This window comes from Bacillota bacterium (genome assembly GCA_033549065.1).
GTDB lineage: Bacteria > Bacillota > Dethiobacteria > DTU022 > DTU022 > JAWSUE01.
The window spans coordinates 57,672-139,977 of sequence record JAWSUE010000008.1 but is presented as its reverse complement, the minus strand read 5'-3'; the positions used below and the strand labels follow the sequence as shown (position 1 = coordinate 139,977).

Below are 82,306 nucleotides of genomic sequence, written 5' to 3'. Positions count from 1 at the left end.
TATGATGCGCTGACCAGCGACCGGCCCTATCGTAAAGCATGGAGTAAAGAAAAAACCTTGGAGTTGATCAAAGAAGACAGCGGCAAGCATTTTGATCCGGAAGTGGTGAAAGTTTTTTTTCAGGAGTTGGTTTAGAAGAACGACGTCATTACTGTGCCCGTTTGCCAGCGCCATGCTGCCGCCTAGCCTATCGGATTCACAAGCCGGCTCGTAAAACAGGCCGGACAGCAGACCTAATGTTTATGTTAACGAAGGCAGCATAGATGTTTAAAAAAGAAGTTCTTGATCGTTGACACCTCTCAAAATTAATGTTAAACTTGCCTCAGTAAGCACCCTTTAAAGATAGTCCTGTGAGGCTGGCAAGGGAGCAACCGGTTAGGTATATCAATACACCGCCCGCCCTCCAAGGTCTGGGCGGTTTTTATCTGAGCGGGAAATTTCCATGCCGCCTTCCGAAATCAAAAGGAAGGAGGTGAAAAGATGACACTGACCCATAAAGCTACTGTAATGGATGAGAAAGCGATCCGGCAGGCCCTGCGAAGAATTGCCCACGAAATTATTGAAAGAAACAAAGGAACGGAAAATATTGTTCTGGTTGGAGTAAGAAAACGTGGGGTTCCCCTGGCGGGAAGGCTGCAGGCATTGCTTAAAGAAATTGAATCAACAGATATTCCCCTTGGCATACTTGATATAACCCTCTATCGGGATGATCTTTCGCAAAGACAGGATCAACCTCAGGTCCATACTACCGATGTTCCCTTTGATTTGAATGATAAACATGTAATTATGGTTGATGACGTGTTATATACCGGCCGGACAACCCGGGCGGCAATGGATGCCCTCATCGATCTGGGACGACCGGCCAGTATTCAGCTGGCCGTATTAATAGATCGCGGTCACCGTGAACTGCCGATCAGGGCTGATTATGTGGGCAAGAATGTTCCAACGTCCCGAAGTGAACAGGTGGAAGTGAAGGTATCCGAAATTGATGAAATCGACAGGGTAGATATCCTCGGTGTAACCCGGGATTGATAAGGATATTGGACAAGGAGGTATGGATTTAGTGCAGACTTTGAGAAGAAAAGATATTCTGGGCTTGGAGGAAATGTCTGCCGAAGAGATTACGCTTATTTTGGAAACAGCCCGCTCAATGCGCGAAATAATGCAGCGCAAGATAAAAAAAGTTCCTACACTGAGGGGAAGATCTATCTTAAATCTCTTTTATGAACCCAGTACCAGAACAAAAGCCAGTTTTGAGTTGGCTCAAAAATATATGAGTGCCGATTCTGTAAGTGTGGCCGGAGCTTCCTCGAGCCTGACAAAGGGAGAGACTTTGAAGGATACTGTCAGGAATGTGGAAGTAATGGGTGTTGAGTGTGTAATTATGCGCCATCCTGTTTCAGGTTCGGCTTATTACCTGGCTCATAACGTTGAAGCGTCAGTCATCAATGCCGGTGATGGGATGCATGAACATCCCACGCAGGGACTGCTTGATATGTTTACCATCTGGGAAAAGAAAGGCCGTTTGGAGAAACTAAAGGTAACCATAGTAGGAGATATTCGTCACAGCCGGGTCGCCCGCTCTAATATATGGGGTTTAAAGAAGATGGGAGCAGAAGTGGTGGTTGCCGGACCACCCACTTTGATGCCGCCTGACCTTGAAGTATTCGGTATCAATTTTTGCAGTAACGTTGAGGATGCAGTGGAAGATGCTGATGTTGTTATGGCTTTACGCCTGCAGAAAGAACGTCAGGAAAGCGGGCTATTCCCGAGCCTCAGGGAATACGCAGAGCTTTACGGGTTAAATACCCAAAGGTTAAAGAAGGCAAAAGAGGATGCCCTGATCATGCACCCCGGGCCGATGAACCGGGGTATTGAAATAACTTCCGAGCTTGCCGATGGACCGAATTCGGTAGTTCTGGAACAGGTTACCGGGGGAGTGGCGGTTCGAATGGCGCTGCTTTACCTTCTCTTGGGAGGGACAAAAGAAGAATGAGTAACTTACTGATTAAGAATGGGAGACTTATTGATCCGCTGCAGGAGCTTGATGGCGTTACAGATTTATTGTTATCTGGTGGTTTAATCGAGAAAATAGCTGATAAAATCAACCCAACAGTCGATACCGAGATCATTGAAGCCGAAGGATTAATAATAACGCCCGGCTTGATTGATATGCATGTTCATCTTCGTGATCCGGGTGAAGAATACAAGGAAGATATTATTTCAGGAGCACTGGCTGCAGCAGCCGGAGGATTCACCGCCCTGGCGGCTATGGCCAACACAGATCCGGTATGCGATGATCCCTCCGTAGTGCGTTATGTTATGGACCGGGCCCGGGATGCAGTGGTTAAGGTTTACCCCATCGGAGCAGTTACCAGGGGGCTTAATGGTAAAGAACTGGCCGAGATGGGTCGGATGAAGAGGGCCGGAGCAGTGGCTTTCTCCGATGACGGTAAACCGGTTTCAGGCGGTCTGATCATGCGCAATGCCCTGCAGTATGCTTCCGGTTTGGACTGCCTGATCATTGCCCACGAAGAAGACTTAAGTATCGCAGCAGGTGGAGTAATGCATGAAGGAGAAACATCCTCAACGCTGGGTTTAAGAGGTATACCTTCAGCTGCAGAAGAAGCGATGATTGCCCGTGACCTCATACTGCTTGAATCTGTGGGAGGACGTATTCATGTAGCCCATCTTTCTTCTGCCGGTTCTGTAGAACTGGTCCGGCAGGCAAAGGAAAAAGGGTTGAAAGTCACAGCAGAGGTAACTCCACATCACCTTTTACTGACTGATCGGGCAGTAAAAAATAGTGGTTACAGTACTAATACCAAGGTTAATCCTCCCCTGAGATCTGAACTGGATAGACAGGCTCTGTGGGAAGGTTTATTTGATGGAACAATTGATGCGATTGCATCTGATCATGCTCCCCACCATCCTGATGATAAGGATGTCGAGTTCGATTTTGCCCCCTTTGGTATCGCCGGGCTGGAAACCACCCTGTCCCTGCTTCTGGACGAAGCATTCTCGGGAAGGAATAAGAAGTTTAATCTCCCTCTGCTTGTCGAAAAATTAAGTACTGCCCCTGCCCGGATTCTTAATATTCCTGGAGGAAGCTTAAAACCGGGTTGTCCGGCTGACGTGACTATCATCGATCCTCTCCGCGGAATGACCGTTAATCCGGAGAAATGGTATTCAAAGTCAATGAATACTCCATTTGCCGGGCGCAGGCTTATGGGTGCACCAGTTTATACTATTGTAGATGGCAGGGTAGTGATGAAGGAAGGTGTCGCAGCTGATTACAGCCGGATCAATTAAAAACGAGATGTGCAGGCTGCAAAAATCTTACCGGCTCGGCAGGGACATCTTTGGAGTAACATTTCTGGCACCTGAGATAGCAATCCGGGCAAACCCCGGACAATTTGTAATGATCAATTATCCGGCTCTGTATGGTTTCATGCTTCCCCGGCCTTTTAGTGTTGGTAAGGCAGATCCGGTGTCAGGTGAGATTACCTTGATTGTCAAGGTTATTGGACGGGGAACCGAAATACTGGTTCATTCTGATCCGGGTTCAAAATGGGGAATTCTGGGTCCACTGGGAAAAGGCTTTCCAGATCTTTATCCAGACTCATTACTGGTTGCCGGAGGAATGGGAGTTGTCCCAATTCTTTTTTTGGCAGGTTCCAGCAGGAAACCATGCAGAATGATCTTTGGAGCCCGGACAGCAAGCGAACTTTTTTCTCTACCCCATGAACTCACCCGATCAGGGTTGACCATTATTGAGACTACAGAAGACGGCACCCGGGGGATAAAGGGAACAACAGTTGATATTATGAAGCAGCTAATTCCAGAAGTCGGATCTATATATGCCTGTGGGCCGAGGGATATGCTGGCGGCAGTCGATAAGATAGCCTTGCAGGCAGGAGTCAAAGGGTGGCTTGCCCTGGAAGAGCTTATGGCTTGCGGGGTTGGTGCCTGCCTGGGATGTGTCGTTGCGACTGGTGAAGGTTATAAAAGAGTATGTCAGGATGGCCCGGTATTTGAAGTCGGGGAGGTTGTTTTTGATGATTGCTCCCGATCTTAAGGTTAACCTTGGAGGAATTTCACTGGAAAATCCTCTTTTGGCTGCTTCGGGGCCTTTGGGGTACGGCCATGAGTTTCATGAAATATATGGGCTCACATCATTTGGCGGCATTATTGTTAAAGGTATCTCTGTTGAACCCTGGACCGGGAATCCTCCGCCAAGAATTGCCGAAACTTATGAGGGCATGTTAAACTCAGTTGGTCTTCAGAACCCTGGAGTCAGGTCTTTCCTGAAGGAAGATTTACCCAGATTACTTAAATATGGGACACGGATCATTGTCAATATCATCGGCAGAACTGTTGAAGATTACTCATCTGTTGCCTCCGATCTTGACGGCATAACGGGCATAGATGGCCTTGAAGTTAACATTTCCTGTCCGAACCTGAAAGCCGGCGGACTTTCATTTGGAACTGATCCAAGATTAACTTTTCAGGTGGTTGATGCGGTACGCCGACAAACAAAGCTGCCTTTACTGGTTAAATTAACACCCAATGTTACAGATATCAATGTTATCGCCAGGGCGGCTGAAGAAGCCGGAGCAGATGGTCTTTCCCTGATCAATACCCTGGGTGGAATGCTGATCGATACAAAAAGAAAAAAACCGGTTTTAGGGAATATTTTTGGTGGACTTTCCGGTCCGGCAATTATGCCAGTTGCTTTGAAAATGGTCTGGCAGGTTGCCGGAGCGGTTAAAATACCAATCCTGGGGATGGGCGGTATATCTTCAACAGATGCAGCTCTTCAGTTTATGATGGCTGGAGCCCGGGCGGTGGCTTTGGGAAGCTGTTTATTTAAAGATCCACTGCTTCCCCGCAAGATTATTGATGGCATCCTAAAATATATGGAGGATAATAGTATATCATCGGTACATGATATCGTCGGAACTGCCAGGAAAGGGGAGTTTAATATATGAATGACAGCGGTAACCGGTTGATAATTGCTCTTGATTTTGCTGAAGCCGACCGGGCTATTGAACTAACTGAAGAACTTTCTCCCCTGGGAGTCGGTTTTAAAATTGGCTTGGAATTATTTATTTCCTGTGGACCAAACCTGGTTAAAAAGTTAGCAGATAAATACAGAATATTTCTCGATCTGAAGTTCCATGATATTCCGAACACCGTTCATCATGCGGTCAAGTCTGCAGCATCACTGGGAGTCTGGATGATAAACGTTCATGCATCGGGGGGCAGAGAAATGATGATTGCTGCCCGTGAAGCCCTCGAAGGATTTGAAACCAGGCCGCTGCTGATAGCCGTGACAGTCCTGACCAGCCTGAATGAGTCGCAGTTACAGGAAATCGGTTTTCAGGGTACTCCGGTCTGTAATGTAATGCAGCTGACCCATGCTGCTTTAGACAGCGGTTTGGATGGTATAGTCTGTTCTCCGCTTGAAGTGTCCGCCATCAGGAAAGCCTTTGGCTCTAAGGTTCTTACTGTTACTCCCGGGGTCAGGCCAACAGGTTACGCACACTATGATCAGTCCCGGGTTGATTCACCTGAAAATGTAATCAGTGCAGGCGGTAATTTTATTGTAATCGGGCGTCCGGTTACCCGGGCAGCCGACCCTTTTAAAGCGGCAGAAAAGATTATATCCGAAATTGCGGAGGTTGCCGGAAATGGAAAATAAAGATAAAATTATTAAGCTTCTCAAAGACACTGGAGTTATACTGGAAGGGCACTTTTTACTGACCTCTGGTAGACACAGCAATCTTTTTTTGCAGTGTTCCCAGTTACTTCAATATCCGAAAGAAACAGAAGCAATATGTTCCATGATGGCCGAACCTTATAAAAGAATGAAAATAGACACAGTAATCGGTCCGGCAATGGGTGGGGTCATTCTTGCCTATGAATCTGCCCGTCAACTGGATGCCAGGGCAGTATACGCCGAACCATCAGGTGATAAAATGATCTTGAGACGGGGGTTTCAGATCGGCAAGGGTGAAAAGGTTCTGGTTGTTGAAGATGCGGTTACAACCGGTGGTTCGGTAAAAAAAGTTTTAACTTTGCTTGAATCAGTCGGAGCCCGGGTGGTTGGGATTGCTGTCATGGTTGACCGGACCGCCGGGAAACTGAATTTCGGTTTACCCTATCAGGCTCTTATTGAGATGGAGGTAGAATCATACCAACCGGAAGAATGTCCTCTCTGCCAGAAAGGCATTCTGCTCGAGGAGCCGAAGGGCAAACCGAAGGACAGAGGTTAACCAAATATTGCCTGAAATATATTTTTAATTAAGGAGACATAACAGGGTATGCAGGATAAAATTAACAGTCGATTGAGCAAAGAACTTAATATTCCGTTAGTTAAGTTGGGCCAGACAGTAGCAATGTTTGACGAAGGGAACACAGTCCCCTTTATTGCCCGCTACCGAAAAGAGGTCACAGGGGGCCTGACTGACGAAGAGTTGCGTTTGCTTCAGGAAAAACTGGTGCATTATCGAAACCTGGAACAACGGCGGGAAGAAGTTCTCAGGCGTATTGATGCCCAGGGCTCTCTAACCGAAGAACTCAGGGAACAAATAGTGAAGGCAGCAACAGTAACCGAACTGGATGATTTATACCGGCCTTATCGGCCAAAGAAGAAAACCAGGGCTTCAGTTGCCCGTGAAAAAGGATTAGAACCACTGGCAGCTGCAATATTGCAGGGAGAGATTGATCCGGAAAACGCTGCAGCGGAGTATATAGATTCCGCGAAAGAGCTATTCCATATTTCTGAAGTGATTCAGGGTGCCGGTGATATAATAGCGGAAATTATTTCCGATGATGCAGCAGTCAGAAAAGCTTTGAGGGAACTTTACAACCGTAAGGCCAATATAGAAGTAACAAAAAAGAGCGATTCAGAAATTAACACATATGATGATTACGGAGACTACAGTGAACCCCTCTCCAGGATCAAACCTCACCGGGTACTGGCGATAAATCGGGGAATTAAAGAAAAAGTATTAGATTTCCACCTGGTGTTACCTGAAGAAATGGTCATGGAAATTCTCAATTCACGATATATCAGTGAAAGCCAAAACGATCCATGTAAGGAACTGGTTTCAAGATCGGCATTTGACAGTTACAAACGCCTGATTCATCCTTCAATTGAAAGGGAAATCTGGCAGTTTCATCTCGGGAGGGCAGTAGAAGGAGCTCTTTCAGTTTTTAAAGAAAATTTGAAGAAGCGATTGCTTGTTCCCCCTGTAAAGAATCGGAGAATTCTTGGCTGGGATCCCGGTTTCCGTACCGGCTGCAAGCTGGCCTGTATTTCGGAAACGGGAGAACTTCTGGAAACTGCGGCAATATATCCAACTGCTCCGAAAAATGATCTGGCCGGAGCGACAAATAAAATTATACAGTTGGTGGAAAAGTATAATCTTGATTGTGTTGCTATCGGAAATGGTACAGCATCCAGAGAAAGTGAGGCTTTTATTGCAGAAATGATCAAGAGTCATGACTTGAACCTGGAATATACTATTGTCAACGAAGCCGGAGCCAGCGTTTACTCAGCATCACCGGCGGCAAAAAAGGAATTTCCGGAACTTGATGTAGCAGAACGAAGCGCAATTTCTATTGCGCGCAGGCTTCAGGATCCCCTGGCTGAATTGGTGAAAATAGATCCGAAAGCGATAGGAGTGGGTCAGTACCAGCATGATATGCCTTACAGGGAGCTAGATTCAGCGCTATCCGGGACAGTAGAAAGCTGCGTGAATAATGTAGGAGTGGATCTTAATAGCGCATCAGCAGCCCTGCTTTCCTATGTAGCAGGAATTAACCCTTCCCTTGCTGATAGAATCTTTGCCTACCGAAATCAAGAAGGTGTTTTTAATTCACGGGAACAGCTGCTTACCGTTCCCGGTTTTGGACCGAAAATATTTAAACAATGCGCCGGTTTTCTCAGGCTGCCTGATAGCGAGAATTTTCTGGAACGCAGCGCAGTCCATCCAGAATCATATCCCCTGGCTGAACTGCTGATGAACGAGTTATCCATAAAGCCTGAATCTTTGGGTGTCTCCGGGATGATTCCAAATTTTACGTCGAATGAAATTGAATCACTGGCGGTAAAATTCGACGCCGGAATTCCAACGCTGAGAGATATACTCGATGAATTCAGAAGACCTGGGCGTGATCCCCGGGAAGGATTGCCGAAACCGGTATTCCTAAAGACTATCACAGAATTGGCAGATCTCAGGCCGGGAATGGTGGTCATGGGAATAGTGCGGAATATTGTCGATTTCGGGGCATTCATTGATATCGGAGTTCACCATGATGGTTTGGTTCATATTTCTGAAATTGCCGATCGTTATATTAAGCATCCTCTGGAAGTACTGCAGATAGAATCAGTTGTCACCGTTAAAATACTTTCAGTAGACCTCAATCGTAAAAGAATTGCTCTATCTATTAAACAGGCAAAAAAAGTAGAGGGCAACACGGTTGATTTCCAATGATTAATATAGATGATTTTTTTTCTTATTCGGCAAGAGTTTTTTTAAACTCAATTTGGGCAGGTTCATAAGTCCAACCATCAGGGGGAATCCGGCAAAAAGTAATGATTTCTTTTTCGACGGCATGGCTCTCCAGAAGCCGTCAACAAACGTAGCCAATGATCTTTGTAGATCGGCCCGGGGATAACTGATTTTTAACTTACCCTGATCATCTACTATAAATAAGGCTTCATCCAGGTTTTCCATAGTATTGTCTTCCTTACCCTCGTAAGCCACCCAGATGTGTGTCAGAGATATCATCTTATTGTAAGGGATCTCCTTTTGTTCCAGAATTGAAGCAAATAAAACGTAGCGGGCTTTACAATCTCCTGCTTCCTGCTGCAGAACTTCTTCAAGGGTGGGGAAGTACCAGGGCATGTTATAAACCGTCCAATCGTAACTGTAAGGAAGGCGGCTATATACAAAATCTTTAATTTCACCTGGGGTGTGGTCATATAATTCCAGGGCGAGATCAGTCACTTCAAATGGATTAACCGGTGGATTTTTCAACCGCTGTATACTCAGTGCCAGGTTTTTGGGATTTGGATATAGAACTATAAGAAACCAGAAGCCCATTATCAGAACAGCTATCAGAAACCTGGTTATGTTTATTCTATTCATTAGAGATCCTCTTTTTGATCTATTATAAGTATAAATCCTATTACCGGGCAATAGTTATTTATGTGTATTACCGGATATGATTAAAAGCTGAAGGAGTGTTTGTTTTTAATCAGAAATTTCTATAGAATAAGATATGGTGAGTACAGCCGCAGAATAATAACTCCTATTTGGAAGGGGCTATCTTATTGGATTTAATATTTTATAACGGCCGTGTTACCACGCTGGACGATTCCAGGCCTTTTGCTGAAGCGGTTGGAGTGAAGAATGGTTTAATAGCTTTTGTTGGCACTAACCGGAAGCTGTCAAGTTACAAGACCGGCAAAACGTTGGCCATTGATCTTAAGGGTAAAACAATGCTGCCCGGATTTAATGACAGTCATCTTCACCTTGCAGGTTATGCACTTACTTCAGCAAAAGTGGACTTAAGAGACTGTCGTAACATCGATCAGGTGGTCGATACCGTTAAATCATATATCGTATTTCACTCTATAAAGCCGGGCGATTGGGTTCTCGGATGGGGTTGGGATCATGGTCTTTTTGAGGAGAGAAGGATGCCCGACCGTCGGGATCTGGATCGGGCGACATCAGAACATTGTCTGGTCATTATGCGTACCTGCTGCCATATCTGCTCGATTAATACCCGGGCCCTTATGAAAGCAGGTATTTTTGAATCGCAACCTTATGTTGAAGGCGGCTCGATCGTGCAGGATGATCAGGGAATTCCGACCGGTATTTTAAAAGAAAATGCAATGAACCTGGTAATGGATCTGGTTCCGGGATTAAACAAAGAGATGCTTAAAAAGCTCATCTTCAAAGCAGTGCAGGATTTTGTATCTGCCGGCCTGACTTCTGTACAAACCGATGACCTGGCTGCTCTCGGGAGTGATATGCTCCCAACACTTCTCGATTCGTACAGAGAATTGGAACTCGAAGGCAACCTCCCTCTTCGGATAAATTTACAGCTTTTACTTCCGGAAATAACCGACCTTGATAAATTTATCAAAGAGGGATACCGAAACTATTATAATAGTGACTTTTTTAAAACAGGACCGCTTAAGATCCTGGCAGACGGCTCAATCGGCGGCAGGACAGCGTTTTTATCCGAACCTTATTATGATACAGGTGATAGTTGTGGGGTTGCTATTTATCAAGAGGATGAATTAACTGAATTGGTCAAAATGGCTTATCTAAACGGTATGCAGGTTGCGACGCATGCTATAGGGGATGCTGCAATAAATATGGTCCTGGATACGTATGAGCAGGTTTTATCCATAAATAGTCATCATGATCCCCGGTTTCGTATTGTTCATGCTTCGATTGTTGATGATCACGCCCTCTATCGCTTTAAAACCCTTGGTATAATAGCCGATATACAGCCGTCTTTTATCCCTACGGATAACTCTCTGATTGATCAGCACCTCGGGCCACGGAGGGCATCCTGGACCTATCGCTGGAAAGATTTTATTTCGAATGGCATCAGGGTGGGAGGCGGTTCAGATGCTCCTGTTGAAACCTACGAACCACTGGCCGGTATTTCTGCAGCGGTTACCAGGCAGAATAAAAGCGGTAAGCCAACCGGCGGCTGGCACCCGGATCAACGCTTAACACTTCACGAAGCCCTTAACCTCTATACAAGCGGATCGGCTTTCTGCTCATTCGATGAAAATATGAAAGGCACAATAACACCCGGCAAGTTTGCAGATCTCCTGGTTCTATCAGAGGATATAGCTAAAGTCGAACCGAAGAATATTCGCGATGTTAAATGTGAAATGACAGTAGTTGATGGGAAAATTGTATATGAAAACCAGGGATCCGGTTAACGACGATCTATATTTTCGAGGAGGTACGGTATGCATTTGATTCTGGCTATTAATCCCGGATCAACATCGACAAAAATTGGGCTATTTGAAGATGAACATTGTGTAGTTAAAAAAACACTGCGTCACTCTGTGGAAGAAACTTCTCCTGACCTTGACCGGGAAGAACAGGCGCGGTTCCGTCGAAAAGCAATACTTGATTTTATGGCTGCAGAAAATATTACACCAATCAGGTTATCTGCTTTCGTAGTCCGTGGCGGTTTGTTAAAACCGCTTGAGTCAGGAACTTATCTGGTTGATGATAATATTTATTCGGATCTGGTAACTGCTAAATATGGATGGCACGCATCAAACCTCGGTTCAATTATTGCCCTTCCTTTAGCTCGTGAAGCGGGAATTGCAGTCTATACAGTCGATCCGGTTACTGTTGATGAATTTCATACTCCTGCCCGTTATTCCGGGTTAGCCGGGGTGCCAAGGCTCAGTATGTCGCATGCTTTAAATATGAAAGCTGTTGCCTTGCGGATGGCAGAAATATTGAACAGGCCTTACAATGAAATTAACCTGGTTGTTGTACATCTGGGTAGTGGTATATCTGTATCAGCTCACAGGCGGGGTCGGATGATTGATGTTAATAATGCCAATGAGGAGGGTCCCTTTTCGCTTGAACGCTGCGGCACCCTTCCTGCTCTTGCCCTGGTCAGACTTTGTTTCAGTGGGAAGTATGATCAAATCGGTATAACCAGATTACTAACATCCGGTGGGGGTCTTTTTTCCTATCTGGGCTCAAAAGACTTTACTGAAATTGAAAAAACGATTAGATCAGGCAAAAAGGAAGCCGGCGAGGCGGTAGAAGCAATGGCCTACCAGGTTGCAAAAGAGATTGGCGCTATGTCTGCAGCACTTGATGGAAATGTCGACAGAATTGTCCTAACCGGCGGGATGGCAAATTCGCAGTTACTAACCGGTCTTATAATATCGAAAGTTTCATTTATTGCCGAAGTGGCAGTAATTCCTGGTGAGGAAGAGCTTGAAGCACTTGCTGCGGGAGCATTGAGAGTGCTGCAAGGTGAAACAGAAGCTTTGATTTATTAGTTGAAAAAACTTGAAGGGTTGCCCTTGTTTTATTAATGATTATCGGGGGTGTGATTTAAAGTGTCATTTGAAAATTTTTACCAGGTAATTACAGCAGTAAAAGAACTTCCACCCTGCCGGTTATGTGTGGCGGCAGCTGCTGAAGAGACTGTTCTCGAAGCAGTCAGGGACAGCAGGAAAGAAGGGCTCGTTGATTTTGTTCTTGTCGGACCAGAAGAAAAAATCTGGCGTATGGCCATGACAGTGAGTCTGAATTTGCAGGGTATAGAGATAATAGACGTTACTGATCCTGTTGAATCGGCCCATCGTGCCGTTAAAGAGGTTGCCGAGGGGCGGGCAGACATATTGATGAAAGGGATGGTTAACAGTTCCGATTTTTTAAGGACAGTACTTCGTCCTGAAGGAGGAATGCGGCGGGACAGAATCCTCAGCCACCTGGCGATATATGAGGTTCCCGGGTACTACCGTTTAATCTACATGACTGATGGAGGGCTCAATGTAAGCCCGAACCTCGATCAGAAAAAAGCGATCCTGTTGAATGCTATTGAATTTTTACACGCAATTGGTCTCGACGAACCGAAAGTTGCCTGCTTGTCAGCCAATGAAAAAGTTGATCCGAAAATACCGGCAACTGTTGATGCCAGAGCATTAAAAGATATGGCTTCGGAAGCATTCCCCGGAGCAATTGTTGATGGACCGACTCCCCTGGATATTGCTGTTAGTTTTGAATCTGCCCTGCACAAAGGTATCGATAGCCCTGTAGCCGGAAAGGCCGATTTGCTAATGGTGCCGAACATTGAGGCGGGGAACATCCTGGGCAAAGCGATAATTTATTTCGCAGGAGGACGTATGGCGGGACTTGTTCTGGGTGCCAGCCGCCCTGTAATCCTGACTTCAAGAAATGAACCACCTATGGGTAAGATGGCATCTATAGCTCTGGCTGCTTACTCTGTAGCCCGTAACCGGTGATCGATCCAGCAAAAAATAGCAGGTCCGGTTAACTAAAATCTGGAAATATATAATACTGTGATCAGGTTAGTTTGCCGTGTACTGCCAGCCAAATGCAGGGTGGCTCTGATGATGTCATCTCAACACGGTGCTTTTCAAAAGCCGGGATGAGGATCCAGTCACCGGGTTTCATTTTTATCATTTTTCCTTTATCCCTTGAGATTACCGCTTCCCCCTGCAGCAGTGCCACCCATTCATCCCGTTCCTGCTCGTACCAAAATCCCTCTGGGGAAGATTGTCCGGTAGATATAATCCGTTCTATGACCACTCCATGGTCTTCTATTAACAGATCAGACTTTTCTTGATTAACCGGCAGTTCCGGGATATGGAACAGATTCATAATTTTAACCTCCTACCCGGCATATGATATTATTAATCAACCAACTTTTTTATTATAGCAGATGCTGAGGTGTTTCACATTCTCATGATAAGTGGCGATTTTGGAGATTTCAACGAACTTGAACAGCAACTGGACACGCTTTATTATAACGGTGTGGTATACACAGCAGACAGAGATGACAGAACCGCCGAAGCCGTTGGTATAAGAAATGGCAAGATAGTTTTCATCGGGAGCAACTTTGAAGCTGACAAATACAAAACAACTGCATCAGAATTAATTAACCTTGAAGGGAAGATGGTTCTACCCGGCTTTATCGACTCCCACCTGCATGCTCCGGGCAGAATATTAACAGATCTTTATAATATTAGTCTTTATGAAGCATTTGATGTGGAATCGATTTTAGATAAGGTAAAAGAATTTGTTCGCAAGCATCCAGATCATTCCATAATATATGGTGAGGGTTTTTCGCTTGGTTTATTCACTGGTGATGAAGTTTCCCGCGGTCCCGGAAAAGAGCGGCTCGATCAGGTTTGCAGTGACAGACCAATTGTTCTTTTTTCATCAGACTGTCACCTGGCATGGCTGAACAGCAAGGCATTTGAGTTGTTTGGTATTAACGAACAAACTCCTGATCCTCCCGGCGGGATAATCGAAAGAGATCCTATATCCGGGAAGCTCTGGGGGACGCTCAAAGAATCAGCTATGCAAATGATTCCGGAGCAACAATTTACTACGGAGCAGATCGAAAGAGCGCTGGTTCACTTCCAGCAGTACCTGCACAGCTTTGGGTATACCGGTATACATTCGGTTTCGATCAGTGCAGAGCCCCCTCTGGATTCATTTCATGTTATGGAAAAGGAAGGCTGGTTAAAGCTTCATGTGCGTTCATCGGTAACTATTGATCCTGACAAAGATCTTGAAACGCAATTTGATAATCTTTCTAAATTGAAGGATAGATACAGCCTTGATCTGCACAGGGTTACTACAGCCAAATTTTTTACCGACGGGGTAATAGAAGGAGCTACTGCTTTTTTATCCGAACCCTATGAGGCAGGCGCAGGTAAAAAGCCAGGCTATCGCGGGGAATTTTTATGGGATAGAAAAAAACTGGCAGATGCTTTTAAACTTGCTCTTGATGCCGGGATCCAGGTCCATGTTCATTCAATTGGCGACGCTTCAACCCGTCTCGTTTTAGATGCGCTGGAAAGTGCAGGGCCAACTGAAAAGATACGGAGAAACCGAAATTCAATTACACATCTGCAGCTTATTGATCCTTCAGATATCCCAAGGTTCAAAAAATTAAATGTTATAGCTTCGGTTCAGCCGTACTGGCACTGCAAGGAACCTGGCTGGTGGCATAATGTTGATAATTACTTTCTGGGGCATAGGGCTGAGACTGAATACCCCTTGCAGTCATTTTTTAATGCAGGAGTTATTGTTGCCTCTTCATCTGACCATCCTGTCACGGCTGTACCCGATCCATTGAGAGCTCTGAGGGCAGGAATTACTCGAAATTTAACTGACGAAGAAAGATACGGCCTGGAAAGGATCGGCACTGCTGATGATCCCCCCTACCTGCTCAACATGAAGGAAAGGGCAACACTTCCGGCGATGATAAAAAGTTTGACGGTTAATGGAGCTTACATGCTTTTCACCGATGATCAGACTGGAACCATAGAGGTGGGGAAATGGGCTGATCTGGTAATACTTGACCAAAACCTGTTCGATCTCGACCCCCTGGATTTCGGGCAGGCTCGTGTTATCCGTACTGTATTCAAAGGGGATACTGTTTTTATTTCGGAATCATAATTATTTCGGCTAGACTGTAGCGGTTATTAAGGCAATATTGTATACTCTATAAATCAACTAAATTTATATCTAAAAGGCCTACTTTTTAAGAGACCTGCAATAAAAGGCTATGAAACGGAATGCTCACTTTAGTTTTCAAACTTATATATTTGAAAAACAGCTTCAGATGGAGGATGGAAAATGGAGATAGAAATGTTTCGCCGTTACGGGCATGAGTTTATTGACTGGCTGGCTGATTACTTCGAAAATGTTGAAAAATACCCTGTCCGTTCTTCTGTCAAACCGGGAGATATTAAATCCGGACTGCCGGTTAATCCACCGACAAAAGAAGAGCAGATGGAAGAAATCTTTTCTGATTTCAGGGAAATAATAATGCCGGGGATTACCCACTGGCAGCATCCCGGCTGGTTCGCTTATTTCCCTGCCAATAACAGCCCCGCTTCGGTTCTCGCCGAACTTTTAACTGCCGGCCTCGGTTCACAGTGCATGATCTGGCAGACTTCTCCTGCCGCGGCAGAGTTGGAAGAGGTTGTGATGGAATGGCTGAGACAGATGCTTGGTTTGCCGGAAGGAATGTCAGGTGTCATTCAGGATACTGCTTCTACTGCCACACTATGCGCTTTGTTGACAGCCCGTGAAAAGATCACCGGCTACAAGATTAACCGTTCAGGGTTCAGAGAGCACCTGACTGTTTACAGTTCTGAGGAAGCTCATTCCAGCATAGACAAGGCGGTAAAAATTGCCGGCTACGGGATAGAAAACCTGCGTAAAATTCCCACAGATGATCAATTTGCTTTAATTCCTGAAGAACTTGAAAAGGCGATCAAGCTGGATCTTTCCCGGGGATTGGTTCCGGCCTGTGTTGTGGCTACACTTGGAACAACATCATCAACAGCTATTGATCCTTTAGAGCCAATCGGAGAAATCTGCCGACGTTATAAACTCTGGTTTCATGTTGATGCAGCTTTTGGCGGCACCGCAGCATTACTTCCCGAAAAACGTTCTATGCTTAAAGGTGCCGAAATGATTGACTCTTATGTTTTTAATCCACATAAATGGATGCTTACCAATTTTGACTGCTCGGCTTACTTTGTCAGGGATGAAGAGGCATTGATCAGAACTTTTGAAATTCATCCGGAATACCTGAAAACCGGCCAGGATGCAGTGGTTAAGAATTATCGGGACTGGGGTATTCAACTTGGCAGGCGTTTCAGGGCGTTGAAATTATGGTTTGTAATTCGATCCTATGGCATGGAAGGACTGCAGAATATGGTCCGTGAACATCTTCGTCTGGCAGACCTCTTTAAAAAATGGGTTGAAGAAGACTTTCGATTCGAACTTATGGCACCGGTGAATTTCAGTCTTGTTTGCTTCCGCTATGTTAGGGAAGGCGCTGATGAAGAGGAACTGGCCCGGTTGAATGCGGAATTGATGGAAAAGGTGAATTCATCCGGAAGTGTTTATTTGACCCATACATCTTTAAAGGGGCGGTATACTATCCGCTTGGCCATTGGTCAGAGGACGACTGAAGAAAGGCATGTTCGCCTTGCCTGGAAACTACTGACTGAACATGCTTCATATCTAAAATAAAAATGTTTAGTTCAAATGGTCTTTGTTTTTAATTATATGGTATAATGGGTTTCGGCCCGACCGACCGGTCGGACGGAATGTCAGATGGTTTAACTAAATCAAGTGATATAAATATCACGTTGTTTATTATTCGGAGGATTTTCTATGAACCTGCCCGAACTGGCAGTAAAAAGGCCTGTAGCCACAGGTACAATATTGGTTTTAATCCTGATTATCGGTCTGGTCAGTCTTTACCAGAGCCCACTCGATCTATTACCGGATATCCAGGCTCCGGTACTTGCTGTGATCACAGTTTTCCCCGGAAGTTCACCACAGGAGACATTGGAACTCGTAACTAAACCGATTGAAGACGGGGTATCTGCTGTTAGCGGTTTAACCGGATTAACTTCATATTCCCAGGAAAACATGTCACTGGTAATCTTGAGTTTTGACTGGGGTGCAGATGTAAAAAGAATCAGGGATGATGTCGGTATCCGAATGGACCTGATTTCCTTCCCTGACGGTGTTCAGCGGCCCATACTACTTGAATTTAACCCCACATTGATGCCCATAATGCGCTTATCGGCCAGTGGTCTGGATGATCCTGTTCATCTTACAGAATGGTTACAGGAAACGGCCTCGCCAAAACTTGAGTCGGTCCGTGGTGTTGCCAGCGTGCAGGTTCAGGGTGGAGTAAAACAGGATCTTTTTGTAAGGACATCTCCGGAAACAATGGCTGAATATCAGGTTTCGTTCGAACAGATTGCCAATATTTTGCGAGCCAGCCTCCTTGATTTACCCGCAGGAATTATTGATATGGAAGACCGCCATGTAAGGATTCGTTTTCTTGGACGCTTTACCGAGAGCGATATGCTCTCTGACCTGATTGTTGGTTTTAAAGTTGATAATGAAAAGCTGGAAGAAATGATAGGACAGGAAGTTGATATTAACCTGAACCAGATGTTTTCGGGTCAGGGCAACCTGTTTGCAAATACGGGCAGCCTGACCGAGGTTCCCACCATTGATATTTACTGGGATGACATCTTTGATATTGATAAGATTACTCTGGCTAACAGCAGGCTTTCCATACCCCTGCAGGAAGAATGGAGATCCCGAAGTGCTGAGGAGATTGAAAACAGTTTAAGGTTTATTACAAGAACCCCGGGAATAACTTATGACCCGGTAAACCAGAGAATGGTCTTTACACTAACATCTTTGGGAAGAACCCTTATAAACCGGGACAAAGTATTAACCGGTGCGGAGGAGGTTCACCTTGATGATGTATGGGTTCTCGAGCAGGCTGTATGGGACAGCGGCTACATTATTGTACCCCTGGATCAAACCAGCCTGAACAGTTATGGAATCACACAGGCAGAGCTAACTGCGTTTCAAAACAACAACCCACTCATAGTACGGGCTAATCCAAACCAGGTACTTCTTGCTTTTCAGGAAAATTGGGAAAACTTAAGAAGGGAGCCGATCATTTCGATTCCCGACTATAATTCCTGGTTATCGGGAGTACAAAGTGAAATAACCAGGGGTGTAGGGAGTGCGACGGCAGTTATCGAAGACGGCCTTACCGATCTTGCTACAACGATGATCCTCAGTTCTATGGTTCCCGGAGGTTCATCTTTTGGTTCTTTTGAATTGGATGGAGAATTCCCCATCGATCCGGTTTATCTTGGAATGCTGGCAGTTATTGAGCAGGATACCTATAACCCGACAACAATTACCCGTTATAACGGGCAGCCCAGTATCAGCCTGGCTATTCAGAAAGAAGGGGATGCCAATACGGTAATCGTAGCCCGTCAGGTCAGAGCTGCTCTCGAGAAGCTTTCAGAAGAGAGCATTGCAGGTGGTGCATCATCGGTAACATTCAATACGATCTTCGATCAAGCCGAAGAGATCGAAAGAGCCCTGGTTGATTTGGCCAGGTCACTGATCGGAGGAGCGATTCTGGCCATTTTGGTGCTGATCCTCTTTCTTAAAAATTGGCGGACAACGATGTTTATCGGTTTAAGTATCCCAACAGCAATTATTGCTACCTTCAGTCTTCTCTATTTTGCAGATATTACCATTAACCTGATGACCCTGGGTGGACTGGCCCTTGCAGCCGGAATGCTTGTTGATAATGCTATTGTGGTCAGTGAAAATATTTACCGGCATTATCAGATGGGCGAAGCTCCTGCTGATGCAGCAGTTAACGGTGCTCGTGAAGTGGCCGGTGCTGTGACTGCTTCAACCCTCACAACAATAAGTGTCTTTTTCCCCGTTGTATTTTTAAGCGGATTGGCCGGTCAGCTTTTCTGGGAGTTTGCCCTCACAGTTTCCTGTGCCATATTAGCCTCACTCCTGGTTGCCCTGACTGTTATACCCATGCTTGCTTCAAGATCACTTCGCTTGAAAAACTTGCAGGAAGAGATTTCCGAAAAGCCACATCGCCTGCCCGGTTACAGGAATATGTTGAAACTTGCAGTGAAACACCCCTGGTGGGTTCTGATCCTGGCCCTGGTGTTTGTCGGTATCGGTGTTTTCGGTTATACTACTTTGGGCACTGAACTCTTTCCCTCACCGGAGGAATCATCTTTTTCTGTTAATGTAAACCTTCAGCCGGGGGCTACCATGGATCTGACGGATGATTTCGTTGCGGAATTGGAGAAAATACTGGCTGGGAAGGATGAAGTAGATAATTACTCAACCAGTGTTGGAGCAGCCAGGTTTATGGGAGTAACAGCTGAGACCGGAACTTCCAACCAGGCTCGCCTGAGAGTGGAAATTAAACCTGAATATACCGGAGAGATTGAAAGGGTAATTGAAGAGATTAGACTGGAGGTTGAAAGAATCCCTGCGGAGGCGGAGATATCATTTAACCGTGAGTCATTGTTGGATGCAGCAGGTTTGGAAACCAGGCTGGACCTTGTCGTCAGCGGACCGGATCTGGAACAGGTTGTTATGCTGACAGAGGAGGCAGTTGAATTATTGGCAGCCTATCGACAGTTCACCGATGTCGAGTCATCAATGGAAGAAAGCCGCCCGGAAATACATATCCGCCTCGATCAAGGCCAGGCAATGCAAAAGGGTGTTACACTGATCCAGGTAGCCACTGCAGTACGCCAGGCGCTGGAAGGTATACCGGTTAGCCGGATTGAGACAGATGCCGGTTTGTTAAATATTGTACTGGGGTACAGGAAAGCTGATTTCAACACCATCGAAGATCTCGGCCGGATCGGTTTTTATTCGCCGGGTGGTGAATACCTGCACCTGGACGAAGTGGCTGATTTATATGAAGCCTACGGCCCCCAGAGCATTCCGAGAGAGGATCAGCAGGTAGTAGGGCAGATTCAGATCCGTTACAGCGGGATGGATCTCGGTTCAGCTACCGATAAGGCCCTCGAAATTGCCCGCTCTATTGAACTGCCACCTGGTTATGAAATTAAAACGGCGGGTAGTTCAACCCTGATGGGTGATGTTCTCTCAGAGTTGAGACTGGTTCTTGTTATTGCAGCCCTTCTGGTTTACCTGGTTATGGCTGCCCAGTTTGAATCACTCCTGCATCCCTTTATCATTATATGCAGTCTTCCCCTGGCTTATGCAGGGGCTATTCTCGGGTTGATTATAACCGGTAACAGTATCAGTGTTCCAGCCCTGATTGGGATAGTAGTCTTGTCAGGCATTCTGGTTAATGACGGTATTATCATGGTTGACTTTATCAATCAGCAGCGGAGAATACACGGTCTCAGGCTGAAGGAAGCTATTATTGAAGGCGCTTCCGCCAGGCTTCGGCCTATCCTGATGACTACGGCAACAACTGTATTGGGATTGCTTCCTCTTGCTCTCGGAATCGGAGAGGGAAGCCAGCTGCAGGCCCCGATGGCGATTACTATTATCGGTGGTCAGATAACCGGCACACTACTACTTTTGCTGGCCATTCCATCAATCTATCTGCTCTTAACCAGGGAACAGAGTTCATCACTTGCTGCAGCCGGTTCAGATAATTTATCAGTTGGTTTCATTATGGAAGAAAAGCCCGCTGCCCGAAGCTTAAAAACGCACAGATCAAATTCTAAAATTGTAATGAGGATGCTTCTGGTCGTTATTATGGCTGCGCTGATCTTCTACCTGTTTGCAATTTTTTAAGATGCTGCAGTATATTTTTAAGAATAATGAAAGGAGTAAATCCTATGGCCTTAGTTGAAAGCAGGAAAAAAGAAGTCGGCAGTAAGAGGGAACAGATATTATTTGCTGCTATCGATATGTTTCTGGATAAGGATTACTACCAGGTAACAATAAATGAAGTGGCAGAGCGGGCCGGTGTTGGCAAAGGGACCGTTTATGAATACTTTCCCAGCAAGGAACAGCTATTCAAGGAATGTTTTTCATACTGCGCTGAATCATATCTCCAGATATTCAGAAAACCCCGGGCAAATTCTATACCTGTCAAAGAAGTTATGTCCGACATAGTCATGACTCATCGAGAGTTGCTAAAAGAAAACAGGCAGAGACTACACCTTCTTTTTAACGAAAAACCGCTAAATTTTGAGGAACTCCAATCATGGATGCTGGAGAAAAGACGGGAACTTCTTGAAGGTATGATGCTGTTAATTCAGACAGGTATTGCACGAGATGAAGTTCGCGGAAATGTTGATGTAGAGATGGCTGCCCGACTTTTTCTTTCTCTTAACTTTGTCGTTATCGGTGGCATGATTGTCCTGGAGAATGTAGAAATTTTAGATAGCCAGGTATCCGGCCTTTTTGAAATTTACTGGAACGGTATAAAAAAATAAAAGGAACCATCTGAGATTAAGTTTAAAAAGTACTCTGAGTACTGTTTAGTAACTTATTGCAAATGGTTCCCAAAGAGTTTCATCAGATTCTTTTTTTAATCAAGGTTTGAGCCGATTTCCTTCCCGAAATTGATGGCCTTTTCAATTGCTTCCGGATCGGGATTCCATAATGTTTTGATTCCTTCTCGGCTGATCAATTCGAAGCCGGCGTCTTCAAGAAGTTGATTGATCAACTGGACAGATTCGCCGCTCCATCCATAGCAGCCGAATGCGGCGCCCTTCTTCTCCTGAAATTTAAGACCCTTCACCATCTCCATTAATGATGCTATTGAATGGAGTATACCTTTATTTATAGTCGGTGATCCGATAATAATTGCTTTTGATTTAAATATTTCGGTTACCAGATCATTTTTGTCTGTTCGCGCAGCATTGTACTGCTTGATTGTTATTGTATGATTAGCTTCTTTTATTCCGGAAACGATCGCCTCGGCTGCTCTTCTCGTTCCGTCCCACATTGTGTCATATATAACCGTGACCTGATTTTCCTGGTAGCTGTCTGCCCACTCCATATATTTATTGATAATCTGGAGCGGGTCTTCGCGCCAGATTACCCCGTGGCTGGGACATATCATTTCGACAGGAAGATTGAACGCAACAACTTCCTTGATTTTTGCCGTAACGAGCTTGCTGAATGGAGTAAGGATATTGGCATAATACTTGATTGCCTCTTCATACAGTTCGGTTTGATCCACCAGATCATTGTACATCATTTCAGATGCATAATGCTGACCGAAAGCATCATTCGGAAAGAGGATATTATCTCCTGTCAGGTAGCAGAACATGCTGTCAGGCCAGTGCAGCATCTTTGCTTCAACAAAAATTAGCTCTTTACCGCCAAGGTCAAGTTTGTCGCCTGTTTTTACAGGTTTAAAGTTCCAGTCCTCATGGTAGTGGCCTTTTAACGATTTTACCCCTGCCTCGGAGCAGTAAACCGGAGTGCCAGGGATTTCTTTAAGTAGTTCAGGCAGAGCTCCGCTGTGATCTATTTCAGCGTGGTTAGCTATAATATAATCGATATCTTTCAGGTTTATTTCTTTTTTCAGCCGGTGAATAAATTCCTTTGCGAAGGGCTGCCAGACCGTGTCGATCAGAGCCGTTTTTTCTCCTCCCCTGACCAGGTAAGAGTTGTATGAACTGCCTCGGTGAGTGGTCAACTCTTCACCGTGGAATTTGCGTAATTCCCAGTCAATCTTGCCCACCCAGGAAACGCTGTTATTGATTTTGAATGCCATTTAACTGAACCTCCCCATAATATGATTAGGTGCGAATCATAACCAGCATCATTTTAAACCGCTCTTTGGCTTTAAGGGCATGAGGTTTATGAGCCGGCATTATGATCATTTCTCCTTCACCGACATCATAGGTTTCACCATCAATCATTATTTCTGCCCGGCCATCCAGAATGCAAACCAGGGCATCAAAAGGAGCAGTGTGTTCGCTTAATCCCTGTCCCTGGTCAAAAGCAAAAACAGTAACGGTTCCTTTTTGCTGCTTTAAAATTTCCTTGCTGACTACAGCACCTTCCTGGTAATCTGTGAGTGTTTTCATATCAAGTGTCTTGGCCATCAGGTTTTCTAGATTCATTTTATTACCTCCAGTATAACTCTCCATAGTATTAAATATATATAACCATATCGGTTATATATATTTTAGCATACCCACTGATTCTTAACAACAGATTCTTAATGAACAGATTTTTATTCATCGGGAAGAAGTAAGTCATCAAGAGGTTTGAGAGCTTCCAAAACCCAGTTCTCTCCTCCGGTTTGGTTCGCCTGGTATAAAGCCGGAGCTGCTTCGGCCATGACCTGCCGGATGATCGACCTGGCCGTTTCCAGGTCGCCCAAATGCACCGCGTTTCTGGCCTCAAAGAGAGCCCGGTGGATCTTCTTTTTTAGTTCTTTTTGCTCTCGACTACTCAATTCCCTCATGCTATCTCTACCGCCCATATTAATCTTTTTATAACCGGCAATTCTTAACTTACCTGGATCTGTAATTTATATTATAGCTTATAGCGGTCCAGTATATAAGGGGCAATCACAGCGTCTAAAGGAAAATACATTGTTGTTAGTAGACGGGAAGGAAAAAACAGATAATTGCTGAAATTTATTAGATAAGACTGGAGGTGATGTGCCAAGTTGGAAATATTCGAAGAGCTTAATCGCAGAGATACTCATCCTGAAGATTTTCACTATCTTAGGGAAAGGCAGAGAAAACGGCAGTTCTTCCTTGGTCTGGTAGCTTTCGTATTAGCCCTGTTATTTCTATTTACTGTAACCGGACGATGGCTTTCAGTTTTTTCCGGTCCGGCGTTTAGTTTTCTTAGAGAATCATGGGCACTGCAAGATGACCCTCTGGTCAGAGGTTCAAAAGATGCGGTTGTCCAGATTTACGTGGACTCACGTGCCGGTTCACAGGGTGGACGCATTCGAGGGAGTGGTTTTAATATAATGACCGATGGATTAATAGTGACCAACCGCCACTTGCTTGAGGAGGCAACTACAGTAAGGGTTTCATTTCCCAATCAGGGCACCTTTGTTGTCGGAGAATGGTATCTTGCCCCGGATGTGGATCTGGCAATAATTAAACTTGATTCCGAAAACTTGCCAACCCTCTCATTGACGTCCGAAAAAGTAGCGGAAGGAGATGAAGTACTGGTCATCGGCAATCCACTGCAGTTTGCCCGGATTGCGAATAAAGGGACGCTCATTGGCTTTAGACAATCAGCGGGCTATCATTATCCCCAACTGATTCTTGAAGCAATGATCTATCCGGGCAGCAGTGGAAGCCCGGTAATGGATATGCAAGGCCGGGTAGTGGGAATTGTCTTTGCCACTGTCCGAAGCAGTGACCCCTCAACAATTCAGGGTTTAGCAGTGAATTCGGGAGATCTAATCTTGTTTCTGGAAGAATTGGATATTTTTATACCAACAAATTAAATAATTCTTTGGCGGCTGTATATTTGATTATCAAAGATATAGCATGAATAGCATAAGGTAGATATAATTATAATCAGGAAAGTTATATAAATCGTTCTTCAAAATCCGGATATAGTGAGTAAGGAGGTATGTCAGAATGTTTGTCCGTGATTATATGTCAGTCGATCCAATTACCATCAGTCCCGATGAGTCTGTTGGTGACGCATTGGAAAAATTAAAAGAACATGCAATCAGGCGCTTACCGGTTTTGTCAAAGGGCAAGATTGTCGGCCTGGTAACCAACCAGGATCTTTTAAAGGCTTCGCCGTCTCCGGCAACAAGTCTCTCTATCCATGAGATCAATTATCTTTTCCCAAAAATTAAGATCAGGGATGTAATGACCAGGGATGTGATCACAATCAACCCGGATGCGGCGATAGAAGAGGCAGCAGTAACCATGCGTGAAAATAAAATTGGCACCCTGGTTGTTGAGAAAAACGGTAAACTTGTAGGATTAATTACAGAAAGTGATATTTTTAAAGCCTTCATTGATATTCTGGGATTTGATTGCCCGGGAGTAAGGGTGGCTGTAGCTGTTGATGATCAGACAGGTGAACTCGGCAAAATTACATCGCTGATCGGTTCTCTGAATATAAACATATACAGCCTGGTCATTGGCCATACAAGAGATGGCCGGGTTGTGATTACGATGAGGTTAAAGACAGATCAATCCTTGGAGCTAACGACTGAACTGGAGAAGAAAGGCTATGAAATAATAAGCTAGACTGCAGAAGGTTTTCTATTTATTTTTGTGTAGCGGTTTATCAGGGGGACGACTAAATTCATCCCGATGATTGCAAATGTCGTTCCTTCCGGAAGCCAGCCCCATAAACGCATAGCCATGATAATGATCCCAACTCCGGCTCCGAATATGTATCGGCCGGAGTCTGTTTTTGGCGAATTAATCGGATCTGTCGCCATAAAAAAGGTACCGAGAATCAAGCTTCCTGAAAAAAGGTGGAAGAGAATATTTTGACCGGTAAATAAGCAGACAATTACTGCTGCTATAACACTGGCCGGGATACGCCAGTTCGCATATTTATTATAGAGCAGGTAGGCTCCCCCTGTTATCTGCAATGCTATACTGTTTATTATAAAACAGCTGTTGTTGTTGAAGCAACTCTGTGCGGGTGGAAGGATCAAAAGGCACTTTGTCGAAGCATTTAGAAAAATAGAATTACAAATCACATCACAACTGGAGGAGCGTGATAGCGTGAGCGAAGAAAAATTTATCGGCATTTCCATGAAGCGTAAAGATGGTGATGATAAAGTCAATGGCCGGCTTCTTTACCTCGGAGATAAACAGTCTCCCGCAATGCTTCATGCTGCTGTTAAGACCAGTCCCCATGCACACGCTTTGATCAGGAAGATTGATATTGCCGGAGCCAAAGCCGCACCGGGAGTTAAAGCGGTTATTGCAGGTGATGATGTTCCCGGTAACATTGGCATATACCTTGGAGACAAGCCACCCCTGGCCCGAAAAAGGGTGCGTCACTATGGCGAACCGGTCGCTGCCGTTGTGGCTGACAGTGAACTTAATGCGAAAGCCGCATTGACCCTGATAAAAGTTGAGTATGAACCCCTGCAAGTTGTTCGCTCTCCTTCCGAAGCACTTGAGGAAAAGGCGCCTCTTCTGCATGAAGAGATGGATACATACAGCCACATCCCGGCCATTTTCCCTGAACCGGGAAGTAACGTGGCCAACAGGACGAAGATAAGAAAAGGGAACGTGGAAGAAGGTTTTGCCAAATGTGAAGTGATCGTTGAAGAATCATTCAGTTTTCCTCCGGGAGATCACGTTGCATTGGAAACGAGAGCTTCAAGCGCTGAAATAAAAGCAGACGGACAGGTGATCATACATTCCACAACCCAGGCGCCCTTCGTGGTCCGTAACCTGCTTGCTACAGCATTCGGGCTCGATGTGGGTAAGATAACGGTTATTGCTTCCCCTCTGGGTGGAGGTTTTGGCGGTAAAGCGGGAATTCAACTGGAGGGTTTGGCGTACCTCCTTTCAAAAGCAGTGGATGGCCGTCCGGTTATGCTCATGAACAGCAGGGAAGAGGACCTCTTATCATCACCGGGAAGGACCGGGTTGGAAGCAACAATAAAATTAGGATGCAAAAAAGAAGGCAAGCTTCAGGCAGCCAGGCTTAATTTTTACTTTGATAGCGGAGCTTACGCCGATTATGCTGTAAATATCAGCAGAGCTGCAGCGATTGCCTGTACAGGGCCATATAATATACCTAATGTCTGGTGCGATTCACTCTGTGTTTACACCAACCATCCCTTTGCCACGGCATTCAGAGGTTTTGGCCATATTGAACTTGCTTTTGCCATGGAAAGAGCGATCGACCTGCTTGCAGAAAAGGCCGGCATCGATGCCCTGAAATTCCGGATGATCAATGCAATAAAAGCCGGGGATACAACGCCGACTCAAAGCGAGATGGATTCCAGTACCGGCAATCTGGAGAAGTGTCTTGAAAATATCTCAGCGATGCTCAGATGGGATGCCGGAACAAGAGAAGAACTGCCTGATGGGAAAATCAGGGCCAAGGGAGTTAGCTGTTTCTGGAAAGCTCCGGCTATGCCGACTAATGCTGACGGAGGTGCAATACTAACCTTTAATGAAGATGGCTCTGTAAATATTCACTGCGGGGTAATCGAGATCGGCCAGGGTATTAAAACTGCACTGGCCCAGATACTGGCAGAAAAATTCTTGCTGCACCCCGATCAGATTCATATTGTTGATGAAGTCAATACCCGTACTGCTCCCCATGATTGGGCAACAGCAGCCAGCCGGAGTCTATTTATGATAGGAAGGGCGCTCCTGGAAGCGGCAGATGATGCCATTAATCAATTGCGCAGGACGGCATCTATCGTACTGCGCTGTCCTCCTGAAGATCTACAGGTCGGGGGAGGAAGGGTGTTTCTGGCCGATGAACCTGAGATAGGTGTACCTGTAAAAGATGTTGCCCTCGGTTACATGTACCCCGAGGGGCAATCCATAGAGGGCCAGGTTATTGGTGTGGGCCGCTACATTTCCCGGAGGATCACTGCTATTGATCCTGAAACCGGAAAAGGGAGACCGGCCCTTGAATGGACCATGGGTGTCCAGGGAGTCGAGGTTGAACTTGATCCTGCTGATGGGACCTACCGTGTTTTGAAAGCGGCTTGTTCGATGGATGTGGGAAAGGTTATTAATCCCTTCCTGGCTCACAGTCAGATCGTTGGCGGGATGTCTATGGGCCTCGGCTATGCCGGATGGGAAGGTTTTATCCTTAACAACCAGGGACGGGTTCTAAACGATGATTTACGAAGTTATAAGCTGCTTCGTTTTGGTGAGGAACCGCAGTACATGGTCGAGTTTGTGGAAACCCCCCAACGGGATGGACCCTATGGTGCCAGGGGGTTGGGAGAACAGGGTGTGCTGGGCATGCCAGGCGCTCTTTCCGGAGCCCTGTCACGTGCTGTGGGGCGGCAGTTAAAGAAAATGCCTCTCACACCTGAAAGCATATGGGAAGCAGGGAAGGAGGAAAGAAAATGATACCCTTTGATCTCGATTATTATGCTCCGGAAAAGGCTGATCAGGCTGTAGAGATCTTCTTTTCACTTAAAGAGGAAGGTCGGAAACCTCTCTATTATGCCGGTGGTACAGAAATAATTTCCTTTTGCCGGAGCCAGAGAATTACCCCGGATGCTTTGATTGATATCAAAAATATCAAGGATGCATTGCCGCTGGATTTAGATGGTGATGACCTGGTATACGGAGCAGCGCTGAGTTTAAGTTCAGTCGCAGAAAAAGGCAGCTCTGCTATTATTTCCGAAGTGGTTAAGTGTATAGCCGATCGCACAGTCCGAAATCGGCTTACCCTTGGAGGAAATATCTGTGGACGTCTGCCTTACCGGGAAGCCGTACTGCCTTTTCTCCTGGCCGATGCAGAAATATTACTGCAAGGCAAAGATGGCCGGCACAAAAAACTACTCCGAGATCTATTTGATAAACGCCTGCATCTCGAAGAAGGAGATATCTTGCTGCAGTTAATTGTAAGCAAAAATAAATTAAATAGGTTTGGCTGGCGCAAGCGCCGGGAAAAACACGGACCTGTTGACTACCCGCTTTATCACATCTGCAGCCTTAAAAATGACGGGCAAGTTAAAATAGCAGTCAGTGGCTTATGTTCCTTCCCATTTAGAAACGCGGAGCTGGAGAAAGCGATCAATGATTCTTCCATAGCTGTAAAAGATCGTGTTTCAGATTCGATCAAGAAATTACCCGGTCCAGTGCGCGATGACCATCTCGGTTCATCGGTTTATCGTGAAGCTCTTTGGCAGTCTGACCTGACTGAGATGATTGAGAGAATGGAGGTGGCGGAATAATGATACAGTATAGAAAGATTGCTGTCATTGAACTCGATATTAACAACGAATTATACAGTTTAACAGTCCGCCCCGCTGATACATTACTGCGAGTCCTGCGGGAGAAAGTTGGCTTAACCGGGGCAAAACCGGGATGTGAGAACGGTGACTGTGGTGCATGTACAGTTTTGCTTGATGAAATACCGGTGAAATCATGCCTGATCCTGGCGGTTGAAGCAATCGGTAAAAAGATCACAACGGTTGAAGGCCTGAAAGATAGCGCGATCCAGAACGCTTTCCTGGAACAGGGTGGTTTTCAATGCGGTTACTGTACCTCCGGGTTTTTGATCAATGCTCATGCATTATTGGAAAATCATCCTGATGCGGACAGCAACACAACCAGGGAATGGCTTGAGAGCAACCTCTGCCGTTGCACCGGGTATGAAGGGATAGGCAGATCGGTGGAACGAGCCAAAGCAATTATAAAGGAGAGGAGAGGTAGCGATTCCTGATAATATTAAATTAGAGGTTACTACCAGGTATGCCATCCTTCTGGTTGAATAGTAACTTATATTTATTCAGCCGCCGGGTTAAAAGTGCGGCCGGCGAGTTCTTTATCAAGCATTAATATGCCATGGCCCTGCTCCCCAACTCGCTTGACCAGGTTAAGAAGTCTGTTCATTGATGCCTCTTCTTCAACCTGCTCATCAATAAACCACTGCAAAAAGCTTATACTTGGATAATGCTTTTCTTCCTGGGCCAGGTGCATTAAATCATTGATTAACCCGCTTACAAGCTTTTCATGCTCCAGGGCCAGGGCAAATATCTCTTCTGTACTTTTGAAATCACGTTTTGGGTCTTTGAATCCGGTAATTAAGACTTCATTTCCCTGGTCATTGATAAATTCAAAAAATTTCATTGCGTGAAAACGCTCTTCTTCTGCCTGTACGATAAAGAAGTTGGCGAAACCATCCAAGTCTTCTTTTTTAAAAAAGGCAGCCATTGCCAGATAATAATGTGCGGAAAAAAACTCGTGAGTGATCTGTTCATTCATTTTATCCAGCAACATGTTTGGTAACATTATTTTGCCCTCCTCGATTTTGGTCAATTACATTCTGTGATTCTTTTTTATATTATATTATGGCAAGATATATTTAACAATTACAATTAAGAACCATTATTGATTAGATTAAAAAATATTCTTCTAGTTTATTTTTATTTCAATGTTTTCAGTTTTTACTGTCTATTGCGTCTATTTCCTCCAGGCGTATTTTAGGGATTTCTGGCAGGATTTGTAGATGCTTTAATAGAATGTAAACAGGTCTGTTTATTTCTAATAAAATGGTAAAGTTCTTAATTTCGTCAGACATAACATAGATACAAGGGGTGTGATTTTGTGGAAGAACAGCTTAAATCAGTCTTTGATACCTATAAGGGGGAGAGGAATGAATTGATTCCTGTCCTTCAGGATGTACAGGAGAAAATAGGCTATCTGCCTGAAGAGGCAATGAGGGAAGTTGCCAATTTTGTGAAGGTGCCGGAAAGCAAGGTATTTGGAGTAGCCACTTTTTATGCCAGATTTCACCTCCAACCCAGAGGAAAGCATATTATCAGGTTGTGCTGTGGCACAGCATGCCACGTCCGCGGTGCCATGAAGGTCGCTGATAAGGTTAAGGATATCCTGCAGGTGGGCGTTGGCGAAACCACTGATGATAAGAAATACACCTATGAAGAAGTAGCATGCATCGGTGCATGTGGCCTTGCACCTGTTATGACTATCGATTCGAAAACTTTTGGTAAACTTGATCCCGATAAGACAAAAAAAATAATTACAGAATATGGGACTGAACCCGAAGGGGGGGAAGCGTAGATGGATCATTTCATCGATCCCTGTTGCAGTGAGTGTTTTAATAGTAAAGAAAAACCATGTGATGTTTTTATCGAATGCTGCCTTCAGGGCCCCCTGTGTCATGAAAGTGAATCCTGCAAAGAGGCACGAAAGGCTATAGTTAAAAGGTATTCGCACAGCCCCTTATTCCGGGAACAATAATATTTATCAAGGCTGACAGAAAGGAGTGAAAGCCAAAGTGTATGAAAGACATATTCTGATTTGTGCCGGAACGGGCTGTATATCATCAGGAGCCTTAGAGGTAAAAAATGCCCTGATAGATGAACTGGCCAAACATGGGATGACAGAACAGGTAAGGATTATCATGTCAGGTTGTCATGGATTCTGCGAAAAAGGTCCGATATTTATAGTATATCCGGAAGACGTATTCTACTGCGGCGTTCAAAAGGAAGATGTTGCTGAGATTGTTGAAGAATACCTTGTTAAGGGGAATATGGTCGAACGTCTGCTCTATAAAGACCCTGTTTCGGAAGAAACCGTTATATCCCACGATCAAATTATGTTTTACCATAAACAGCAGCGGCTGGCATTAAGGAACTGCGGTGTAATTGACCCCGAAAATATTGATGAATACATAATCCGAGGTGGCTACCTGGGACTGAAGAAAGCTCTCCAGATGGAACCGATGGATGTCGTAAACGAAGTGAAGAGTTCCGGATTGCGCGGTCGTGGAGGTGCAGGGTTCCCGACAGGTATGAAATGGCAGTTTGCCCTTAGCAGCAAGGGGACAAAAAAATATATAGTTTGTAATGCTGATGAGGGAGACCCCGGGGCATTTATGGATCGCAGTATTCTGGAGGGCGACCCCCATGCTGTGCTCGAGGGAATGATGATAGCGGGAAAAGCTATCGGTGCAGATGAGGGCTATATATATGTTCGCTCAGAATATCCCCTGGCTATTAAACGATTACGTACAGCTATAGGACAGGCAGAAAAGTACGGGATGCTTGGTGAAAACATAATGGGATTCGGATTCAACTTTAAAATAAAGATAAAAGAGGGAGCCGGAGCATTTGTCTGTGGTGAAGAGACTGCTCTGCTGGCTTCCATTGAAGGAAACAGGGGTGTGCCCCGTCACCGCCCGCCATTTCCGGCAGTTGAGGGGTTGTGGAGTAAACCAACCTGTATAAACAATGTTGAAACTTTGGCCAATGTGCCGTTGATCCTTCGTCGGGGAGCAGAAAAATTCGCCTCCGTGGGCACTGAAGGCAGTAAGGGAACCAAAGTATTCGCCCTGACAGGGAAAGTCAACAACACCGGTTTGGTTGAGGTTCCCATGGGTGTAACGATCCGTGAAGTTGTTTTTGATATTGGCGGTGGGATTCGCTATGGCAAAAAATTTAAAGCAGCTCAGATTGGAGGACCTTCAGGTGGATGTATCCCTGAAGAACACCTCGATCTGCCTATCGATTTCGACTCCTTGACTGCTGCGGGAGCGATGATGGGTTCCGGCGGCTTGGTTGTAGTTGATGAAGATACCTGCATGGTTGACATGGCCAGATACTTCCTCAACTTTACACGTAAAGAATCATGCGGTCAGTGTATCCCCTGCCGACTGGGGACCACCCAGATGTTTTATATTCTGGAAGATATCACTGAAGGACGGGGTCGTATCGAGGATATCAAACTGCTCGAAGATCTGGCCTGGGCCGTAAAAAAAGGCTCTATGTGCGGTCTCGGACAGACTGCTCCGAACCCTGTTCTGACAACCCTTCGTTACTTCCGAGATGAGTATGAAGCTCATGTAATCGAGAAAAGATGCCCGGCTCTGGTCTGTAAAGCACTCTTAAAGTACTCGATTGATCCTGATAAATGTATCGGTTGCCAGCGCTGTGCCAAAGCCTGCCCCGTTGAAGCAATCAGCGGAGAGAAGAAACAACCGCATGAAATAGACCAGGAACTCTGCACCAAGTGTGGGGCATGCTTCGATGTATGTCCGAAAAAAGTTGCAGCGGTGCAGGTCAGTTCTGAAGGATTACAAGAAAAAGTTGCAGTTCTTGAGGAGGGTGGCAAATGACTGAGTTGATTACCCTGACTATAGATGGTGTTGAAATAAAAGCAGAACCGGGAACATCGATTTTAAGGGCAGCGCTGGAGAATGGGATATATATCCCTCATCTCTGTGATCACCCAGATTTAACCTCTGTAGGAATTTGCCGGGTTTGCCTGGTTGAGATAGAGGGCCGTCGGCCTACGGTTTCCTGTATGACTCCGGTCGAAGAGGGTATGGTGGTCACTTCAGCAAGTGAAGATCTCGATCAAACCCGTCGGGTTAACCTGGAGCTGCTCGTGCTGAACCACGATTATAATTGCCAGAGCTGTGCTAAAAACAGTCAATGCCAGCTGCAGGAACTGACCCGTTATATCGGTCTTGATGAAGAGCGTATAAAGGCAATGCGCAAGCCTGTGCTGGATCAACCTATTGATGATTCAAATCCTTTCTATTTAAGGGATATGAATAAGTGCGTGCTTTGCGGTATCTGTGTCAGGACCTGTGATGAAATACAGGGCGATCACTGTATCGATTTTGCCTACCGCGGAATCAAGACAAAAATCGCTGTACTGGGTGACAAGCCGATAATTGATTCCACCTGTGTTACCTGTGGAGAGTGTGTAGCCCGCTGTCCGGTTGGAGCTCTAGTACCAAGAGATGAAGCGGAACCGACTTATGAAGTCGAAACTATCTGTCCATTCTGCGGATGCGGATGTGGGATCATTGTAGGTGCCCGTGGTGGTAAAATAGTCAGTTCCCGTGCGGTTCCGGATAGCCCTGCCAGTAACGGCAGTCTCTGTGTGAAGGGTCGATTTGGTCTCGGTTTTATCAATCATCCTGATCGTTTGAAGACACCGCTAATTCGCAAAAATGGTGAACTGGTCGAAGCAAGCTGGGAAGAAGCTCTCTCGCTAATTGCCGAAAAACTGGGTAGCTATAAAGGCGATCAGTTTGCTATGATTGCATCGGCCAAATGTACCATCGAAGATAATTATGTAATGCAAAAATTTACCCGAGCAGCGATGCAAACCAATAATATTGATCACTGCGCACGTCTCTGACACGCCCCGACAGTGGCCGGTCTGGCCACTTCACTGGGCAGCGGAGCGATGACCAACTCAATCAGTGAAATCGGTGATTCATCCTGTATCCTTGCCGTTGGGACCAGTACAACCGATGCTCATCCGATCATCGGGTACCAGGTTAAAAAGGCAGTTCGCAATGGGGCAAAATTAATTGTAGCCAATCCCCAGGAAGTTGCCCTGGTTCGTTTCGCCGATCTGCACCTGCCTCTTAAACCCGGCACTGATGTGGCTCTTCTGATGGGCATGGCCAGGGTTATAATCGAAGAAGGCCTGCATGATGAAGATTATATTGCCGAACGATGTGAAAATTTTGAGCAATTCAAGGAATCACTTGAAGCATTTACCCCTGAGTTTGTTAGTGAAACCACCGGGTTACCCTTCGATAAGATTGTTGAAGCGGCGCGGATGTATGCTAACAACAGTCCGGCTTCAATTCTCTACTGCATGGGTATTACCCAGCATTCTCATGGGACAGATAACGTTCTGGCGGTCAGCAACCTCGCACTGATAACCGGCAACCTGGGTCAGGTTTCTGCAGGAGTTAATCCTCTTCGTGGTCAGAATAATGTCCAGGGAGCCTGTGATATGGGTTCACTGCCAAATGTTTTTACCGGATATCAGAAAGTTGAAAACGACGAAGCACGTAAGAAATTCGAAGATGCCTGGGGCGTTTCTTTAAGCGGTAAACCCGGGTTAACGCATACTGAAATTTTTGATGCAGCTTATGAAGGTAAGATAAAAGCGATTTACCTGGTCGGTGAAAATCCGGTTCTAACCGAAGCCAATGCGGCGCATGCCCAGGAAGCAATGGAGAAACTGGAATTCTTTGTTGTCCAGGACATCTTCCTCAACGAAACAGCAGAAGTGGCAGATGTTGTTTTGCCTGCTGCATCTTTTGCAGAAAAAAACGGCTGTTTTGTCAATACGGAACGACGGGTACAGCGTGTCCGCAGGGTGATAGATCCCGTCGGTGAAGCGAAGCCCGATTGGTGGATTGTAAGCGCTATAGCAAATGAAATGGGTTATGAGGGTTTTGCCTATCACAGCGCTGAAGAAATCTTCAATGAAATGGCCTCTCTGACACCCAGTTATGCCGGTTTAAATTACGATCGGATCGATGAATTCGGAATTCAGTGGCCCTGTCCTACGGTCGATGATCCGGGAACGCCTATACTGCACACTGAAAAGTTTGCCACTCCTTCTGGTAAAGGCAAACTGGTTCCACTGTCGTACAGGGAATCCGCCGAATTATGCTGCACTGATTTCCCTCTAATTCTTACCACCGAGCGCAGCCTTTACCAGTTCCACAGCACCATGACCCGCTACTCAGAAGGGCTGGATGAACTGAGCGGCGGTGAGCATATCCTGATCAATCCCGATGATGCATTGAGAATGGGTATTGAAGATGATGATATGGTCGAAGTTAAATCGCGACGCGGAGCAATAAAAGTCCGGGCTAAACTCTCCAAAAGGAGTCAACCTGGTGTTGCTTCTCTCAGTTTCCATTTTGCTGAATGCCCGACTAACCTGCTGACCAGTTCAGCACTCGATCCGGTAGCAAAAACTCCCGAAACAAAAGTTTGCGCTATCCGTATAGATAAAGCCTAAATAATTAGTAAAGAAGACAACTACAAAATAAGTAAACGATCCAAAGCCTGTCCACGGATCGTTTACTTATTTATGCATATGCCGCTAGTTAAAATTTTTAGTGAAATATCTTTATACCTCTTCGTTCAATATCTTCAAATTTTAAGATGAATCAAGCTTTTACATGAGTGTGTTATAATGGAAATACTCGATGCAGGGATTTCAGGCGAAAGGCGGTTTACCTCCCTCCAATGTTTCCGATACGCGATACAATTACTTATCACGGAGCAAAAATTGCTACCTTCGGGCTTTTAATCATAACCAGCCTGGCCTATTTTTTTCAGCTTTCCTTTGGGTTTGAAGAGTTACCGAATATCTTTGAAACTTACGGATTTATTCCTCAGGATTTTTTTCTTAATCCTGTAGGGGAATTTTATACCATTATAACCAGCATATTTGTCCATGGCTCTTTTATACACTTGATCGGAAACATGTGGTTTATCTGGGTTTTTGGGCCTGCCGTGGAAGGACGGTTGGGATTCAGCCGTTTCATGTTGCTCTATTTTTTAGCTGGAATCGCCGCTGCACTTCTGCAGGGGTTTTCACTTCCCAACAGTGATATACCGATGGTAGGGGCATCCGGTGCGGTATCGGGAGTACTTGGGGCATATCTTGTTCTATTTCCCCGGGCCAGGGTTCTTACGTTCATCCCCCCTTTCATATTCTTTTCTTTTTGGCTACCTGCACCAATTTATTTAGGCTATTGGGCTATCCTTCAGGTTGTCTATGCTTTCTTTGAAGTGCCCGGTGTTGCCTGGTGGGCGCATATTGGCGGTTTTGTGCTCGGCCTGATATTAATCCTGATTATCCGTCCCAAGCGTAATTACCGTGCTGATCCATTTTGGGAATGCTGGCGTGATTACTGTTAACTGCGAGGAGGTTATACAATGGAAGTTTTTTCTCAGGTATTCTGGCTCTTTTTGATAATTTCAATGCTTACACCTTACCTGCAGCAGCAGCTGTTGCGGTCAGCAAGAACACGTAAAATGATCGAACTTGAACGGAGGCGGGGCAGTAGAGTGATAACGCTGATCCACCGCCAGGAGGCACTGAGCCTGCTGGGGATACCCCTGACCAGATATATTAATATTGAAGACTCGGAACAGGTCTTAACGGCAATCCGGCTTACGGACAAAAATGTACCAATTGATCTGATTCTACATACTCCCGGAGGGCTTGTTCTGGCTTCAGAGCAAATTGCTGAAGCTTTACTTCGTCACCCTGGTAAAGTTACCGTGTTTGTTCCCCATTATGCCATGTCAGGGGGTACTCTGATTGCCATGGCAGCAGATGAACTGGTCATGGATGAAAATGCCGTACTCGGACCTCTTGATCCCCAACTGGGGCAGTACCCGGCAGCATCACTGGTAAAGGTGATGGAGACCAAACCGGTTAAAGATATTGATGATCAAACGGTTATCCTCGCCGATGTTGCGGCAAAGGCTCTCAAGCAGGTTAAGATAACTGTTAGAAACCTGCTTAAGAAGCATATGGATGAAGGACAGGCCGATAAGACTGCAGAACTCCTAACCCAGGGAACATGGACTCATGATTACCCAATTGACGTAGCCCAAATTGCTTCCATGGGTCTTAATGTTAATACCGATGTGCCTCCGGAAATTTACAGCCTGATGAGCATGTTCCCCCAACCCCGTACCGCCAGACCAAGTGTTGAATACAACCCGGGGCCCGTTTACCCTGCCGGACCAAAAGAAAAATAATTTCGGGACACATTATTTAATTATATTTTCTGAATATTTATGCCCAGGAGCTGCTGCTTATATGTCTGAAAAAATTGATCTTTCAAAGCTTGAAAAAAAACTGATAATCCGTAACGTTGAATCGGATCAATCCTGAAAAATAATTGTAATCAATGCCCCACCAGTGGCTCCACTGCCGATTTTAATTGAACCCCTGTGTTTCTCTATTATTGCCCGGGAAATAGCCAGCCCCAAACCGCTTCCACCGTTGTCGCCGCTGTAGAAAGGTTTAAAAGCGTTGTCTATTGCTCCCTGGCCGAATCCGGGCCCATCGTCTTCTATAGTGACTTTGCCGCCATCAATCGTAATTAAAATTTCACTTTCTGCATACTGCAGCGCATTGCCTATTATGTTCAGAAAAAGTCGATATATTTTCTCGGGGTCACCTTTAATAAACCGATTACAGTTAATACAGGCAACCTTAACAGATATCCCTTTATCCAAAGCCAGGCTGTGCAGGGCATGAACTGCTTCACGGGCAATATCCTCGGGCAGGATTTCTTTGAAATGGTAGTCTTCTTTAATCGATTCCATCTTAGAAAGATAGATAAACTGATCAACCAGCGCTTTCATACGCCGGGCTTCCTTGATAATTATATCTAAACCCTGCTGTGCTTCAGTTGGCGGTATTATTCCGTCCCGGATAGCTTCTGCGTATCCCTGTACAGACATCAATGGTGTTTTTAATTCATGTGAGGCCTTTTGGAAGAAATCTTTCTGGGCATGATCATATTCAACAAGCTGGTCCGTCATTTCGTTGAAAGCGTGAGCCAGTTCCTCAAGCTCATCACCTGTTGATATATCAAGCTTCCCATCAAAATTCCGCCTGGCTAATTCAGAAACCCTTTTTTTAAACTTCTGTAATGGATCTACAACAACCCTGGTTACGAAAACTCCTGCCACCAGTGAAACAATGATACCGGCTCCAAGGGCGAGAGCCAGTATGCCCAGTAAACTCTGGTTTAATTGGGTGAGAAGATCAAGCCTGGAATATAAAATTAGTGCAGCCTGAGAAGCTTCCCCCGATACAATCACGGGGAAAGCTACGGCAACCAGATCTCTTTCTACCATACTTTCCCGGGGTTCTTTGATAAAGGCCAACTGGTAGAAGGAATCGTTTTCAATGATTGTTCCTGAAGGATAGGTTTCTATATTGCTGCTTTCCAGAATTTCTCCACTTTCCAGAATTACCAGGTAATCGGCATATGCTATCCGGTTTGCCAGGGTAAAGTATACACCCCTCATGTAGCCGCTTTCATGCATGCCGGAACGATCTGCTGCAGAGAGTGCGGAGGCAACCCGGTATAGGCTTTCAACTGTATCATTGATCAGGTATTGACGGACCGTTAAACTGAATGCCAGAGTAAGCACGGCAAAGGAAATGAGCAGTACTGCCAGGTAGCCGATAAAAATTCTCCTAAACATCAAGCCTATACCCGTAACCCCATACCGTTGTAAGCTCTGGCTGGGCTCCTTTTTCCCTTATTTTTTTTCTGATCCGTTTTATGGTATCATCAACTGCTCTTTCATCACCTTCATAGTCATAACCCCATATATTTTCGAGCAATGCTTTTCTGCTGAAAGAGTAATTTGGAGATCGGGCCATAAGCATAAGCAGATCAAATTCTTTACTAGTTAAAGCCGTGTCAATACCCCCGATTGTAACTTTTCGCTGCCCGGGATTGATTATCATATTTTTTATTTCCAGCGTGGCTTCAGTATCCTCCTGGGGAATAATTCTTCTAAATATATTCTTAACCCGGGCTACGAGTTCTCTCGGGCTGAAAGGTTTGGCCAGGTAATCATCACCGCCTATTTCAAGGCCTAAAACACGATCGAATTCTTCTCCACGGGCAGAAACAAAGATCACTGGCAGGTTGTATTCCTCTCGAATCATCCGGCACAAGTTCAAGCCATCGCTGTCAGGAAGCATTATATCAAGAATAAACATATCGGGTACACTGTTAAGCAGGGCATTATTCAGTTCCTCGGCGGAAGAAAAAGTACGAACAATGTAACTTTCTTTTTCAAGGTAGCGTTTGATTAAGTTGCGAATATTTTCTTCATCGTCAACAACCCAAATAACTTTCATCAGGTAATCTCCCTATCTTATAATACTTTTTATATTTTACCAAATAACATGGTTATAAAACCAATAACATAATAGTTTGGTTTAAGAGAGATTGTAAGGATAAAAGAAATCCAGTGGAATTATCCGCTGGATTTCAGGCCGATCCGCGCAAACATTTTTTGAGGTTAAAGTTGCAGCTGCTTTTTCCAATCTAAAGTTGCGCGTTCCTCGACCAAATTTTCCGTTTTCACTAACGTCTCAGGTTTCTACTATCAGTATAAAATTCAGTTTTGGCAGTTTTGTGGAATTAATGTTAAAGTTCTATGAAGTTTTTGTGTTGATAGTCAGGCAGCGTATCATCACCAGCCCTTGGTTTCACTCTTGCTCTTACAATAGCGCTTTATAATATTCCGGAAGGTATTGCAATGGCCTGTCCGGAGCGGTCTTTGGCACAACTGCAGGAATTCTGTTGCTTTCGGTTATTTAAGATTAACTTTAATTATCTTTAACAACCAACTTAAATATCTCTACCAGGTTGGGATCAAACTGTTTACCTGAACACATCTCAAGCTCTGTTAAAGCTTCATTGTGGCTAACCGCATCTTTATACGGACGGGTATTGGTCATTGTGTCATAAGCATCTACAATGGCAAGAATCCGGCATTCGATTGGTATTTCTTCTTCTTTCAGCCCCATCGGATAACCTCCGCCGTCCCAATGTTCATGATGTTTTAAAATAAGGTCAGCAACTTCGGTTAAATCAGAAGATGTGGATGCAATTCGATACCCTTTTTCCGGATGCTGCTTCATTACCTGCCACTCTTCATCATTTAACGGACCCGGTTTAAATAATATTTGATCCGGTATACCCACTTTTCCCAGGTCGTGGACTTTTGCCAGCAGGGCAAGATCAGTCAGTTGGTTTGAAGTCAACCCAATTTTTTCTCCCATTTTAAGGCAAAGTTGTTCAAGCCTTTTTGCATGATCCTCGGTAAAATAATCCCGTTCAGCAAGCGCGGCCATTAAACTCCTGACTATTCCGTTACGCGCACTTGTACTCCTGTATAATTTGTCCCTGAACATGAGGTCATCGGCCTGCTTATAAAGTTTTTTCAAGCTTTCACTGCCGTCCTTGGCAGTTGCCACACCGATAGAAATGCTAAGTGGAAGGTGTGAATGATTTTGGTTATAGAGGTAAACCTGGTAACGGATCTGCCTGGCGATGCTTTCTGCTTCGTATTTCCCGGTAAGGGGGAGTATAGCGGAAAATTCATCACCACCAACCCTTGCAAGTATTCCCGCGCCGTCTAGTGATTCACTGATCAGTTTGGCGCATGTTTTTAAAAGACGATCGCCGGCACTGTGACCGATTGTGTCGTTAATAAGCTTCAGTCCATCAATATCAATGGTAATTATAGAAGTTGGATAATCCGGTTTTTCACTCAGTTGGTGTAGCTTCGCTTCAAAGAAAGACCGGTTGTACAGTCCGGAAAGTTGATCATGATAACTCAGGTAATAAAGTTTTTCCTCACTGTAATCAAGTGCCTCCTCGATAGTTGTAAGCTGTTTTCCGATCAAATCCAATCTGCTATTTGCGTTACTTAGAGATTGTTCTTTCTCCTGAAGTGATTCAAAGTAAACCTGTGCCTTCCCTAAAAGATGGTTAATAGTTTTGCCCAGTGCAGTAAATTCATTGTATTTATCCAGGGGAAGCCGGTAAGAGAGATCTTTTTCAATATCAATATTTTTAATATTTTTTTCGAAAATTAATAATGGCTTGTGAACGTAAAAGTGGTGATAAAGAAGAAAGAGGATAAAAACAAGTATCGTAGCAGCCCCGGCAAACATAAATTCCAATCTCATTTTTGCAGTAACTGCATTGAGGTTGCTTTCGGGGATAAACGTGGCAAGATGCCAGTTGGTATCTGCTATAGGGAGATAGGCAAGAAAACCTTTGCTTTCATCGAGAGTCATCGAATCCATACCATTTTCAGGAATACTGTTTTCAAGATTTCCATATCTAGTCTGCAAAGTTACCAGGCCAGTGTCCGGAGCATAATCAAAGTCCGGGTGGGCCAGGATATTCCCTTTTCCATCTACAAGAAAGGAGTAACCTCCATTTGTAGATTCATGTAGATTGATCAGGGCGATTATCTGCTTTATATCTATATCACCACCGACGACACCAATTAAAGAACCATTGCTGTTGAAAACAGGGCAGGCGATTGTAATTATCAACTTATCATTACTGGCATTTACAAATGCCTCGGTAATAATAGTATTTTTCTGATCGACTGCCTTGCTGTACCAGGGGCGGGATCTCAGTTCAAATCCAGGTGGCATCTGCCATCCGCTGGCATTGATCATCCGGTTGTCGGTTGTTCCGAAGTAGATTGAAGAGAAATCGTCATTTTTTTCAAGTAAAATTGTGAGATAGCCCAGTATATCATTGTCGTTCCAACGATCCATAGAAATATAATCAGCAGCAGCTTCGATAGTTCTGGCATTTTTCTTAATCCAGCTACCAACATCATCATGAATAGTTTGAACTGATAATTCGGCAATCTGCCTTGTGCTATCAAGCATCACACGGTTTGTACTGTAATGCTGATAATACCAGCCTATAACAAAGATAATGACGGTAATGAGAGCCAGTAAATAGATATTACGGAGTAATCGATACAATTTTCTCTCCCGGGGCAGTAATTTGGTATTTATTTTAATTCGGGACCGATTGGTTGATTCCTTTTGTTTAAAGCCTAATTTTTAATAATGATAAGTATTTGTGATATAATATACTTAATCTATAGAAATACTATAAATAATAAGCCTGAGGAGTTGATCTCAAGTGGATTCTGAAAAAAGTAAACAGGCAAATCGTTTGATCAATGAAAAATCACCCTATCTGCTTCAGCATGCTTACAACCCGGTAGAATGGTATCCCTGGGGCAATGATGCTTTTGATAAAGCACGAAAAGAAAATAAACCGGTTTTTCTCAGTATCGGATATTCCACATGCCACTGGTGTCATGTCATGGAGAAAGAATCATTTGAAGATCCCGAAATTGCCGATTTGCTTAATAAATATTTTGTTCCAATAAAAGTAGATCGGGAAGAACGGCCCGATCTCGACCAGATTTATATGACTGCCTGCCAGGCTCTTACCGGTCAGGGAGGCTGGCCTCTTAATGTTTTTCTGACACCGGATAAAAAGCCTTTTTTTGCAGGAACTTATTTTCCTAAAAGTTCGGCTTTTGGCATTCACGGTCTGATGGAACTTTTACCAAGAATTCATAATGCCTGGGAAGAGGAGAGGGTCAGGGTAGAGGAAGCTGCAAATGAACTTACAGCTCTCCTAAAGAACCACGGAGAAGGAATAAGCGAAAAAGATTACAGCCGTATAGATCTCAATCTATTTCAGGAAATCCTGAATAAAGCGTACAGACAATTCGCGGATGTTTACGATCATCAATACGGGGGGTTCGGTGGTGCTCCAAAGTTTCCTTCACCCCACCAACTGTCGTTTTTAATCAGCTACTATAAAAGGGTCAAAAAACAAGAAGCACTTGACATGGCCGTAAACTCCTTACGAGCGATGCATCGCGGTGGGATTTTTGATCAGCTTGGGTATGGTATACACCGTTATTCTGTTGACCACAAGTGGTTGGTACCTCATTTTGAAAAAATGCTCTATGATCAAGCGACAACATCCCTGGCCGCACTCGATGCTTATAAAGCATCCGGTGATCCCGAAATGGCGGAATTTGCCCGAAAGATTTTTAAATACGTACAGACCAACCTTACCTCCCCGGAGGGAGCTTTTTATTCTGCAGAAGACGCGGACAGCGAAGGGAAGGAAGGGACTTTTTATGTTTGGGAACTGTCAGAGCTTTTGAAACTGCTCGGGCTGGATATTGGAAACCTGGTTGCAGAATATTTTGGAGTGACTGCTCAGGGGAATTTTGAGGGCAAGGTCAATGTATTATCAAGAAAGGTAGATGATCCTGACTTTGCTGCAGAAAAGGGTTTATCAGAAGAGAAACTTCGGAAAATTATTGCAGAAGCCAGGACGGTATTACTGGCAGCACGGAATAAACGAGTCCATCCTTTTCTTGATGACAAAATAATTACCGCTTGGAATGGTTTGATGATTGCCGCCCTTTCCCGTGGAGCAAGTATCCTGGGAGATGAAAATTATCTCCAGGCAGCAATGAAGGCTGCAGATTTTATTTTAGTTAATCTGAAGAATGAAGAGGGAATGCTTCTAAGACGATATCGCGGTGGTGCAGCAGATATTGCCGGTTTTCTTGAAGATTATTCCTTTTTAATAAAAGGATTGATTGAACTCTACCGCGCATCATTAAAGGATGAATATCTTGAAGAGGCACGTAATCTCCTCAGAATTATGCTGGACCTTTTTGAACTTAAAGACGGGAGAATGCTTTTCAGCATATCCGGTAGAGATGATGAACTACCGGTTATTGCAGAAACTTACGATGGTCCAATACCTTCAGGATTATCGATGGCTGCGATGAACATGATAACTCTCGGACGGGCTTTACCTGATGAGGGGTTTGTAGAAAAGACTTTGCATATCCTCAACATGCACCGGGAAAAACTTGAAAAGTATCCTACTGGGCATGCTTATCTTTTATCAGTTCTTGAGTATACAGTGTCATCTAATGAAGGGGCTTTTTCCTGCTCTTTGGACGGGACTTGCGGTTGGGAATAACTTTTCTAACCCCCCCTTTGGGATCTTTGACATCCCCCCGGTAGCGTGGGATAACATGAATATGAAAATGGAAAACAGTTTGACCGGCATAATGACCTACATTAGCCCCGATATTATAACCGTCGGGGTTATATTTTTTATCCAGATATTTTTTCAGGCTGCAGATCAGCTGATGTATAGCTTCATGTTCTTCAGCAGATGCATCAAAATAAGTGCTCACATGCCGTCTTGGTATAACAAGTGAATGGCCATTACTTATCGGGGTCCCATCATAGAACGCAATGGCCAGTTCATTTTCAGCAATTATTGTTAAGTTGGCTGTATCACAGAAAGGGCAATCATCCATTAATATTATCTCTCCTTCAGCGGTTATTGTGACCATGATATTTCCAATCTGTCCATTACTATAACATAAGATCAATTATGGCTGTCAACCTTTAAGCACGATAGAGGGAAAGAAGGTCTATTTGTCAAAATTATTATCAGGTTTACTTGTCTATAAAATGCAAAATAAAGGGGCAAACCAGATGACAACGGCAGTTATTTTAGGATTGATCTTTTTATTTTTACTTATTATTGTAACCAGGGCTGTCCGCTTCAAACCCTCATCACCTCAATATTGTTCTTTGCCCGAATCTTATTTCAGTGGGTTCAAGCAGGAGGCGTCCTCACACCTCGTTGAGATGATCCGCTGCCAAACAGTTTCTCCTGACGTTAAAGGAGGTGGATATGACCAGTTTGAAAAATTTCAAAACCTGCTTAAAAACTTTTATCCACTGGTTCATGGAAATCTAGATCATGAGAAAGTAAACGAACATTCTCTTCTTTATCGCTGGCCCGGCAAAGTGAATGATAAACCGGTTCTCTTTATGGCGCATTATGATGTTGTCCCTGCCGATGGTGACAAATGGCGAAAACCACCTTTTGAAGGGATAATTGAAAATGGAATAATTTACGGACGTGGTACCCTTGATACCAAAAGCACGCTCTGCGGAATTCTTGAAGCAGCAGAGATACTGCTTGCTGAGAATTTTCAGCCGGAACAGGATATCTATTTTGCCTTCGGTCATGATGAAGAAATGTCAGGTAGAGGAGCAGAAGCAATCTCGGAGATTCTCCAGTCAAGGGGAATAAAGCTGGATATGGTTCTTGATGAGGGAGGAGCTGTTGTTCATGGTGTTTTCCCCGGGATAAAAAACCCGATCGCGGTAGTCGGCCTGTCGGAAAAAGGGATAGCGGATGTTCAGGTATCGGTTGAAGGTTCCGGGGGGCATGCATCAACACCAGGCAGGCATAATCCATTGAATACACTGAGTAGGATTATCATCAATGTTGAAAAAAATCCTTTTAAGGCAAACATTCCCGTTGAAGTCAGAGAAATGTTCGATACATTGGGAAGACATATGCCAGTTGCTTACAAGGTAATCTTTGCCAACCTATGGTTATTTAAGCCTTTACTGCTCAAAATGCTACCCATGGTTAACCCCGAATTAAACGCATTGTGCCGCAGCACAATAGTGTTTACAATGGCAGAGGGAAGCAAGGCAAGTAATGTAATACCCGTAAAGGCGAGTGCTGTAGCAAACCTGAGGCTGGCAGCAATGGATACAAAAGAAGATGCCCTGATTCATATTGAAAAGTCTGCATTAAAGGCTTCGAGAAAAGCCAGATCGGCGAAGGAGCCGCTTACTCTTAAGGTTACTCTGATCGAAGGACACAATGCCTCCCCTTCATCAAGTACATCGTCTGAAGCTTACCGTAAATTAGCAAGAGCAATCAATGACTGTTTCAGGGGTGCGATAGTTACTCCGTATATAATGCTTGCAGCTTCAGATGCCAGGCATTTTTGCAAAATCAGCAATAACGTTCTCCGGTTTTCACCGATTGAAATGGATGAGTCGGAATTACACAGTATTCATGGAGTTGATGAGCGGATCTCTGTTGAAAAATTAAACCGGCTGGTCAATTTTTATTATTTAATGCTTAGCAGATCCTGAACGGTTTATTTGCCGGGGATAATAGTATATACTAACTGAAGTATAATTATGTTACCATCATTTTCTGTGGGAGGTCAGCACTTATCGTGGATGAACAAGGCAAACTCAGCAATTCTGAACGTTTTCTTAATGCTTATTCAGCTATTGAACATGAAATGGAAAGAATCCTTGACCTGAAAGACCACCGCCGTTTTTTTGAATTGATTGATAAAAGTGCCCGGATCAACCCGATAATTGAACGTTTCAAGTTTGATCTGCGCGAATTTGGAGAACTTCGCAATGCAATTGTCCATGACCGGGCAGGTGGTGAAATTATAGCTGAACCAAATGATCAGGCAGTTGCCCAGATTGAAAGAATAGCTCACCTGCTCCTTGAACCACCCGGGGTGGCTCCTGATTTCCTTAAAGAAGTGCTTACTCTAAAAGTCAGTGATCCAGTTTCGCGGGCGATACGGGAGTTAAGTAATTTTTCATATACCCAGGCTCCGGTGCTTGACGATGGGAAACTTGCAGGCATGGTTACTTCAAATATGATTGTAAAATGGATGGGGAAAAGCCTGGCAGATGGTACCTTTAATATTAATAAAACTACCCTGCAAGATGTCATCCGTGTCGTGGGGCATGAAAATAATTATATAACTGTATCGGTGAACAAATCACTTTTTGAAATCCCGGAGTTATTCTACAAGTGGCAGCAGGATGGCAAAAAATTAGAAGCCGTTCTGATAACCCAACACGGCCGGTTGGATGAGAAATTGCTCGGGATCATCACCAACCGTGATTTACCCGCGGTTCACCGCGAACTCGAAAATAAATGGTAGGTATTAGGCATATGAGTATTCGAAAGTATATATATCTTTCTATATTTGTTTTTCTCAGCTTGTTGATGCCCATCTTCCTCTTCTATGTAACAGTCAATTATCCCGATCCGGCACCGTATACTGTCGAAGGGGGCACCCTGGCAAAGGAAAATGAAGCCCCAAGTGTTGATTTTTATTCCCTGGTTTACAAACCAGCCGGAGGGAATGATTTTACTGCGCCTGAAAAAAACAGACCGGAACAGGAGCCGTCACCTATTCCTGAAGTTGAAGCAGGAACCGGAAATGTTGATAAAAGCACAGGTTCAGCTACTGGCTCGTCGAATAAAACAGAAAGCGTCAGCTCGTCATCTTCCTCGGGCAGTTCAGTATCTTTAAGCCAAAAAGAAAAACAGATGCTGGATTACATTAATGATGCAAGAAAAACTGCAGGACTGCCTGCACTCCAGTTAAACAGCCAGCTGACCAGCGCGGCACGTGCAAAAAGCAAGGATATGGTTGACAATAATTATTTCAGCCATAGTTCTCCCACATATGGCACCCTCGAAGGCCTCTTAAAGCGATTTGGCATTAACTACCGGACTGCCGGTGAAAATCTGGCAATGAACTCCAACGGTAGTGTAAGCGCTGCCCATAATTCTCTGATGGGTTCTCCGGGGCACCGGGCTAATATATTAAACAGCGGTTATACCGCTGTGGGGATTGGGATCCATGTAAAAAGTGACGGCAGCCATTACTACACCCAGCTTTTTATCGGACGCTGACCCATAGGTCAGGCTGGGAAAACTTGCATGTAGTGGTTAAGCCATAGGAGGTTCTCCCATGTATAACAGAGGTTTTCTTTTTTTTATTACGGTAATTTTTCTGGCTTCAACATTTTTTACCGCTCTTCCGGTTTCAGCTCAAAATGTCGAAGATTACCCAATTCAGGATAGTTACGAGGAATACTATTATCGTGGCCGGGTCCTTGAGGTAAACGAAACCGAAGAAAAACGGCACGAATATTTCACAATGATTGAACAGGAACTGATTGTTGAGTTAACCAGCGGACCCTATAAAGGTGAAGTGCTTACTATTATAAATAATTTTTTTGCCGGGGATCCGGTCTATGATTTTCTCCTTGATAAAGGGCAGGAAGTTATTGTTGTAACCATTGGCGAAGAAGGTTCCTTTGAACAGGCTTACGTGCAGGACATGGTCCGGGATCGGGGTGTTTATTATCTTGTTGCCATATTCCTGATCGTTCTTTTAGTCGTGGGCAGAATGAAAGGGCTTAAAACAATTATTACTCTTGCCGTTACTATATTTATGATCTTTACTTTCCTGCTGCCACTTCTTTTAAAAGGAATAAGCCCGATCCTGCTCGCAGTATTAACTGCTACAGCAGCAATTACTTTTACCCTGCTTGTAATCGGGGGGATAAATATGAAATCAATAGTGGCAATCCTGGGTACCATAGCCGGAGTTATCGTAGCCGGCATGATGGCTTACTGGGCAGGCAGTATGGCTCGTTTAACCGGATTTGGTACACATGAAGCCCAAATGCTCTATTTCCTGGATCATACTATAGATTTCAGAGGACTGCTTTTTGCCGGAATTATCATCGGTTCTCTGGGGGCGATAACTGATATCGGGATGTCGGTAGCATCTGCAGCAGCCGAGATTAGGCAGGTATGTCCCGATATTCATTTCAGGGAACTTTTCAGGGGAGCTTTTAATGTCGGGCGTGATGTGATGGGAACCATGGCAAATACCTTGATCCTGGCTTATGTGGGATCAGCTATTCCGATGCTTTTACTGGTTATGGGTAATCGTCTTGATTGGTTGAAGGTGATAAATATGGATATGATCGCAACAGAGTTCGTCAGGGGAATAGCCGGTAGTATAGGGTTGGTTGTCGCTGTGCCGGTTACGGCAGTTCTTGCCGGGTATCTTTTAGCCGGTAAGAGAGGCTAATAGCTGTTAATTTAATCCCTAATTAAAAAAAGTATTAATGAATTTTCCTATAACGTCGGCACCGCCTATTATGGTGCCGATTGTGCTTCCTAAATTGGTAAAAATCACAACCAGCAGGATGTGAGTGATTTTATTACGCCAGAATCCCTTTACGGTGTGAATATCTTCTGCCAGGTTTTCAAAGTCATCCACGCTCGGTTTTCGCACTATTGCCTCGGTCAGACCCGCGAACCATCCAGCCGCCAGCATAGGGCTTAGTGAGCTGATTGGAGCTGCCAGGAAAGCGGTCAGAATAGCCAGGGGGTGGGCCATGGCTATAATTGCGCCCAGAACTCCGAGGGAACCGTTCCAGAGAACCCAGCTCACAATCTGATCGATACCGGTTGACCTGTCGACTGAAAAAGTAAGGGCGATAATGAGAATGATGATCAGGGGAATGCTCCAGGCGAACATTTTTGTCGTTTTTGAAGCAGGCAAAACTTTTGTAAGCTCATCTAAATTCTGATCGTGGTGAATCTCCTTTTTAATCCCCGGGATATGACCCGCGCCAAGAACAGCAACGATTTTATTTCCGGGAGCAGTTTTGATTTTTTCAGCCAGGTATTTATCACGTTCATCAATGATGATTGATTTTAACTGTGGGAAAGACCTTGAAAGTTCGTCCAGAGCAGCAGTAAGCATATCCTGACTCTTCATCTTTTCCATATCTTCCTCGGTTAAGTCTTCACTGACGAAAACACTCATTAAAAGTTGGAATAACAGTTTAAGCTTGCCCCAAAAACTGATATTCCTCCATAAGCGTAGCATGGTAACCTGAATGTCCCGATCAGCAAGGCATAATTCTGCCCCAACCTGTTCTGCCGATTTAATCCCCTGTACCATTTCCTGCCCGGGTTGAATACCGAATTTTTTCGCCAGTCTGCGCTGATAAGAGGAAACAACAAGGTTGGCCAGCAGTAGAAGTGCTTTCCCTTCCCTGATGATCTTGACAATGTCTGTGTTTTTCCACCTGTCTGCTTCCATTATGGAATGGTATCGGGATTGACACAGTTCGATACAGACAGTATCAGGTTTTTCAGTTTCTATGACATCCTTAACTTCAGCAACACTCATTTTAGATACATGAGCGGTTCCGATCAGGGTTATTTCACGATCACCAATAACTAAGCGATGAATATTTTCACTGTCCAAAAGATCACATCCTGCAGGTTGAATTGATCAATTACAATATCTGCTATCATATCATATTTAACTGTGAGGGGAATATTAAAAAGATGGTTTGTTAAGCTTCGGGATCTGTGTATCGCTTTTTATTTTTTACACAGTACATGTTTTTATCAGCGATGATCAGAGCGTCAGATAGTTTCAGAGATTTGTCATGGATGGTTGCTGTTCCGATCGAAATACTGATTTTATTCTGTTTTTCAAGGTTATGCCGGTCTATACTATTATTGATTCTATCAAGTATTTTTTGAGCGGCTTTCTCATCGGTTGCCGGAAGAATGATCGCAAATTCATCGCCGCCAATCCTTGCCAAAAAATCGGAGTTGCGCAGCGAGCTTTGAAGTACTCTGGTGCAATCCTTCAGCAGCTCATCACCCGCAGCATGCCCCTGCTCGTCGTTTATGATTTTCAGGCCGTCTAAATCACAACTTAAAAGGGTTAGCGGATAATCCCCTGCTTCGATCTGTTTTTTCATTTCCTTTTCAAAAAAAGTTCTGTTGTAAACTCCCGTTAGCTGATCGTGGAGGCTTAAGAATCTGAGTGATTCTTCAGCTTCCTTTTTCCCGTCAATATTACGAATATTGCAGATCACTATCGGCTGAACATCGTGATCAACCGAGGAAGAAAAGTTTATTCCATACCAGTGGATGCTGTTATCCTTGTGCCTGATTTGAAAGTCGCCGAAATTGTGCTTGCTTTTATTAATCGTAGATTGTAAGTGTTTCTTAAAAAGGGGTATTTCCTCAGCCTGGAATAATGTGGTAATAATTTGGTTTTCAATTTCGTCCGAGTCATATCCCATTACTTTTTTTACGTTGGGTGAAATGTAGCTGACTTTGCCGTCGATTGTCAAAGTGCAGATAATATCTGAGGCATTTTCAACAAAGTTTCTTAGTTTCAGTTCGCTGAGCTGCAGTTCCCGCTCCATGCGTTTTCGCTCACTGATATCCTGGCAGATGCAGATTGAAGCGTTGTATTCTCCCTGGCTACCTTTTACTTTTGTCCCTGAAATGTGAACTTCCACATCGTATGTTGAGCCATCTTTGCGAAGGTGTTTAGTCTCAATGGTTACATTGGCTTTCGAAAGGTCGCTGAAGTTTTTTCTTATGTCTTCCTCTGTGTTAAACGCATCTATATCCCAGGTGTATAATTCCATCATTTCGTCAATCGAATAGCCCATCATTTCCACAAAGCGCTGATTGCATTCAATTACTTTATGATCCTGGTTAAAAGACACCACTCCGAGGCGGGCTTTGTTGACAAGCTGCAGTAACCTGTCTTCCCTCTCTTTAAGCAGCAGTAATTCTTCTTTTTGCCTGCCCGGATCGATTAAAACAAGATAGCCTCCGATTATTTTATTCTCCGGACTGCTAAGCGGGCCTGTTTTGGCCATGATTCTTAAAGTTGTTCCCGAGTCAGAGGTAATGACAATATCTTTCTCTGCGATTTTACCTTCCAGCCCTGAGCTGACAAATTCTATCTCTTCCTCAGCCAGTTTCAGCATGCCGAAAATATTATTATTTTTTATTAAGTCGCACGGGATATCTAATAACTCATAAAATTTATTATTGCAGCCGTTTATCTCTCCCCGCTGATCATAAAACACAACGGCATCATTGAAACAGTTAAACAGGGAATTATTATAGACTAGCAAGTTTCTTAAGTTTTTGTCTGTAATATCTTTCATAATCTTCACCCCATTAGAAACAAAATGGAAATGACATAGCAATAACCATTACTATTTTCTGTTATGTGACGATTTCGATGGGGTCATTTTGTATTCGATTACTTCTATCTAAAAACGAATACTCCTGCTTCTATAAAAATGGAGAATATAATCAACAGCCCTTAAGATCTTTCCCTTTTACTGATGAATGTCATGTAGCGATTATCTCCACTGAAGAATATCAGGGTTGGTTTGCTTTTAGACTTAGCGTGCCCGGGCATCCCGCACCAGACCCTGGGTCTGAATTCTGGTGCAGTTTTCATGATAATCTTGTGGAGTCGTTTACCGGTGGAAAGATAAGGCTCTTTCATTGCCTCTATTTTTGCAAGTACAGTAACCTCGTCATCGGTCTTTTTGTCTGCTTTCTTGTGTTTGTCTGTACTATCTGTGCTCAGAATACACTCTCCTTCTGAGTTAAGTCAGTATTTATTAGGCTTTTCGGATCCTATTTTCCTGACATTAACACCACACACTCAACATGGCTCGAGAGGGCAGCATTGATGTCTTTCGAACTGTCGGTTCTCGGAAACATATCCACCGTATTTTTGCACTAAGGGTAGACGGGAATATGTCCACTTGAATCATTTCATAGTTATGCCTTTATCAATAGCTTCCTGAATAATCTTATGGCAACAAACTCCAAACGGATTTTTTTCTTTGCAATTAGAATTTTTCATTGCTCCACTTATGTCATTTACTTCTTTTACTGTTTTCGTACATCAATAAAAGTTTTTTTCATTATAAATTCCTTCTTTTTGTTGTTATGCATTTATTTTATGCAATTTTTGATCCGTCTAAATAAATAATGCATTAAGCATTCAGAAATTCCATTATCATGCCTATTGGCATATGATCGCCAATATCTTTCCCGTAGTACGCTCTGACGATATTTAAATCAGTATCAATTATAAAATCAGCAGGGATTCGGGTTTTGTCCCCATCTGACTTACCGGGCACAAAACCCTTAGACATTGCATCCGTAAACCTTCCCGGCCTTAAAAGCGCTTTGAGTGTACCTATAACCGAGGTTTCAACTCCGTATAATTTGTACAAAACTCTATCTGGATCTGCAATAATCGGGAATGGAGCGTTTTGTTTCCCCACGTATTCAAGAATACTGTCCCTTGGAGACTGAAACACGGCAAGCATTTCCAATCCTTTTTCTTCAAAAAACGACGCATGTTGAATTAATTCGTTTACCCTCAAATTGCATAACGGGCAAGATGCATATCTATAAAAAGACAGCAATAATTTTTTGCCTTTGTAATTTTCCAGAGTTATTTCATCGTCAAAAATATCTTTGGCTTTAAAATCTATTGCTTTTTGACCTTCACCCAACCTCATAGCATTATACCTTCCTTTTTTCCTGACTTACTTACTAAGTTTCGCATGGTTGCACTAACTTAACAATTCTCATATCCATAATAAGACTTAACTTTATTTGATTTCTATGCATGCAATATATTTTTTAGTTTTAAAGCAATTTCTGAAACTTGTCGCAGTCTCATACTTTTATAAACCTCCGCTAACCTTATTATTTGTTATGGCTGCCAAAGCATCTTCAGGCTCAAGTCTTTTTGTATAGTCGGAATTAACATATGCCAAGAGAATTTCCCCATCTGAACCAACCACATAGGTTGCTGGAACGGGTAACTCGCCATCTGCATTGCCTTGAGATTCTGCTAAATCAATACCCATGTTTTTATAAAGTGATATCAGCTTATCATCCAATTTGAATACAAGTCCGAGTTGACGCGCCACCTTATTGTTGATATCGCTAAGGACTTCAAAGTCAATCGACAGTTTTTCGCTTAAGGATAATGATAGATCAGGGGTTTCCGGTGAAATTGCAACGAGATCGGCGCCGACTTCTCTAATCCGAGGGAGTAGCTCCTGATATGCACGCAACTCTAAATTACAGTATGGGCACCAAGCACCTCTATAGAAAATTATAATAAGCGGGCCTTTGGAGAGAAGCTCATAAATATTGATTGTATCACCTATGGCATTTTTTAATTTGAATTCCGGAAGCTGGTCACCGGTCTTAAGTGCATTTTTTTCTATTTCTTGATTAAGAAGCTTTTCAGTAGCTTCCTCCATAATATTTTTAATTTCCTCTGGCATTCTTGCTGAAGACTTTACCTTTAGGTAATCTATTTGTTGCATTAATCCCATTCTTATTTTTCCTCCTTTTGATTACTTAGCAACTCTGATATTACTGAATAAAAAGCTTTGAGTGGTTCACTATTCTTACTTGACTTCATTCTCAGCATTGCCCCTTGCCAACTATTGACAATGAAATTCGCCAACATCATATTATTAATTGAAGCAACTTTGTCATCTTTATTAGAAATTTCATCTAAACACAAGCAGATTGCATCTGCGATTTCTTGATGAATGTCTTCGGTGTTTTTTGCAATGTTGTTACTTATATCCCCCATTTCTTCGGTTAAATTACCAATAAGACATCCGAATTTAAAGTTGTTGTTTTCAAAAGCTTTGATGTTATTAGCGTAAAAGGTTTTAATTCGTTCAGCAGGTTCAATTCCACCATCCTTTAAAATTTTCAATGAATTTTCTTTAATTCCACTGAAAAAAAACTGTAGTGCCTGAATAGCATAGTCTTCCTTACTATCAAAGTAATTATAGAAAGACCCCTTGGGTATTCCTGCTGCTTGTACAACTTCTTGGACGCCGGTACCATTAAAGCCTTTTTGATGCATGATACCAATTGTTTTTTTGAGTATTTCATTTTTCTTTAAATATTTATTATCCATAAAAATATAATATGACCAGTCGTCTCAAAAGTCAAGGAAAACCGGTTGTTCGTTCGCCTCGACCCTTTTAACTAATGGTTGTGTGTTGGCCGCTACGTCGCGCTTTATGTAGGAGCGCGCCGAATCGTCCTCAAACAAGCCGGTTCCGTATCGGTCGAGTGTTTTTACAGCCACTGCGGTGGTTGCTTTAAAATATAGTATACGAGGAGTTGTTATTATGGAATATAGTTCAGTAAATTACGATAGAATTTCAAGTTACATGCTTACTATATTAACAGAATTTAACCTGAATTATTCATAAAATTTTATACGACGCTGCTTCGTGCCGCATAATTACAACGTTTTTATTGTTTTTTCCTACTCACTTATTAAGTGAAGTCAAAACAATAGAAAAAGAGCTCCTTCTTTGTTAAAATCTAAGTGACAAAACCAAGACAAAACAAAGGAGAAACTCTCTTCATGTCCAGTTTAAATGCACTTCAATTGGAATGCAATAGTAGATTCAAAATTAATTTCAACGGTGGCGATTTGTCCTCCGATTCAGGAATGCTTCTTATAAAAGAATTTGCCCACAAATTTGGTTTTCATAAGCATGTCAGCCATTTCAAAACAGATGGTAACATTAGACGAATTCATAAAGATCATCAAAACCTTTGTCAGCTCGTTTATCAAATCATCGCTGGCTACTTTAATGATGACGATGCTGATGAACTGACTCATGAACCTGTATTCAGAAGCATTCTTGAAAAGAAAACGCTTGCATCACAGCCGACTCTGTCAAGATTTTGGAACCGTATGGATGAAGCAACTCTCCATCAGTACGATGAAATCACAAAGTCCATGAGAGCATCTGCTTACAGAATTCAGCAACCCAAACAGGTGCTTTTAGATCTAGATTCCACATTGCTAAGTACATATGGCAAGCAAGAGGGAGAAGGCTTCAATTATCATTATAGTGCCCATGGATATCATCCTCTGCTATGCTATGACGATCTTAGTGGTGATCTACTGAAAGTAGAACTTCGCGACGGCACCACATACAGTTCAAATGGCGTTGTCGATTTCATGCAACCACTGCTTGATGAATTTGCAGAAAAATATCCTGCAATCGAACTATTCTTGCGAGGTGATAGTGGGTTTGCCACACCAGATTTATTCAAACAATGCGAAACCAATGGTGTAGCTTATGCCATTCGCTTAAAGGCTAACAGTGTACTCTATTCACATGTAAAGCATCTTGATGATGAGATTGCCAAAGCAACCAAAGACAATATGATTGATTACGTGGTGCGTTATGACGAGTTCGAGTATAAAGCAGCCAAATGGGACTATCCAAGACGTGTTATAGTAAAAGTTGAAAAGCCTTATAACCAGCTTACGAATCAATATTCGTTCATTGTCACTAATATGAAGCTAAATCCTGAAGAAATCATCCGATATTACCGCAATCGTGGCACCATGGAGAATTTCATCAAAGAAGGCAAAAGTGGCTTTGATTTTGCTTCTACACCCAGCAGTAGCAAGGTGATTAATGCAAATCGCCTTCAACTCCATGCGTTGGCATACAATTTATTTAACTACTTTAGGCGACTTGTACTACCGAAAAATATGAATAAAATGCAGATCGACACCATTCGCCTAAAACTGCTTAAGATTGCTTAAGATTGCTTCTAAAATCGTTAGAGCATCAAGATATATCTTTTTCAAGCTGTGCAGCAGTTGCCCTTATAAAGATGAATTTTATAAAGTTCTCGAAAACATAAGACACCTTCCACAGCTTGAGTAGTAAAATCAATGATCCTTGACAACTCAAAATCGTAAAACTGACATTTACGGGATAAATCTGTCCATTTTTTGACTAGACTTAATCAATTCTGAAAACAACACCCGTAAAAATCTGTTATTTGCCGATTTTCGGGTTGATCATAGTCTCATGAATAATTCAGGATAATTATAAATTATTCTTCAACTTAACCCATTCCAGAAACTCTCCCAGGTTAAATCAATTGCTCTTGTAAAATGTATGTCCCCTTTTTCATAATATATGCTATTTGAAATAATTCCCTGTATAACAAAATAATAGTGAAAAAGTGTCTGATCAACATTATGATCCGGTATGATTCCTTTGCTTATACAGTCTTCAAATACATTCCTTAATTTAAGAATAATATCTTCATCATTACTTCGAACAAGGGTTTTGAGGAATGGGCCGAGTTCTTAGGCGATACGGCCATTACTACCGCAATTTTAGATCGCTTGATTCATAACAGCGAAATTTTTAACATGAGTGGTGATAGCTACAGAGTCAAGCATAGAAATACCATATTGTAGCAAAAAACATCCATTTTTAATGGCCATTTTTCATCCAAAAGTATTGACCGGTTACAGCTTTGTCCTTTATAAGCAGATTATATTTTTTGGAGAGTATTATGAATTTGTAAATTACATCTATCTTGTCTCCACAACCTATGGGAAAATAGCCGTTATCTAATCCGTCAACTCAACCCTCCCTCAATTAATGCCGTTGACCTGTTCCCACATAAAACAAAAAAAAGGCTTCCCACTTAATCTGCTGCCAGCTTTTTTTATAGCATTAAGCAGCAAATGCTGGAATGCCCTTTACTACTGGGTTTCTTCGTCCATCATTTTTCAGCTCTTGACATCAATACTACGCACTCAACATGGCTCGAGTTGATGGCATTGATGTCAGAGGGCGATTTTTGCACCCGACGTTTACGGAAACATATCAACCGATTTTTAACTGATTTTCGAGAAACCGAGGCATGGGGAACATATCAACATATTTCAACTATTGTATTCGTAATTTTCCCCTTTCTTCTTCAATATTTTTTTATCAAGCCTTTCAAACAGTATGGGTATATCTGAAATCTTAAACCCTTCTTGAACATGTTGAGGTTTCCACTCATTATTCAAGTTGAGCCAATTAGATATTCTTTGTGAAGAAAACGGTAAAAAGGGCTGCAATAGAACAGTTAGGTTAGCAATAATCTGAACACAATTATTAGGTGTGTTGTCGCACTTATCTTTATTTGCAACTCTAGTCTTCCATGGCTCCGTCGAATCATAGTACTTGTTTCCATATCGAACAAAATCAAATATAAATTCAAGTGCATCTTTAAACTGGCCATCATTAATTTACATACCGTCATTCATTAAAAATACACCGTTCTCTTTACTTAAACCTTTAGGATCATTGGGAAAAGCAAAAATTCCTGTCACTTTTGGTTTTATATCACCTTATTTTCTTCCACATGTAAAACCACTCTGTACCTATATTTTATTTGTAGCAATAGTAAACTGTGAATTTGCAGCTACTAATATTAAAATTGGCAGGATAATATCAAGCATAATAAATGTTACAGAACTTATTTGAAGCATAAACGCAGGGAAAATCCATCCAATTATCCAGCTTGAAGGAAGCCACAATATAAGAGCTGATATCAAGTAAATCCATAATTTTGCAATTAGCTTTCTTAAAAACGATGGTTGCTTATTCATACTTGATTTTTTTTTGATTACATAATAACTACTTGTTATAATGCCAATAAATGGAGGAACAAAACCACCACCAAAAAGAAATAAGAGAATAAATATGAGTGGGAGAAATTTAAAACAATTACTCTCAATCAACAAATTCGCAAAAATTACTATAGCAATACTAATCAAAACGGTTATGATTCCTGAAATTAAATAATCAGGTATTACGGAGAATGCCGGCAAACCTGCATGCCAAACTTTATCAGGGTCAGCCACATCTAACGCATAAATCAAATTTGAATTTGATTTACTTCCTGCTTGAAGTATTTCTCCGACTCCATGTACAAATCCAATTATTGCAGCATATGTAATTAAAACAACTGTACTGACTTTCATTGGATTACATGCTTTAAAGTCATATTTACTCATCAGTATGTGTCCCCTTAAATTTACTCGTTATGTTACTGGTACTATATCTAAACATCAAACCTACTCTGTCAACCTCGGAAAATTAAAAAACATCCAATCTGCTCTGTCATGAACCTCTGAACATCTAATCTGTTCTGACACTAGAGTACACATCTAACCTGGCCACTCAACTATCAAATCTCATTTAGTGGACGTATTCCCGTGAACCGAAAACCATAGTTTCCGTCCTCCGATTTTCTTACAACAAAAACTCCAAATCCACATATGTATAGCCTTTCCAGCACCTCTACTTCTAAACCCTTGTTATCAATACTACCGTCTCCACATGGCTTGTATGGGGGAACATATCAATTGGTTGGACTTGATTTATTGTGTAACCCTTTGTGACCATCTGCTTCAGATCCCGGGCCAACGTGGCCGGATTACATGAAATGTAAACAACTTGATCAGGACTGGTCTTTCCTACTCTTTCCAGCAGTACATTCGAGCACCCTCCTCTTGGGGGGTTCAAAAAAACAGTGACAGGCCGGTCGTCAATATTGATTAAGTTATTGATCTCTTCAACCCTGGCACATACAAAATCAGCATTCTTCACCCCGTTAAACGCCGCATTTTCAATTGCATCTGCAATTGCGGACGGATTTGAATCAACACCAATAACTTTTTTGGCTGTGAGACTTAAATGCAAGGTGAAATTACCTGTCCCGCAGTAGAGATCGTATGCTGTATTTGATTTATCTGCAAGCTCTGCGGCAACTTTGTATAGAACTGCAGCCTGTCGGGAATTTACCTGGAAAAATGAGGAGGCAGATATTTTATATCTGAAAGGGGCTATTGTCTCCTCGATATAGTCAAGGCCGGAAAGTATAACCGGTTTATTAAAGCTACTGCCGGTTTGTTGACGGACCAGAATCCCTTTTGCCTTTTTATCTGATATTTTATTGACCAGTTCTGCCAGTTCAGCATATGCTTTTGTATGCTTTTCGGATGGGGAGTTAAAGATGACCAGGTTTTGAACGTCAGTAAAGGAAGAGCGTAGGATAGCTCCGGATAATGGTATTTGTCCGATCTTGATAGAACAATTATCCTTCAGGTAAAATGTTAAAGCTTCCCGTAATATATTAATTAAAGTCGAATTCTGAGGATGCTGAACCGGGCATTCACTGATATCGATCACATTATGGCTCTCTTTTTCAAAAAAACCGGCAGCTATCCGGCCATTTATGATCTGGAAGTGAACCTGGGCTTTATTCCTGTAATGCCAGGGATCATTCATGCCCAAAACCGGTTTAACCTCAGCGTTTATACCGGAAATTCTTTTCAGTGTTTCAGATACCCTGGAACGTTTCCAATCCAGCTGTTTTGGGTATGACAGATGCTGGATCTGACATCCACCACAGTTTCCAAAATAAGGGCACTCCGGTTGGATACGGTCAGGTGATTCATCCAGTACATTTATCAGAGATGCCGATGCATAATTTTTATGAGCTGCGTTAATCTTAACTTCGACTTTTTCACCGGGGAGGGCTCCATCTGTAAAAATAGTGTAACCATCAATCTTTCCTACACCTTCGCCCCGGTGGTTAAGATCGGTTATAAGTAAGTTATATTTATCCCCTGTTTTACAGGGTAATTCAGGTTTATTCTCTTTCATAAATTTTTGAAGGCAACCCTATATTTTTGCCAGTTTTGCAATGTAAAGAACGAGAACGGCACCCAGGAAAGCAACAATTATTGTTGTCAGGTTGAATCCGCTTACGGCATTATGAATATTGAAAACTGCTCCTGCCAGCCAACCACCGACCAAAGCTCCAATCACACCTATTACAATATTGCCAACCAAACCGAAGCCTTTACCTTTCATTACCCGTCCGGCCAGCCATCCAGCAATCACTCCAACAATTAACCAGGTTAATATGCCCATTCAAATCTCTCCGATCATTTAATTAAATTATTGAACAAAAAAAGTAATCTATTATTCCCGTAAAATAAATTGTATCATTGTAGTACTTATGGCACAACTGGCGCTGGGTAACTGGGGATTCCTTGAGGATCTTTTATATTCCACAATCCACGCTGCCCATCCCGTGCTTCATTATTATAGATTGTAAAATAGTCTACATACTTAACATTCGGGGGGAAGATAACCTGCACGGCATATCCGTCAATTAAGAGTTGGGCATTAAACATCTTTTCTCTGATTTCCCGATCGTCAATATTTTCGGGAATCTCTATCCATAAATAAGCCAAAAGCCTGCCATACTGATCTCTCTCGGCAGCATCAAACTCAAGCCAGAGTTGTTCCCCTTCTATTTTTTTTCGGGTGTATTCAGTAGATTCAGGGCCGAATATCTCCATGCCTTTCTGCGGGTGATTGATTTCCGGAGCATCAACTCCTATGAAGCGCACTTTTTCTTCTGAGCCGTTGGGAAAGCGGGCATAGACCGTGTCTCCATCAATCACCATGGTGATTCGGACTTTTACAAGTTCAACTCCATCAGGGGCTGCTTCTTTAAAATTAAAACAACTGCTGAGGACTAAGATGATAAGAAGAAAGATGAAAAATAAAAAAAGTTGTAAGAAAAAGCGGTTGGTTTGCTTCATAAATAACAAATTCTATCTGATATGAAATACTCCTTCACTCTGAAGAAGCCGCCAGATTTTGTTTATCCGGGAAGAAGTAATTTTTGTGCTGCCTGATCAACCAGATAACAAGTATAAACGATAAAAGATCCGCCAGCGGAAATGCCAGCCAGATGCCCCGTAAATCAAAGAGAAAAGGCAGTAATAACAGAAGAGGGATCAGGAAAATAATCTGCCTGGTCATGGAAACAATAAAAGCTGACCTGGCTTTTCCTAATGCCTGGAACACTCCACCGGTAATCATCTGCACTCCGACAGTCAGGGAAAGTGCGAAAATGATTCTTAATGCGCTGCGACCCATTTCAATCGCTTCCGGATCGTCGGTAAAGATCTTGATCAGCGGCCCCGGAATTGACATGACCAGTATAAAGGCAAAAAGGGCAATCGCAGTGGCAACCTTCATAGCCAGAACAATTGTTTCATTTACACGAAGTTTATTTTTTGCCCCGTAATTGAATCCCACCAGGGGTAACATGCCTTGCACTACACCCAGAATAGGCATTAACGTGAACATGATTACCCTGTGAATGATACCGAGGACAGCGATTGCTATATCACCGCCGTAAAGGATCAGCATGTTATTGGCAACAATTAGCATAATACTGCCTGAGCCCTGTCGAACAAAAGCAGATGCGCCTATGGAAAGGATTTCGCCGATCAACTTTGGTTGGGGAGCCAGGTAGTGTATGCGTACTGAAAGAGAACTTTTACCGGTTTGAAAATAGAGGAAGAGGTAAAGTGCGGTTAACCCCTGGGCTAAAACGGTACCATAGGCTGCGCCTTGAATTCCCATATCTAAAACAAACATAAATATTGGTGTAAAGATTGCGTTAAGGATAGAGGACATGATCATTGTTGTCATAGCCATGCGGGCATTACCTTCAGCCCGGACAATGTTGTTGACGGCAAAGCTGTATGCAAAAAATATCGTTCCATAGAGGATTATCCCCAGGTAATCCCTGGCGTATGGCAGGATTGTAGCACTCGAACCAAATAAAATTAGCATTGGGGTTAGAAAACTTAAACCGAGCAGAGCGCCAACTACACTAACGGTGATTACCAGGCTGTTTATATTACCGAATGCCTCGTTGGCTTTCTGCAGGTTGCCTGCTCCCAGGGCTCTTGAAATAACTGAAGCGCCTCCTATACCGATAGCACCGCTTAAAGCCATGAAGAACATATGAAGTGGGAATGCTATAGCTACCGCGGCAACACCAACTGTTCCAACTCCACGGGCGATATAGATCGTGTCGATTACACTATGCGTGGCCATTACAAGCATACCAACAATTGCCGGAATGGCCAGATCGGCCAGCAGCCGGGGTATAGGATCTTTTCCTAATCTTTCGCTCTGTTCTTTCAATTTATGCATACCTACTCCAGTAGTTAATTAACACCTGTTTCCCATTATACCCCTCGGCCGGGGAAAAAAGGAGTATAATATTTATCCTGAATCATTTTGGCTTGAATAAATAATCCATTATGATAGAATTACTAAGGCAGGCTAGAGTGAACCTGCAAGAAAATGTAAATTATTTGATAACGAGGCCCTGTAGTTGTATTGACGATGGCCTGCAGTTGCAGGCTTATTTTATTATTCGGTTAATGGACTTCGCAAAATGGAGGTTGGTTATGATCAAAAAAATATTGCTGGTAATAATCTGCGTTTCCTTCCTGCTAGTGGCAGCAGGCTGTGGAAACAGTGAACCGGCCCCTGCTGTCAATGATACGATTTCGATTGAAGTTATTAATGAGACAGAAGAGATTATTATTTCTTTTGCCGTTTTTTTTGGTTCAGGCCTTGATGAGTGGGGAGTAGATATGCTCAATGATGAGCTTATCGAACCCGGAGAATCATACACTTTCGTTATGCCTGATGGAACTTATGATCTTTCCCTGCTAACATACGAGTTATATGTCATAGAAGGTGTTTGGGATATCAGTGACGATATTCGTGTTCAGGTTGGTGGAGATGGCATAATACCGGTTTTAGTAGAAAATAATACTGACACAGATATAGCGCTTTTTTATCTTTCCCCCAGTGATAGTGATGATTGGGGCGAAGACTGGCTTGGTGATAAATATTTTATTCCGGCTGAGACAGGAAGGCGAATATTCTTTGTTGATCCGGGAATATATGATTTTCTGGCGATTGATCTTGACGGAGAAAGAGTCCTGGAAGTTTATGAGGTTGTTATTGACGCCGAAAGGACCTTTACGATTAATTAATTAAGTATTTGCCAAATAACCCGTGGAAAATTTCTGCGGGTTATTTTCTTTTCAGGTTAATATTCAAGAATCGAAAAAGTTCTTTTGTTTTTGAATAGAGCAGTTCCGGTCCCCTGTTGATCGATTCTTCAAGGTCCATCGGACCGTTAGCAATGGCAAAACAGGCGCAAATTCCTTCATCGTGAAGCTTATCCAGGTCACCTTCGATACTTCCGGCAAGCGCAATGACTGGAATATTGTACCGATTTGCTCTTTTGGTTACGCCTATCGTTGTTTTTCCAAACAGGGATTGTCTGTCTATTTTCCCTTCCCCGGTTATGACCAGTGTGCTGTTCTTGATCAGGTTATCAAAGTTTATCAGGTCCAGAACCAGTTCTATCCCCGGTAGCAGTTCAGCATTTAGAAATGCAGTCATTCCAGCGCCTAAACCACCGGCAGCCCCTGCACCCGGGATGTCAGTTACATCAATGCCCAGATCTTTATTGAGAATCTCAGCATAATGCTTTAAAGCACTTTCAAGGGTTTCGATATCACTGTCTGAAGCACCCTTCTGCCGGCTGTAAATTAATGAAGCGCCTTCCGGCCCTGTCAGGGGATTTTGAACATCACAGGCAACCTTGATCCTGATATTCCCGAGCCGGTTATCCAGTTCAGATGTATCTATTCTGGTTAATTTTATTAATTCCTGACCACCAAAACCGAGTAGATGGTCGTTGCTGTCGAAAAATTTAACTCCAAGAGCCTGGGCCATACCCGCACCGCCATCATTGGTTGCGCTTCCGCCAATACCGAGGATTAGAATTTCACAACCTTCGTCGAGCACTGCTTTAATCAGTTCTCCGGTTCCGAAAGTTGTTGTTGTTTTGGGATTTCTCTCCTCGGGTTGGAGCAGGTGCAAACCTGAAGCTGCTGCCATCTCAATGATTGCTGTCTTACCATCTCCGGAGATTGCCCATGCAGCATTAATCGGGTTTCCTCCTGGCCCTGTAACCACTTCTGTTCTTCTATTAATCTGAAATATTTCAGCCAGACAGTCCATAAGGCCTTCACCGCCATCTGACAAAGGCGAGATAGCAAGTTCCGCTTCCGGCAGTATCTCTTCTATACCTTTTGAAATTTGAGTTGCAGCATCCCTGGCTGTCATACTGCTTTTAAATTTGTCAGGCGCGATTACTACTTTCATCATCAAGCTCCCTGTGCATGTTTTTCTGCTATTTTCTACAGCAGAGCCAAACTTCCTGCACTTCTTTTTATAAGTTAGCAGGCAGTCAATCTTTTATTGTTCAGCATTTGCCGGTAAGATATAATCACAGATGAAATATGATCAACTCGTAACAAATATTTATTGAGGTGAACAGTGCAAACAGTACACCGTATTTTTAATAAAGATGCCGAGACGATGACTGAACTTGATGACAAGAGCGTTGATCTTGTTGTGACTTCGCCACCTTACCCGATGATCGAAATGTGGGATAATCTATTTTGTGAAAAAGATTCCTCCATCAGGCCTATGATTGATCGTGGTAATGGTGATGAAGCTTTTAATCATATGCATCTTCTGCTTGAACCGATCTGGAAAGAATTATTCAGGGTAACCGTTGAAGGTGGGATTGTCTGTATCAATATCGGCGATGCTGTTCGTAGTTTGAATGGAACATTTAAAATTTACTCTAATCACGCCCGTATAATTAACTTTTTCTCTTCTGTTGGATTTACTACCCTGCCCTCTGTGATCTGGAGGAAACAAACCAATGCCCCTACCAAGTTTATGGGATCCGGAGTTTTGCCATCTGGTGCATATATAACACTGGAACACGAACATATCCTTATTTTTCGGAAAGGGGAAAAACGCAGGTTTGTCTCGGCAGAAGAGAAATTGAATAGGAGAAAAAGCGCTATTTTCTGGGAAGAGAGGAATGCTTGGTACTCTGATCTCTGGGATATAAAAGGAACAAGGCAGGAACGCAAGGGGGAAAGAACAATCAGGCGCAGTGCAGCTTTCCCCCTACAAATTCCTTACCGTTTGATTTGTATGTTTTCAGTATATGGCGATACTGTTCTTGATCCATTTATGGGAACCGGAAGCACTCTCATGGCGGCTATGCTGGCGGCCAGAAACAGTATTGGGTACGAGATCGACGAACAGTATTTCCCCCTTGTTGCTAACCGCGTGATCGAAGAGGGATGGCAGCACAATAACCTGATTGATAAAAGGTTAGCTGAACACAATAAATTTATTGATAAAGCAGAAAAAGAGGGTAGAAAAATGAAGTACGTTAATAATTACTATGGATTTAAAGTAGTGACCGGCCAGGAGAAGGAGTTAACCCTGTACAGGATTGAAAAGATTAATAAAAAAGAGTCTGGTATTTTTATGGCGGAGTATGGTGGATTGCTGTGATATAATAAAAAAAAGTAATATTACAATAGGTTTATGAATATTCGATATACCGACATAAGGAGGCGTTAAAATGGGTAATATAAAAATTCTACCTGCAGCTCTAAGCAGAATGAAGAAAGCTGATAGTCCTTATATTCTTTACATTGCAACCCTCGGTGGCTGAGGCGGTGGAGTCTCAACTCCTGCCGTGAAAGCAGGCACACCTGAAACATTGGATGATTATGAAAAACGAGATGTGGAAGGAATAACTTTCTATGTCCGTAATGATATGGTTAACAAAAATTACGAAATTAAATGGGCAGGGTTATGGATTTTTGGTGAACTGGTAGCAAATGAACTTGAATAAATTTGAGAAAAAAAATGCCCTTGAGAAAGGGCATTTTCTAAGTAATGGTTTTCAGTTGGTTTTTCAGGCTGTTTCCGGTACAGCCTGAAATTCGTCTTTATCAGCGCCGCACACCGGGCATGTCCAGTCATCGGGGAGATCTTCAAAAGCTGTTCCGGGAGCTATTCCGTGCTCGGGGTCTCCTGTATCAGGTTCATAAGTGTAATCGCAGAGCTCGCACATATAACTTTGCATTGTCAGCAACCCTCCAGGTAAGAGCTGAATGTTTCTAACTTTTTCCAATTAATTAAAACTGTTTGAAAGCTTTTTTTGCAGTATTGCAGATCGGGCACTTGTCAGGAACTGGATCGAGACCAACCCAGCCGCATACAGGGCAGAGATATACATCCTTATCTTCGACATCTTCGCCTTTAGCAACCTGATTTTTTAGATCGTTGAAGATTCCGCCATGAACTTTTTCCGCGGCATTTGCATACTCAAAAGTTTTTAGCGCGTCAGTCTCTCCTTCTTTATCAGCAGTTTCGATGAATTCAGGGTACATTTTGGTAAACTCATAATGTTCTCCTTCAGCTGCAGCCTGAAGGTTTTCAAGGGTGCTGTTTACTTTGCCTGCAATCTCAAAATGTTTTAAGGCATGGACTGTTTCAGCTTCAGCTATGGCCTGAAATATCCGTCCCACATTCTTAAATCCATCCTTTTCAGCCTTACGGGCAAAAGACAAGTATTTACGGTTGGCTTGTGATTCTCCGGCAAAGGCAGCCATTAAGTTATCTTTTGTTTTCATTTGCATCTCTCCTCTTAAATTATTTATTATTATTATGCAAAAGGGTAAAAATAATTTCAACATCTTCCCTTCGATACCCTTTTTTCATAATCTAAGGTTGACAGGCTTAGAATTATATCCTATAATTTCAGTAGGAATTATATAATTAAAAATAAAACCTGTCAATACTTGCAGCAAAAGAAGAAAGGAGTTTGCTGATGAAAACTATTAATCTCGATTATGCTGCAGCAGCCCCGGTGGAACCAGCAGTGTTAGAGTATATGCTCCCATACTTTAAAGAGTATTACGGTAATCCTTCCAGTGGTCACAGCTTGGGAGAAAGACCAAGAAAAGCACTTGAAGAAGCCCGTGAAAAAGTTGGGATTTTATTGGAAGCAGAACCAAAGAATATTATCTTTACTTCTTCTGCTTCTGAATCTAACAACCTGGCCATCAAAGGTCTGGCTGCATCGGCAAAGAATAAAGGGAATCATATAATATCCTCGACGATAGAGCACTTTTCTATCCTTAATCAACTCAAAACACTTCAGAAAAATGGATACGAGGTGACTCTTATACCGGTGGATCGCCACGGTTTCCTATCTCTGGATAAGCTTGCTGAAGCCATTAAGGATGAGACCATTCTTATTTCGATTCAGACTGCAAACCCTGAAATTGGTACGATCCAGCCGGTTGAAAAAATTGCCGCTATCGCCCGTGAAAAAGGCATAACTTTTCATACAGATGCCACGGCAGCGGCTGGATGGATTCCGTTATCCGTTGAAAAAATGGGAGTTGACCTGCTGACTCTGGCTGGAGATCAGTTTTACGGTCCCAAGGGAACCGGCGCATTGTTTATTCGACGCGGGGTAAGGTTAACTCCTTTAATTGAGGGAGGAATTCAGGAGAGAGGGCTGCGGGCAGGAACAGAGAATGTTGCCCTAATTGCCGGTATGGGTGAAGCTGCGCGGATCGCTTCTGAAAATATTGAGCAAAATTCAAAAGTAGTGGCTGCACAGAGAGACAAGCTAAAAGAAAGCCTGTTGGCAAACGTTCCACACCTGCACTTAAATGGCCACCCGGAGCAGAGAGTCCCCCGAAACCTTAACCTCTCTGTTGAATTTGTTGAAGGAGAAGCGCTATTAATGAGGCTGAATATGGTCGGGATTCATGTATCCAGTGGTTCGTCATGCACGTCACAAGCCTTGAAATCATCTCACGTGCTTTCGGCCATTGGTGTTCCCCCGGAACTAGCCCAGGGGTCACTACTTTTTACTCTGGGAAAAGAGAATATTGCTGACGATATCCCATATATTACCGAACAACTTGGTCAGGTCGCAGGTCTCTTAAGGAATATGTCACCGCTCTATCATCAGTATTTAAAGGAGGCTGAAAAGAATGCCCCAGTACAGTGACAAAGTAATGGATCATTTTACAAATCCAAGAAACATAGGTGAAATAACTGACCCTGACGGGGTTGGAGAAGTCGGAAATCCTGTTTGTGGAGATATGATGAAATTTACTATTAAGGTAAAAGATGGCCGTATTGAAGATGTTAAATATCTGACATTTGGTTGCGGTGCGGCAATTTCAGTATCAAGTATGGTATCTGAAATGGCCAAGGGTAAAACCCTTGAAGAAGCACTCAAAATTACCAACAAACAGGTCGCTGAAGAGTTGGGAGGGCTTCCCGGCAATAAGATGCACTGTTCAAACCTGGGAGCCGATGCCCTGCATAAAGCGATTGAAGATTATATGGAAAAGAATAAGATTAAAGCCGAGAGTGGTTCCTGACCCTCTTTAAAACCTGCTCCGGCTAAGGGAGGTTTACCGATGAATAAAGAAGAGATGCAGTTGCAGTCAGATCAATCTTGTAAATGTCCTTTTTGTGATGAACCGATATGTCCTGATCCAACTGATAACAAGTATACGTGCGGAACACACGGCAAGCTGAAAATCCAGCGGGTTGACTGCGTTGGCTTATACTGCCCGGTTCCGGTGATGAGAGCAAAGGAAGAGATTGATTTGTTAGAAAAAAATATGCTGATGGAACTTGTTGCAGATGATCCTGCTTCGGCAGAAGATATTCCCCGCTGGGCAAAAGTGGCGGGTCATACTCTTATCCAGATGTTCAAAAAAGGTGATGAGTATCACTTTCTAATCAGAAAAGATAAGGAGGATGATTAAAATGGCTGAAAAGAAAAAGATATTGTATGTACAGACGAGTGGAACCAATACTCCCGAAAGGTTATATTCGCCCCTGATCCTTGCCCAAACCGCAAAAGCGATGGGCCTTGATGCAACAGTATATTTTCTGGGGTTGGGGATGAAAAACCTGGTAAAAGGGGAAGCCGAGAAAGTTAAAATCGGGGAATTTCCCAACTTGTTGGAGGTTATAAAGCAGACAGCAGCACAGGGTATCGAGATCATGGCCTGCCAGCAGAGCATGCAGCTCTTTGGCGGTGAAATAAAAGCCGAAGATCTCATTGAAGAAGCTAAAATAGCCGGCGCTGCAACTTTAAACGATCTGGCCCTTGAAGCGGATGCTATATTAACCTTTTAAAAAAAAATAAATATAAGAAGGATTATCTCCAGCTTTGCCGAATAACTATTTTTGTAGCATGGTAGAACGGCAGGGATTGGTGAGTATTTATACCGGCCGGTGAGCCGGTATATTTTTGTTTTCTGTTATACTCCTGCCGGAGTATATATTTTTTTACCCTGATCGCTGACCGTGATAAACTTGAAGGAGGAGAAAACTTTGAAGAAAAATTTACTGGTAATTGCTCTGTTCATATTGATCTTGCTGCTGGCTGGTTGTGGAAACGAGGAAGCTGCTGAGCAGGAGGTAGAAACAGAGGGTGAAGAATCTGCAGAAGTTTTTGAGTTTACATTGGCCCATTTTTTCCCTGCCGGGCACCCGGCTGAAACCGAGCTTGTTCAGGGCTGGGCTGCAGAGCTATTTGACGCAAGCGAGGGTAGGATTGTGATCACCAGCTATCCGGGTGAAACTCTTCTAAAAGCTGATGAAACCTACAGTGGAGTTGTATCCGGTATTGCCGATATAGGAATGTCTGCTTTCTTTTATACACGTGGACGTTTTCCTGTTTTGGAAGTATTCGAACTGCCCGGAATAATCTACAACAGCTCATTTGCTGCCAGTATGGTCGCCTGGGAAGGAATCAAACAGCTGGATCCACAGGAAGTTCAGGATACCAAGCTAATGTTTGTAATCGCTACCGGACCTGGTGATCTCTTTACAACAAAACCGGTTCGAAGCCTTGAAGATTTACAGGGGATGAAAATAAGGGCAGCAGGCTTGAGTGCTGATACCCTTGCTCTGCTGGGTGCCACACCGGAAGCAATGCCTCAGCCTGATGCTTATGAAGCACTGGCCCGGGGACTTGTTGAAGGCAACCTGGCTCCGGTTGAAGTTTTACAGGGTTGGCGTCATGCTGAAGTCACAGATTATCTGACCAGAACCCCTTTTCTTTACAATGCTCTTTTCTTTGTAACGATGAATCTCGATAAATGGGAATCGCTTCCAGCGGATCTTCAGGATATATTTCTGTTAACCAGCGAGCGGTTTCATCAGGAGGTTGCTGCTGGGTTATGGGATGCCCAAAATGAGAAAGCGCTGACCTGGGCAATTGAAGAAACGGGGCAGGAAGTGATCATTTTAAGCGAGGAAGAGATGGAGCGATGGTTAGCCAGGATTGAACCGATTCAGGAAGGGTTTGTGGAAAAATTGAATCAGCTGGGTTTCCCTGGAGACGAAATACTGGAAACAGTTAAATACCTATCGGAAAATTATTCAGTTCTAACTTTCTCGGTTCATGAATGCGATGATGGTTGTCAGTAGCAAATATCATGGAAATATGAGGACCAGGATATCATGCAGTTTATCAGGATTTTGCTCGGACGAATTAACAGGGGTCTTGATTTGCTGGCCGGTTTGATACTGGCCTTTACGGCCGGTTTGGTAGTTGCCAATATATTGGGGAGGACACTGCTGCAGCGCTCTATTCTCGGGACATACGAGATGGTTGGGTTTTTTACCGCTGCAGCAGTAGGTCTTGCCCTGGCCAGGTGTGCCCTCGAAAACAGTCATATTGCCATTACTTTTATCATGGAGCGGGTGCCTTTTAATGTACAGCGGGTTGTGGAGCTTTTCATCGGCATACCCGTTGCCCTCTTTTTATCTCTTGCTGCCTATCACTTATTTCAATACGGGCTTGCCATGGCCGGCAGCGGTGAAGTATCGCCTACCACTCAGATAATCTATTACCCCTTTATATATCTTGTCGCTGTAGGTTTTCTGATGCTATCCCTGACGGCATTGTTCAGACTGCTCGACGAATGTCAGGAGGGAATGACTAAATGAGCCCGGTAACCGCAGGTTTAATCGGTATATTCCTATTCTTCACATTAATTATTTTAAGAATACCTATAGCTTATGCCATGGCGTTAATCGGGTTTGCAGGATTTAGTTATCTCACATCAACCACAGCCGCCTTTGCCATGGTATCGAGGGGTTTATTTTCAACTTTTTCAAATTACTCGCTCAGCGTAATTCCCATGTTTATCTGGATGGGATTTTTGGCATTTCATGCCGGGATTGGCGCAAGATTGTATAACCTTGCCTATAAGTTTGTCGGGCACTTGCCAGGAGGATTGGCCATTGCTACCCAGGCTACCTGTGCCCTTTTCGGTGCTGTGTGCGGATCAAATACGGCAACTGCAGCAACCATTGGAGCTATAGCCCTACCTGAAATGGAGAAATACAGGTATGACCATTCTCTTTCAACAGCAAGTGTTGCCGCAGGAGGTGCTCTCGGTGTATTAATTCCACCCAGCGTTATTTTCATTGTTTACGGGATTGCTGCTGAACAATCAGTTGGTAAGTTATTTCTTGCCGGAATTATTCCCGGTTTTCTACTAATGGTTCTCTACATGCTGGTCATCTACATTATTGCCCGCAGGAACCCAAATCTTGGACCGGCTGGTCCCAGGGCAGATTGGGGTGAAAGATTTAAGTCTCTTGGTGGTGGGCTCTTCGAAGTATTGGTTATATTTGCCATTTCACTGGGAGGCTTGTTTGCCGGATGGTTCACCCCAACCGAAGCAGGTGCTGTTGGCGTTGCAGGGGTAATGCTGGTAACAGCTGTTCAAAAACGGTTGACTATAAAAATTATCATAAAATCTTTGGCAGATACAACCCGGACCACGGCCATGATCATGCTCCTGGTTGCTTCAGCGGTCATTTTTGGTCGTTTTATAGCTATCAGTCGCATTCCTTTTGTTATGGCCGATTGGGCGGCAGCCCTTGATCTGCCTGCATTTGCGGTAATCGCGCTGATTTTATTGATTTATCTAGTTTTAGGGTGTTTTATAGATGCCCTGGCCCTAATATTATTGACTATTCCTATATTTTTACCGGTTGCCGTTACTGTTTTGGGTTATGACCCGATCTGGTTTGGAGTAATTATAGTAATGGTGGTTGCCATGGGGGTGATTACCCCACCGGTGGGAATGAATGTTTATATAGTCAAGGGAGTTGCAGGCAATGTTTCACTGGAGACAATCTTCAGGGGGATCTGGCCATTTTTATTTGCTATAATGGTCTGCCTGGCAATGTTGATCAGCTTCCCCCAGCTGGCTACATTTTTACCATCCCTGCTTCATTAAATAAGTGAGGTGTACTGCTATGTTAAAACCGGAAAGTTGCCTGTCAGAGGCGGAAATCAATGAAATACTGACAAAAGCACCGGTTGGCAACCTGGCCCTGGCCATGGAGGATGTTCCCTATACAATACCAATGAATTTTGTTTATCATCAGGGGAAAATCTATTTTCACTGTAAGCCTGAAGGAAGAAAGATAAATTATCTGGAAGCCAATCCAAAAGCCTGTTTCCAGGTGAGTGAAGTTGGTGAGATGATCAGGGGGAAGAATCCCTGCAAGTACGGTTACAAATTTAGAAGTGTTACTGTCGAGGGGGTTATGCAGGAAGTTAAGGAATACCAGGATAAGCTTGATGCTCTGGAAATTCTATCAGTGAAATATACCGGCCCGAAATTGGCAGTGGGGAAAATAATGCCTGGACAGGTAGAAAAGGTCAGGGTTTTTTGTCTCCAACCGGAAATTATAGCCGGTAAAAAAGACTCCTGAACGGTTATGATAAGAGGGTTTTAAGGCTGGGACAGCGAATTATTGATTAAATTCAAACCCTCAGGGATGGAGGAGATTCCATGATTCTGCTGAACCCTGGTCGGCACAGTAGGGAATACCATGATGGGCATACCCGCGATTTAATGATCAGGACAATCGAATTATTTGAACAAAAGGGCAAGCAGAAGTTAAAGGAAGATGACCGTAACCGCGTTTGGTATGAAGACTTCCTCTCATTTATCAAAGACAACGAGATTTTCTATAAACTGTTGACACCCCAACAATACGGTGAAGAGAATTGCCGCTGGGACACCTGGCGGAACTGTGAATTTAATGAAATTCTTGCTTTTTACGGGCTGCATTACTGGTATACCTGGCAGGTATCGATTCTCGGGCTTGGACCGATATGGATGAGCAATAATGAGATACAGAAGAAAAGAGCGGCACGGTTGCTTAAAGATGGCCAGGTATTCGCCTTTGGACTATCCGAACGTGATCACGGTGCCGATGTATATTCGACCGAAATGAGACTCTCTCCCCAATCTGACGGGACTTACCTGGCAAATGGAGAAAAATATTATATTGGAAATGGTAACATTGCCGAGATGGTTTCAACCTTTGGCAAGATGGAAGGAAGCGACGATTATGTTTTCTTTGTTGCCAATTACAGTCACAAGAACTACGAACTGGTAAAAAACATAGTTAATTCACAGTCTTATGTGGCAGACTTCATTCTTAAAGATTATCCGGTTACCAAGGAGGAAATTCTTTCCATAGGACAGGATGCCTGGGATTCAGCTCTTAATACGGTTAATGTGGGCAAGTATAATCTCGGTTGGGCTTCAATCGGCATCTGTACCCACGCGTTTTATGAAGCGATTAACCACGCCGCTAACCGTACCCTTTATGGAATGAAAGTAACCGACTTTCCCCATGTAAAGCAGATGTTTACCGATGCTTATGCCCGCCTGACCGCAATGAAGCTCTTTGCCCTCAGGGCGGCGGACTATATGCGTGGTGCTTCTGCTGAAGACCGGCGTTATCTTTTATACAACCCCACAGTAAAAATGAAGGTTACTACCCAGGGAGAAGAGGTAATTAATTTGCTCTGGGATGTTATTGCAGCTAAAGGTTTCGAAAAGGATACATATTTCGAGATGGCTGCCCGGGATATCCGGGCCTTACCCAAATTGGAAGGAACCGTCCATGTTAATATCGCCCTGATAGTAAAGTTTATGGCAAATTATTTCTTTAATCCTCTTGATTACCCACCGGTGGAGAAACAGGATCAACCCAGCAATGATGATTTCCTTTTTAACCAGGGTCCGGCACGTGGTTTGGGACAAATCAGATTCCATGATTATAACCGGGTATACAACAGTTTTAATCTGCCTAATGTAGATTTATTCAAGGAGCAGATTTCCACGCTCAAAGAATTTTTGGCCGGGGCTACGCCTGATGCAAACCAGCAGAAAGATACCGATTTTCTGCTCTCTTTGGGAGAGATGTTTACACTTGTTGTCTACGGACAGTTGATCCTTGAGAACGCGGAAATCTATCAAACAGACCTTGCCTTGGTTGATCAGATCTTTGATTTTATGGTCCGCGACTTTTCGAAGTTTGCTTTAAACCTGTACAGCAAGGCCAGTACCAGTGAAACCCAGATGGCTTATCTGCAGCAGATGTTTAAAAAGCCGGCCGTGGATACTGACCAGTTTAATAAAGTTTGGAATGAGCAGGTTCTCTCCCTGAGAGGTTCATATGAAATGAAACCATAGCAATCCATTAAGGATTTTTAAATTAGAGGCTCGGCTAGAAGAAGTTCACGTAACGAACATGGTTCCAGGCCTCTGTCGCGAAGTCCGGTGATAATAGCCGGCAGTGCAGCTATGTCATTGGTTGTAAAATGGAGCAGGACAATACTGCCGCCACTTGCATTGGCGAGCACATGTTCAATTATACGCTGCGTGGTTGACACTTCATTCCTCAGAGCATAAACCAATTCCACGTCCCAGAGGATAGGGAACATTCCTTTTTCCGCTATGATTTCCTGGTAGCGCCTGGTCCGGGCGCTGTTAGTGGAAGTAAAACCATCCATGCCCGGCGGGCGGAAAAAGTAAGTCTTATAAGGATAACCCAGGGCTTCATCAACAGAGTTCTGCCAGCGGTTCAGCTCTTCTCTGATCCGATCTTCAGCGATAGTGGTTAAAAATGCATGGCTGTAGGTATGGTTACCCAGTTCGTGTCCTTCATCAACTGCCCTGCGCCATACCTCCGGATTATTATCGACCCAGGAACCCATGGGGAATAGGGTGGCCTTTACATTATATTCCTTCAGATAGTCAAGTGTTTGATTAATCAGTTCTGCCCGGTTACCGTCATCAATCGTAATTGCTACTTTATTGGTATCCCGATTGCCATGATAGATAATCGTTGAAGAACGAAGCATACGGTTTTCCTCAACCAGCTCTTCGTTTTCCCTTCGTAATTCTTCATTTTCGTCAGAAATCTCGTCATATTGTTCCCATAGCAGATCATTTTCCTGTTGCAGTTGAAAGAGGTCATCTTTTAAGCGGTCAATATCGCCCTGAAGCGATCTGATTGCCATGTACTGAATAAAGCTGAAACCGGATAGGGCCAGTACGGCAAGGATCAACAGAATTAAAATAAATAATCGTGCTACAGACTTTTTCTTTGGCTGCCTGGACCTGCTGTAATATTGAGTGTTCATAACTACCACCTTTGGTAATATTGCTTGCTATTCCCATTTTACTGCTTATATGTTACCCTACTAAAAAAGATAAAACAATAGTTCTTTACCAAATCTGGAAAAGGAAGTGAATTATATTGAAAACATTACTGGCGATAGGTTCGAGCCCGCGGCGCAATGGCAACAGTGATCTGCTTCTCAGGGAATTTAGTCGTGCCGCAGAAGATGCCGGATGGCATGTTGAAATGCTTTTTATAAACGACCTAAATTTCAGACCCTGCCAGGCCTGTGACCTTTGTGCAAAAGACGGGCAGTGTGTCTTGAAAGATGATATGCAGCAGGTATATCCAAAGCTGATCAACTCTGATGCCCTGGTTATTGCCAGCCCTGTTACATTCGGTTCTCTAAACGCCCAGTTAAAAATGTTTATAGACCGTTTCCAGTGCTGGTGGAATGCCAAATATACCCTTCAGAAACCCTTTATTCCCGAAGAGGCGAACCGAAAAGGATTTTTTATCTGCGTCGGCGCTCTAAAGAAAAAAGATTACTGCGAAAATGCTATCGAAATTATTAAAGTATACTTCCACAACATCAACCACAAGCTGGCCGGTACCCTTGCTGTCAGAGGCTATGATGAAAAAGGAGCAGTCCTGAAAGATCCCCAGATACTTCAGGATGCTTACCAGGCCGGCAAAGACTTCATCGCCAGCACATAACTCCCAGACAAGGGGACAGGGACTTGTCTGTACCCTTACACTTCAAAAACTTCCGAAATGGAATAAGGTTACAAAGGTTACACATCAGACAAGTCCCTGTCCCCTTGTCTGTACGTTGTTAGATATTGTTCTGTGTGAATTCGATTCCTGTTTCAGTTTTGGATATCAGTATTACATCATTGGAAGTGACCGTGCCGGAAATTATTTTTCTCGACAGAGGGGTTTCTACTTCCTGCTGGATCACTCTTTTGAGCGGTCTTGCACCGAAGGCAGGATCATAACCACGTTCAGCCAGGTATGTGACAACTTCGTCAGCCCATTTAATAGTCAGATCTGCAGTCTGGGCCAGCCTTAATGCGAGTTTATTTAAAAGCAAAATCGCAATCTGGCGGACCTGTTCTTTTTCTAATGCTCTGAAAACAATAGTTTCATCGACGCGGTTTAGAAACTCCGGTCGGAAATGATGACGCAGCAGGTTAAGTACGGCTTCTTTCATCTGCTCGTATTCTCCGCCCTTCTCATGAAAAGTGAGAATTTCCTGGCTGCCGATATTGGAAGTCATGATTACAATTGTATTGCGAAAATCCACAGTCCGCCCTTTACCGTCTGTAAGGCGCCCGTCATCCAATATTTGCAGCATGGCGTTGAATACATCCTGGTGAGCTTTCTCTATTTCGTCAAAAAGAATAACACTGTAAGGTTTTCTTCTGACTGCTTCAGTTAACTGTCCACCTTCTTCATACCCTACATAGCCGGGAGGAGCACCCACAAGGCGGGCAACAGTGTGTTTTTCCATGTATTCCGACATATCAAGACGGATCATATTCCTTTCATCGTCGAAGAGGGCTTCAGCAAGCGCCCGGGCAAGTTCTGTTTTCCCAACACCGGTTGGCCCCAGGAAGATGAAACTACCAACAGGTCGGTTTGGATCTTTGATGCCGCTTCTTGCCCTGAGCACTGCATCAGAAACAGCACTGACTGCTTCATCCTGGCCGATAACCCTTTCGTGGAGAATCTCCTCCAGACGCATTAATTTTTCGCGTTCACCTTCGAGCAGACGGCTGACCGGCACCCCGGTCCAGCGGCTAACTACTCTGGCAATTTCTGTTTCTGTTACTTCTTCGTTGAGCAGCATATTCTGTTTTTGCTTTCCGGCCAAATGTTCCTCTTCAGATTGAAGGCGTCTTTCAAGATCGTTTAACCGGCCGTATTTCAGTTCAGCTGCCTTGTTGAGGTCATATTCACGTTCGGCTTTCTCGATTTCGGTACGAATTTCGTCAATTTCACGTTTAATGTTACGTACCCTTGAAATAGACTGTTTTTCAGTTTGCCACTGGGCTTTCATTGCATCTGCTTCGGAACGCAGTTCGGCTAATTCTTTCTGTAATTTATCCAGCCTTTCACGAGAGGCAGTATCTTTTTCTTTGTTAAGAGCAGCCTCTTCGATTTCCAGCTGCATAACCCGTCTGGTAATTTCGTCCAGTGCTGCGGGCATGCTGTCAATCTGGGTTCTCAGGTGAGCTGCTGCTTCATCAACCAAATCGATAGCTTTGTCGGGCAGGAAGCGATCACTGATATAGCGGTCAGATAAAACAGCCGCTGCTATCAATGCGCTGTCCTGTATTCTTACCCCGTGGTGGACTTCATAACGCTCCTTTAATCCACGCAGGATTGAAATTGTATCCTCCAGAGAGGGCTGGTTAATCCTGATCGGCTGAAAACGTCTTTCCAGGGCAGCATCCTTTTCTATATGTTTGCGATATTCATCGATAGTGGTTGCCCCAATGCACTGCAATTCACCCCTGGCCAGCATCGGTTTAAGCAGGTTCCCCGCATCCATAGCGCCTTCTGCGGCTCCTGCACCTACGACTGTATGAAGTTCATCAATAAAGAGGATGATCTTTCCCTCTGCATCCTGAACTTCCTTCAATACAGCTTTCAGCCTTTCTTCAAACTCTCCGCGGTATTTTGCTCCGGCAACCAATGCACCCATATCAAGGGTAATAACTTTCTTATCTTTCAATCCTTCCGGTATATCGCGGGCAACAATCCTGCGAGCCAGCCCCTCAACAACCGCAGTTTTACCCACACCTGGATCGCCGATCAGAACAGGATTGTTTTTGGTCCGCCTCGATAAGATTTCAATCACCCGGCGAATCTCTTCATCCCTGCCGATAACCGGATCCAGTTTGCCTTTTTCAGCCTGTTCAGTCAGGTCACGACCGTACCTGAGAAGTGCTTCATAAGTATCTTCAGGGTTATCGCTTGTAACACGCTGTGACCCACGGACTTCTTTCAGAGAACCTAACAAAGTATTGCGGTTAAGGCCCACCTGGCTGAGTAGTTTTTTCAAGTCATCTTCACTTTCCTCGGTGAGGGCCAGTAAAATATGTTCAATACTGACGTATTCATCCTTAAGCTGTTTTGCTTCCTGCTCTGCCCTGGAGAGCACACGGGCCATGGACGAACTCATCTGAAGGGTGCCTTCATATCCCGAAACTCTGGGGATAACTGAAAGTAATTTTTCCACGCCCTGGCGAAGAGAAGCGGAATCGATACCCGAATGCTGCAGGAAACGTACGGCCAGACCTTCTTCCTGATCGAGTAGAGCGGCAAGAAGATGCTTGGGACCGACAACCTGATGCCCGCGGTTAACGGCAAGCTCTTGAGAAGCAGAAAGAGCCTCTCGTGATTTATTTGTAAAACGGTTTAAGTCCATAAAAATTCACCTACTTTCTACGCAGCCGTTCTATTTCATCCTGCAAATTTTCAATTTTCTCCAGCAAATCAACTATAATTCCGGCGCCTACTGTATTAACGCCGCAATTTCTCTTCACCCTTAAAATCCTTTGCAGCCGGCGCAGCTCTTCGAAAGAGATGGTGTTATCCTCTAGTTCGACCAATCCCATTTCTTTGTACACCGTAAGTAAATCTGGGTGTATTTCCAACCGATATGTAGTAATATTTTCACCGATATCATTATGATAATGAATCCGGATCAGTTTCATAATAATCACTTCCCGCCTTTCCTCAGCTCATGGAGCTGCCTGTAGAGTTCTTTTTCTTCCTCACTCAGGTCGGGCGGTATATCAATTACCAGGGTTACATATTGATCACCCCGGGCATCTCCTTTTCCGGGAAAGCCCTTACCCCGCAAACGCAACTTGTTTCCGCTGATACTCCCAGCCGGTATTTTCATATTAACAGCACCGTCCAGAGTCCTGACCGGAATTTTATCACCCAAAATTGCCTGGTCTGGGCGTATTACAGCCTGCACTTCAATATTATTCTCTTTAAGTTTAAAAACAGGATGCGGTTTCAGACGTACTTTCAGATAGAGATCGCCTTTAGGCCCACCGCCAAGGCCGCTGCCACCCTGCCCTTTCAATCTGATTTTACTGCCTTCTTTTACTCCGGCGGGAACTTTAACATCGAGTGTTTTTTCATCCGGCACAGCTCCGGTTCCACCGCATTGAGCACAGAAACTGCGATCTCTGGTTCCTGTCCCTCCGCAGGCGGAACATACAGAACTTCCGCTGACCCGGATAGATTTTGTAACTCCTTTGTAAGCTTCTTCAATGGTCAGTTCAATCTCGCTCTCCAGGTCATCGCCACGGACAGACCTTTGACGAGCTGTTCTGCCGGTTCTTCCCGCAGGACCCTGACCGCCGAAAAACATATTAAAGAAATCACTGAAACCGCCTTCAAAACCACCGGCTCCGAAATCATTGGATGTATAGAAACGGACCCCTTCCATATCGGGCGGAGCCTGAAAATCCTGTCCATCTTTCCATCTACTGCCCAATCGGTCGTAACGGGCACGCTTATCAGGATCCTTAAGTACCTCGTAGGCTTCATTGATCCTCTTAAACTTCTCTTCAGCCTCTTTCTTTTCAGCTGCTGGGTGAAGGTCTGGGTGCCATTTTCGGGCCATTTTTCGATATGCGCTTTTTATTTCTTTCTCGGACGCTTTGCGATCCACGCCGAGCAATTCATAATAATCCTGAAATTTCACGGACATATAAATTCCTCCAGATTCAATCTGACAAGAGCTATGACCAATAAGTTAATAAAAAGTGCTCTGAGTACTGTTATTGAATTATTCTTCTTCCGGTGCCCGGGCAACCATTACCTGGGCTGGTTTAAGCAAGATATCTCCCAGCTTGTAGCCGCTGCAGATCTCCTCCGCCACACAGCCTTCCGGACACTGGTCGGTCTCAACATATCCTAAGCCTTGCTGTTCTTCTGGATCGAAGGGAAGACCCATACATTCAACTGGCCTGACTCCATGTTTATATAAAAGTTCATTTAACTGCCGGGCCATTATTTCTATACCTTGCTTGGCGGCAGCATCCTGAACCTGTTTTCGCGCCTGGTCAAAATAATCAAGAAAAGCCAGTAAATCAATCAAAATGTCTTTTTTTGCATTCAGCCGGGCAGAATCAGCATCCCTACTGATACGTTTCCGGAAATTATCGAAGTCGGCAATTGTTCGAAGGTGCCGGTTTTTTTCTTCCTCCAGCTCCCTGCGCAGCTTTTCAATTACTTCCAGCTCGTTTACTTCATTCATCTCAGATCTCATTTGACCCGTATCGGCTTTATCCTGATTATGCTCTCTTTTTCTTTTATCATCCATTTCCATCGCCTCCAAATCCCGGCGTAAGAAAAATTATCAATACCTGCCCTCCCTTGAATGTCAAGAAAGGGCAGGTTGATAATTTTTAATTTTCTTCAAACTCGGCATCGACTACATCCTCACCGTCGCCTCCACCGGAAGGCTGCTGGTGAGTTTCACCGCCACCCTTGGTTTTCTGGTAGGCGGCTTCTGATAGCGAGTGTGCTGCCTGCTGCAGGTCACTGCGCAGATTGCGGATTTTATCAATAGGAGCATTATTTTTCAATGCTTCTTTCAGATCATTAAGGATCTGCTCAACCCTTGCTTTTTCATGGACTGGGAGGTTGTCTCCTATCTCTTTCATTTGCCTTTCAGTTTGATAGGCAAGGCTGTCTGCTTCGTTGCGCTCATCGATCTCTTTACGTCTGGCTTTGTCTTCTTCACCGTGCTGCTGTGCTTCGGAAACCATCCGGTCGATTTCTCCCTTATCCAGATTGGTCGAACCGCTGATTGTGATCTCCTGTTCTTTTCCGGTACCCTTGTCTTTGGCACTGACCTTCAGGATTCCGTTGGCATCGATGTCGAATGAAACCTCAATTTGCGGTAACCCACGTGGTGCAGGAGCGATCCCTTCTAATTTAAACTGCCCCAAAGATCGGTTATCCTTTGCCATTTCGCGTTCACCCTGCAGGACATGGATATCCACTGCCGGCTGATTATCTTCGGCAGTTGAGAATACCTCGCTGTGCCTGGTCGGTATAGTGGTGTTCCGATCGATTATTTTTGTCATAACCCCACCCAGTGTTTCCACACCGAGAGAGAGAGGAGTTACGTCGAGCAGTACAACATCTTCCATCTCTCCAGCCAAAACCCCGGCCTGAATAGCTGCCCCGAGAGCGACAACCTCATCAGGGTTCACGCTCTGGTTGGGATCTTTGCCGATCAATTCGCGAACAAGCTTTTGCACTGCCGGTATGCGGGTAGAACCGCCGACGAGAATAATTTCGTCGATATCTTTCTCCGACAGTTTAGCGTCAGCCAGGGCATCTTTTACCGGCTGGCGACACCGTTCGACCAGGTGATGGGTCAGATCTTCAAACTTGGCCCTGGTCAGC

The 82,306-nt window shown here is 43.8% G+C and carries 76 protein-coding genes and 3 pseudogenes (1 of these 79 running past the window's edge); 47 read left to right on the top strand and 32 right to left on the bottom strand.

Annotation, left to right across the window (positions count from 1 at the left end; translation table 11 throughout):
- Positions 1 to 480: 480 nt before the first annotated feature.
- Genes pyrR through SCJ97_07230 form a run of 8 tightly spaced genes read left to right on the top strand, consistent with a single transcriptional unit; the run spans position 481 to position 8,504 of the window.
- Positions 481 to 1,032 (top strand): bifunctional pyr operon transcriptional regulator/uracil phosphoribosyltransferase PyrR, encoded by a 552-nt coding sequence (pyrR, locus tag SCJ97_07265; GenBank protein MDW7739839.1) that lies wholly within the window; start codon positions 481 to 483, stop codon positions 1,030 to 1,032.
- A 31-nt stretch (positions 1,033 to 1,063) separates the two neighbouring features.
- Positions 1,064 to 1,996, top strand: a complete 933-nt coding sequence (locus tag SCJ97_07260; GenBank protein MDW7739838.1) for an aspartate carbamoyltransferase catalytic subunit — start codon at positions 1,064 to 1,066, stop codon at positions 1,994 to 1,996.
- A complete protein-coding gene (locus tag SCJ97_07255) occupies positions 1,993 to 3,312 on the top strand; it encodes a dihydroorotase (GenBank protein ID MDW7739837.1) in 1,320 nt (439 codons plus the stop codon). The genes SCJ97_07260 and SCJ97_07255 overlap by 4 nt, the downstream gene beginning before the upstream one ends.
- Complete coding sequence (locus SCJ97_07250) at positions 3,281 to 4,078, top strand: dihydroorotate dehydrogenase electron transfer subunit (protein ID MDW7739836.1); 798 nt, start codon at positions 3,281 to 3,283, stop codon at positions 4,076 to 4,078. The genes SCJ97_07255 and SCJ97_07250 overlap by 32 nt, the downstream gene beginning before the upstream one ends.
- Positions 4,059 to 4,991: a dihydroorotate dehydrogenase gene (locus SCJ97_07245; protein ID MDW7739835.1), complete on the top strand. Its 933-nt coding sequence runs from the start codon at positions 4,059 to 4,061 to the stop codon at positions 4,989 to 4,991. Before SCJ97_07250 ends, SCJ97_07245 begins: the two co-directional genes overlap by 20 nt.
- A complete protein-coding gene (gene pyrF, locus SCJ97_07240) occupies positions 4,988 to 5,704 on the top strand; it encodes an orotidine-5'-phosphate decarboxylase (protein ID MDW7739834.1) in 717 nt (238 codons plus the stop codon). Before SCJ97_07245 ends, pyrF begins: the two co-directional genes overlap by 4 nt.
- The gene (gene pyrE / locus SCJ97_07235) at positions 5,694 to 6,278 is read left to right on the top strand and encodes an orotate phosphoribosyltransferase (protein MDW7739833.1); all 585 of its coding nucleotides are present in this window, start codon (positions 5,694 to 5,696) and stop codon (positions 6,276 to 6,278) included. Before pyrF ends, pyrE begins: the two co-directional genes overlap by 11 nt.
- Before the next feature lie 48 nt (positions 6,279 to 6,326).
- Positions 6,327 to 8,504, top strand: coding sequence for a Tex family protein (locus SCJ97_07230; GenBank protein MDW7739832.1), 2,178 nt, complete (start codon positions 6,327 to 6,329; stop codon positions 8,502 to 8,504).
- Here SCJ97_07230 and SCJ97_07225 read toward each other — a convergent pair whose 3' ends face one another.
- Positions 8,505 to 9,161: a transglutaminase domain-containing protein gene (locus SCJ97_07225; GenBank protein ID MDW7739831.1), complete on the bottom strand. Its 657-nt coding sequence runs from the start codon at positions 9,159 to 9,161 to the stop codon at positions 8,505 to 8,507. It lies immediately after the preceding gene.
- Positions 9,162 to 9,346: 185 nt separating this feature from the next.
- Between SCJ97_07225 and SCJ97_07220 the strand changes: the two genes are divergently transcribed.
- The 3 genes from SCJ97_07220 to SCJ97_07210 are packed head-to-tail and all read left to right on the top strand — an operon-like array spanning position 9,347 to position 13,042.
- A complete protein-coding gene (locus SCJ97_07220; GenBank protein MDW7739830.1) occupies positions 9,347 to 10,981 on the top strand; it encodes an amidohydrolase in 1,635 nt (544 codons plus the stop codon).
- Positions 10,982 to 11,011: 30 nt separating this feature from the next.
- A complete protein-coding gene (gene buk, locus SCJ97_07215) occupies positions 11,012 to 12,073 on the top strand; it encodes a butyrate kinase (GenBank protein MDW7739829.1) in 1,062 nt (353 codons plus the stop codon).
- A gap of 60 nt (positions 12,074 to 12,133) precedes the next feature.
- On the top strand, positions 12,134 to 13,042 hold the full coding sequence (locus SCJ97_07210) for a bifunctional enoyl-CoA hydratase/phosphate acetyltransferase (GenBank protein MDW7739828.1): 909 nt from the start codon (positions 12,134 to 12,136) through the stop codon (positions 13,040 to 13,042).
- Positions 13,043 to 13,103: 61 nt separating this feature from the next.
- On the opposite strand, the gene SCJ97_07205 is transcribed toward SCJ97_07210, so the two are convergent.
- Entirely contained in the window at positions 13,104 to 13,424 is a 321-nt protein-coding gene (locus SCJ97_07205; GenBank protein MDW7739827.1) for a cupin domain-containing protein, read from the bottom strand.
- A gap of 81 nt (positions 13,425 to 13,505) precedes the next feature.
- Between SCJ97_07205 and SCJ97_07200 the strand changes: the two genes are divergently transcribed.
- From SCJ97_07200 to SCJ97_07185, 4 genes are all read left to right on the top strand, one after another.
- A complete protein-coding gene (locus SCJ97_07200; protein ID MDW7739826.1) occupies positions 13,506 to 15,230 on the top strand; it encodes an amidohydrolase in 1,725 nt (574 codons plus the stop codon).
- Positions 15,231 to 15,410: 180 nt separating this feature from the next.
- Entirely contained in the window at positions 15,411 to 16,820 is a 1,410-nt protein-coding gene (locus SCJ97_07195; protein MDW7739825.1) for a pyridoxal-dependent decarboxylase, read from the top strand.
- A 144-nt stretch (positions 16,821 to 16,964) separates the two neighbouring features.
- Entirely contained in the window at positions 16,965 to 20,936 is a 3,972-nt protein-coding gene (locus SCJ97_07190) for an efflux RND transporter permease subunit (GenBank protein MDW7739824.1), read from the top strand.
- A gap of 44 nt (positions 20,937 to 20,980) precedes the next feature.
- Complete coding sequence (locus SCJ97_07185) at positions 20,981 to 21,583, top strand: TetR/AcrR family transcriptional regulator (protein MDW7739823.1); 603 nt, start codon at positions 20,981 to 20,983, stop codon at positions 21,581 to 21,583.
- 95 nt (positions 21,584 to 21,678) lie between these two features.
- Here SCJ97_07185 and SCJ97_07180 read toward each other — a convergent pair whose 3' ends face one another.
- From SCJ97_07180 to SCJ97_07170, 3 genes are all read right to left on the bottom strand, one after another.
- Complete coding sequence (locus SCJ97_07180) at positions 21,679 to 22,875, bottom strand: anaerobic nitric oxide reductase flavorubredoxin (protein MDW7739822.1); 1,197 nt, start codon at positions 22,873 to 22,875, stop codon at positions 21,679 to 21,681.
- Positions 22,876 to 22,900: 25 nt separating this feature from the next.
- Positions 22,901 to 23,227, bottom strand: coding sequence for a cupin domain-containing protein (locus tag SCJ97_07175; protein MDW7739821.1), 327 nt, complete (start codon positions 23,225 to 23,227; stop codon positions 22,901 to 22,903).
- A 113-nt stretch (positions 23,228 to 23,340) separates the two neighbouring features.
- The gene (locus SCJ97_07170; protein MDW7739820.1) at positions 23,341 to 23,565 is read right to left on the bottom strand and encodes a hypothetical protein; all 225 of its coding nucleotides are present in this window, start codon (positions 23,563 to 23,565) and stop codon (positions 23,341 to 23,343) included.
- A 216-nt stretch (positions 23,566 to 23,781) separates the two neighbouring features.
- Here SCJ97_07170 and SCJ97_07165 point away from each other — a divergent pair, with 216 nt between their 5' ends.
- Both SCJ97_07165 and SCJ97_07160 read left to right on the top strand, forming a co-directional pair.
- On the top strand, positions 23,782 to 24,582 hold the full coding sequence (locus SCJ97_07165) for a serine protease (GenBank protein ID MDW7739819.1): 801 nt from the start codon (positions 23,782 to 23,784) through the stop codon (positions 24,580 to 24,582).
- Between the two features lie 136 nt (positions 24,583 to 24,718).
- A complete protein-coding gene (locus SCJ97_07160; protein MDW7739818.1) occupies positions 24,719 to 25,345 on the top strand; it encodes a CBS and ACT domain-containing protein in 627 nt (208 codons plus the stop codon).
- On the opposite strand, the gene SCJ97_07155 is transcribed toward SCJ97_07160, so the two are convergent.
- Positions 25,342 to 25,860 (bottom strand): RnfABCDGE type electron transport complex subunit D, encoded by a 519-nt coding sequence (locus tag SCJ97_07155; GenBank protein ID MDW7739817.1) that lies wholly within the window; start codon positions 25,858 to 25,860, stop codon positions 25,342 to 25,344. The genes SCJ97_07160 and SCJ97_07155 overlap by 4 nt on opposite strands.
- Positions 25,861 to 25,864: 4 nt before the next feature.
- Between SCJ97_07155 and SCJ97_07150 the strand changes: the two genes are divergently transcribed.
- The 3 genes from SCJ97_07150 to SCJ97_07140 are packed head-to-tail and all read left to right on the top strand — an operon-like array spanning position 25,865 to position 29,489.
- Positions 25,865 to 28,165, top strand: a complete 2,301-nt coding sequence (locus tag SCJ97_07150) for a xanthine dehydrogenase family protein molybdopterin-binding subunit (protein ID MDW7739816.1) — start codon at positions 25,865 to 25,867, stop codon at positions 28,163 to 28,165.
- Positions 28,162 to 28,998 carry an FAD binding domain-containing protein gene (locus SCJ97_07145; protein ID MDW7739815.1) on the top strand — a complete coding sequence of 279 codons (837 nt, stop codon included), beginning with the start codon at positions 28,162 to 28,164 and terminating at the stop codon, positions 28,996 to 28,998. Before SCJ97_07150 ends, SCJ97_07145 begins: the two co-directional genes overlap by 4 nt.
- Positions 28,998 to 29,489 (top strand): (2Fe-2S)-binding protein, encoded by a 492-nt coding sequence (locus tag SCJ97_07140; protein MDW7739814.1) that lies wholly within the window; start codon positions 28,998 to 29,000, stop codon positions 29,487 to 29,489. The genes SCJ97_07145 and SCJ97_07140 overlap by 1 nt, the downstream gene beginning before the upstream one ends.
- Before the next feature lie 62 nt (positions 29,490 to 29,551).
- On the opposite strand, the gene SCJ97_07135 is transcribed toward SCJ97_07140, so the two are convergent.
- A complete protein-coding gene (locus tag SCJ97_07135; GenBank protein MDW7739813.1) occupies positions 29,552 to 30,058 on the bottom strand; it encodes a ferritin in 507 nt (168 codons plus the stop codon).
- Positions 30,059 to 30,373: 315 nt separating this feature from the next.
- Here SCJ97_07135 and nuoE point away from each other — a divergent pair, with 315 nt between their 5' ends.
- The 6 genes from nuoE to SCJ97_07105 all read left to right on the top strand — a co-directional run bounded on the left by nuoE (position 30,374) and on the right by SCJ97_07105 (position 37,332).
- Positions 30,374 to 30,847 (top strand): NADH-quinone oxidoreductase subunit NuoE, encoded by a 474-nt coding sequence (gene nuoE / locus SCJ97_07130; GenBank protein ID MDW7739812.1) that lies wholly within the window; start codon positions 30,374 to 30,376, stop codon positions 30,845 to 30,847.
- A complete protein-coding gene (locus SCJ97_07125; GenBank protein ID MDW7739811.1) occupies positions 30,848 to 31,027 on the top strand; it encodes a CCxxC motif-containing NuoF prefix domain-containing protein in 180 nt (59 codons plus the stop codon).
- 37 nt (positions 31,028 to 31,064) lie between these two features.
- Positions 31,065 to 32,903: an NADH-quinone oxidoreductase subunit NuoF gene (gene nuoF / locus SCJ97_07120; GenBank protein ID MDW7739810.1), complete on the top strand. Its 1,839-nt coding sequence runs from the start codon at positions 31,065 to 31,067 to the stop codon at positions 32,901 to 32,903.
- On the top strand, positions 32,900 to 35,572 hold the full coding sequence (gene fdhF / locus SCJ97_07115; protein MDW7739809.1) for a formate dehydrogenase subunit alpha: 2,673 nt from the start codon (positions 32,900 to 32,902) through the stop codon (positions 35,570 to 35,572). The genes nuoF and fdhF overlap by 4 nt, the downstream gene beginning before the upstream one ends.
- A 230-nt stretch (positions 35,573 to 35,802) precedes the next feature.
- Entirely contained in the window at positions 35,803 to 36,480 is a 678-nt protein-coding gene (locus tag SCJ97_07110; protein MDW7739808.1) for a rhomboid family intramembrane serine protease, read from the top strand.
- 18 nt (positions 36,481 to 36,498) lie between these two features.
- Positions 36,499 to 37,332: an ATP-dependent Clp protease proteolytic subunit gene (locus tag SCJ97_07105; protein ID MDW7739807.1), complete on the top strand. Its 834-nt coding sequence runs from the start codon at positions 36,499 to 36,501 to the stop codon at positions 37,330 to 37,332.
- Positions 37,333 to 37,458: 126 nt separating this feature from the next.
- On the opposite strand, the gene SCJ97_07100 is transcribed toward SCJ97_07105, so the two are convergent.
- From SCJ97_07100 to SCJ97_07090, 3 genes are all read right to left on the bottom strand, one after another.
- On the bottom strand, positions 37,459 to 38,796 hold the full coding sequence (locus tag SCJ97_07100; GenBank protein ID MDW7739806.1) for a HAMP domain-containing sensor histidine kinase: 1,338 nt from the start codon (positions 38,794 to 38,796) through the stop codon (positions 37,459 to 37,461).
- Entirely contained in the window at positions 38,789 to 39,463 is a 675-nt protein-coding gene (locus SCJ97_07095; GenBank protein ID MDW7739805.1) for a response regulator transcription factor, read from the bottom strand. Before SCJ97_07095 ends, SCJ97_07100 begins: the two co-directional genes overlap by 8 nt.
- A gap of 474 nt (positions 39,464 to 39,937) precedes the next feature.
- Complete coding sequence (locus tag SCJ97_07090) at positions 39,938 to 42,127, bottom strand: diguanylate cyclase (GenBank protein ID MDW7739804.1); 2,190 nt, start codon at positions 42,125 to 42,127, stop codon at positions 39,938 to 39,940.
- A 163-nt stretch (positions 42,128 to 42,290) separates the two neighbouring features.
- Here SCJ97_07090 and SCJ97_07085 point away from each other — a divergent pair, with 163 nt between their 5' ends.
- Positions 42,291 to 44,174 (top strand): thioredoxin domain-containing protein, encoded by a 1,884-nt coding sequence (locus SCJ97_07085; GenBank protein ID MDW7739803.1) that lies wholly within the window; start codon positions 42,291 to 42,293, stop codon positions 44,172 to 44,174.
- Here the strand turns inward: SCJ97_07085 and SCJ97_07080 are convergent.
- Positions 44,122 to 44,520, bottom strand: a complete 399-nt coding sequence (locus tag SCJ97_07080; protein ID MDW7739802.1) for an HIT family protein — start codon at positions 44,518 to 44,520, stop codon at positions 44,122 to 44,124. The genes SCJ97_07085 and SCJ97_07080 overlap by 53 nt on opposite strands.
- A 181-nt stretch (positions 44,521 to 44,701) precedes the next feature.
- On the opposite strand from SCJ97_07080, the gene SCJ97_07075 reads away from it, so the two are divergent.
- The 4 genes from SCJ97_07075 to SCJ97_07060 all read left to right on the top strand — a co-directional run bounded on the left by SCJ97_07075 (position 44,702) and on the right by SCJ97_07060 (position 48,945).
- Positions 44,702 to 46,171: a M20/M25/M40 family metallo-hydrolase gene (locus tag SCJ97_07075; GenBank protein MDW7739801.1), complete on the top strand. Its 1,470-nt coding sequence runs from the start codon at positions 44,702 to 44,704 to the stop codon at positions 46,169 to 46,171.
- 86 nt (positions 46,172 to 46,257) lie between these two features.
- A complete protein-coding gene (locus SCJ97_07070) occupies positions 46,258 to 46,992 on the top strand; it encodes a CBS domain-containing protein (GenBank protein ID MDW7739800.1) in 735 nt (244 codons plus the stop codon).
- Positions 46,993 to 47,003: 11 nt separating this feature from the next.
- A complete protein-coding gene (locus SCJ97_07065) occupies positions 47,004 to 47,753 on the top strand; it encodes a CAP domain-containing protein (protein MDW7739799.1) in 750 nt (249 codons plus the stop codon).
- Between the two features lie 58 nt (positions 47,754 to 47,811).
- Positions 47,812 to 48,945: a YibE/F family protein gene (locus SCJ97_07060; GenBank protein ID MDW7739798.1), complete on the top strand. Its 1,134-nt coding sequence runs from the start codon at positions 47,812 to 47,814 to the stop codon at positions 48,943 to 48,945.
- A gap of 18 nt (positions 48,946 to 48,963) precedes the next feature.
- On the opposite strand, the gene SCJ97_07055 is transcribed toward SCJ97_07060, so the two are convergent.
- The 7 genes and pseudogenes from SCJ97_07055 to SCJ97_07025 all read right to left on the bottom strand — a co-directional run bounded on the left by SCJ97_07055 (position 48,964) and on the right by SCJ97_07025 (position 54,672).
- On the bottom strand, positions 48,964 to 50,136 hold the full coding sequence (locus SCJ97_07055; GenBank protein ID MDW7739797.1) for a TraB/GumN family protein: 1,173 nt from the start codon (positions 50,134 to 50,136) through the stop codon (positions 48,964 to 48,966).
- Positions 50,137 to 50,227: 91 nt separating this feature from the next.
- Positions 50,228 to 51,856, bottom strand: coding sequence for a diguanylate cyclase (locus tag SCJ97_07050; protein ID MDW7739796.1), 1,629 nt, complete (start codon positions 51,854 to 51,856; stop codon positions 50,228 to 50,230).
- Positions 51,857 to 52,017: 161 nt separating this feature from the next.
- Positions 52,018 to 52,206 carry a hypothetical protein gene (locus tag SCJ97_07045; protein ID MDW7739795.1) on the bottom strand — a complete coding sequence of 63 codons (189 nt, stop codon included), beginning with the start codon at positions 52,204 to 52,206 and terminating at the stop codon, positions 52,018 to 52,020.
- A 270-nt stretch (positions 52,207 to 52,476) separates the two neighbouring features.
- Positions 52,477 to 52,608, bottom strand: a pseudogene (locus SCJ97_07040) ((2Fe-2S)-binding protein).
- A 97-nt stretch (positions 52,609 to 52,705) separates the two neighbouring features.
- Entirely contained in the window at positions 52,706 to 53,239 is a 534-nt protein-coding gene (locus SCJ97_07035) for a peroxiredoxin-like family protein (protein MDW7739794.1), read from the bottom strand.
- A 168-nt stretch (positions 53,240 to 53,407) separates the two neighbouring features.
- Positions 53,408 to 54,070 carry a peroxiredoxin-like family protein gene (locus SCJ97_07030; GenBank protein MDW7739793.1) on the bottom strand — a complete coding sequence of 221 codons (663 nt, stop codon included), beginning with the start codon at positions 54,068 to 54,070 and terminating at the stop codon, positions 53,408 to 53,410.
- A 2-nt stretch (positions 54,071 to 54,072) separates the two neighbouring features.
- A complete protein-coding gene (locus SCJ97_07025; GenBank protein MDW7739792.1) occupies positions 54,073 to 54,672 on the bottom strand; it encodes a TetR family transcriptional regulator C-terminal domain-containing protein in 600 nt (199 codons plus the stop codon).
- 459 nt (positions 54,673 to 55,131) lie between these two features.
- On the opposite strand from SCJ97_07025, the pseudogene SCJ97_07020 reads away from it, so the two are divergent.
- The 3 genes and pseudogenes from SCJ97_07020 to SCJ97_07010 all read left to right on the top strand — a co-directional run bounded on the left by SCJ97_07020 (position 55,132) and on the right by SCJ97_07010 (position 57,558).
- Positions 55,132 to 56,458: pseudogene (locus tag SCJ97_07020) on the top strand (IS1380 family transposase).
- A gap of 389 nt (positions 56,459 to 56,847) precedes the next feature.
- A pseudogene (locus SCJ97_07015) lies at positions 56,848 to 57,003 on the top strand (ATP-binding protein).
- 273 nt (positions 57,004 to 57,276) lie between these two features.
- Positions 57,277 to 57,558, top strand: coding sequence for a hypothetical protein (locus SCJ97_07010; GenBank protein MDW7739791.1), 282 nt, complete (start codon positions 57,277 to 57,279; stop codon positions 57,556 to 57,558).
- A 405-nt stretch (positions 57,559 to 57,963) separates the two neighbouring features.
- Here the strand turns inward: SCJ97_07010 and SCJ97_07005 are convergent, their stop codons facing one another.
- The 5 genes from SCJ97_07005 to SCJ97_06985 form a co-directional block, all read right to left on the bottom strand.
- The gene (locus tag SCJ97_07005; protein MDW7739790.1) at positions 57,964 to 58,599 is read right to left on the bottom strand and encodes a hypothetical protein; all 636 of its coding nucleotides are present in this window, start codon (positions 58,597 to 58,599) and stop codon (positions 57,964 to 57,966) included.
- Between the two features lie 292 nt (positions 58,600 to 58,891).
- Positions 58,892 to 60,253 (bottom strand): 23S rRNA (uracil(1939)-C(5))-methyltransferase RlmD, encoded by a 1,362-nt coding sequence (gene rlmD, locus SCJ97_07000; GenBank protein MDW7739789.1) that lies wholly within the window; start codon positions 60,251 to 60,253, stop codon positions 58,892 to 58,894.
- Between the two features lie 18 nt (positions 60,254 to 60,271).
- Positions 60,272 to 60,523, bottom strand: coding sequence for a GlsB/YeaQ/YmgE family stress response membrane protein (locus tag SCJ97_06995; GenBank protein MDW7739788.1), 252 nt, complete (start codon positions 60,521 to 60,523; stop codon positions 60,272 to 60,274).
- A gap of 86 nt (positions 60,524 to 60,609) precedes the next feature.
- Positions 60,610 to 61,065: a thermonuclease family protein gene (locus SCJ97_06990; GenBank protein MDW7739787.1), complete on the bottom strand. Its 456-nt coding sequence runs from the start codon at positions 61,063 to 61,065 to the stop codon at positions 60,610 to 60,612.
- A 172-nt stretch (positions 61,066 to 61,237) separates the two neighbouring features.
- Positions 61,238 to 62,605, bottom strand: coding sequence for an MATE family efflux transporter (locus SCJ97_06985; GenBank protein MDW7739786.1), 1,368 nt, complete (start codon positions 62,603 to 62,605; stop codon positions 61,238 to 61,240).
- Positions 62,606 to 62,874: 269 nt separating this feature from the next.
- Between SCJ97_06985 and SCJ97_06980 the strand changes: the two genes are divergently transcribed.
- Entirely contained in the window at positions 62,875 to 63,471 is a 597-nt protein-coding gene (locus SCJ97_06980; protein ID MDW7739785.1) for a hypothetical protein, read from the top strand.
- 40 nt (positions 63,472 to 63,511) lie between these two features.
- On the opposite strand, the gene SCJ97_06975 is transcribed toward SCJ97_06980, so the two are convergent.
- On the bottom strand, positions 63,512 to 64,654 hold the full coding sequence (locus SCJ97_06975; GenBank protein ID MDW7739784.1) for a glycerate kinase: 1,143 nt from the start codon (positions 64,652 to 64,654) through the stop codon (positions 63,512 to 63,514).
- A 174-nt stretch (positions 64,655 to 64,828) separates the two neighbouring features.
- Between SCJ97_06975 and SCJ97_06970 the strand changes: the two genes are divergently transcribed.
- Together SCJ97_06970 and SCJ97_06965 are read left to right on the top strand one after the other, a co-directional pair.
- Positions 64,829 to 65,872 (top strand): site-specific DNA-methyltransferase, encoded by a 1,044-nt coding sequence (locus SCJ97_06970; GenBank protein ID MDW7739783.1) that lies wholly within the window; start codon positions 64,829 to 64,831, stop codon positions 65,870 to 65,872.
- 187 nt (positions 65,873 to 66,059) lie between these two features.
- A complete protein-coding gene (locus SCJ97_06965; GenBank protein MDW7739782.1) occupies positions 66,060 to 66,218 on the top strand; it encodes a hypothetical protein in 159 nt (52 codons plus the stop codon).
- 63 nt (positions 66,219 to 66,281) lie between these two features.
- On the opposite strand, the gene SCJ97_06960 is transcribed toward SCJ97_06965, so the two are convergent.
- Positions 66,282 to 66,452, bottom strand: coding sequence for a rubredoxin (locus SCJ97_06960; GenBank protein MDW7739781.1), 171 nt, complete (start codon positions 66,450 to 66,452; stop codon positions 66,282 to 66,284).
- A 52-nt stretch (positions 66,453 to 66,504) separates the two neighbouring features.
- Entirely contained in the window at positions 66,505 to 67,002 is a 498-nt protein-coding gene (locus SCJ97_06955) for a rubrerythrin family protein (GenBank protein MDW7739780.1), read from the bottom strand.
- Between the two features lie 197 nt (positions 67,003 to 67,199).
- Here SCJ97_06955 and SCJ97_06950 point away from each other — a divergent pair, with 197 nt between their 5' ends.
- The 9 genes from SCJ97_06950 to SCJ97_06910 all read left to right on the top strand — a co-directional run bounded on the left by SCJ97_06950 (position 67,200) and on the right by SCJ97_06910 (position 74,928).
- On the top strand, positions 67,200 to 68,396 hold the full coding sequence (locus tag SCJ97_06950) for an aminotransferase class V-fold PLP-dependent enzyme (protein MDW7739779.1): 1,197 nt from the start codon (positions 67,200 to 67,202) through the stop codon (positions 68,394 to 68,396).
- Positions 68,380 to 68,775, top strand: coding sequence for a Fe-S cluster assembly scaffold protein NifU (gene nifU / locus SCJ97_06945; protein MDW7739778.1), 396 nt, complete (start codon positions 68,380 to 68,382; stop codon positions 68,773 to 68,775). Before SCJ97_06950 ends, nifU begins: the two co-directional genes overlap by 17 nt.
- A 39-nt stretch (positions 68,776 to 68,814) precedes the next feature.
- Entirely contained in the window at positions 68,815 to 69,168 is a 354-nt protein-coding gene (locus tag SCJ97_06940) for a sulfurtransferase TusA family protein (GenBank protein ID MDW7739777.1), read from the top strand.
- A gap of 1 nt (position 69,169) precedes the next feature.
- Positions 69,170 to 69,544 carry a DsrE family protein gene (locus tag SCJ97_06935; GenBank protein MDW7739776.1) on the top strand — a complete coding sequence of 125 codons (375 nt, stop codon included), beginning with the start codon at positions 69,170 to 69,172 and terminating at the stop codon, positions 69,542 to 69,544.
- A 198-nt stretch (positions 69,545 to 69,742) separates the two neighbouring features.
- Positions 69,743 to 70,843: a TRAP transporter substrate-binding protein gene (locus tag SCJ97_06930; GenBank protein ID MDW7739775.1), complete on the top strand. Its 1,101-nt coding sequence runs from the start codon at positions 69,743 to 69,745 to the stop codon at positions 70,841 to 70,843.
- A gap of 33 nt (positions 70,844 to 70,876) precedes the next feature.
- Entirely contained in the window at positions 70,877 to 71,365 is a 489-nt protein-coding gene (locus SCJ97_06925; GenBank protein ID MDW7739774.1) for a TRAP transporter small permease, read from the top strand.
- A complete protein-coding gene (locus tag SCJ97_06920; GenBank protein ID MDW7739773.1) occupies positions 71,362 to 72,669 on the top strand; it encodes a TRAP transporter large permease in 1,308 nt (435 codons plus the stop codon). The genes SCJ97_06925 and SCJ97_06920 overlap by 4 nt, the downstream gene beginning before the upstream one ends.
- 19 nt (positions 72,670 to 72,688) lie before the next feature.
- Positions 72,689 to 73,150: a pyridoxamine 5'-phosphate oxidase family protein gene (locus tag SCJ97_06915; protein MDW7739772.1), complete on the top strand. Its 462-nt coding sequence runs from the start codon at positions 72,689 to 72,691 to the stop codon at positions 73,148 to 73,150.
- A gap of 80 nt (positions 73,151 to 73,230) precedes the next feature.
- Entirely contained in the window at positions 73,231 to 74,928 is a 1,698-nt protein-coding gene (locus SCJ97_06910; GenBank protein ID MDW7739771.1) for an acyl-CoA dehydrogenase, read from the top strand.
- Between the two features lie 17 nt (positions 74,929 to 74,945).
- On the opposite strand, the gene SCJ97_06905 is transcribed toward SCJ97_06910, so the two are convergent.
- On the bottom strand, positions 74,946 to 75,881 hold the full coding sequence (locus SCJ97_06905; protein ID MDW7739770.1) for a polysaccharide deacetylase family protein: 936 nt from the start codon (positions 75,879 to 75,881) through the stop codon (positions 74,946 to 74,948).
- Positions 75,882 to 75,997: 116 nt separating this feature from the next.
- On the opposite strand from SCJ97_06905, the gene SCJ97_06900 reads away from it, so the two are divergent.
- On the top strand, positions 75,998 to 76,576 hold the full coding sequence (locus tag SCJ97_06900) for a flavodoxin family protein (protein MDW7739769.1): 579 nt from the start codon (positions 75,998 to 76,000) through the stop codon (positions 76,574 to 76,576).
- 118 nt (positions 76,577 to 76,694) lie between these two features.
- On the opposite strand, the gene clpB is transcribed toward SCJ97_06900, so the two are convergent.
- From clpB to dnaK, 5 genes are all read right to left on the bottom strand, one after another.
- A complete protein-coding gene (clpB, locus tag SCJ97_06895; GenBank protein MDW7739768.1) occupies positions 76,695 to 79,295 on the bottom strand; it encodes an ATP-dependent chaperone ClpB in 2,601 nt (866 codons plus the stop codon).
- A 10-nt stretch (positions 79,296 to 79,305) separates the two neighbouring features.
- The gene (locus tag SCJ97_06890; GenBank protein MDW7739767.1) at positions 79,306 to 79,584 is read right to left on the bottom strand and encodes a chaperone modulator CbpM; all 279 of its coding nucleotides are present in this window, start codon (positions 79,582 to 79,584) and stop codon (positions 79,306 to 79,308) included.
- Between the two features lie 5 nt (positions 79,585 to 79,589).
- Entirely contained in the window at positions 79,590 to 80,597 is a 1,008-nt protein-coding gene (locus SCJ97_06885; protein MDW7739766.1) for a DnaJ C-terminal domain-containing protein, read from the bottom strand.
- Positions 80,598 to 80,675: 78 nt separating this feature from the next.
- Positions 80,676 to 81,212, bottom strand: coding sequence for a nucleotide exchange factor GrpE (locus SCJ97_06880; GenBank protein MDW7739765.1), 537 nt, complete (start codon positions 81,210 to 81,212; stop codon positions 80,676 to 80,678).
- Positions 81,213 to 81,297: 85 nt separating this feature from the next.
- A protein-coding gene (gene dnaK / locus SCJ97_06875; protein ID MDW7739764.1) for a molecular chaperone DnaK crosses the window boundary here: on the bottom strand, positions 81,298 to 82,306 show its 3' portion. The gene runs 875 nt beyond the window's last position; 1,009 of the gene's 1,884 nt are visible here — the last part of the coding sequence; its start codon lies off the right edge, out of view; it ends in the stop codon at positions 81,298 to 81,300.

Bases quoted from the DNA above. Each gene is read 5' to 3' on its own strand.
- SCJ97_06915 (MDW7739772.1), top strand. From the start codon at position 72,689: ATGTTAAAACCGGAAAGTTGCCTGTCAGAGGCGGAAATCAATGAAATA.
- SCJ97_06905 (MDW7739770.1), bottom strand. From the start codon at position 75,881: ATGAACACTCAATATTACAGCAGGTCCAGGCAGCCAAAGAAAAAGTCT.
- SCJ97_06990 (MDW7739787.1), bottom strand. From the start codon at position 61,065: ATGGTGATTGATGGAGACACGGTCTATGCCCGCTTTCCCAACGGCTCA.
- SCJ97_07180 (MDW7739822.1), bottom strand. From the start codon at position 22,875: ATGGCATTCAAAATCAATAACAGCGTTTCCTGGGTGGGCAAGATTGAC.
- SCJ97_07100 (MDW7739806.1), bottom strand. From the start codon at position 38,796: ATGTTTAGGAGAATTTTTATCGGCTACCTGGCAGTACTGCTCATTTCC.
- SCJ97_07125 (MDW7739811.1), top strand. From the start codon at position 30,848: ATGGATCATTTCATCGATCCCTGTTGCAGTGAGTGTTTTAATAGTAAA.
- SCJ97_07245 (MDW7739835.1), top strand. From the start codon at position 4,059: ATGATTGCTCCCGATCTTAAGGTTAACCTTGGAGGAATTTCACTGGAA.
- pyrR (MDW7739839.1), top strand. From the start codon at position 481: ATGACACTGACCCATAAAGCTACTGTAATGGATGAGAAAGCGATCCGG.
- SCJ97_07145 (MDW7739815.1), top strand. From the start codon at position 28,162: ATGATACCCTTTGATCTCGATTATTATGCTCCGGAAAAGGCTGATCAG.
- clpB (MDW7739768.1), bottom strand. From the start codon at position 79,295: ATGGACTTAAACCGTTTTACAAATAAATCACGAGAGGCTCTTTCTGCT.
- SCJ97_07195 (MDW7739825.1), top strand. From the start codon at position 15,411: ATGGAGATAGAAATGTTTCGCCGTTACGGGCATGAGTTTATTGACTGG.
- SCJ97_06960 (MDW7739781.1), bottom strand. From the start codon at position 66,452: ATGCAAAGTTATATGTGCGAGCTCTGCGATTACACTTATGAACCTGAT.
- SCJ97_07190 (MDW7739824.1), top strand. From the start codon at position 16,965: ATGAACCTGCCCGAACTGGCAGTAAAAAGGCCTGTAGCCACAGGTACA.
- SCJ97_07230 (MDW7739832.1), top strand. From the start codon at position 6,327: ATGCAGGATAAAATTAACAGTCGATTGAGCAAAGAACTTAATATTCCG.
- SCJ97_07050 (MDW7739796.1), bottom strand. From the start codon at position 51,856: ATGAAAGATATTACAGACAAAAACTTAAGAAACTTGCTAGTCTATAAT.
- buk (MDW7739829.1), top strand. From the start codon at position 11,012: ATGCATTTGATTCTGGCTATTAATCCCGGATCAACATCGACAAAAATT.
- SCJ97_07155 (MDW7739817.1), bottom strand. From the start codon at position 25,860: ATGCCGATAAATTTTTCTTCGCTCACGCTATCACGCTCCTCCAGTTGT.
- SCJ97_07150 (MDW7739816.1), top strand. From the start codon at position 25,865: ATGAAGCGTAAAGATGGTGATGATAAAGTCAATGGCCGGCTTCTTTAC.
- SCJ97_07065 (MDW7739799.1), top strand. From the start codon at position 47,004: ATGAGTATTCGAAAGTATATATATCTTTCTATATTTGTTTTTCTCAGC.
- SCJ97_07200 (MDW7739826.1), top strand. From the start codon at position 13,506: ATGATAAGTGGCGATTTTGGAGATTTCAACGAACTTGAACAGCAACTG.
- SCJ97_07025 (MDW7739792.1), bottom strand. From the start codon at position 54,672: ATGGATAATAAATATTTAAAGAAAAATGAAATACTCAAAAAAACAATT.
- SCJ97_07175 (MDW7739821.1), bottom strand. From the start codon at position 23,227: ATGAATCTAGAAAACCTGATGGCCAAGACACTTGATATGAAAACACTC.
- SCJ97_07135 (MDW7739813.1), bottom strand. From the start codon at position 30,058: ATGTTACCAAACATGTTGCTGGATAAAATGAATGAACAGATCACTCAC.
- SCJ97_07095 (MDW7739805.1), bottom strand. From the start codon at position 39,463: ATGAAAGTTATTTGGGTTGTTGACGATGAAGAAAATATTCGCAACTTA.
- SCJ97_07255 (MDW7739837.1), top strand. From the start codon at position 1,993: ATGAGTAACTTACTGATTAAGAATGGGAGACTTATTGATCCGCTGCAG.
- rlmD (MDW7739789.1), bottom strand. From the start codon at position 60,253: ATGAAAGAGAATAAACCTGAATTACCCTGTAAAACAGGGGATAAATAT.
- SCJ97_07080 (MDW7739802.1), bottom strand. From the start codon at position 44,520: ATGGATGATTGCCCTTTCTGTGATACAGCCAACTTAACAATAATTGCT.
- SCJ97_06975 (MDW7739784.1), bottom strand. From the start codon at position 64,654: ATGAAAGTAGTAATCGCGCCTGACAAATTTAAAAGCAGTATGACAGCC.
- SCJ97_07225 (MDW7739831.1), bottom strand. From the start codon at position 9,161: ATGAATAGAATAAACATAACCAGGTTTCTGATAGCTGTTCTGATAATG.
- SCJ97_06935 (MDW7739776.1), top strand. From the start codon at position 69,170: ATGGCTGAAAAGAAAAAGATATTGTATGTACAGACGAGTGGAACCAAT.
- SCJ97_06995 (MDW7739788.1), bottom strand. From the start codon at position 60,523: ATGGGCATATTAACCTGGTTAATTGTTGGAGTGATTGCTGGATGGCTG.
- SCJ97_07035 (MDW7739794.1), bottom strand. From the start codon at position 53,239: ATGAGGTTGGGTGAAGGTCAAAAAGCAATAGATTTTAAAGCCAAAGAT.
- SCJ97_07060 (MDW7739798.1), top strand. From the start codon at position 47,812: ATGTATAACAGAGGTTTTCTTTTTTTTATTACGGTAATTTTTCTGGCT.
- nifU (MDW7739778.1), top strand. From the start codon at position 68,380: ATGCCCCAGTACAGTGACAAAGTAATGGATCATTTTACAAATCCAAGA.
- SCJ97_07045 (MDW7739795.1), bottom strand. From the start codon at position 52,206: ATGAAAGAGCCTTATCTTTCCACCGGTAAACGACTCCACAAGATTATC.
- SCJ97_06910 (MDW7739771.1), top strand. From the start codon at position 73,231: ATGATTCTGCTGAACCCTGGTCGGCACAGTAGGGAATACCATGATGGG.
- SCJ97_07105 (MDW7739807.1), top strand. From the start codon at position 36,499: ATGGAAGTTTTTTCTCAGGTATTCTGGCTCTTTTTGATAATTTCAATG.
- SCJ97_07075 (MDW7739801.1), top strand. From the start codon at position 44,702: ATGACAACGGCAGTTATTTTAGGATTGATCTTTTTATTTTTACTTATT.
- SCJ97_07185 (MDW7739823.1), top strand. From the start codon at position 20,981: ATGGCCTTAGTTGAAAGCAGGAAAAAAGAAGTCGGCAGTAAGAGGGAA.
- pyrF (MDW7739834.1), top strand. From the start codon at position 4,988: ATGAATGACAGCGGTAACCGGTTGATAATTGCTCTTGATTTTGCTGAA.
- SCJ97_06940 (MDW7739777.1), top strand. From the start codon at position 68,815: ATGAATAAAGAAGAGATGCAGTTGCAGTCAGATCAATCTTGTAAATGT.
- SCJ97_07160 (MDW7739818.1), top strand. From the start codon at position 24,719: ATGTTTGTCCGTGATTATATGTCAGTCGATCCAATTACCATCAGTCCC.
- SCJ97_06890 (MDW7739767.1), bottom strand. From the start codon at position 79,584: ATGAAACTGATCCGGATTCATTATCATAATGATATCGGTGAAAATATT.
- SCJ97_06885 (MDW7739766.1), bottom strand. From the start codon at position 80,597: ATGTCCGTGAAATTTCAGGATTATTATGAATTGCTCGGCGTGGATCGC.
- SCJ97_06955 (MDW7739780.1), bottom strand. From the start codon at position 67,002: ATGAAAACAAAAGATAACTTAATGGCTGCCTTTGCCGGAGAATCACAA.
- SCJ97_07140 (MDW7739814.1), top strand. From the start codon at position 28,998: ATGATACAGTATAGAAAGATTGCTGTCATTGAACTCGATATTAACAAC.
- SCJ97_06950 (MDW7739779.1), top strand. From the start codon at position 67,200: ATGAAAACTATTAATCTCGATTATGCTGCAGCAGCCCCGGTGGAACCA.
- pyrE (MDW7739833.1), top strand. From the start codon at position 5,694: ATGGAAAATAAAGATAAAATTATTAAGCTTCTCAAAGACACTGGAGTT.
- SCJ97_06920 (MDW7739773.1), top strand. From the start codon at position 71,362: ATGAGCCCGGTAACCGCAGGTTTAATCGGTATATTCCTATTCTTCACA.
- SCJ97_06880 (MDW7739765.1), bottom strand. From the start codon at position 81,212: ATGGATGATAAAAGAAAAAGAGAGCATAATCAGGATAAAGCCGATACG.
- SCJ97_06925 (MDW7739774.1), top strand. From the start codon at position 70,877: ATGCAGTTTATCAGGATTTTGCTCGGACGAATTAACAGGGGTCTTGAT.
- SCJ97_07010 (MDW7739791.1), top strand. From the start codon at position 57,277: ATGCTGGAATGCCCTTTACTACTGGGTTTCTTCGTCCATCATTTTTCA.
- SCJ97_06980 (MDW7739785.1), top strand. From the start codon at position 62,875: ATGATCAAAAAAATATTGCTGGTAATAATCTGCGTTTCCTTCCTGCTA.
- SCJ97_07005 (MDW7739790.1), bottom strand. From the start codon at position 58,599: ATGAGTAAATATGACTTTAAAGCATGTAATCCAATGAAAGTCAGTACA.
- SCJ97_07030 (MDW7739793.1), bottom strand. From the start codon at position 54,070: ATGGGATTAATGCAACAAATAGATTACCTAAAGGTAAAGTCTTCAGCA.
- SCJ97_07110 (MDW7739808.1), top strand. From the start codon at position 35,803: ATGTTTCCGATACGCGATACAATTACTTATCACGGAGCAAAAATTGCT.